General features: G+C 68.0%; 97 protein-coding genes and 1 tRNA gene (1 of these 98 running past the window's edge). 35 read left to right on the top strand and 63 right to left on the bottom strand.

Features of this window, described 5'->3' with window-relative positions; all coding sequences use genetic code 11:
• The 24 genes from VD997_12775 to VD997_12890 all read right to left on the bottom strand — a co-directional run.
• Positions 1-584, bottom strand: a 584-nt coding sequence (locus VD997_12775; protein ID HYE62862.1) for a hypothetical protein, incomplete at its 3' end; no start/stop codon positions are given.
• A 279-nt stretch (positions 585-863) separates the two neighbouring features.
• Positions 864-3,017 (bottom strand): flagellar biosynthesis protein FlhA, encoded by a 2,154-nt coding sequence (gene flhA, locus VD997_12780; GenBank protein HYE62863.1) that lies wholly within the window; start codon positions 3,015-3,017, stop codon positions 864-866.
• 138 nt (positions 3,018-3,155) lie between these two features.
• Positions 3,156-4,217 (bottom strand): flagellar biosynthesis protein FlhB, encoded by a 1,062-nt coding sequence (gene flhB / locus VD997_12785; GenBank protein ID HYE62864.1) that lies wholly within the window; start codon positions 4,215-4,217, stop codon positions 3,156-3,158.
• Between the two features lie 198 nt (positions 4,218-4,415).
• Positions 4,416-5,204, bottom strand: coding sequence for a flagellar biosynthetic protein FliR (locus tag VD997_12790; GenBank protein HYE62865.1), 789 nt, complete (start codon positions 5,202-5,204; stop codon positions 4,416-4,418).
• A gap of 159 nt (positions 5,205-5,363) precedes the next feature.
• Positions 5,364-5,624, bottom strand: a complete 261-nt coding sequence (locus tag VD997_12795) for a flagellar biosynthetic protein FliQ (protein HYE62866.1) — start codon at positions 5,622-5,624, stop codon at positions 5,364-5,366.
• A gap of 68 nt (positions 5,625-5,692) precedes the next feature.
• Positions 5,693-7,351 carry a flagellar type III secretion system pore protein FliP gene (fliP, locus tag VD997_12800; protein HYE62867.1) on the bottom strand — a complete coding sequence of 553 codons (1,659 nt, stop codon included), beginning with the start codon at positions 7,349-7,351 and terminating at the stop codon, positions 5,693-5,695.
• 98 nt (positions 7,352-7,449) lie between these two features.
• Positions 7,450-7,839 (bottom strand): flagellar motor switch protein FliN, encoded by a 390-nt coding sequence (gene fliN, locus VD997_12805; GenBank protein HYE62868.1) that lies wholly within the window; start codon positions 7,837-7,839, stop codon positions 7,450-7,452.
• A 192-nt stretch (positions 7,840-8,031) separates the two neighbouring features.
• On the bottom strand, positions 8,032-8,574 hold the full coding sequence (locus VD997_12810) for a hypothetical protein (GenBank protein HYE62869.1): 543 nt from the start codon (positions 8,572-8,574) through the stop codon (positions 8,032-8,034).
• Between the two features lie 115 nt (positions 8,575-8,689).
• Complete coding sequence (locus tag VD997_12815; protein ID HYE62870.1) at positions 8,690-9,079, bottom strand: hypothetical protein; 390 nt, start codon at positions 9,077-9,079, stop codon at positions 8,690-8,692.
• Between the two features lie 100 nt (positions 9,080-9,179).
• Positions 9,180-10,943 (bottom strand): flagellar hook-basal body complex protein, encoded by a 1,764-nt coding sequence (locus VD997_12820; GenBank protein ID HYE62871.1) that lies wholly within the window; start codon positions 10,941-10,943, stop codon positions 9,180-9,182.
• 101 nt (positions 10,944-11,044) lie between these two features.
• A complete protein-coding gene (locus VD997_12825) occupies positions 11,045-11,530 on the bottom strand; it encodes a hypothetical protein (protein HYE62872.1) in 486 nt (161 codons plus the stop codon).
• A complete protein-coding gene (locus tag VD997_12830; GenBank protein HYE62873.1) occupies positions 11,527-11,952 on the bottom strand; it encodes a flagellar hook capping FlgD N-terminal domain-containing protein in 426 nt (141 codons plus the stop codon). The genes VD997_12825 and VD997_12830 overlap by 4 nt, the downstream gene beginning before the upstream one ends.
• A gap of 9 nt (positions 11,953-11,961) precedes the next feature.
• Positions 11,962-13,425: a flagellar hook-length control protein FliK gene (locus tag VD997_12835; protein ID HYE62874.1), complete on the bottom strand. Its 1,464-nt coding sequence runs from the start codon at positions 13,423-13,425 to the stop codon at positions 11,962-11,964.
• A gap of 13 nt (positions 13,426-13,438) precedes the next feature.
• Entirely contained in the window at positions 13,439-14,203 is a 765-nt protein-coding gene (locus tag VD997_12840; protein HYE62875.1) for a hypothetical protein, read from the bottom strand.
• A complete protein-coding gene (locus VD997_12845) occupies positions 14,200-14,670 on the bottom strand; it encodes a flagellar FliJ family protein (protein ID HYE62876.1) in 471 nt (156 codons plus the stop codon). The genes VD997_12840 and VD997_12845 overlap by 4 nt, the downstream gene beginning before the upstream one ends.
• 27 nt (positions 14,671-14,697) lie before the next feature.
• Positions 14,698-16,074 (bottom strand): FliI/YscN family ATPase, encoded by a 1,377-nt coding sequence (locus VD997_12850; GenBank protein ID HYE62877.1) that lies wholly within the window; start codon positions 16,072-16,074, stop codon positions 14,698-14,700.
• Complete coding sequence (locus VD997_12855) at positions 16,071-16,802, bottom strand: FliH/SctL family protein (GenBank protein HYE62878.1); 732 nt, start codon at positions 16,800-16,802, stop codon at positions 16,071-16,073. The genes VD997_12850 and VD997_12855 overlap by 4 nt, the downstream gene beginning before the upstream one ends.
• A 9-nt stretch (positions 16,803-16,811) precedes the next feature.
• Positions 16,812-17,852: a flagellar motor switch protein FliG gene (gene fliG, locus VD997_12860; protein HYE62879.1), complete on the bottom strand. Its 1,041-nt coding sequence runs from the start codon at positions 17,850-17,852 to the stop codon at positions 16,812-16,814.
• 15 nt (positions 17,853-17,867) lie between these two features.
• Positions 17,868-19,595 (bottom strand): flagellar M-ring protein FliF C-terminal domain-containing protein, encoded by a 1,728-nt coding sequence (locus tag VD997_12865; protein HYE62880.1) that lies wholly within the window; start codon positions 19,593-19,595, stop codon positions 17,868-17,870.
• A gap of 125 nt (positions 19,596-19,720) precedes the next feature.
• Positions 19,721-22,234, bottom strand: coding sequence for a phosphoenolpyruvate--protein phosphotransferase (gene ptsP / locus VD997_12870; GenBank protein HYE62881.1), 2,514 nt, complete (start codon positions 22,232-22,234; stop codon positions 19,721-19,723).
• Positions 22,234-22,542, bottom strand: coding sequence for a PTS fructose transporter subunit IIB (locus VD997_12875; GenBank protein HYE62882.1), 309 nt, complete (start codon positions 22,540-22,542; stop codon positions 22,234-22,236). Before VD997_12875 ends, ptsP begins: the two co-directional genes overlap by 1 nt.
• Positions 22,543-22,595: 53 nt before the next feature.
• Positions 22,596-23,672, bottom strand: a complete 1,077-nt coding sequence (locus VD997_12880; protein ID HYE62883.1) for a PTS fructose transporter subunit IIC — start codon at positions 23,670-23,672, stop codon at positions 22,596-22,598.
• 93 nt (positions 23,673-23,765) lie between these two features.
• A complete protein-coding gene (locus VD997_12885) occupies positions 23,766-25,757 on the bottom strand; it encodes a hypothetical protein (protein HYE62884.1) in 1,992 nt (663 codons plus the stop codon).
• 8 nt (positions 25,758-25,765) lie between these two features.
• Entirely contained in the window at positions 25,766-27,946 is a 2,181-nt protein-coding gene (locus VD997_12890; protein HYE62885.1) for a right-handed parallel beta-helix repeat-containing protein, read from the bottom strand.
• A 215-nt stretch (positions 27,947-28,161) separates the two neighbouring features.
• Here VD997_12890 and VD997_12895 point away from each other — a divergent pair, with 215 nt between their 5' ends.
• From VD997_12895 to fliE, 7 genes are all read left to right on the top strand, one after another.
• Complete coding sequence (locus VD997_12895) at positions 28,162-30,693, top strand: tetratricopeptide repeat protein (GenBank protein ID HYE62886.1); 2,532 nt, start codon at positions 28,162-28,164, stop codon at positions 30,691-30,693.
• A 53-nt stretch (positions 30,694-30,746) separates the two neighbouring features.
• Positions 30,747-31,328 carry a hypothetical protein gene (locus VD997_12900; GenBank protein HYE62887.1) on the top strand — a complete coding sequence of 194 codons (582 nt, stop codon included), beginning with the start codon at positions 30,747-30,749 and terminating at the stop codon, positions 31,326-31,328.
• Complete coding sequence (locus tag VD997_12905; protein HYE62888.1) at positions 31,328-32,260, top strand: ATP-binding protein; 933 nt, start codon at positions 31,328-31,330, stop codon at positions 32,258-32,260. The genes VD997_12900 and VD997_12905 overlap by 1 nt, the downstream gene beginning before the upstream one ends.
• A complete protein-coding gene (locus VD997_12910) occupies positions 32,257-33,786 on the top strand; it encodes a sigma-54 dependent transcriptional regulator (protein HYE62889.1) in 1,530 nt (509 codons plus the stop codon). Before VD997_12905 ends, VD997_12910 begins: the two co-directional genes overlap by 4 nt.
• 201 nt (positions 33,787-33,987) lie before the next feature.
• Entirely contained in the window at positions 33,988-34,431 is a 444-nt protein-coding gene (locus VD997_12915; protein ID HYE62890.1) for a hypothetical protein, read from the top strand.
• 44 nt (positions 34,432-34,475) lie between these two features.
• Positions 34,476-34,895 carry a flagellar basal body rod protein FlgC gene (gene flgC, locus VD997_12920; protein ID HYE62891.1) on the top strand — a complete coding sequence of 140 codons (420 nt, stop codon included), beginning with the start codon at positions 34,476-34,478 and terminating at the stop codon, positions 34,893-34,895.
• A gap of 65 nt (positions 34,896-34,960) precedes the next feature.
• On the top strand, positions 34,961-35,323 hold the full coding sequence (gene fliE, locus VD997_12925; protein HYE62892.1) for a flagellar hook-basal body complex protein FliE: 363 nt from the start codon (positions 34,961-34,963) through the stop codon (positions 35,321-35,323).
• 118 nt (positions 35,324-35,441) lie between these two features.
• Here fliE and VD997_12930 read toward each other — a convergent pair whose 3' ends face one another.
• From VD997_12930 to VD997_12940, 3 genes are read right to left on the bottom strand one after another with little or no spacing between them, the layout of a single operon-like run.
• Complete coding sequence (locus VD997_12930) at positions 35,442-35,906, bottom strand: thioredoxin family protein (protein ID HYE62893.1); 465 nt, start codon at positions 35,904-35,906, stop codon at positions 35,442-35,444.
• Between the two features lie 48 nt (positions 35,907-35,954).
• Positions 35,955-36,389 (bottom strand): response regulator transcription factor, encoded by a 435-nt coding sequence (locus VD997_12935; GenBank protein ID HYE62894.1) that lies wholly within the window; start codon positions 36,387-36,389, stop codon positions 35,955-35,957.
• Entirely contained in the window at positions 36,386-38,746 is a 2,361-nt protein-coding gene (locus VD997_12940) for a PAS domain S-box protein (GenBank protein HYE62895.1), read from the bottom strand. Before VD997_12940 ends, VD997_12935 begins: the two co-directional genes overlap by 4 nt.
• A 182-nt stretch (positions 38,747-38,928) precedes the next feature.
• Between VD997_12940 and VD997_12945 the strand changes: the two genes are divergently transcribed.
• Positions 38,929-43,254, top strand: coding sequence for a glycoside hydrolase family 38 C-terminal domain-containing protein (locus VD997_12945; protein HYE62896.1), 4,326 nt, complete (start codon positions 38,929-38,931; stop codon positions 43,252-43,254).
• Complete coding sequence (locus VD997_12950) at positions 43,251-44,492, top strand: HupE/UreJ family protein (GenBank protein ID HYE62897.1); 1,242 nt, start codon at positions 43,251-43,253, stop codon at positions 44,490-44,492. Before VD997_12945 ends, VD997_12950 begins: the two co-directional genes overlap by 4 nt.
• Positions 44,493-44,528: 36 nt before the next feature.
• Here VD997_12950 and VD997_12955 read toward each other — a convergent pair whose 3' ends face one another.
• Entirely contained in the window at positions 44,529-45,413 is an 885-nt protein-coding gene (locus VD997_12955; GenBank protein ID HYE62898.1) for a DUF1559 domain-containing protein, read from the bottom strand.
• Positions 45,414-45,501: 88 nt separating this feature from the next.
• On the opposite strand from VD997_12955, the gene VD997_12960 reads away from it, so the two are divergent.
• The gene (locus tag VD997_12960) at positions 45,502-46,203 is read left to right on the top strand and encodes an SOS response-associated peptidase (protein ID HYE62899.1); all 702 of its coding nucleotides are present in this window, start codon (positions 45,502-45,504) and stop codon (positions 46,201-46,203) included.
• A 12-nt stretch (positions 46,204-46,215) separates the two neighbouring features.
• On the opposite strand, the gene VD997_12965 is transcribed toward VD997_12960, so the two are convergent.
• Genes VD997_12965 through VD997_12980 form a run of 4 tightly spaced genes read right to left on the bottom strand, consistent with a single transcriptional unit; the run spans position 46,216 to position 49,672 of the window.
• Complete coding sequence (locus VD997_12965; GenBank protein ID HYE62900.1) at positions 46,216-47,922, bottom strand: RDD family protein; 1,707 nt, start codon at positions 47,920-47,922, stop codon at positions 46,216-46,218.
• 17 nt (positions 47,923-47,939) lie between these two features.
• Complete coding sequence (locus VD997_12970) at positions 47,940-48,920, bottom strand: hypothetical protein (protein ID HYE62901.1); 981 nt, start codon at positions 48,918-48,920, stop codon at positions 47,940-47,942.
• Between the two features lie 4 nt (positions 48,921-48,924).
• Positions 48,925-49,488, bottom strand: a complete 564-nt coding sequence (locus VD997_12975) for a hypothetical protein (GenBank protein HYE62902.1) — start codon at positions 49,486-49,488, stop codon at positions 48,925-48,927.
• 28 nt (positions 49,489-49,516) lie between these two features.
• On the bottom strand, positions 49,517-49,672 hold the full coding sequence (locus VD997_12980; GenBank protein HYE62903.1) for a hypothetical protein: 156 nt from the start codon (positions 49,670-49,672) through the stop codon (positions 49,517-49,519).
• Positions 49,673-50,058: 386 nt separating this feature from the next.
• On the opposite strand from VD997_12980, the gene lpxI reads away from it, so the two are divergent.
• Positions 50,059-51,009 carry a UDP-2,3-diacylglucosamine diphosphatase LpxI gene (gene lpxI / locus VD997_12985; protein HYE62904.1) on the top strand — a complete coding sequence of 317 codons (951 nt, stop codon included), beginning with the start codon at positions 50,059-50,061 and terminating at the stop codon, positions 51,007-51,009.
• A 63-nt stretch (positions 51,010-51,072) separates the two neighbouring features.
• Entirely contained in the window at positions 51,073-51,750 is a 678-nt protein-coding gene (locus tag VD997_12990; GenBank protein HYE62905.1) for an SAM-dependent methyltransferase, read from the top strand.
• An 88-nt stretch (positions 51,751-51,838) separates the two neighbouring features.
• Here the strand turns inward: VD997_12990 and obgE are convergent, their stop codons facing one another.
• The 13 genes from obgE to VD997_13055 form a co-directional block, all read right to left on the bottom strand.
• Positions 51,839-52,891 carry a GTPase ObgE gene (gene obgE, locus VD997_12995; GenBank protein ID HYE62906.1) on the bottom strand — a complete coding sequence of 351 codons (1,053 nt, stop codon included), beginning with the start codon at positions 52,889-52,891 and terminating at the stop codon, positions 51,839-51,841.
• A gap of 99 nt (positions 52,892-52,990) precedes the next feature.
• Positions 52,991-53,755, bottom strand: coding sequence for a tetratricopeptide repeat protein (locus VD997_13000; protein ID HYE62907.1), 765 nt, complete (start codon positions 53,753-53,755; stop codon positions 52,991-52,993).
• Positions 53,752-54,303: a hypothetical protein gene (locus VD997_13005; GenBank protein HYE62908.1), complete on the bottom strand. Its 552-nt coding sequence runs from the start codon at positions 54,301-54,303 to the stop codon at positions 53,752-53,754. Before VD997_13005 ends, VD997_13000 begins: the two co-directional genes overlap by 4 nt.
• 58 nt (positions 54,304-54,361) lie before the next feature.
• Positions 54,362-55,267, bottom strand: coding sequence for a type II secretion system F family protein (locus VD997_13010; protein HYE62909.1), 906 nt, complete (start codon positions 55,265-55,267; stop codon positions 54,362-54,364).
• The gene (locus VD997_13015) at positions 55,267-56,253 is read right to left on the bottom strand and encodes a type II secretion system F family protein (GenBank protein HYE62910.1); all 987 of its coding nucleotides are present in this window, start codon (positions 56,251-56,253) and stop codon (positions 55,267-55,269) included. Before VD997_13015 ends, VD997_13010 begins: the two co-directional genes overlap by 1 nt.
• A complete protein-coding gene (locus VD997_13020) occupies positions 56,250-57,566 on the bottom strand; it encodes a CpaF family protein (GenBank protein HYE62911.1) in 1,317 nt (438 codons plus the stop codon). Before VD997_13020 ends, VD997_13015 begins: the two co-directional genes overlap by 4 nt.
• 30 nt (positions 57,567-57,596) lie before the next feature.
• On the bottom strand, positions 57,597-58,766 hold the full coding sequence (locus VD997_13025) for a hypothetical protein (GenBank protein ID HYE62912.1): 1,170 nt from the start codon (positions 58,764-58,766) through the stop codon (positions 57,597-57,599).
• A gap of 15 nt (positions 58,767-58,781) precedes the next feature.
• The gene (locus VD997_13030) at positions 58,782-60,326 is read right to left on the bottom strand and encodes a type II and III secretion system protein family protein (GenBank protein ID HYE62913.1); all 1,545 of its coding nucleotides are present in this window, start codon (positions 60,324-60,326) and stop codon (positions 58,782-58,784) included.
• Positions 60,327-60,371: 45 nt separating this feature from the next.
• On the bottom strand, positions 60,372-61,436 hold the full coding sequence (cpaB, locus tag VD997_13035; GenBank protein ID HYE62914.1) for a Flp pilus assembly protein CpaB: 1,065 nt from the start codon (positions 61,434-61,436) through the stop codon (positions 60,372-60,374).
• A 12-nt stretch (positions 61,437-61,448) separates the two neighbouring features.
• Positions 61,449-61,865, bottom strand: coding sequence for a TadE/TadG family type IV pilus assembly protein (locus tag VD997_13040; GenBank protein HYE62915.1), 417 nt, complete (start codon positions 61,863-61,865; stop codon positions 61,449-61,451).
• Positions 61,862-62,443 (bottom strand): A24 family peptidase, encoded by a 582-nt coding sequence (locus VD997_13045; protein ID HYE62916.1) that lies wholly within the window; start codon positions 62,441-62,443, stop codon positions 61,862-61,864. Before VD997_13045 ends, VD997_13040 begins: the two co-directional genes overlap by 4 nt.
• A gap of 119 nt (positions 62,444-62,562) precedes the next feature.
• Positions 62,563-62,730, bottom strand: a complete 168-nt coding sequence (locus VD997_13050; protein HYE62917.1) for a hypothetical protein — start codon at positions 62,728-62,730, stop codon at positions 62,563-62,565.
• Between the two features lie 80 nt (positions 62,731-62,810).
• Positions 62,811-62,978: a hypothetical protein gene (locus VD997_13055; GenBank protein HYE62918.1), complete on the bottom strand. Its 168-nt coding sequence runs from the start codon at positions 62,976-62,978 to the stop codon at positions 62,811-62,813.
• 516 nt (positions 62,979-63,494) lie between these two features.
• Between VD997_13055 and VD997_13060 the strand changes: the two genes are divergently transcribed.
• From VD997_13060 to VD997_13090, 7 genes are all read left to right on the top strand, one after another.
• Positions 63,495-64,724: a pilus assembly protein TadG-related protein gene (locus VD997_13060; GenBank protein ID HYE62919.1), complete on the top strand. Its 1,230-nt coding sequence runs from the start codon at positions 63,495-63,497 to the stop codon at positions 64,722-64,724.
• Between the two features lie 22 nt (positions 64,725-64,746).
• Positions 64,747-64,818, top strand: a tRNA-Gly gene (locus tag VD997_13065).
• A 73-nt stretch (positions 64,819-64,891) separates the two neighbouring features.
• Positions 64,892-66,247: a hypothetical protein gene (locus VD997_13070; GenBank protein ID HYE62920.1), complete on the top strand. Its 1,356-nt coding sequence runs from the start codon at positions 64,892-64,894 to the stop codon at positions 66,245-66,247.
• Positions 66,244-67,731, top strand: a complete 1,488-nt coding sequence (locus tag VD997_13075; GenBank protein ID HYE62921.1) for a DUF5691 domain-containing protein — start codon at positions 66,244-66,246, stop codon at positions 67,729-67,731. The genes VD997_13070 and VD997_13075 overlap by 4 nt, the downstream gene beginning before the upstream one ends.
• Positions 67,728-68,834, top strand: coding sequence for an AAA family ATPase (locus VD997_13080; protein ID HYE62922.1), 1,107 nt, complete (start codon positions 67,728-67,730; stop codon positions 68,832-68,834). The genes VD997_13075 and VD997_13080 overlap by 4 nt, the downstream gene beginning before the upstream one ends.
• A gap of 60 nt (positions 68,835-68,894) precedes the next feature.
• The gene (locus tag VD997_13085) at positions 68,895-71,171 is read left to right on the top strand and encodes a DUF5682 family protein (GenBank protein HYE62923.1); all 2,277 of its coding nucleotides are present in this window, start codon (positions 68,895-68,897) and stop codon (positions 71,169-71,171) included.
• Complete coding sequence (locus VD997_13090) at positions 71,168-72,358, top strand: VWA domain-containing protein (protein ID HYE62924.1); 1,191 nt, start codon at positions 71,168-71,170, stop codon at positions 72,356-72,358. Before VD997_13085 ends, VD997_13090 begins: the two co-directional genes overlap by 4 nt.
• A 21-nt stretch (positions 72,359-72,379) precedes the next feature.
• On the opposite strand, the gene rtcR is transcribed toward VD997_13090, so the two are convergent.
• Positions 72,380-73,984 (bottom strand): RNA repair transcriptional activator RtcR, encoded by a 1,605-nt coding sequence (rtcR, locus tag VD997_13095; GenBank protein HYE62925.1) that lies wholly within the window; start codon positions 73,982-73,984, stop codon positions 72,380-72,382.
• Positions 73,985-74,208: 224 nt separating this feature from the next.
• Here rtcR and VD997_13100 point away from each other — a divergent pair, with 224 nt between their 5' ends.
• From VD997_13100 to rtcA, 4 genes are all read left to right on the top strand, one after another.
• Positions 74,209-75,786, top strand: coding sequence for a hypothetical protein (locus tag VD997_13100; GenBank protein ID HYE62926.1), 1,578 nt, complete (start codon positions 74,209-74,211; stop codon positions 75,784-75,786).
• A gap of 592 nt (positions 75,787-76,378) precedes the next feature.
• Positions 76,379-77,935 (top strand): RtcB family protein, encoded by a 1,557-nt coding sequence (locus tag VD997_13105; GenBank protein HYE62927.1) that lies wholly within the window; start codon positions 76,379-76,381, stop codon positions 77,933-77,935.
• Between the two features lie 458 nt (positions 77,936-78,393).
• Positions 78,394-79,194 carry a hypothetical protein gene (locus VD997_13110; protein HYE62928.1) on the top strand — a complete coding sequence of 267 codons (801 nt, stop codon included), beginning with the start codon at positions 78,394-78,396 and terminating at the stop codon, positions 79,192-79,194.
• 104 nt (positions 79,195-79,298) lie between these two features.
• On the top strand, positions 79,299-80,309 hold the full coding sequence (gene rtcA, locus VD997_13115) for an RNA 3'-terminal phosphate cyclase (GenBank protein HYE62929.1): 1,011 nt from the start codon (positions 79,299-79,301) through the stop codon (positions 80,307-80,309).
• A 10-nt stretch (positions 80,310-80,319) separates the two neighbouring features.
• Here the strand turns inward: rtcA and VD997_13120 are convergent, their stop codons facing one another.
• On the bottom strand, positions 80,320-80,772 hold the full coding sequence (locus VD997_13120; protein ID HYE62930.1) for a hypothetical protein: 453 nt from the start codon (positions 80,770-80,772) through the stop codon (positions 80,320-80,322).
• A 40-nt stretch (positions 80,773-80,812) separates the two neighbouring features.
• Positions 80,813-81,295, bottom strand: coding sequence for an Rrf2 family transcriptional regulator (locus VD997_13125; protein HYE62931.1), 483 nt, complete (start codon positions 81,293-81,295; stop codon positions 80,813-80,815).
• Between the two features lie 265 nt (positions 81,296-81,560).
• Between VD997_13125 and ccoN the strand changes: the two genes are divergently transcribed.
• Genes ccoN through ccoS form a run of 8 tightly spaced genes read left to right on the top strand, consistent with a single transcriptional unit; the run spans position 81,561 to position 90,220 of the window.
• Entirely contained in the window at positions 81,561-83,960 is a 2,400-nt protein-coding gene (ccoN, locus tag VD997_13130; GenBank protein ID HYE62932.1) for a cytochrome-c oxidase, cbb3-type subunit I, read from the top strand.
• Positions 83,957-84,133 carry a hypothetical protein gene (locus VD997_13135; protein ID HYE62933.1) on the top strand — a complete coding sequence of 59 codons (177 nt, stop codon included), beginning with the start codon at positions 83,957-83,959 and terminating at the stop codon, positions 84,131-84,133. Before ccoN ends, VD997_13135 begins: the two co-directional genes overlap by 4 nt.
• A complete protein-coding gene (locus tag VD997_13140; protein HYE62934.1) occupies positions 84,126-84,737 on the top strand; it encodes a cbb3-type cytochrome c oxidase N-terminal domain-containing protein in 612 nt (203 codons plus the stop codon). The genes VD997_13135 and VD997_13140 overlap by 8 nt, the downstream gene beginning before the upstream one ends.
• 25 nt (positions 84,738-84,762) lie before the next feature.
• Positions 84,763-86,229 carry a cytochrome c oxidase accessory protein CcoG gene (gene ccoG, locus VD997_13145; protein ID HYE62935.1) on the top strand — a complete coding sequence of 489 codons (1,467 nt, stop codon included), beginning with the start codon at positions 84,763-84,765 and terminating at the stop codon, positions 86,227-86,229.
• Positions 86,222-86,728, top strand: a complete 507-nt coding sequence (locus tag VD997_13150; protein HYE62936.1) for a FixH family protein — start codon at positions 86,222-86,224, stop codon at positions 86,726-86,728. Before ccoG ends, VD997_13150 begins: the two co-directional genes overlap by 8 nt.
• A complete protein-coding gene (locus tag VD997_13155; GenBank protein ID HYE62937.1) occupies positions 86,725-87,471 on the top strand; it encodes a sulfite exporter TauE/SafE family protein in 747 nt (248 codons plus the stop codon). The genes VD997_13150 and VD997_13155 overlap by 4 nt, the downstream gene beginning before the upstream one ends.
• Positions 87,472-87,485: 14 nt before the next feature.
• Positions 87,486-90,053, top strand: a complete 2,568-nt coding sequence (locus VD997_13160; protein HYE62938.1) for a heavy metal translocating P-type ATPase — start codon at positions 87,486-87,488, stop codon at positions 90,051-90,053.
• A 23-nt stretch (positions 90,054-90,076) separates the two neighbouring features.
• Positions 90,077-90,220 (top strand): cbb3-type cytochrome oxidase assembly protein CcoS, encoded by a 144-nt coding sequence (gene ccoS, locus VD997_13165; protein HYE62939.1) that lies wholly within the window; start codon positions 90,077-90,079, stop codon positions 90,218-90,220.
• A 178-nt stretch (positions 90,221-90,398) separates the two neighbouring features.
• Here the strand turns inward: ccoS and VD997_13170 are convergent, their stop codons facing one another.
• Positions 90,399-91,097 (bottom strand): hypothetical protein, encoded by a 699-nt coding sequence (locus tag VD997_13170; protein ID HYE62940.1) that lies wholly within the window; start codon positions 91,095-91,097, stop codon positions 90,399-90,401.
• 238 nt (positions 91,098-91,335) lie between these two features.
• On the opposite strand from VD997_13170, the gene VD997_13175 reads away from it, so the two are divergent.
• A complete protein-coding gene (locus VD997_13175) occupies positions 91,336-92,115 on the top strand; it encodes an HNH endonuclease (GenBank protein HYE62941.1) in 780 nt (259 codons plus the stop codon).
• Between the two features lie 21 nt (positions 92,116-92,136).
• Here VD997_13175 and VD997_13180 read toward each other — a convergent pair whose 3' ends face one another.
• The 6 genes from VD997_13180 to VD997_13205 form a co-directional block, all read right to left on the bottom strand.
• Positions 92,137-93,360, bottom strand: a complete 1,224-nt coding sequence (locus VD997_13180) for a response regulator (GenBank protein ID HYE62942.1) — start codon at positions 93,358-93,360, stop codon at positions 92,137-92,139.
• Positions 93,357-93,818 carry a hypothetical protein gene (locus VD997_13185; protein ID HYE62943.1) on the bottom strand — a complete coding sequence of 154 codons (462 nt, stop codon included), beginning with the start codon at positions 93,816-93,818 and terminating at the stop codon, positions 93,357-93,359. Before VD997_13185 ends, VD997_13180 begins: the two co-directional genes overlap by 4 nt.
• Complete coding sequence (locus VD997_13190; GenBank protein HYE62944.1) at positions 93,815-97,246, bottom strand: hypothetical protein; 3,432 nt, start codon at positions 97,244-97,246, stop codon at positions 93,815-93,817. The genes VD997_13185 and VD997_13190 overlap by 4 nt, the downstream gene beginning before the upstream one ends.
• A gap of 102 nt (positions 97,247-97,348) precedes the next feature.
• The gene (locus VD997_13195) at positions 97,349-97,567 is read right to left on the bottom strand and encodes a hypothetical protein (GenBank protein HYE62945.1); all 219 of its coding nucleotides are present in this window, start codon (positions 97,565-97,567) and stop codon (positions 97,349-97,351) included.
• Between the two features lie 7 nt (positions 97,568-97,574).
• A complete protein-coding gene (locus VD997_13200; GenBank protein HYE62946.1) occupies positions 97,575-98,702 on the bottom strand; it encodes a nuclease-related domain-containing protein in 1,128 nt (375 codons plus the stop codon).
• Positions 98,703-98,735: 33 nt separating this feature from the next.
• Positions 98,736-99,374: a hypothetical protein gene (locus VD997_13205; protein ID HYE62947.1), complete on the bottom strand. Its 639-nt coding sequence runs from the start codon at positions 99,372-99,374 to the stop codon at positions 98,736-98,738.
• A gap of 484 nt (positions 99,375-99,858) precedes the next feature.
• Between VD997_13205 and VD997_13210 the strand changes: the two genes are divergently transcribed.
• Positions 99,859-101,370, top strand: coding sequence for an FG-GAP-like repeat-containing protein (locus VD997_13210; protein ID HYE62948.1), 1,512 nt, complete (start codon positions 99,859-99,861; stop codon positions 101,368-101,370).
• 158 nt (positions 101,371-101,528) lie between these two features.
• Here the strand turns inward: VD997_13210 and VD997_13215 are convergent, their stop codons facing one another.
• From VD997_13215 to VD997_13225, 3 genes are all read right to left on the bottom strand, one after another.
• Positions 101,529-102,791, bottom strand: coding sequence for a hypothetical protein (locus tag VD997_13215; GenBank protein HYE62949.1), 1,263 nt, complete (start codon positions 102,789-102,791; stop codon positions 101,529-101,531).
• 106 nt (positions 102,792-102,897) lie between these two features.
• A complete protein-coding gene (locus VD997_13220) occupies positions 102,898-104,061 on the bottom strand; it encodes a glycoside hydrolase family 43 protein (protein ID HYE62950.1) in 1,164 nt (387 codons plus the stop codon).
• Positions 104,062-104,073: 12 nt separating this feature from the next.
• A complete protein-coding gene (locus VD997_13225; protein HYE62951.1) occupies positions 104,074-105,330 on the bottom strand; it encodes a threonine/serine exporter family protein in 1,257 nt (418 codons plus the stop codon).
• A gap of 533 nt (positions 105,331-105,863) precedes the next feature.
• On the opposite strand from VD997_13225, the gene VD997_13230 reads away from it, so the two are divergent.
• Both VD997_13230 and VD997_13235 read left to right on the top strand, forming a co-directional pair.
• Positions 105,864-107,108, top strand: coding sequence for a hypothetical protein (locus tag VD997_13230; GenBank protein HYE62952.1), 1,245 nt, complete (start codon positions 105,864-105,866; stop codon positions 107,106-107,108).
• A 43-nt stretch (positions 107,109-107,151) separates the two neighbouring features.
• Entirely contained in the window at positions 107,152-107,988 is an 837-nt protein-coding gene (locus VD997_13235) for a hypothetical protein (GenBank protein ID HYE62953.1), read from the top strand.
• Between the two features lie 317 nt (positions 107,989-108,305).
• On the opposite strand, the gene VD997_13240 is transcribed toward VD997_13235, so the two are convergent.
• From VD997_13240 to VD997_13260, 5 genes are all read right to left on the bottom strand, one after another.
• Positions 108,306-110,996, bottom strand: a complete 2,691-nt coding sequence (locus VD997_13240) for a VWA domain-containing protein (protein ID HYE62954.1) — start codon at positions 110,994-110,996, stop codon at positions 108,306-108,308.
• A gap of 2 nt (positions 110,997-110,998) precedes the next feature.
• Positions 110,999-112,963 carry a BatA and WFA domain-containing protein gene (locus tag VD997_13245; GenBank protein ID HYE62955.1) on the bottom strand — a complete coding sequence of 655 codons (1,965 nt, stop codon included), beginning with the start codon at positions 112,961-112,963 and terminating at the stop codon, positions 110,999-111,001.
• Entirely contained in the window at positions 112,960-113,892 is a 933-nt protein-coding gene (locus VD997_13250) for a DUF58 domain-containing protein (GenBank protein ID HYE62956.1), read from the bottom strand. Before VD997_13250 ends, VD997_13245 begins: the two co-directional genes overlap by 4 nt.
• Before the next feature lie 26 nt (positions 113,893-113,918).
• Positions 113,919-114,929 carry a MoxR family ATPase gene (locus VD997_13255; protein HYE62957.1) on the bottom strand — a complete coding sequence of 337 codons (1,011 nt, stop codon included), beginning with the start codon at positions 114,927-114,929 and terminating at the stop codon, positions 113,919-113,921.
• 102 nt (positions 114,930-115,031) lie between these two features.
• Positions 115,032-115,343, bottom strand: the final stretch of a protein-coding gene (locus tag VD997_13260) for a hypothetical protein (GenBank protein ID HYE62958.1). 1,275 nt of this gene lie beyond the right edge of the window; the window shows 312 of its 1,587 coding nt (coding positions 1,276-1,587); its start codon lies beyond the right edge, outside the window; the stop codon is at positions 115,032-115,034.

The following is a 115,343-nucleotide window of genomic DNA, read 5'->3' on the forward strand; positions in this document are numbered from 1 at the left end:
GTCGGCTTGGCCTCGAGCTGCTGCGAAGGGCGGGCGCTCGGCGTTGCTGCCGCGGGCTGCGCGGCCGGGGCGTTATAAATGGTCTCGAGCAGCGCGGCCCCCACCTTGGCCGAGTCGGCGGGCGGGGGCGGCGTGGGGTCCGCGGCACTCGCGGTGATGGCGGCCGCGGTGGCGCCGGCCGGTGCGTTCCGGGGCGGGAGCGACATCGAGGTGCGGGAGACGAGGTCCTCCACCTTGACAGGGCGGACCTGCACGGTGGGCGTCTCGCCGAGGGCCGCGGGGGCTTCGACCTTGGTGAAGGCCTCGGCGATGAACTCTTCCGGGGCTGCGCGGCGGGGCGGCTTCTGGGCGGTGGCGGTCGCGCCGGTCGTGGCAGTGCTCTTCGCAGCGGGCTTGAGCGTGGGACCGCGGGCGGACATCGAGTCCGCGGCCGTGACCTCGATGACCTGCTTGCCACCGATGCCCATGACGGCGCCGACCTTGTAGGCCCGCGTGTGCAGGATGACCGCGTCCTTGCCCAGGTCCTTCTTGACCTCGGCGAGGGCTTGGGCCATCGACGGTGCGCGGTAGGTCTTGAGGTTCATGGTCCGTCCGTGGACGCTGCGGGTGAGAGCTCCCTCCTGGAGCCGTGCGCGGGAGTGTACCGCGATCGCGCAGAATCAACCAGAGGCAATCGTGGGTTTTTCGCGGTTCCTGCGCGGGGAGTCTGCGATTGTGGAAAACGTCTCGGATCGCGGAGGGAAGCAGAACACAGAGGGAACAGAGGTGGGAAACGGAGCCACACGGAGAAGGATCATGGATCGGATCCTGTCTTTCACCTCTGTTCCCTCCGTCTCAGCTCTGTGCGCTCTGTGTTCTGCCTTTCAGGCCGCAGCGCCCGCCATCGCCCGCTCGTCCACCGGCGGCGAGACCAGGGCCATCGACTCCACCTCGACGCCGCTCACGACCTCGTTGTAGCCGAGCACCGCCACCGTGGGCAGGTGGGGGTCGAGGAGCTGCTTGACCACCGCCCGCACCGGCGGGCTGGCGATGACGACCGGCGGGTGGCCGGCGGTGATGACCTTCTGCAGCGCGGTGATGACCGCGTCGGCGATGCGCGAGGCGACGCGCGAGGGCATGTTGACCGTGGTGCCCGCGGCCCCGCGGTCGATGTAGGCGTTGATCTGGTCCTCCAGCGCGGGGTCGAGCGTGACGCAGACCATGCGCGGGACGCCGCGCTCGGTGGGCGCGGAGTACTGCTGGCAGATGGTGCGGCGCAGGGCATTCCTGACGTACTCGGTGAGCACCTCGACGTCCCGGGTCTTGCTGCCCCACTCGGCCAGGGTTTCCAGGATCGTCTCGAGGTCGCGGATGGGCACGCGCTCGCGGAGCAGGGCCTGCAGGATCTTCTGCAGCTCGACGGGCTTGACGATCGCCGGCACCGTCTCCTCGATGAGCTTGGGCGCCTTGGCCTTGAGCTGCTCGAGCAGGTTGTTGACCTCGTCGCGCGTCAGCAGCTCGTCGGCGTGCTTGCGCACGATCTCGGTGATGTGCGTCGCCAGCACGCTGGTGGGGTCCACCACCGTGTAGTTCATGGTCTCGGCCCGCATGCGCAAGGCGGGGTCGATCCACCACGCGTCCAGGCCGAAGGCGGGCTCCTTGGTGGCCTCGCCGTCAATCCTGCCGGACGCGATGCCGGAGTCCATGGCCATCAGCTTGCCGGGCTTGGTGACGCCGGTGGCGATGGGGTTGCCGCGGATCTTCACGCGGTACTCCGTCGAGCTCAGCTGCATGTTGTCGCGGATGCGCACGGGCGGCATCACGAGGCCCAGCTCCACAGCCAGCTGGCGGCGGATGGCGGTGATGCGGTCGAGCAGGTCGCCGCCCTGGGCGGTGTCCACCAGCGAAACGAGGGCGTAGCCGACCTCGAGTTCGAGCGTGTCCACCTTGAGCAGCTGCTCCACCGGCGGCGGTTCGGGCTTCTGTGCTGCGGGCGCGGCCGCCTTCTTCTCCTGCTCCACCTTCTTCTGCGTCCGCATCATCATGTACGCGAGCCCGCCGAGGCCGCCCGCGCACGCGAGCAGCGGCAGCGCCGGCAGGGGCGTGAAGGCGAGGGCCGCCAGAAAGCCCGCGGTGATCATGAGGCCCCTGGGCTGGCTGATGACCTGGTCGGCCAGCTCGCTGCCCAGCTCCGCCTTGCTGCCGCTGCGCGTCACGATCAACGCGGACGCGATGGCGATCACGAAGCTGGGGATCTGGGCCGTGAGGCCGTCGCCGATCGTGAGCTTGGTGAACACCTCGGCGGTCTGGCCCGCCTCCCAGCCGCGGGAGATGATGCCCACGCCAAAGCCGCCCGCGACGTTGATGGCGGTGATGATGAGGCCGGCGATGGCGTCGCCACGCACGAACTTGGAGGCGCCGTCCATGGCGCCGAAGAAGTCGGCCTCCTGGCTGACCCGCTCACGCCGCCTGCGGGCCTCCTTCTCGTCGATGTTGCCGGCGTTGAGGTCGGCGTCGATGGCCATCTGCTTGCCGGGCATGGCGTCGAGGGTGAACCGGGCCGCGACCTCGGAGATGCGCGTGGCGCCCTTAGTGATCACCATGAACTGCACGATGACCATGATCAGGAAGATCACGATGCCCACGAAGAGCGAGTCGCCCGCGACGAAGTTGCCGAAGGCCATGATGACGTGGCCCGCGACGGTGGCGGCCTCCTCGGGCGTGCTGGCGTCCGCGGTCAGGATCAGCCGCGTGCTGGCGATGTTGAGCACCAGCCGGAACAGCGTCGTGCCCAGCAGCAGGCTGGGGAACACCGAAAAGTCCAGCGGGTGGCTCATGTAGAGCGTGGTGAGCAGGATGACCAGCGACAGCGCGATGTTGAGCGCGATCAGCACGTCCATCATCACCGGCGGCATCGGCACCAGCAGCACGGCCATCATGGCCACGAACCCCACGGGCACGATGTAGCCGCGGTACTCCTTGATCTTCAGGAGCCAGGCTGGGAAGAGGTTGTTGTTCGTGGCTGTGAGCGCGGCCATGGGTTCTGGTTATCCGGCGCGGAGCGGGGTTTGAAACACAGAGAACACAGAGAGCACAGAGCAAGGCACTTGATTAATCATCCCGTTCATTCGCTTTCTGTTCATTGTTTTGTTCCGTGCGCTCTGTGTTTCCAACTCCTACGCGGCCTTCGATTCCAGCCGGTACACGTACGCCAGCAGCTCCGCAATCGCCTGGTAGAATTCCGGTGAAACTTCCTGGCCGACCTCGACGCCCGCGTACAGGGCCCGCGCCAGTGGCGGGCGCTCGACGATCGGGACCTTGTGGATCATCGCGAGCTGGCGGATCCGCATGGCCATGTGGTCCACACCCTTTGCCACGACGCGCGGGGCCCGCATGGTCTTCTCGTCGTACTGGATCGCGATCGAGTAGTGCGTGGGGTTGGTGACGATCACGTCGGCCTTGGGGACCGCGGCCGCGACGCGCTGCATGGCCATGTCCCGCATGAGCTTCATGCGGCGGCCCTTGACCTGCGGGTCGCCGTCCATGTTGCGGCGCTCGTCCTTGACCTCCTCCTTGGTCATCTTGAGGTCCTGCGTGTGCTGCCACTTCTGGTAGAGGAAGTCCGCCGCTCCGATGACGAGCAGCAGGGCCAGCAGCCAGATCGCGAGCTCGACGACGAGCTTCACCATGAGCGCTACGCCGGTGAACGTGTCCAGCAGCGGCAGGCCCGCGACGACGGCGAGCTTGTTCTTGAGGTAGAGCCACGCGACGGTCGTCACCACCACCAGCTTGAGCACATTCATGCCGGTCTTGGCGAGGTTGCGCCTGGAGAGGAGCCGCCCGAAGCCGGTGATGGGGTTGAGGCGGTCGAACTTGGGCATGAGGGGCTGCGTGGTGAACAGCAGGCCGAACTGCACGATGTGGCTCATGGCCGCGACCACGGCGATCAAGCCGATGACCGGCGTCATCGCAAGCACGGTCTCCCAGGTGATGGTCACGAGCAGCTGGCCCATGTCCCTGGGGTCGAGGTTCCCCCCAGGGTTGGTCAGCACGTTGCGCATGACGGCCGTCATGGCGCGGATGATGGCCCCGCCGAAGATCATGAGCAGGATCACGCCGCCGATGAGGTCGATCGCGGCCGCGAGGTCCTGGCTCTTGGCGACCTGCCCCTTGCCGCGGGCGTCCTCGAGCTTGCGCCCGCTGGGTGCCTCTGTTTTTTCTCCGAGGTCGTCGGCCATGGTGGAGACCTAAAGGCAGAACACAGAGGGACGGTGGGGGACGGAGAGAACAGAGAAGGAATCTGAATAGGAAGACATTGCGTTGTCGCGCTGCGTTCTCTGGAGCTTCTGTTCTTTTCTTTCTGCTTCCATTCCCTGCCTCTCCTCCGTGTGGCTCTGTCCCATCTCTGTGCCCTCTGTGTTCGGCCTTCTCTGGTTCTAGAGCGATGCGACCCAGCCACGGATGTCGGAGAGCACGCGCATAATCTCGTCGCCCACGGCGTCCCTGATCGCGTACAGCGCGAAGGTGAGCATGAGCAGCCCCGCCACAATTTTGATCGCGAAGCCAACGGACAGCACGTTGAGCTGCGGCATCGTCTTGCCCACGACACCCAGCACCACGATGATGAGCAGGATGATGGCGGTGACGGGCGCGGACACGCGGATAGCGAGCTCAAAGCCGCTGCTGAGCGTGCCCACGAAGAGGTCCAGGGGGGTCTGCGAGACCTGGAAGCCGCCGAGCGGCACGTTCTTGAACGAGTCGATGACGCCGCAAAACAGTCTTTCGAGGCCGCCAGCCGCGACGAAGATGCCGGCGCCGATGTAGTAGATGAGCTGGCCGAGGATGTCGGTCTCGAAGTCGGCGTCGGGGTTGTACACCTTGGCCAGCCCCATGCCCATGTTCTGCCCCGCGATGATGCCCGACATCTCGAGCGACAGCAGCGGGATCGCGGCGATGCCGCCGATGGCGACGCCCACGAGGCTCTCGGTTACGATGAGCGGGACGAGGCCGAAGAGGTCGGTAGGCACCTCCGCCATGGTCAGCGACGGCGAGACGATGGGGAAGATGGCCGCGGCCAGCATGAGCACGAGCAGGGCCTTGAAGCGGCGCGGGATCATGATGTTGACCAGCAGCGGGGCCATGACGAACACCCCCGCGAGGCGGAAGGCCACGAGCGTGTACGGCACCACGCGGGCGAGAAGGGGGTTGATGTCTTGCGAGTCCATTGGGAACTAACCACAGAGGCACAGAGACACAGAGAAGACAAGGCAAAGAAAGGCGTGGATTGATACAGAGGCGGCTTGCATGTTCTTCTTTGTCCTGATCCGTCTTTTCCGTCTGCCTTTCTTCTCTGTGCCTCTGTGTCTCTGTGGTTGACTTCCCTCCTAGCTGGTGAGCGAGAAGAGGCTGGCCGCGTACTCGACGAGGCGCTGGGCGATCCATGGGATCAGCACGGCCGCGGCAACGACCATCACGACGATCTTGGGCACGAACGCGAGCGTCTGGTCCTGCACGCTCGTGACCGACTGGAGCAGCGAGATGATCAGGCCCACCACGATGCCCGCGAGCAGGATGGGCGCGGCGATCTTCAGCGTGATGATCAACGCGGTGCGGACGAGTTCGACTGAGGATTCGTCGTAGTGCATGGGAGAGAGCGAACAATGAAAAACGAGAACCGAAATGAGGAGAGCGCGGCCGTCGTCGCTTGGGTCTGCTAGCCACTCCCTGTCTGTGCGAAGCTGTGCATCAGCCCCCCCACTACCAGCGTCCAGCCGTCCACCAGCACGAACAGCAGCAGCTTGAAGGGCAGCGAGATGAGCACGGGCGGGAGCATCATCATGCTCATGGCGATGAGCATGGTGGAGATGACCATGTCGATGACGAGGAACGGCAGGTAGATGCGGAAGCCCATCAGGAACGCGGTCTTGAGCTCGCTGAGCATGTACGCGGGCACGAGCGAGATCATGTCCACGTCGGCGCGGCTGAGCTTCTCGGGCTCGCTGGTGTCCACGCCGCGGTACTCGAGGATCATGTAGAGGCTCGACCAGTTGCCGGTCGCCTCGATCTGGTTGAACATGAAGTCGCGGAGCGGCTGCTTGGCCTTGTTCCACAGCTCGTCGTAGTCCTTGATCTCGCCCTGGCGGTAGGGCACGATCGCCTCGGCGTTGATGCGGTCGAGCGTGGGCGCCATGACCAGCAGCGTCATGAAGAGGGCCAGCGCGGTCGTGACCTGCGGGGGCGGGACGCTCTGCGTGCCCATCGCCTGCCGCAGCAGCCCCAGCACGATCAGGATGCGCACGAAGCACGTGCACATCAGCATGATCGAGGGCGCGAGCGCGACGACCGTCAGGACGACGAGGATGTTGAGCGCCGTCGAGAGGCCGGGCTTCTCGCCGTCGCTGCTGCTGGTGTTGCCGCCGGGCAGGACGCGCGCGGCGGAGTCGATCATCTGGAGCGGGTTCAGCGCGTCCGTCGCGGTCGTGGTTGGCAGCGAAAGCAGCGGCCCGGCGGGCGGGTTGACCGTGGGGTTCGTGACAGGCTGCACAGACGCCGGTGCGGCGTCGACCGGCGGGCCGACCTGGGCGGGCGCTGCGAGCGCGAACGCAGCTGTGGCGAGCGCGACGGCCAGCGTGCGGAGCCTCATCGCGCCCCCCCCCGCCGCGGGCGTGCGCATCGTCTGGAGGCGCGAGCGGATCGCGCTGGGCTGGCGCTGCGTCGCATGCGGGCGCGCAGTGCTGGCGATGGCGGAAGCCGTCGGCTCGTCGGTGATCTCGACCCCAGCGGGCTCTTCGAGCGCGGCCGCTGCGGCCCGGTCGGAGGCCGAGAGCATGCCCTGGAACTTGCGGGCGAGCGTGTCGCCCTCCTCGTCGCGCACCTTGAGCAGGATCGACGCAACGTCCTCGGCGTCGGTGACCTCTGTGAGCGTGGTCATCGTCGTACCGCCAAGCTTGCCGCCACGCCCCTGGCACAGCAGCAGCACGCGCCGGTCCATCTTCAGCAGGATCAGCGTGCTGCCGCGCCCTACCGGGTAGCGGCCAAGGACTTCGAGGATCCCGGACGGCGCCCGCCCCCCCGCGCCCAGCGCGGCCATGAGCCCCCCACTGCGACGCGAGACAAGCCGCACGGTGACGCCGAGCACGACGATCAGCGCAACAACCCCCGCGAGGGAGACAACGGTCTGCACTGTCGAGGCCGAGATGGAGGGCTCAGAGTTGCCGAGCGGCGCGGCCTCGGTCTTCTGCTTGGCTGCGGGGGCGAGGGGCTTGGACTCCGGCGAATCGGCGAGGGTGGCGGATGCGAGCACGAGGGCGACTGACGCGCCGAGCACCCGCACGAAGCGGCACGACCCGAAGACAGACCGTGCCCGTTCCACCTCGGGCGCTCTGCTGCGTGATTTCGTCTCCGCACGGGCCATCCTGGCGCTCGCGAGTAGTTTGGGCAGCTCCGCTGCCTTGCAGTTTCAGGGTGTGATCAGCCGGCCTTGGCCGCGGGTTGCGGGGCCTCAGCGGCCGGCGCGACAATCTCGTTGATTCGCACGCAGAAGTTATCGTTGAGGACGAGCACCTCGCCCCGCGCGACGTGGCGATCGTTGACGTAGACGTCCACCGGGTCGCCGGCGAGCTTGTCGAGCTCGACGACGGCGCCCTCGGAGAGCCGCAGCACGTCCTCGACCAGCATCCGCGTGCGGCCCAGCTCGATCTTGACGTTGAGGTTCACGTCCGACAGCAGGTCGATCGCCTTGGGCGCGGGTGTGGACGCGGGCGTCGAAAAACTGGGGAGCGGCAGCGGCGCAGGTGCGCCCGCATCAGCTGCGGTCGGCGGTGCTCCGGGAGCGGGCATCGAAGGATCAGACTCGGCCATCCTGGCCTCCTGACAAAGACCCGCACCGCGCCGGCACGACATCCTGTCGATACGGCGTGGGGCGTTGTGGCTCCACCATCGGATATTGCGCGGCCCCCCCGGTACTTTTCGGCAGCGTCTGCGCGTGGTCCCATAAGCACGCGCAAGGCCTGCGCGCCTGTACAGGGGAGTCGCTACCTCGGCGGCGCGGCGCTATTCGGTCGGGAAGCCCTTGCACTTCGGGATGACCAGCTTCTCCAGCCGGTCGCGACCCTCGGTGTCCTTCCCGAGGATCTGGTTCATGTACGCGGTGATCTGGCGGTTGATGGTCTGGAGGTCCGATTCCTTGAGTTGGCTGTGCGGGGCGCGCCGGAAGATCATGGCAATGCCCTCCTGCACCTCGGCCTTTCGGCGCTCCAGTTCCTTCTCGACAACCTCCTTGTTGCGGACCCGGACCTTGAGCACAATCGAGGTGTCCCACACCCAGACCCGGCCGGTCTGCATGTTCTGGAACTTCTCGTCGATGAGCGGCACCTCGACGGTCGCTTCGAGATCTTCCTTCTCCTCGCCCTCCAGGGCCTTGGCCTCGGCAACCTGGGGCTGCTTGCTGGTGGCGCTCACGAACACGAACACCCCTACCGCCTCCGCGATCATGAGCGCGCCGACCACGCCCATGGTCTTGATGGGCAAGCCCTTCTTGGGGGCCTCCGGCGCGGGCTCACCCTCGGGCTTCTTCTTTTCGTCCTTGTCGGCCACGCGACTACCTCCCGGCGCGCTGAGGGCGCCCGAGTCCACATCGGCTGGAAAAGGTCAGGGGTGAAGCGAGCGCGGGTATCGGGCGTGGTGGTCTGCCGGAATAAACGGATCGCGCTCAGGCGGCCTTGGCGGGCGGCAGTTCCTGCGCCATGGTGCGGGCGTCCGCGGCCGCGCGGCGTCGCCGCCCCGTAGCCGCCGCGGACACCGCAACAACGGACATGATGATCCACAGTGCCGCCGCGCCCGCGGCCCAAGGGTCCAGGAGCAGCGAGGAGGGCACGAAACCCAGCAGGATGGCGAGCGAGCCCGCCGCGCCGACAGCTGCGATGGCGTGCTTGGCCCCGGCGCCCACCTCGCGCAATGCCAGGCGCAGCAGGTGGTCCACCCGCAGGTGCGCCGCGGTCCACAGCGCGGCCACTACCAGTACGGCCGCGAGGGCCAGCATGGCCGCGAACAGGGCCAGGTCGTTGATGGTCTGGTCGGCGACGGTCATCACAAGATTCATCGGCCAATCTCCTCCGGCGGGGCGTGTGCCGGAGTGTGATCGGACGTTCCCGGGTGCCGCTTGAGCGGGCCCCAGCGTCTTCAGGGCTGGTGGCCAGTTCTTACCGGCCCAGCGTCATGAGCTGCTGCATGAGGTCGTCGGCGGTGCGGATGACACGCGAGGACGCCGAGTAGCCCGTGGACGACAAAATCAGCTTGATGAACTCCTCGCCAAGATCGACGTTGGAGAGCTCGAGGGCGCCGCCGATGACGCTGCCGGCGCTGAACTCGCCCGCCGCCGTGATCACGGGGTTCCCCGAGTTCGCGCCGACGGTGAACATGCTGTTGCCGGCGTCCACCATGCCCTCAGGGTTGGCGAACGTGGCGATCGCGACCTGGCCGAGGGTGCGGGTCAGGCCGTTGGTGAAAGCGCCGGTGATGATGCCATCAGCGCCCACCGCGTACGCCGAGAGCGTGCCGATGGGGGCGCCGTCGCGGGCGGTCGCGGCGAGCGTCGAACGGCTGTCGCTGAGCGAGGTCACGCCGTTGCTGCCGTCGTTGCCGGTGAAGCTGAGGCTGATGGAGAGCGGGGAGTCGGCGCCTGAGCCGTCGCGGTCGATCGCGATACCGAGCGGCAGCGGGTTGAGGGGCTGGCCGTTGCTGTCGAAGGAAACGGTGCCGGAGCCGACCTGCAACGCGATGTCGCTGTCGTCCACGGACTCGACCGAGTAGCGCCAGGTCGTGCCGTTTACGCCCCGGGACTCGAGCGTGAGCGTGAGGTCTACCTCGACCGGTGAGCCGAGCGAGTCGAAGGCGACGAAGGTCGTTCGCACGCTCTCGCCATCCGCGGCCACTGCCTTCGCAGAGGCGAAGGGCGAGCGCAGGAACGTGCCTGCTCCGTTGGTGATCCGGAGGTCGGCGACGTCGATCACCAGATCGTTCGCCGTGCCGGTGTTGCCGATGATCGAGATCTCGCCCGTGACGCCGTTGATGTCCACGCCGGGCATCGAACCGTCGGGGTTGGCGCCGGCATTGAGGTCGATGCCAAGGGCTTCCGCGAGGAACGTGTTCAGGTCGTCGATCGTGGTGGTCGCGGTCACGGCGAAGCTGGCGGTAGGCAGCTGCTTCCCGCCCTTTTCAGCCCCCTTGATCTCGAACCGCTGACCGGCGGTGAAGAGGGGCGTGTCGGAACCGAGCAGTGTCGGGTCCTCGATATCGACGAGGCGGGTGGTGCGGTCGATGATGTCGGGCGCGGTGGGCGCGGGATTCGCGGTGGTGATCGCCCGCAGGGCGTTGCTGCCCGTGCCTGTCAGGTTGATGCGGGCCCCTTGAGTGGGGAGCAAACCGTCGGAGTTGAGGTTGCCGGAGAACTTCACGTTGCGCGTGGCCTCGGCGAGGGTCATCGAGCCCAGCGGTACGTTCAGGTCGATCAGCTGCCCGGGGATGATGTTGAAGTTGGCATCAACGCCGAAGCCCTGCAGACGGTTGCCCGCGAGGTCAACAAGGTCATTGTTCTGGTTGGCCCGGAACGCACCGGCACGCGTGAAGACCTGCGAAGGCCCGCGGTTCATCACGAAGAACCCCGCGCCGTCGATCGCCAGGTCGCGGGCGTCACCTGTCGCGGAAATAGCCCCGCCCGTCATGTTGCGCTGCGTGCCGCCGGCCTGGACGCCGTAGCCGATCTGGAACGGGTTACTGCCGCCACGAGCCTCGGAGGGCGCGGAGCCCGCCGTCATGTTGCGGCTGAACATCGTGGAGAAGAGCATGCGGCTGCTCTTGTACGAGGTCGTGTTGACGTTGGCGATGTTGTTGCCGATGACGTCGATGTTCCGCGAGTTGGCGGTCATCCCTGAGAGGCCGGTGAACAGGGCGGTGGTCGAAGCCATGGTCCTGGTTCCTTCGCGTGCACAAATCGCGACGGTGAATCGCTAAGGGAGGGCCTCCATGCCCGGAACATCGGCGGCGTCCTTGCCGCGTGACTGGTATCTCAGGCCCTTGGCGGCGTCCTGCCACCAAGAATCCTGAGCAGAGAAGCATTCATGCTGTTGGCTGTGAGCGTTGGCACCTGGTTCGGCACCTCACCCGCATCGGGCGCGACGGTGACCACGGCGTCCACGCCGTTGAGCACCCTGGTGGCTGATGTATCGGCCTTGCCGGTGATGGTCCGCAGGCCGACGTCCATCTGCAGCACCATGCCGTCGATGAGCACCAGGGCCTTGCTCGCTCCCGCGGCCTCGGCGCGGTCGGCCGCGGCGGCGAGGCGGTTGAGCTGAGAGGGTGTCAGGTCGATGCCGGCATGACGGGAGACGCGGATCGGCAGATCGCTGGAAACGCCACCAGTGCTCGCTTTGTCGAGCATGTCCTGGAACGATGGCCCCTCGATAAGGCGTGGCGTGGCACTGGCAGGGTCGGCTCCGACGGGGCGGATCCCCGAGCCGAGCGCCCGCAGGAGTGCCGTGGGATCATTCGTCACTCGCCACCCCCACTGCTGGCGGTCTGCTTGATCTCGTCGAGGTAGCCCACCGGGATGCGCTCGCCGGACTTAAGGATCAGCATCGTGCCGTCCTGGGTGCGGGCGACGGACTTCACCTCCCCGGTCACACGCTCGAAGTTCTCATCCACGCCGCTGACCGTCTTCCCAACCAGCATCGCCGCGGAGGCGAACTCATTCTGCTGCACCAGCCGGCCCAGGTCGTTCGACAGGTCCATGTCGGACTGGATGGACCGCACGGCCGAGATCTGCTGCAGCAGCGCGTTCGTGTCGTTTGGCGCGAGCGGGTCCTGCTTCGTCAGCTCGGTCAGGATGAGCTTGAAGAAGTCGCCGGAGGACAGGTTGCTCAGGCCCCCTGCTCCGCCGCTGCTCTGTGCGCTGGTGAGTGCGTCGATGGCGCTCATGGTTCTTCCTCAGGCCACGGCGTCGAGGTGAAGGCGGTAGACACCGCCCTGCTCGAGCGCAAAGGACACTTCAACGGCGGCTGCGGGCCAGGGCTCGTGCACCTGGATGTCGCCCTGTCGCCCCTGCCCGCGGCCTTCACCGGTGTGCGCCTCCGCGCCGCCGCCGGTGTGCCGGCCCGTGTGTTCGCCGGTGGCTTGCTCCCCGGTGTGATCGGGCTGCTTGTCCGCCGCGTCCTGCGACGGTGCGCCGCTCGGCGGCGCCACGATGTCGATGCGTTCCACGCTCAGACCCCGCGCTTCCAGCGCGGCCCGGAGAGAATGCTGTGCGTCGGTGAGCAACTGCCGTGCCGTCTCGCTGGACGCTTCCAGCTTGGCGGTAACCTCCCCCTGCTCCATGCTGACCTCGATCTTGAGCGAGCCCAGGTGCGCGGGTTTCAAGTTGATGGTCACGGTGCCCTCACCCTGCTTGAGCGCCATGGCAAGGCCCTTCGCGGCCTGCGGGATAAACGCATGCTGGACGACGCTCTGCTTGAGTGCCGGGGCCTGCGCGGTGAGCCGGTTGAGAGCGGCCTGTTTGGCGGCGGTTGCGGGGAGGGTGCCGAAGGGGCCTACGCCCTGTGCCGTACTGCCTCGCGCGGCGGTTGTAGCGCGCTGGTTCTGCGGCGTGCTCTGCGCGGCTTGCGCCGCGGTGGCTGCGGCGTTCGCTTGCGAGTGAGTTGCTGGGAGGGCCTGCATGTTGTCCGATGGCCCCGGCCCCGGTTTACTCGCGTGGTGGTCGCTGTACCGCGGCCTCGATTCCGCCTCCGGCGCCGTAGGCTGGGGCTCGCCATCCGCTTCGGGGATGACGGGCTGATCCTGGGCAACTGGGCTCGCCGCCAGCTGAGCTGATGACCGAACGGCCCGGCGATCGATCGCTCCTTCCGCCGGCGCCGGCTGCGGGTGCGGCTGCTCGCTCTGAGGGGCGGCACCGACGGCGCTCGTCGCGGTTGAGGAGACTTGAGGAGCAGCATGCTGAGCTGCAGCGTTTTCAGCCGCGTCCTTCCCCGCCGCTTCGGTGACGGGCGCAACGCTCGGCTGCAGCGGCGCGGCGGCGGGGACCGGAGTGGCCAGCTCGGTGGTCGCAGCAGTAGCGATTGAGGAGGAATGCCGCGACGGCTCAGCCGTCTCCACGACAGCCAGTTGTCCCGAGGTGGCGTCCTCGCGCGATTCCTGCACTTCCTGCCTGGTATCAGCAGGTTGCTGCGCGTCCTCGGGCCGTTCCTGCGCATCGCGCTCAAGTTGTTCGCTCGTCGATGCTCGTGACTGCCGTTGCACGGCCTCAGGCGCGTGCACTGGCAGTTCCGCGCCCTTCACACCAAGGTTGAGCCCCGCCATGAGCGCCGCGAACGGGTTCGCTGGCCTCGCGCGTGGCCTCTGCACGGGCGCGTCGGTCGGCAGGAACGTATTGACCGGGGCAGGGCTGACCTTGGGCATCGTTGAGCGGGCCTCACGGCACGCGGGCGAACTCGCCGCGTTTCCGGAGTCGCTCAAGCAAGTCGGCTGCCAGCTTCGGGTCGGTCTTCGTCAGGGACTCCATGATCTTGGCCCGCTGCTTGTCGCCCATCGCATCCAGGTACTCCACCACAGCACCGATCTGCTGCTCATTGGGACCGGCCGGTGCCGGCTGTGGTGCTTCGGCCCCGTTCGCGACGGGCACCATGGTCAGCTCTGGCGGGGGCGCGGCCGGCTCCAGCATCTGGAGCAACAGCGTGACAGCCTGCTGCGGCTTGGCGCTCGTGAGGATTTTCAAGGTCTTTTGGAACTGTGCATCGCTGGTCCCGGCGTTCAGGCTGGCCACCACCTGATCGAACTGCTTCTTCTCGGCCTCGAACGCCGCGCGCTCGTCGCGGAGCCGCTGACCCTCGGCGGCGAGCTGCATCTGGAGGTCCGCCACCTCGCGCTTGAGCCGCTCGATGCGCTGGCGGTCGATTTCGGTCGCTTCAATGCGGGCCTGGAGCTTTTCCGCCGCGGTGAGCGGTGGCCGGCCTGCGCGTGCCTCAGCCTCTGCTTTCGCGTTCGCGGCTTCCTGCTCCTTAGCGGCCTGCTCCAGCTCCGATCGCTCCAGCGAGATTGGCTTAGCGATCACCTCTCGCACGGCACGCACGCGGTCCATGCTCAGGCGGTCGGACTTCGCGAGCCAGCCGACAAAGCTCATTAGCGCGACAAGGTTGGCGACCGCGAGCACCGACAGCACGGTCCACAGCGACTTCATAACGGCTCCTCGGTGCGGCTCGCCCGCACCACATTCAGCTCATCGAGCGCGGCCTCCTCGCGCTTGCGCTGCTCCAGTTTCCACTCCTCGTGTCGCCGCTCCTTCAGCATCTCGACGCCCTTGCGGCGGGTGGTGGCCTGGAGGAGCAGCAGGCGGGCCGCGTCGATCTTCTTGTGCACGCCCGCGAGCTGGAGGACTGCCCGCTGCGCCATCGTGACCAGCCGCAGCGAGGCGCCGGCCTGGAATCGCACGCCGCGGAAGTCGAGCGTTGCGGAACGGGCCTGAGTGGCCGCGAGCTGTTCCCGCAGCTCGTCGCGCTCGCTGGTGAGGTCGCGCTGGTAAGTGCGGATGAGGTCCTCAAGCTGCTGCCGCTCGCGCTCGAGCACGGCTACCGCCAGCTGCCGCTCGCGTTCTTCCGCGAGCCGCTGCTTCAGCACGGCCTCAAGCTCAAAGACGAATCGCGGCATGGTTCAGCTCTGGTTGAAGAGTCACGTTCACCGTTTGGCCTTCGTGGCGCGGGCGAGCGCGTCGGAACTGTCCTTCGAAATGCGGAGCATGGTGGCGAGCGACTTCTCGAAGGGCGTGGCGTCGTCGCCGCCCTGGCGCAGCACGTCGTTGATGGTGCGGTTGAGATCGATTGCGACGTCGGCCTCGGGATTGCTGCCGCGGGCATAGGCGCCGATCTGCACAAGATCCTCCACGTCTCGGTAGGTTGCGAGCAGGCGCGACCACTGGCGGCGCGCGGCCGCGTGCTCGGCCGACACGACGTCGTTCTGCACGCGACTAACGGAGTCGAGCACGTCGATTGCCGGATAGTGCGACTTTTGGGCGAGCTTACGCGACAAGATGATGTGGCCGTCGAGGATACCGCGGGCCGCGTCGGCGATGGGCTCGGTCATGTCGTCGCCTTCGACGAGGATGGTGTAGAGCCCGGTGATCGAGCCCGCCTTGCCGCTGCCCGGAGCGACCTCGAGCGCCCCCGCCCGCTCCAGCAGCAGCGCCATGTTGGCGAACACGCTGGGCGTGTAGCCCTTGGTCGCCGGCGGCTCGCCCACGCTCAGCCCCACTTGGCGCTGCGCCTGAGCGAAGCGGGTGATGGAGTCCATCATCAGGAGCACGTCCAGCCCGCGGGCGCGGAAGTACTCGGCCGCGGTGCACGCGAGCTTCGCGGCCCGGAGTCGCAGCAGCGGCGACTCGTCGCTGGTCGCGACGACAACGACTGACCGCGCCAGCCCATCGGGCCCGAGGCTGTGCTCGATGAAGTCCTTCACCTCGCGCCCACGCTCACCGATAAGGGCAATGACGTTGACATCCGCGCTGGTGCGTCTGGCGATGGTGCCCAGCAGGGTGGACTTGCCCACACCCGGACCAGCAAACAAGCCCATGCGCTGCCCGCGCCCGAGCGTCGTCATCAGGTCGATCGCCCGCACGCCGGTGTACAGCGGCTGGTTGATGCGGCGGCGGCGAAGGGCCTTGATCGGCTCCGGGCTGATGGGCAGGTGCACGCAGTCGGCGATGCCGCCCTTCTCGTCGATCGGTCGCGCCAGCCCGTCGACCACTCGCCCCAGCAGTCGCGGGCCGACGGGGGCGGTCTGCGTCACCTCCTCGCACGTCACACGGTCGCCGGGGCGGATGCCGGTGGTCTGCCCCAGCAGCATCAGGATCGCGTGCTCGCGTGTGAAGCCCACGACTTCCGCGTAGCTCGCTCGACCATTGTTCGAAGCACCAGACTCGATCGAGACGAGCGAGCCGATCGGAACCGGCAGGTCATCAACCAGCACCGTCAGCCCACGAAGCGCAGCGACCGTGCCGACCACTCCGAGCGGCTGCACGCGCGTCAGTGCGTCAAAGGCTGTCGCGAACGCGGTCAAGCCTGACCTCCTGCGTGAATCGCGCCACCTTCACCGCCGCTTGGGAGCAGCGCCCGCGCAATGCGGTCCAGCTGCGTCGGGATCGACGCGTCGATCCGCCCCCCGCCGCTCGTGGTACCCGCGCACGACCCTCGAGCCAGCGCCGGATCGATTCTCAGGTCAACATGCTGCGCCGCCGGGTACCGCGCCATCAAGTCCGGAAGAACCTCCCGGGCGAGCACCTCATCCTCGGTGCTGATGGTGACCGTGAGTCGCGTCGGCTTCGCAAACAGCGACAGCACGCTCTCCAGCTGTGAAGCCACGACCTGCGGATCCGTCTCGATCTTCCGGCGCGTCACGCGCTCGCCCAGCATGACGGCCAGCCGCACCAGGTCTTCGCGTGCCTCGAGCAGCATGCGGTCCCGTTCCGCCTCGAACTGCGCCAGCGCAGCCCCCCAGCCCGCCGCCAGCGTGTCGAGCTGGTGCCGTCGCTCGGCGACTGCAGCGTCGTAGCCCTTCTTGCGGCCCTCCTCCAGCCCCCTCGCCAGCCCCTCGGCATGCCCCTGCCGGATGCCCTCCTCCTTCGCGCTCGCGAGCAGCCTCTGACGTTCCTGCTGCGCCCGCGCGAGGATCGCCTCCGCCTCCTTCAACGCGTGGGCCCGCACCTGCTCGCCCTGACGCGTGAGGTCACCCAGGTCGAGAACGATGGCATCCTGCACCACGCGGTCGGCCAAGGATTGACGGATCACGGCCATGGGTTAGACCAGCTGCTCCGCGTCGCCGCCGCGGCCTTCGATGACCACGTCGCCCGACTCTTCCAGACGCCGCACGATGTCCACGATCCGCTGCTGCGCCGTCTCCACGTCGCTGACCCGCACCGGGCCCATGTACTCCATGTCCTCCTTGATGAGGGCCGCGGCGCGCTCCGACATGTTCTTGAAGATCTTGGTCTGTAGCTCGCTGCTGGCGGTCTTGAGGGCCAGCGACAGCTCGCTGTTGTCGACCTCCTTGAGCACCGCCTGGATGCCCTTGTCGTTGACCTTCAGCACGTCCTCGAACACGAACATCAGTCGGCGGATCTGCTCGACAAGGTCCGGGTCCTCGGCCTCCAGCCCCTCCATGATGCTCTTCTCGGTCGAGCGGTCGGCGAGGTTGAGGATCTCGGCAACGGTGTCGACGCCGCCCGCCTTCTCCATGCTCTGCACCAGCATGCTGGAGAGGCGCGACTCCAGGCCCTTCTCCACCTCGCGGATGACCTCCGGGTTGGTCTGCTCCATGTTCGCAACCCGCTTGATCACCTCGATCTGCTTCTGCATGGGCAGGCCGACCAGGATCTCCGCGGCCTTGTGGTGCGGCAGGTGGCACACGATCAGCGCGATCGTCTGCGGGTGCTCGTCCTGGATGAACGTCATCAGGTTCTCGCTCTCGGCCCTCTGCAGGAACGAGAACGGCGTCTTCTGCACCTGGGTCTGGATCTGCCCCAGCATCCGCTCGGCGCTCTTGCTGTCCAGCGAGTTGGCCAGCAGCTGCCGGGCGTAATCGAGGCTGCCCTCGTTGGCGTACTGGCTCGCAACGGTGATGTTGTAGAACTCCTCCACCACCTCGGCCTGCAGCGACTGCGGCACGCGACCCAGGCTCGCCAGCTCGCGCGTGACCTCCTCCACCCCCTGCGGCGGAAGCTGCTTCAGCACGCTCGAGGCCCGCTCCGGACCGATTGCCAGCATCAGGATCGCGGCCTTTGTGAGGCCTTCCAGCTCGGCGGCTTTCGCGGGCAGTTTCTCGTGCGGGCGGCGCGGCATCGTCGTTCCTCGCTCTCAATCTTCCACGTTGATCCAGCGGTTGAGCATCTTGGCCGCGGACTGCGGGTTCTCCTGCACCATCTGGCTCACGGTCTGCAGAAGCTGCTGGCTCTGCATCTGGTCGTCGCCGACCTCAATGCCCTCCATCGCCATCTCGCCCTCCGCGGCCTCGCCGATAATGTCGGCCTGAGCATCCAGCGTGGGCGGCAGCCCGACGAGCTCCTCGGCGCTCGGGATGTCCGTCTTGCGCCCGGCCTTCTTGACCATCACGACCATCATGCCCAGTGCGAAGACGCCCAGCAGCCCGAGCACGCCCTTCTCGATCAGCCCCCCTGGAACGCCGAGCACGTTGCGACCACCGCCGCCAGAACCGCTCGCCAGCGACCCGAGCAGCCCCGCCTGCTGCGGGCCCGGCTCACCCCTGGGCATATCGGGGATGAGTGACACGCTGATGGATTGGTCGACCAGCGCGTCGATTGCCTTCGGGTCCGCCTTGGCATTGGCCGCGACCGTCATCGCGCGCACCTGCGGCCGGATCATGTTGCGGATGACCGATTGGAGGTCCTTGAACTCGTCTTCGATCTGCTGCTTGCTGGCGGCGGCCTCCGCCCCGCCCGCGGCCGGCTGCACCAGGCCAGCAACGAACCGGCGCGGCACGTTCACCGACACGGCGACCATGGTCGGGTGCCCTTTCGGATCGATCACCGACTCGGTCGAAACGCCCGCGCGCGTCTCATTCTCCACCGTGGTCTCGGTGCTCGCCGTGCGCGAGCCCCCGCCCAGGCCGCGGTTGATATCGGCCTGCACGTTCGACGCCGGGCCCGGCTCGCCCCCCGGCGCCGCGTCCTGCGACGTCGTCTCGACCGCGGTCTCCTTCTTGGTCAGCACCACGCTGCCCTGGTCCTCGGGCAGGTACTTCTGCGTCTGGGTCGTTACCTTGGTGACGTCCACCTGCGCCGTGACCGCCACGATCACATCAGGGATGAACGCGAGAAGGCCCATGACCTTCTCCTGCGTCTGACTCTCCACCTTCGCGGCGTGCTCCAGGTAGCTGGACGCCATTGCATCCTCGTCGGTCGTTACCTTCCGCTGCCGACCGGTGCTGCCGTCGATCACCTTCACGCGGCTGACGTCCAGCCCCGCCCGCGAGCCCGCAATGAAACTCGCCACCGCGTCCACCATCGACTGCGGCATCGCCTCGCCAGTGTCAGTCCACACCGTCGCGCTCGCAGTCGGGCGCCGCACCGCCGCGCCCAGCCCCACCGCCTCGGGCACATCGATGAGCACCTTCGCGTGGTCCACGCCCTTGAAGCTGCCGATAGTGAGCGCCAGCTCGTTCATCAGGGCATTCAGAAAGTTCATCTCGTTCTGCTGGCGCGAGTTGGTCCAGCTGTTCTTCTCGATCAGCGTCTCGAAGAGCAGCTGCTTGTCCCGCGGCATCTGCCCCGTCTGCGCCAGCACCGCCCGGGCCTTCACCTGGTCCGCCGAGCGCACCATCAGCTTGCCGCTTTTGGGCACCACCTCAAACCCGGCGCTCACAAGCGCGACCTTCGCCTGCTCGACCTCCTGTGCGCTCGCCGTCGGCAGCAGGTCCACGAGGTCCGGCTTGCCCGTCCACTGCGCGACGACCAGCATCACCGTGACCAGCAGCAGGGCCACGCTCGCCATTGCCAGCTTATGGCTGGGGCTCAGTTTTTTGAGCTGCTCGGCGACACTCGCCAGGATGCGGCGAACCTGGTCCATCGGGCCTCCTGCCTGTCGTCGGCGCAATCCTTGCGCCGCGGACGTGCGCACCAGCGCACATCCGGCGGCTTACTTCGGCCGGGTAGCGCGGGTAGCTTGAGGTTTGAGGGTCTGGACGTTGCGGGTCAGAGGCCGAGCGCCGCGCTCAGGGCTGCGTGTAGCTCGCCCGGGGTCCGGGCGGCGGTGATCGAGTCGCGGAACTCTTCGTGCATCAGCTTGCGGGCGAGCTTGGCGAAAACCTTCATGTGGGCGCCCGTCGTGTCCGCGGCCGGGACGGTCAGAAGCATGACGACCGAAACCGGCTGACCGTCGCTCGACTCCCACTCGACCGGGCTCGCGAGTTTCAGCACCACCAGGCTCGCCGCTGTGACACTCTCGGTCCGGCAGTGCGGCACCGCGAAGCCATAGCCAAGTCCGGTTGAGTACTCGCCCTCGCGGGCCCACACCGCGGCCTCGACGACGTCCGATCCGTCGGTGCGGGCGTGCACGTAAAGGTGATCCACGGCCGCGCGGATCGCCTCTTCCTTGGTCGATGCCCTAACTCCTACCGCGATCAGCTCCTCCGAGACAACCGCAGCGGCGCCGGGGCCCCGCCACTCGCCCGCGCCCAGAAGTGACGCGACCTGGGCCGAGTCCTCGCAGTTGCAGGCCCTCGCCAACAGCTCACGGCAACGCCCCGCGTCCGCTTCCCGCACCACCAGCTTGATCTTGCCGATCTCACCCGGCGCCGCGCTGACCTCATCGACACCAAGCCCCAGCAGCACCGGGATGTTCGCCGGGTCGCCGCCCATCTCCCCGCACACGCCGACCCATGTCCCGGCGGCGCGGGCGCCCTCGACAATCGTCCTCAGCAGCCGCAGAAACGCGGGATGCCGCACGTCGTGCAACGCTGCGACACGACGGTTGCCGCGGTCCACCGCAAAGGTGTACTGCGCCAGGTCGTTGGTCCCGATGCTGACAAAGTCCACATGCCGGCAGAGCTGGTCCATGACCGTTGCCAAGGCCGGCACCTCGACCATTACACCGACGGCGACGCTCGCTCCGAACGCCTGGCCCCGCGCCTCGAGCGAGCGCTTCGCCTCCTCGACCATGACCCTGAACACCGCGGCCTCCGCCGGCGTTGAGATCATCGGCGCCATCACCTTCACCGGCCCCAGCACCGACACCCTCAGCACGGCCCGCAACTGCGACTGGATCAGCCCCTGGTGCGACGAATACAGCCGGAACCCGCGCTCGCCGAGGAACGGATTGTCCTCAGCCGGGAGCTTCATGTACGGCGCCGGCTTGTCGCCCCCGATGTCCAGCGTGCGGATGATCACCGGCCGCCCTCCGGCCGCCCGCACCACGGCCGCATACTGCTCGAACTGCTCGTCTTCCGATGGCGGCGTATCGCGTTCCAGGAAAAGCAGCTCAGTGCGGAGCAGCCCAACGCCATCCGCCCCGCCAGCCGCCGCCCGCTCTACCTCCGCCAGGCCGGACGCATTGCAGCCCACCTCGAGAGCCACGCCATCGCGAGTTACGGCCCTACCGCCAACGAGCGGCAGGAGCCGACGTGCACGCGCGTGTTCGGCATGCTGGGCGGCGTCGTACCACCTCGCCACCGGTGGCGTTGGCTCCACCAACGCAACGCCGCGCGTGCCGTCCACGATCACCGCCCAGCCCTCGCGCGCCTCGTGCACCGGGGCATCGATAATGGTGGGCACACCCATCGATCGGGCCAGAATAATGGTGTGGGACGTCGCCCCCACCGGCCCCAGCACCAGCCCCTGCAGCTTTGAACGCTCAAACGCCATGAGCTGGCTGGGCGTCAGCACATCGGCGAACACGACGCTCGGTCCGCGCAGCGTCACCTCGCACCCCATGCACTGCTTCCCACCCAATCGCGTGAGCAGCTGCATCGCTACATCCTGCACGTCCACCACGCGGTCGCGGATGTACGCGCTCGTCGCGCCGGAGAGCCGCTGGCAGAAGCCCCCGGCCGCGGCACTTACCGCCTGCACCGCCGTCGCACCCCGGCGCACCTGCGCCTCCATCTCCGCGAGCATCGCCGGGTCCGCCGCCATGCTCGCGTGTGCACTCAGCAACTCGCGCTCGAGCCCCGCCGCGGTTAGGGCCCGGCGCGAGAGTTCATCCCGCAGGCCCGCCGTCGCGAGCCGCAGCCTTGCCAGCTCCTCCTCCGCCGAGCCCGCCCGCGCGGAGGCCTGCTCCGGCGTGAGCGTCAAGCCCGACACGATGACCGCATCGCCGCGCCCAATCCCCCCCGAGACCCCGCGCCCGCGCAGCACGCGCGGGTGCAGGCGGGCAAGGCTCACCGGCAGCGATACCGTGTCCGTCTCCGCGTGGGCGATCGCCTCGCTCCCGGCCTCATCCTCCTGCCTCAGCCGCTGCTCGATCAGCTCGACCAGAGCCACGCGGCATGCGGCCGCGTCATCGCCCTCGATCTCGATGACGCACTCGTCATCCAGCTTGATGTCCAGCCCCACGAGCGAAAGCACGCTGCGAAGGTCTGCGCTCTCGCCCGTGCCCTTTCGCAGCACGACCGCGGACGTGAACGCCCGCGCCGCCTCCGCCAGCATGCTCGCCGGGCGGGCGTGCAGCCCGTTCTTGAGCGTGCAGCTGAATCGGTACTCGACGCGCATCAGCCGACCGTCACCCCGGCCTTGCTGAGCACGCCCTTGGGGTTCTTGATCGCCTCCGACACGCTCACCTGCAGCGTCTTCTTGCCGTCGAAGCGCTCACGCTTCTCGACCTCGATGTCGACCGCGAAGATCGCCACGTCGGCGTCGGCGATATCCTTCTTGGACAACTCGTCCTCGATCCCCATCGCCCCCTGCGTCTCCACGAGGATGCTGTGGCCCGCGGCCTTCGCCGTCTTCTGCAGCTGCTCCGCCGCCATGTACGTGTGCGCGATCCCGGTGGGGCAGGCTGTCACGGCCACAATCTTCATACGAATCCTCCTCCACCAACGGTACCCCGATGCTCCACCTTCAGGCGAGGGGCTCAGGATGCAGCCGGCTCCTGCTTCCGCGACATCATCTTGACTACGTTGATCGCGACTGCGGTCACGAGCGTGCCGGCGACGATCGCCACGATGTACATCAGCTTGTTGTCGACGACCGGCAGCACGATCGGCCCGCCGTGCGGCGCATTGTCACCGACGTGGGCCAGCATCGCCGTCGTGCTCGCCACCATCGATCCCAACATGATGCAGGGAATCACCCGCAGCGGGTCCGACGCCGCGAAGGGGATCGCGCCCTCGGTGATTCCGATCATGCCCATGCCGACCGCGGCATAGCCGGACTCGCGCTGCTCTTCCGTCCACAGTCGTCGCCCGATGATGGTCGCCAGCCCCATTCCCAGGGGCGGCGTGCAGATGGCCGCGGCAACCGGCCCCATTACGTAGATATTCCCCTCCGCGATCAGCCCTGACGCGAAGAAGAACGCCGCCTTGTTCACGGGGCCGCCCATGTCAAAGGCAATCATCGCGCCCAGCAGCATCGCGAGCAGCACGGCGTTCCCGCCCTGCATCTCACGCAGTTCGGTGGACAGGAAGCCCATGAGTTCTACGAGCGGCGGGCCGAGCACGCTCATCATGAGCCCGCACACGATCACCGACGACACAATCGGGATCACCAGGATCGGCATGATCGGCTTGATGAACTTGTGCGTGGGCACCTTCTTGATGCCCTGCACCAGGTACCCGGCCAGCAGGCCTGCGAGGATCGCGCCCAGGAACCCCGCGGGTGCATCCTTCACGCCCTCCTGCGGGAAGAATATCAGCAGGTTCAGGTCGTTGCACACGAACCCGCCGATCGCTCCCGCCACCAGCCCTGGCTTGCCGGCGATTGAGTACGCGATGTACGCGCCAAGTATCGCGAGCATCAGCTTGAAGCTGACCACCCCCACCTTCAGCATGAACATGAGGGCGGGCACGCTCGACGGGTCGGGCGCGTTGTTGGCCCCCTTCGGTGCGAACGCCAGGGCCGCGGCGATCAGGATGCCGCCGCATGCCACAAACGGAATCGCGTACGACACACCCGTGAGCAGGTGCTGACGGAGCTGTTTCAGCCGTTCCATTCAGTCGAGTTCCTCGCGCGCGGCCCGTTGGAAGGCCGGCCGGCCGATCTTACAGGAAAACCGACGGCACACTCGCTACCCCGGAACGAGGTCTCACCACAGCGCCACGGAGCAGCGCAGCGCCCCGTCCCTCCGCTGGCTCTCCCCGGTTCGGATCGGGACGACCGGTACCGCGGGCCCCAGCGCCCGTGTGACCACCTGTTGCGCCGCCTCGTCCACTGACCGGAACAGCCCCCCGTAGGCCGGCATGAGGTACGCGTTAGGGGTGTGCAGCCCGTTCACCGGGTTGATGCTGCGGTCACCCTGCCCGATCCCGGGGACCGGGACCACCTGCCAACCGAGGTTCCGAAGAGAGGCCCGCAGCAATGTGCGATCCTCGTTCCTTCGCGAGAGCGATTGGTAATACACCCGCAGGTTCGCGTCCTGCACGCCCTCCAGGCCCTTTGCGTCCATGCTGTACAGCAGGTCGAGCGCCGCCATCAGCCGGTGCAGGTTCCCCACGCCCGAATCGCTGATTCCGTCCTTGAACCGCGCCGCGAATGGCAGCGGGAACTTCCCGGGTGCGACGGCCGCGGGGGCGAGCACCGACCACACCATCCCGCACCCCTCTGCGAACCGCCCGACCGCGATGTGGCTCATAGCGGTTGCGGCCGCGGCGCTGTCAACCAGGCCGATCCCCACAAGCACCCGGAGGCCCGCCTCAACCACCAGACGCGCACCCGCGCCAGTGTCCAGCACGAACGCGGTGACCCGCCCATCGTGCACGCGGCAGCTCACCTCGTAGTCGATGTGGATGCTGGCCGCGGGGAGGACGACACCCTTCTCGCACCCCATCTCGGCGCAGAGCGCCGCGATAGCCTGCCCGCGCGTCAGACCAAGCGTCTGGTTCCGGCACACCTCGGCCTCACCGATGAGCAGCACGCGCCGGCCGGGGGCCTCGCGCACAGTGAGCAGATTGCCCCCCTGGAATAGCAGCGGCGAGTGCCCGACCCGCAGCCCGGCATGAGCCCACCCGCGCGCGGCGTACGTGTCACCCGGCACGTATAGCGATATCTCCTCGCCACGCGTCGCGTACCGCGGAATCAGCACCGCCGGCCCGGAGGCGTCATGCCCCCCTTTGGCGTTGTCCTGGGCCCACTGCGAGATCGCGAAGGGGTGCGACAGAAGCGTGAGCCGGTCGCGCTGTTCGGGCGTCCATCCAGCCACCGCGCCCCGCAGTTCGGGAACATGCCGGTCCTCGATGCTCGCGATGACACGGGTCGATGGCAGCGCTGCGAGCACCTGCTGCAGTACATCGATTGACCCGCCGTCACCGGGCCCGATCCAGTATCCGCCTCGGGAGAGCTGGATACGCGCGATGCCGGCCGATCCACTCCCGCCATCGTCGCTGCTCTTAAAACCGTGCACCGTCGGACGGTAGTGGAACGCCACGTCCTTCAGCACGCGCGCCCAGCGGCCCGGGGGCTCAGTGATGACCTTTGAGACCAACCACCCAGGGATCTCGGTGCTGTCGCCCTCCGGCGAACCGCTGATCGTGAAGTGCCGGAGCAGGTCCGTAGGGAACCCGGCACGTGCAAGCGCCGCCCCTGCAGCCCCAGCCGACGCCCGCGCAATCTCCGGCATTGCGGCGAGCGCTCTCGCCGCCGTCACCAGCAACCCGTCGCGCGCCAGCCCGGCCGCCACAAGCCGTGACGCTTCCGACTCAGACTTCGGTGAGCGCTCGAGCGGTACGTCTCCCTCCAGCACCCGCGGCACAAACCCCCGTGCCGGTGCCGACTTGATCGGCCCCTCCGGGAACTCCCCATCGGGGCACTCGACATGCTGCACCGGCAGGTCAGCCCGCTCGGCGCCCGGCTTCCACACCTCATGCTCGGTCGCGCCCGGCCGGTCGCTCACCACCAGCCGGAACTTCTCCTGGAACGAGAGCTGGATGATCCGCCCTGCAACGCGCCGCAGGAACGCCTCGGGCAGCCCCAGGGCCCCCACCGTCGCGGCACCCAGCGCCTGCGCCCGCAGGTTCGCCAGCACCTGCGCCTCGGCGGACTCGAATGTCAGTGTGCCTTTGACCGGCCCGCGGGCCTGCATGCCCATTCTTAGCACGAGCCCCCGCCCAGCACTCGGAAGAAGCTCTCGATGTCCTGGTCGGTGGCCGTGTCCCCGTCGCGGTTGAAGTCGGCGGAGCCGCAGGTCTCGCAGCACGTGCCGCCGATGCACGCGAAGAACGCCTCGATGTCCTGATCAGTGCCCGTATCGCCGTCGCCGTTGAAGTCGGCGCTGCATGACACGCCCTGGAACTCGCACGCGCCGATGTCCACCGCAGGCTCCTGCCCGGGCACCGCGTCCATCATGCTGGTGTCATCGATACGCCGCGCCACCCCGCCCGCATCCAGGGTGACATTCGCCGGAAGCACCGCCGCGTTGCCGGCATCAATAAGGGGCGACGCCGGTGCCAGCCGCAGGTCGCCCAGCTCATCATCGGCTGTCCGCCAGACGCCGTCGGGGCCCGCCGAGGGCATCCGCACGAACCGCGGGTCCACCTGCATGTCCCCCGGCCCGGTCACGCCCGTCCCCACATCCGAGTACGAGATGTTCGACGACCCGCTCACATCCGACGGCGCGTTGTCCCAGATCACCGAGTTGGCGATCGTCGAAGGCACCGCCGCCATCGTGTGCACGCCGCCGCCGCGGGCATCAGCCGCCGTCGACCGGTTGGCCACGATCGTCGAATTCACGATGGTCGGCGTCGAGAGGACTGCGTTGGCGACCCCGCCCCCACGCTCGGCTTCGTTCCCCACAATCACGCACCCCACCATCGTGGCCGACGTGTGGAACCCGTTGAGCACGCCGCCGCCCCACCCCTGATCCACCCACGTCGCCTTGTTCCGCGTGATGATCGAGTTCACGATCAGCGGCGATTCGCCCTCGACATAGATCCCGCCGCCGCCCACGCCGGCGATGTTCGAATCCACGATGCAGTCAGCGATCACAGAGTTCGAGAAGTACGCGCTGATCCCACCCCCCACCGGGAACTGCCCGCCCGAGGCGATGTTCCGCTCGATGGTGCAGCCATGGGCCGACGCGCGGCTCATTAGGATGTACAGCCCGCCCGCCTCATTCGCAACATTGTCGCGGATGACGCAGCGCACCACCCGCCCCGTACTGTCCTCGTTGAAGTACACGCCCCCGCCAAAGGTCGCCTGGTTGGCTGCGAACACGCAGTCCACCACCAGCGGGTCGCCGCCGGTGGCCCAGAACCCCCCACCGCCGCTCCCGCCGCCGCCGCCCGAGCCCTCGAGGTCATCCAGCGGCCCCGCGAGGTTGTTGGTGAACGTGCACTCGCGCACCGTTGGGTTCGCGAACTTGGCCGCGACACCCGCCCCGCCCGTGTGCGCGATGTTGTAGCTGAAGGTGGACCGCAGGATCGTGGGGCTGCTGCCCTCGGCGGTGTACATCCCCGCCCCGAAGTTCGCGAGGTTGTACGTGAACAGCGAATCCTCCACCCGCGCACCCACATAGCTCCGCGAGTACGCCCCCGCCCCCTCCTGCGGCGTCTCGTTCCGCGTGAACACGCACCGCGTCGCCACCGTCTGCGACTGGAAGTGCATGTACAGCCCGGCCCCCAGCAGCCCGCCGTAGTTCCGCCGGAACGTGCACGCGACCAGCGTCGAACTGCCGTGGTCGTTCACCGCGCCGTGGTTGCTGGCGTAGTTGTCCTCGAAGATGATGTTCTCAAAGTGCGGGTAGGAGTCGTAAACGTTGACACCGCTGCCCTGGTCCTGGCTCTCGGGCGTCGCGCCCAACGCCGCGCCGTTCGCGTGCCCGCCGCTGATCGTGAACCCATCCAGCCTGCACGTCCCCAGCCCGACCGCGACTACCACGTGGTACGCGTTGTCCGCGCGGTTGGCCCAGTTCGGCGCGTCGTTGCCCAGCAGGTCGCCCGACAGCACCGTCACGTTGCTTGCCCAGTCGCGCTGCTCGCGCGCAGTTTCGGTCCCGGCGAACCCGCCATACAGGTTCACCCCCGTCTTGAGCGCAAAGCTTGCCGTCCGAGCAGTCCCCGGCCGGTACGTACCCGCCGCCACCCAGATCTCATCCGAAGGCGCCGCCCCGTTAAGCGCCGCCTGCAGATCGGTGTAGGCGTTGGCCCACGAGGTGCCGTTGTTCCCGCCCGTGGCCGCGTGGTTGACGTAAATCACAACGCCCATGGCGTTTACGCCAAAGGTCGTCGCGGCTAACGCCGCCACTAAGGCCGGGGTGACATGTCGTGCACTCATGCAGGTCAAGGCCAGTCTAACCGACTGGGCCACCACGGCCCAGGGTTTGTCCAAGATCGGCGATCCGAGGCTCCTGATCTCCGCAGACAGCAGAAGACGGGTTGCCCACACGCCATCCCCAGGATGTTTTTGCGCATGTCTGAACTGCACCCGGGGGTCTATCCGATAACACCCGCTGATCCCCCCACCTCGCGGGATCTCTTATAAGGATCAGCGTGCCCCAGCCGTCCCCCCAACCCGAGCAGAACCCGCACCCACGCCAGACATGGCGTGACGTGTGGCAGGTCCCCGTCCTGGGGGCCTCGGTCCTGCTGCTGGCCGGGGGTCTCGCGGCCGCGTTCGTCACCCGCCCCAAGCCCGATCTGAACGCCGGCATGCAGGGTGCCAAGCAGCAGATCGAGGCCCGGGCCTACGAGGACGCCCTCCGCATACTCAACGACGACGTCCTGCCCGGCATCAGCAAGGGCACGCTCACGCCCGACCAGCGCCGCGAGTTCCACCTCCTCCGCGCCCGGGCGCTCTACCTCGGCCAGAAAGAACTCAACCTCGACCGCGCCGAGAACCACCGCGCCATCGTCTCCGAGTACATGGAGGCCGAGCACCTCAACGCGGCGCTCACGGAGCATGATCAGCAGTACCTCTGCACCTCGCTGCTGGCGCTAGGCGAGGTGGAGCGGGCTGTCCGCCGGGTGCAGAACCTGCCCGACTCGTCACGCGAGGCCCGCACCGCGCTCATCAAGCGTTGCATCGACGCGGCCACCACCGCCAGGCCCCCGAACCCCACTCTCGCCCTTGACCTGATCACCTTCCTGACCGGCGACGCGCAACTCTCGCTCGAGGACCGCGCCTGGGCGCTCGCCCGCCAGGGACGCGTGCTGCTGGCGCAGGGCTACGCCTCAGAGGCCGTGGGCAAGATCGTCAAGTCGCTCCCGCGCCTCGACGGCGCCAGCCCCGCGATGCTTGGGGAGATCCACTACACGCTCGCCCGCGCGTTCGAGAAGCAGAACGAGCTCGAGGAGTCGGCCCAGGAGTTGGACAAGGCCGCGGCCCTGCTCGAATCCGGCAGCCCGCTCATCCCATCGCTCACGCTGCTCCAAGGCCAGATCTACCATCGCAAGCCGGGCCTCGGCTCGGCCCGCGACCGTTACCAGGCGATCATCAACAAGTTCGCGCACTCGCCCGAGCTTGTCGGTGCGCTGCTCGGCATGGGGGAGGTCGAGGCCGAAACGCTGTTCGCTCAGGACAACGGCCAGGACCGCGGCGAGGGCGGCGACGCCGCGGGCGCCCTCACCCGCTCCCTGGACTACTACACGCGCGTCGTGGAGCTGGTCCGCACCTCCCCGTCATCCCCCGACGGCGCCGCCGTCACCCCAGATCGCATCGGCGAGAGCCTGCTGGCCCGCTGCCGCGAGCAGGTGGAGGCCCGCAAGCCCGACTACCGGCGTGCCCTCCAGTTCGCTGATCTCGGGGAGCAGCTGTTCGGAGTCGATAAAGCGCCGCCCGAGCTGCTGCTGGTGCTCGCCCAGGTGCACCAGGAGCTCGCAGAAGAAATTCTCGCCAGCGCTACCGCCAAGGGCGGCGTGCTCAGCCTGGCCGACGCCGACCCGGCCACCCAGCGTGAAGCCCGCGAGCACCTGGTCCGCGCGGGCGAGTACTACCGCAACCACGCCGCACGTGTCGTCGCCGCGAACGTCGGCCTCTACGGCGAGTCCCTCTGGGCCGCGGCCGACGTCTTCGACCGCGCCGGAGACACCGACGCCGCCATCAGCGCTTTCCAGCAGTTCGCCGCCGACTTCCCCACCGACGTCCGTCAGCCGGAGGCCAGCTTCCGCCTCGCCCAGTGCTATCAGGCCCGCGGCGATCTCGAACTCGCCGCGAAGATCTACCGCACCCTCATCGCGGGGCGCGATAAGGGCGAGCAGGCCGGCCCGTTCGCCGATGCCAGCTATGTCCCCCTCGCGCAGACGCTGCTGACCGATGCGGACCATGCGAACGACGCCGACGCCGAGAACCTGCTGGTCTCGGTGGTCAACGGCGCCCTGGGCGGCACCCGCGCGCCCGCGTTCCGCGACGCCCTCCGCGAGCTCGGCCAGCGCTACTACGTCAGCGGCCGCCACGAACGCGCCATTGAGCGCTTCGAGGAGTTCCTGACCCGCACCGCTCAGGATGGCACGGCTACGCCCCCCGGCGCGGTTGAGAGCGTGCGCTACAAACTCGCTGATTCCTACCGGCTTTCCGCCGCCGGGCTGGCCGCGCAGCTCGCGAGCGGTGCAATGCCCGACGGTGAACGCCGTGGTAAAGAAGAAGCGCGCGAGAGCCGGCTCCGCGCCGCCTCCGCAGCGTTCGAGCAGGTCCGCACCGCCCTCGAGGCCCGCTCCCACCGCACCGCCCTCGAAGACCTCTACCTGCGCAACAGCTACTACTACCTCGGCGCCTGCGCCTTTGACCTCAAGGACTACACCGGCGCGATCGCCCACTATGACGCCGCACGCGAGCGCTACCCCAAGGACCCGGCGTCGCTCGTGGCCCTGGTGCAGGTGGTCAGCTGCTACCTCGCGCAGGGCGATGTGGCCAAGGCCGCCCTCGCGAACCAGCGGGCGCAGCGTTTCTACGACTCGATCCCCGCGAGCGCGTGGGAGGACCCAAACCTCCCGATGACGCGTGCCGACTGGAAGCAGTGGCTCGATGCTAAGGACGAGCTCCGGCGTGCCGGCGAGGGCGCCACCGCGGGGGTGAAGGACGAGTAGACGTTCGATCACTTGAACAAAGACGCCGGGGGACCCGGCGAGGAAGGTCACGGATGACCAGCTTCAAGCCTCACGCAGGCGCCTCACAATCACACCCACCGGCCCAGCCGCACGCCAGCGGTGCGCACCCGCGGACGCACGCGCCCGCCGCGACCGCCGCGCACACCACCGGCCACACGCCGGAGAACTGCGAGTCGTGCGTGCGCGAGTACCTCGCGGTGCTCACGCAGCAGCGGGCGCTCCTGGGCGAGCTCGACGCTCTCAGCCAGCGGCAGTCGCTGCTCATCGACGAGCCCGTGCTCGAGCCGCTGCTGATGGTGCTCGAAGAGCGCCAGCAGGTGATCGACCGCATCACGCAGACGGCCCGTCTGGTGGAGCAGCTCCGCCCGCAGTGGGACCGCACGCGCGACCACGTGCCCGAGGCGCACCTGCGGCAGGTCGAGCGCGAGCTGGAGGCCGTGAGCTCGCTCGCCGAGCAGGTGCAGAAGCGTGACGAGCGCGACCACGCCCGCCTCAAGCAGCGGCTGGAGGGCGTCACCAGCGAGCTCGCCGGCCTGGCCACCTCCAAGAAGGCCGCGAACGCGTACACGCCGCAGCAGACCGTGCTCCCCCGCTTCCAGGACCGAAAGGGCTGATGAGCAGCGTCGCCGCCACAACCTCTGCCGCCGCGCACACGCTGGGCCCGGCTGACCTCGCCGAGCTGATGGGCGCGTTCAACGACGTCACCGCCAAGCTCCAGGCCTCGCACGAGCAGCTGCGCGCCGAGGTTGCACGCCTCACCCGCGAGCTGGGCGAAGCGAACGCTGCCTTGGAGCGCTCCCGCCGCCTCGCGGCCCTGGGCGAGATGGCCGCGGGCATCGCCCACGAGATCCGCAACCCCCTGGGCTCGGTGCGGCTCTACGCCCGCATGCTGGAGCAGGACCTGACCGACCGGCCCGGCGAGCAGGGCATCGCGCTCAAGATCGCCGGCGCCGCCCGTGTGATGGACGGCATCGTCAACGACGTGCTCACATTCTCCCGCGAGTTCCGCCTCCGCCCGCAGCCGATCGACGTGCCCGACCTGTACGACCGTGTGCTCGAATCCTGCTGCCACGACGGCGTGCCGGGCTGGAAACACGTGACGGTCGTGCGCAAAGACCGCGGCGCCAACCTGCCCGGGTTCGAGGCCGACCACAGCCTGCTGCAGCAGGCCCTTGTCAACGTCGTGCGCAACGCCTTCGAGGCCATGGCCGACGTGCCCGACCGCACGCACGCGCTCACCCTCGCAGCTTCCGCCTGTGACACCGAGTCGATCGTGCTCAGCATCCGCGACACCGGCCCGGGTATCCGCCCCGAGGTCGTGGATCGCATGTTCAACCCGTTCTTCACCACCCGCAACACCGGCACGGGCCTGGGCCTCGCCATCGTGCACCGCATCATCGACGCCCACGCCGGTCGCGTGAGCGTGGCCAACAACGACGACGGCCCGGGGGCCACCGTCCGCATCGAACTCCCCCTGCGGGTCGCCCCCGCCGCGACCCCCGCCCCCACCACAGACCCGATCCACGTTCTGGAGACTGTCCGATGAAAACCGTGCTGGTTGTCGACGACAAGGAAATGATGCGCGACAGCGTGTGCGTCACGCTCGAGCGGGCCGGCTTCACCGTGGTGAGCGCCCCCGACGGCGCCGCGGCCCTCGAGACAATCGCCAAAAAGCGCCCCGACGCCGTCGTCACCGACATGAAGATGCCGCACATGACCGGCATCGAGCTGCTGGAGAAGGTCCGGCAGATCGACGACGAGCTGCCCGTCGTACTGATGACCGCCTTCGGCACGATCGAGACCGCCGTGAAGGCCATGAAGCTCGGCGCCTTCGACTACCTCACCAAGCCCTTCGAGGGCGACGAGCTGATCATCTCGCTCAAGCGGGCCATCGAGCACCGCCGCCTGATGCGTGAGAACGCCGTGCTGCGGGCCGCGGCCGGGGTTTCCGAGGGTTCGACCTCGCCCGCCGGCGCGAGCACGAATGGGCAGTCGACCAAGAGCCGCGCCGGCCTGGACCGCCTCATCGGCAACTCCGAGGCAATGAAGAAGCTCCGCGAGGCCATCCAGTTCATTGCCAACTCGCATGGCACGGTGCTCATCACCGGCGAGTCGGGCGTGGGCAAGGAGGTCGTCGCCCGCGCCATCCACGAGTGCAGCCCGCGCTCTCAGGGGGCCTACCTTGCCGTCAACTGCGCCGCCCTCTCCTCCTCGCTCCTTGAGAGCGAGCTCTTCGGTCACGAGCGCGGCGCCTTCACCGGCGCTGAAAAACTCCGCAAGGGCCGCTTCGAGCTCGCCGACGGCGGCACCCTGCTGCTGGACGAGATCTCCGAGGTCAACCCGCAGATACAGGCCAAGCTGCTCCGCGTGCTCCAGGAGCGGGCCTTCGAGCGCGTGGGCTCATCGCTCACGATCGGCGTGGAGGTCCGCGTCATCGCCACCAGCAACCGTGACCTGCCCGCGACCGTCGCCAAGGGCGACTTCCGCCAGGACCTCTACTTCCGCCTCAACGTGCTGCCTGTGCACGTGCCCCCGCTCCGCGAGCGGCTGGAGGACGTGCCCGCGCTGGCCAATCACTTCGCCGCCCAGGTCTGCGCCCGCGAGGGCCGCGCCGCCCTCCGCTTCGCCCCCGCTGCCGAGTCGATGCTCATGGCCTACAGCTGGCCCGGCAATGTCCGCGAGCTGCAGAACATCTGCGAGCGGGCCGTGGTCCTCAGCGGCGGCATGCCCGGCGCGCTCCGCGACGGGATGATCACGCCCGAGCTGATCGCTCCATGGGTCACCCCCGCCGCGGCCGCGACCTTCGTGCGGGCGATGCCCATCCAGCAGATCGAGGCCAAGCCCCACGGGCACCTCAATGGCGAAAGCGGCACGAGCGGCCTGAACGGGCACGCCGGCAACGGTGACACCCGCCCCCTTGAGGAAATCGAGCGCGAGGCGATCGTGGCCACCCTCACCCGCTTCAACGGCCACCGCCAGAAGACCGCCACCGCCCTGGGCATCGGCGTCCGCACCCTTGGCCTCAAGCTCAAGAAGTGGAAGGAAGACAAGCTCGTCGCTGACACCCTCTAGCCGAAGGGGGATTGAACCACAGAGCCCACAGAGCACACAGAGGAAGGCGGCTGAATCGGATTTGAAGCACTCACCTGCCGCTCAGCGACCAACCTCCCTGACTTGGCTTGGTTCTGATCCACGTGCCTCCCTCTGTGCCCACTGTGTGCTCTGTGGTTCAAACCCATCTTCGTTCGGCACAGGTCTTGCAGGAACCCCACCGTGATCGATGGCCTCCACAACGCCGGCGCCCTCCCCGTCCTGGAGAAGGTTCTCCAGTTCTCCGGCCAGCGCCAGAAGCTCCTCGCCCACCACGCGGCCAACATCGATACCCCCGACTTCCGCCCCCTGGACGTCTCGGTCACCAGCTTCCAGCACGCCCTCGCCCGCGCCGTCAAGGAGCGCCGCGAGGCCACCGACGGCAGCACCGACCAGGCCCCGCTTGAGTTCCAGGGCACCCGCGAGGTGCAGGTCGGGCGTGACGGCCGCCTCACCCTCACGCCGCGCACCCCCACCGGCAACATCCTCTACCACGACCGCAACAACCGCGATGTCGAGCGCCTGATGCAGGGCATCGCCGAGAACGGCCTGATGTACAAGGCCACCGTCGACCTCATCCGGCGCGAGCACGACCTCCTCCGCACCGCCATCAGCCAGCGAGTCTGACCGCACGCGCAGAAACGACCGCGCAGAACTAGCAGGAGACGCGCATGTACGGCGCACTGGATATCTCGGTCAGCGGCATGATCGCCCAGCGCGCCCGCCTGACCGCCATCTCGGCCAACATCGCCAACCGCACGGCCGTGCACGCCGACGGCACCCCCTACCGCGCCCGCCACGTCATCATGGCCCCCGGCGACCCCACCGCCCGCGACCCCCAGGGCCGCCGCCTGGGCGTGCACGTCTCCGAGATCCAGATCGACCAGACCCCCTTCCGCATGCGCTGGGCGCCCAATGACCCGCGGGCGATCAAGGACGGACCGCAGAAGGGCTACGTGCAGGAAAGCAACGTCAACCCGGTCATGGAGCAGGTCAACCAGCTCGAGGCGACGCGGGCCTATGAGGCCAACGCCGTCGCTGCCGAGGCGACCAAGGCCATGATCGGGCAGGCACTCCGCTTGCTTGGGTAAACTGGAACCGTTCGTGACGAGCCCCGAACGCGGTGAGGGGTTCCGAGCTTCTCGAAGGATCGACCATGGCAGACCCACTCGGGCTCATCGGCGGCAACGGCGGGATCAACCCGTCGGCCTACCCGCGCCCGTTCATCAAGGGCCCCGGCGGAGCGGGGGCACCCGGAGCGGCGGACGCCGCGGGCGCTGCGGGCGCGGCAACGCCCGGCGCCTCCTTCAAGGACGTGCTGCTGCAGAACCTCAACGAGGTCAACAGGGCCCAGCAGGACGCCACCCGCGCGGTGGAGGACCTGGCCACCGGCCAGCGGACCGACATCGAGGGCGTCATCCTCGCCACCCAGAAGGCCGACAACGCCTTCCGCATGCTCCAGGCCCTGCGCAACAAGGTCATGGACGCGTACGAGGAGGTGAAGCAGATCCGCACCTAACCCCTGGGGCTTGGTCGCTGGGGCAACCCTTCACGAAGTGCGATCAGGCGCAGAAAGAAAGCCACCGCTTTGGTGGCTTCGTTCGTGCGCTCAGTACGCGGTTCGCCGAACAGGCCGCTCACCCAGCGTGCTGGTTCAGCCACTGCAGCAGCGCCCCCGCGTCCATGTAGCCCATGTTGCGGGCCAGCTCCCGTCCGTCCTTCATCAGAATCACCGTGGGCATACCGCGGATCTGCAGCTCCTTGGCGGCGGCGGGGTCCTTGTCCACATCCACCTGCACCGCCAGGCCGCGGTCCTTCATCCAGGCGGCCAGCTCGGGCTGCGGCCAGGTATCCCGCTCCATCGCCTTGCAGGGCGGGCACCACGTCGCGGTTGCGTCCACCAGCAGCAGGCGCGAGCCGGCCGCGCTCTTGGCCTCCGCGTAGCTCATAGGCGAGAAGAAGGCGGCGTGACCGCCGGACTCCGCCGCGCCGGCCGGCGCGGGGGTCGCAAGCGCGGTCTGCCTCTCGCGGCTCTTCTGCAGCACCACCGACCCGCCGATCACCACGCCGATGAACAGGATCACAATCAGCAGACGACCCATGCGGCACCTCCGGTTGCGGCCCCCCTGTGGGCCGGCAGCTCAAGGGTATCAGGCCAGCCCAGCCGCCGCGGCCGCGTCGGGGCACACGAAGAACTCGCCCGCGGCCACCTTGCGGATCGCCTCGGTGATGTAGTCCGGGTCGCGGTGCTTGCCCACGTACCCGAGGGCGCCGGCGTCGATCGAGCCCAGCACGTACTCGCGCTTGAGGTGCCCGCTCAGCATCAGCACTCTGGTGTTGGGGAACCTGGTCGCGATGTCCGTCACGAGCTTGCAGGTGTCCACGCCCGGCATCTGCATGTCCATGAGCACCAGCGCAGGCTCACGCTCCTGCACCGCGTCGATAACGCCCTCGCCGCCGGTGAGGCCGCACTCCCAGCGCAGGCCGGGCGTGCTCTTCACCATCCGTTCCAGCGAATCCACCATCAGCGGGTTGTCGTCCACGGCGATCACGCCGACATCCAGCACACCAGCATTCGAGGTCATGGGTGACCCTCCCGGCTATCGGCCGCGCCCACCCCCGGCGCAAACGCCCGCTTCAGTAATATTCGCAGCTCCGACACGCCGGGGCGCACCCCGGCAAAGAGAACACGCTCGTTCTTCGGCACTTGGCCCCCGGATTCTCCATTGCTGGCCGGCGCCGGAGCTTGCCCCAGCACCACCGCCCACCGCCCGGGCTCTTTCGCGAAGTCGCACGCCTGGTGGGCGCGGCTCTGATCCACCACCCACACGCTGGCCATCGGCACCTCGTTCTCACGCGACTGCTTCGCCTCGATGCCCACTAGCTTCATCGCCCACTGCATGTACGCCAGCGTGCGGGGGTCAGAAACACTGATCGCCGCCGTTGGCCGCTCGCCCGCGGGCTGCGACTTGAGCTCCACCGTGGGCAGCTCAGCGGCCCGCAGCACCAGCGTGAACGACGCGCCCTGGCCCGGCGCCGTCTTGAGTTCAACTTCCCCGCCCACGCTGGACGTGATGCCAGCAACCAGCGAAAGCCCGAGCCCGCCCGAGAGCCGTCGGTGTTTCGTTGAGAAGAACGGCTCCATGCACCGCTGACGCACTTCGTCAGTCATCCCTGGGCCGTGGTCGGTCACGTTCACCCGCACCTGAGCCTCGCCTCCCGGACCGACGCCCGGTCCCGCAGAGACCTCGATCGCCGGGTCGGAGTCGGTCCCTTCCAGCGCCTCGGCCGCGTTCTGAACCAGGTTGAACACCGCCTGCAGCAGCTGGTGCGGGGCGATAGCGGCGACCAGCCGCCCGTTGGCCGCGCGGTGCACGTCCCACTTGAGGCTCCCCGACCGCGGCAGCACGGCCTTGAGCACCGGCTCCGCCGTCGGCCACCACTCCTCCAGGTCCGTGAAGCCCGCCCCCGACTGGCGCGGGTCGGCCGGGTCCATCGCCAGCATGCGCAGGCTGCGGGACAGCCCCTGCACGTACGACAGCCCCGCGTCGATCGCCTCGATGTCGGCCCGGGCCGTGTCTGAGCGCACCTCGGCGCGGATGGTCTGCACACGCAGCCGCAGCGGCAGCACCAGATTCCCGATGTCGTGCCCCAGCCCCTGCGAGAGCGTGCCCAAGGCCGTCATGCGCTCGGCCGCCCGCAGCTGCGCGTGCGTCTTCTCGAGCTCAAGCGTCCGCTGCTCCACCAGCCGCTCCAGCCCCTCGCGGTACTCCGCCAGCTGCAGCTGATCGATCCGCTCGCGCGTGATGTCGCGATCCACCGCTAGGATCACCGTGCACCGGCCCTGGGCGTCTCGCTCGAAGGGCGTCAGTCGCGCCCGCAGGATCGCCCACGCTCCCGTCGAGTTGAGCGCCCGGTGCTCAAAGTCCAGCAGCTCACCATCGGACAGCTCCGCCGCACGCCGCAGATTTGTGATCACCGCCTCCTGGTCCTCGGGATGGATGATCGGGTTGCCGGTCGCCGCGCCGCCGTGCCCCCGCAGTTCTTCGAGGGTGTACCCCATCGTTTGCGTCACAGCCGGGTTGATGAGCACCGGCAAGAAGGTGTCGACGTCGATGAGGAACACCATGTCCGGCAGCGTCTGCGTCACCCTGGCGAAACGCTGCAGGGCCGCGTCGCGCTCGCGCTCCATCGCCTTGCGGGCGGTGATGTCGCGGGCGATCTTGGAAACGCCGATCACGCGCCCGGTCTCATCCCGCACCGGCGAAATCGTCAGGGACACCTCGACATCCCGCCCTGAGCGCGTGCGGCGGAATGTCTCCATGTGGTCGATGCGCTCCCCCTGCATGATCCGGGCGAGGATCTCCTCCTCTTCCTGCAGCCGCTCCGGAGGGATCAGCGTCTGGATGGGCTTACCAATGATCTCGTGAGCCTGGTACCCGTACAGCCGCTCGGCCGCGGGGTTGAACGAGAGGATCCGCCCTGACAGGTCTTTGGAGATGATCGCGTCGTCGGAGTTCTGCACGATCGCGGCCAGGCGCGATTCGGTCAGCTGCTCCTGGGTCTTGACATCCGCGTACTGCTGGAGCGAGCGCCTGGCCAGCCGCACCGAGGCCCATAGCCCAGTGATGATCAGCAGCGAAAACGCCAGCGTGATGGCGAGTACGCCAGGGTCCATGCTCCCGTGCGGGGCGACCACCACCAGCTGTGCCGCGACGAACCCCAGGAGCGAGCAGACCCAGAACACGCCCCCCCGCAGCAGCCACGCCAGCGGCACCAGCGCGCCCCAGAGCGTGATGAGTTCCAGCCTTCCCTCGAGCCAGGGTTCCATCAGGACCCGCAGCCCCAGCGCCGCGGCGACAATCGCCAGCCCCGTCAGGAGCTGCACCACGACCGGCGAGGTGTGGATCGAGTACGGGAGCTGGACCTTCGCCTGCGCCAACAACAATGCCCTTCCACAGTCGCGACGCACCCGCGCAGCCGCCCTGCACGAGCCATGGTAGCAGACGGTGCAAGGGCTCTGTTCGTGGGCGAAACCCTTGGGGCGATCCGACCCGGTGCGCGGTACCATCGCCTCCCCCCGGCGCCCGCTCGAACGCGCCGGGACACTGGAGGTACTCGCTGATGACCCGTCTCCTGGTGCTCGCCGCCGGCCTCGCCGTGACTGTCTCCTCTGCCTGGGCACAGACCGACTCCAAGCCGGCCACCCCCGCGCAGCAGCCCGCCCTCACCAAAGTCCCCGCCGCAACCCCCGACCTCACCAAAGAGCCCACGCTCTACGTCGTCGGCTACGCCCACCTCGACACCCAGTGGCGCTGGTGCTACCCGCAGGTCATCCGCGAGTTCATCCCCGCGACCCTCCGCAACAACTTCGCCCACTTCGAGAAGTACCCGAACTTCGTCTTCAACTTCTCCGGCAGCCGCCGCTACCAGATGATGAAGGAGTACTACCCGCAGGATTACGAGACGCTCAAGAAGTACATCGCCGGCGGCCAGTGGTTCGTGTGCGGCTCCAGCGTCGACGAGAACGACGCCAACGTCCCCAGCGGCGAGTCGCAGATCCGCCACGTGCTCTACGGCAACCAGTACTCCAAGCGCGAGTTCGGCACCACCTCCGAGGAGTTCATGCTCCCGGACTGCTTTGGGTTCCCCGCATCGCTCCCTAGCGTGCTTGCCCACTGCGGCCTCAAGGGCTTCTCCACCCAGAAGCTGACCTGGAACGCCGTGGTCCCCATCCCCTTCAAGGTCGGCGTGTGGAAGGGCCCCGACGGGCGCGGCATCGTCTCCGCCCTCGACCCCGGCGCCTACGTCGGCGAGGTCCTCGAGAATCTCGCCAACAGCAACGGCTGGAGCACCCGCATCGCCAAGAACGGGGAGCGCTCCGGCGTCCTCGTCGATTACCACTACTACGGCGTCGGAGACCGCGGCGGCGCCCCCACCGAGAAGTCGGTCAAGATGGTCGAGGAGAGCCTGCGGACCAACGGCAAGGTCAAGGTCATCTCCAGCAAGGCCGACGACATGTTCAAGGCCATTACGCCCGAGCTGCGGGCCAAGCTGCCGACCTACACCGGCGAGCTCGAGCTGATCGAGCACTCCGCCGGCTCGCTCACCTCTGCCACCATCATGAAGCGGTGGAACCGCAAGAACGAGAAGCTCGCCGACGCGGCCGAGCGCGCCAGCGTCCTCGCGTGGCACCTGGGCCAGGCCTACCCCAATCAGAAGCTCGAAGACGCGTGGTACCTCGTGCTGGGCTCGCAGATGCACGACATCCTGCCCGGCACCAGCCACCCCTACGCGTACGACTACTCGCAGAACGACGAGGTCATCGCCGCGGGGCAGTTCGGCGATGTGCTGACCAGCGCCGTGAGCGGCGTCGCGTCGCTGATGGATACCAGCGGCGAGGGTGTGCCGCTGGTCGTGTACAACCCCGTTTCCATCGACCGTGATGAGGTTGTCGAAGCCGAGATCCCCGGTGACAGCGGCAAGGGCGTCGTTGTCACCGGCCCCGACGGTAAGCCCGTCCCCACGCAGGTGCTGAGTACCGCCGACGGAAAGACGAGAATCGCCTTCCAGGCCCGCGTCCCCAGCGTCGGCTTCGGCGTGTTCCACGCTAAGGTTGGGCAGGCCGCGAAGCACGAGGCCGTGCTGAAGGTCACCGAGCGCACGCTCGAGAACTCCCGGTACAAGGTCACCTTCAACGACGCGGGCGACGTGTCGTCCATCATGGACAAGCAGGCCAAGCGCGAGCTGCTGAAGGCCCCCATCACGCTCCAGCAGTGCTACGAGAAGCCCGCCCAGTGGCCCGCCTGGAACCAGGACTGGAACGACCGCGTCAAGCCCCCGATGGAGGTCGTCGGCGGGCCCGCGGCGTTCAAGATCGTCGAGAACGGCCCCGTGCGGGTCTCGATCGAGGTCACCCGCTCGCAGGGCGCCTCCACCTTCCGCCAGGTCGTGAGCCTCACCGAGGGCGACGCCGCCGCCCAGGTCCGCTTCGACAACACCATCGACTGGAACGCCGGCGAGCGCAGCCTCCGCGTCTCCTTCCCCCTCGCCGTCAGCAACAAGACGGCCACGTGGGACGGCCAGACCGGCTTCGTCGAGCGCGGCAACTCGCACAAGCAGCAGTTCGAGTACGCCGGCCAGCAGTGGATGGACCTCACCGACGCCAAGGGTGAGTACGGCGTCGCCATCAGCAACGACTGCAAGTACGCCAGCGACAAGCCCAGCGACAACACGCTCCGCCTCACCCTGCTCCACACGCCCGGCGTGCACAACGAGTACCAGGACCAGGCCTGCCAGGACATCGGCCGCCACGAGGTGAGCTTCGCAGTCCAAGGGCACGAGGGCGGCTGGCAGAACGCCCGCACACCCGCCCTGGCCGAGGCCCTCAACCAGCCCATGCGGGCCTTCCGCGTCCGCGCCCACCAGGGCCGCCTCGGCCGCGAACTCTCGCTCGCCAAGGTCGAAGGGCCCGCGGTCATGATCACCGCCATCAAGAAGGCCGAGGAGGGCGACAACACCATCGTCCGCCTCCGCGAGCTCACCGGCCGGCCCATCAACGGCGCCCGCATCTCCTTCCACGGCGGCATCGCCGAGGCCTACGAGGTCGACGGCCAGGAACGCCGCATCTCCGACGCCAGGGTCGACAAGGGCGCGCTCGTGGTCGATATGAACGGCGCCGAACTCCGCGCGTTCGCCTTCAAGCCCGCGCCCCGCAGGACCAAGGACGTCCCCCCCACAGTCCAGCCGCTCGCCTGCACGCCCCTCACGCTCGAGCACGACGCCGACGTCGTGAGCACCAACGCCGCCCTCAAGGACGGCTCGATGGACGGCGCGTTCACCTACCCCGCCGAGCAGTTCCCCGCCGGCACCTTCACCAGCGACGGCATCGCCTTCAAGCTCGGCGGCGCCGGTAATGGCCAGAAGCAGGCCACCACCTGCAAGGGCCAGACGCTGCAGCTGCCAGACGCCAACGGCGGGCGTGTGTACCTGCTCGCCGCGGCCGTGGGCGACGACGTCACGACCGATGTCACCATCGGCGATCAGGCCACCCCCGTCACCTTCCGCAGCTGGCGCGGCTACGTCGGGCTCTGGGACCGTCGGGTCTGGGGCGGCACCGTCGAGGAGACCTCCTTCAACTGGCAGAACCCGCTCGTGGGCCTGGAGCCAGGCTTCATCAAGGACACCTCCGTCGCCTGGTACTGCTCGCACCACCACGGGCACGACGGTGACCAGTACTACCGCTATTCCTACCTCTTCAAGCACCCGATCGACGTGCCCAAGGGCGCGACCACGCTCAAGCTCCCCGACAACGCCAGCGTCCGCGTGTTCGCGGCCACCTTCGTCGCCAATCCCCCCGAGGCCGCGCCCGCCGCGCCGCTCTTCGACACGCTCGCCGACCGCGCTCAGGACGCCCCGCTGGTAAAGGTCGAAGGCAACAACCTGAGCGACGTGACCACCGTAAACATCCAGCCGCGCCTCTTCTACGGCCCCGGCCAGCTCCGCTACACGCTCGACGGCAGCGAACCGGGGCCCAGCTCGCCCGAGTTCACCGCGCCCATCACCCTCTACAAGCCCACGACCGTCAAGGCGGCGGTCGTGCGCAACGGCGCCGCCGGGCCCAGCGCGGCCGTGCACGTGAACGTCAACGACACCACGCCCCCGAGCGTCACGTCGCTGACCACCTCCTACATGAGCCCCCAGGTCCGCTTCCAGCTCTCCGAGCCCGTGGACAGCCCCGTCGGCATGTTCTTCTCCCCCGGCGTGATGATCACCGCCATCAACCGCCAGCCCGACGGCCGCACCTACATTGCCGAGCTCGAGAAGCCGCTCGAGCCGGGCAAGACCTACACCGCCACCATCTCCGGCGGTCAGGACCGCTCCCCCGCCGCCAACGGCATGCAGCCCCAGAAGCTCCAGCTCTCGGTCCCCGCTGCCCTCTACGCGCTCGACCGCGTCACCCCCGAGCAGATGGGCAAGGAGATCAAGGTCGACGGCCTGCCCACCCGCGGCAAGGACCCGTGGACCCTCAACCTGTTCGTCAAGCCCGCCAAGCAGCCCGAGCCGCGCACCATCATTGCGGGCTTCGGCGCCTGCAAGCAGCAGACCAGCGGCGGCGGCCGCTACCTCTCCCGTTTCCAGGGCGTGCACTTCTGGGCCCACAACAGCGACGTCGCGAGCCGCGCGCAGCTGGAGGTCGGCAAGTGGCAGATGCTGACCGCGTCGTACGACGGCAACAAGCTCCGCCTGTTTAAGGACGGCAAGAAGATCGGCGAGCGCGAGGTCACCCTCGCGGACGACGCCAGCGTGGTCAACATCGCGCCTGTTGATCCGTGGGACGGCAAGCGCCGCTTCGAGGGCGAGATCCGCGCCCTGACCATCTGGCCAACGGCGATGGACGAGGAGTCGCTCAAGGCCCTGCGTGAGAGCGTAAAGGTCGACGACCAGTGAGCGGGCGGCTGCTCCAAGTCCTGGCCGCCGCGGCGATGCTGCTGGTGGCCTTCGCGCCGGCGGGGGCCCACCCGGGCATCTTCGCCTCCGCGCTGGTCAAGGTGGAGGCCGACGGCATCGTGACGGTCACCATTCGCCACGACGCCCTCGCGTTCGCCCTGGACGCGCTCCCCGCGGTGGTCGAGGACGAGCCGATGCTTGCCCTGCTCGACGGCCCCGACCGCGCCCTCGACGCCACGCTTGACGAAACCCGTCAACGCTTTGTCGAGCAGTTCTACCTCGAGGTTGATGGGCGGGCGGTTCCGTTCGAACTGCTCACCAGCCCCACGGCCGCCGACGTCCGCGAGTGGGAGCGCTCGCAGGCCGTGCGTGCCCTCCCCGTTCGGCTCGACTACATCGCCCGCACCCGGGTCCCTTCCGGCGTGCACACCGTCTCGATGATGTTCCCGCCCGCCATGGGCGACGTCATCACCACCTTCGACCGCCCGAACTTGGAGCCCTTCGCACTCCCCATCGGCACCGCCGAGCTCTCGCCCCCGCTCGATGTGCACGTGCAGTCTCCGCCACCGGCGGCCGCGAGTGATGCTTCGCCCACGACAGACACACCGCCCACGAGTTCGCCCACAACGGCCCGACAAGATTCCGCTCCCGCCGCCGCCGCGTCCCCCTCGCTGGCAACGGTGGCGCGCCAGTACATCGCCCTCGGCTTCGCCCACATCATCCCCAAGGGCCTCGATCACGTGCTCTTCGTGCTCGGCCTCTTCCTGCTCAGCCCCAAGCTCAAGCCGCTCCTGTGGCAGGTGACCGCCTTCACCCTCGCCCACACCCTCACGCTCGCCCTCACCGTCATGGGGAAGCTGCCCGACGTGCCGAACATCGTCGAGCCCCTCATCGCCGCCTCCATCGCGTTCGTCGCGGTCGAGAACCTCGTCACCAGCAAGCTGCACGCGTGGCGCCCGCTGCTGGTCTTCGCCTTCGGCCTGCTGCACGGCATGGGCTTCGCCGGCGTGCTGAAGGACGCCGGCCTGCCTGAGGGCCAGCTCGCCACCGCCCTCATCACCTTCAACATCGGGGTCGAGCTCGGCCAGCTCGCCGTCATCGCCGGCGCGCTCGCCCTCGTGGGCTGGTTCCGGGGCAAGCCGTGGTACCGTCCCGCGATCACCATCCCAGCCTCGGTCATCATCGCGGCGGTCGCGATCTGGTGGACGCTCGAACGCGTCGGCGTCGTCGGCAGCTGATCGGAGCGACCCAACCGCTTCTGCGCGAGCGACTCGCTAGCGGTAATCCCCGTCATCCCACGTATTCAGGTCCCGCAGATCGTTGGCGGAAATCGCGCTCGCGTGCCCGTCCATGTACATCGCGTTGGCACCGTTGCCGTGCCGCTTGGGCGCCGTCCGCGGCCAATACCTGGGGTCCCCGCTCTCGGGCCCGTTGATGTTGCTCACCCGCCAGATGTCGTAGAAGATTGACAGCTCAAGGTCCGAGTTCGCGTTCACGTTCGCGTACCCCGAGCGCACGTTGCCAAGGTCATCCGCGTAACACGTCAGGTACAGCACCGGCGAGGTCCGCGGCAGGCGCCCCAGCTGCTGCGGCGGCTTGGTCTCGTTCTCGTTGTGCGTGATCGTGTTGCCCACCCGCACGAACCGCACCCCGTTCACCACATAGTGGATGTTGTGGTCGTCCCGAGGGCGCGCGGGGTCGCGGTAGTACACCGAGTCCTTGAAGCGGTCGTTCAGCCCGCCGGTATCGTCATTGCAGTGCGCCCGCGAGTCCAGGAACGGCCGCAGGCTGTACGCCCAGGAAATGTTGTACGCCGAGTGCTGGCTTGCCGGGTTCCACGCTCGGTACCACGCGGGCACCAGCGGCACCCGCCCCGTCGACGAAGGCGGCGGGCTCCCGGGGTAGGGCAGCCGCTCGCTCGTGCCCGATTCCCGCGGAATCCATTCCTTGTAGGCGTTCGCGTAGCTCATCAGGGCCGCGCCGATCTGCCGCTGGTTGCTCAGGCACACCACCGCCCGCCCCGCCTCCCGCGCCTTGCGCAGCCCCGGCAGGAGCAGCCCCAGCAGGATCCCGATGATCAGGATCACGACCAGCAGCTCGATCAACGTGAACGCACGGCTGCAGTCCCGACCGGCCTGTCCGCGTTTCGTGTTCAACATACGAGCGGGCTTCCCGACCCCTCACCCCAGTGTACCTCACCCCGCAACCCTCTGGGAACCCCATTCGCAGCCCACATAAGATGCCCCTATGTGCGGGCGGTTCCTGCTCATTACCCCAGCCAGGGTCGTCGCCGAGCTCTTCCGGGCCCACGCCGGGCTCACGGGCTCGCAGGACGCGATTCTCTTCCAGCCCCGCTACAACATCGCCCCCTCGCAACCGGTCCTGGTGGTCCGCAACACGAAGGATGGCACCGGGCGCGAGCTCGCCGGCATGCGCTGGGGCCTGGTCCCAAGCTGGGCCAAGGACGAGTCGATCGGCCTCAAGACCATCAACTGCCGCTCGGAGACCGCCCTCGAGAAGCCGATGTTCCGCTCGCTCTACGAGCGCCGCCGGTGCCTCGTCCCCGCCGACGGCTTCTACGAGTGGAAGGCCGTCCCCGGCCGACGCACGAAGCAGCCGATGCTGATCCAGGTGCGCGAGGCAGGCCAGCCGAAGACCTTTGCCATGGCCGCGCTGTGGGACCGCTGGCGCCCGCCCGAAGGTGAACCGATCGACTCGGTCACCATCCTCACCACCGCGGCCAACGAGCAGGTCGCGCCCGTGCACGACCGCATGCCGGTTATTCTGCCCGCGTCCGCGTGGGACGACTGGCTCGCCGCCCGCCAGCCCGCGCCCAGCGCCGTCGAGCTCTCGCTCACACCGGTCAGCACGCTCGTCAGCAATGTCCGCAACGACGGCCCGGACCTCGTCCGCCCGGTTGCCGTGGAAGAGCAAGGCGGCCTCTTCTAGCCATCAGGCTTGTCACGACTCCGGCGTGCTGTCGTCCTCGCCGTCATCCTCGACCACCACGGCCGTGCCGGCCAGCTGATCGCCCTTGTGCCGCCCACCCGCGTCCAGCAGCCCGAACAGCGCCAGCGGCGGCAGCCCCCACTTCACCGCATTCCGCAGCAGCGACTTCCACACGAGCGGCGTTTTGGCCCCCCCGTCCTTCGCCTTACCCCCACCGGTGCCAGAGTGCATCTCCACCACCGCGCAACCGGTCACCATCTTGCCCAGTGAGCGCCCCAGCAGTGCCTCCAGCACGCCGCCGGTGACCACCAGCAGCCCCAGGGCAACGAACATCGCGTTCTGCGCCGGGCCGCTGTTCCACAGGCCCGAGCCGAGAAACTCGCCCACGGGAATGCCGATGATCCGGCACGCGATCAGCACGCCGATGCACAGGTCAATCAGCGACGCCAGCATCCGCCGCCCGGGCTCCGCCAGCGACACCCCCGGCGGCAGGTGCACCGAGTCCTTGGGCGTCGGCCGCCACAGGAACACCGCCACCAGCCCCGTCACGTACGCCAGCACCACGCCAACGAACCGGTAGTCCGAGCCGCTGATCGGACTGCCCAGGCTGATGCCGCCGTCGTAGGCCACGCTTCCGGTGCGCGCCGAAACCTCCGTGATCCGCAGGCTCGGTGCGTCCTTGTTCGTCTTCGCCCGTGTGTGGCTGACCACGCCGACGCGCCCGACGCCGTCCATCGCCACCAGCGCGCAGTCCGCCGTCGCGCCCGCGAAGGCCGCGACCTCGCGCCACGCGACCGGCGCCGCCACCGGCTGCGTGAACACCCGCACCCGCCCGTTCGCGTTCACCACGCTCACCACGATGTGGTCCGCGCTCCCCACCACCTCCACCTGGTCCGTCGGCGCCGAATCCTGCACCGGAACCGACAGTTCTCTCTGCGTCCACGTAGCCGAGGGCGTGCCCCCCGCCGGCGATCCGCCGAAGTCTGCGAGGAACGTCGTCCCGTGCACGGGCTCATTCGCCTTCCGCGGCGGGATCACCATCAGCCCAAGCCCCGCCTCCGTCGCGAACAGCCGCCACGCCGCCCGTGACACCGGCTTGCTGTCCCGCACCTCGAAGTTCGCCCCCGCGAGCGATTGCGCCTCCGGCGGCACCGGCACGCTTACCCACCCCCCGCGCGTCAGCACCTGCAGCACGAGCGTCTTTGGGTCCTCACCCTTTCCCGAGAGTCCCTGCAGCAGGGCCGCGTAGCCCTGCGGAGAACCCGTGAACCCCAGCAGCACCCCGTCAGCCCTCAGCGAGGGCAGCGTCTCCAGCCGCGGGCCCGAGGCCGCCCGCCACACGCCTGGCTCTCCCTGCACCACCGTGAGCGCCAGCACCGGGCGCCCGTGCAGGTTGGTCACGCCCCCGCCCGCATCCGCAAACACCATCGCGAGCTGATCGCCGATCGCCCCCATCCCCGCCGGCATCGACGCCAGCGTGGTCGCCACCCGTGCCTCGCCTTCGGGCGCCCCGATCACCCGCCCCGACCGCTCCGACACCACACCCCGCGGCGGCAGGTGCAGGATGATGCTCCGCGTGCCCTCGGGCTCAGGAATCGCCAGCCACCCATGCGTCACGGGCACGCCCGCGTTCACCGGCGCTTCCGACAACGAGCCCGCGCCCACGATGCCCGATGCCCGCGCAGCAAGCAGCGCGAATACCACCACACACACAATCACGCGGGCAGTGAACGGCGTCAACGCTTCTCAGCTCCGGGGGTCGGCGTCAGAACCCCCGCGCTGGGCCGCTCGCCGGCCGCGGGCGCGGGGTCCTGATTCTGTGCCCGCGCCTGATCGATGTCGACCACATTTCGGATATTGAAGTTCTGCAGCACCGCCTGCAGGTTAAACACCTGCACCCGCAGCTCCTGCCCGGGGTTTCTCGGCTCGTACACCGACACCGTCACCGTCGCCTTCTGCACCGGCAGCGACAGGTCGATCCGCTTGGTCACCTGCGGCCGAACCGTCGTGTTCCCCACCACTTCCACAGGCTGGAAGTCCGTGTGCACGCACGACACCACCGTGCTCCCTTGCCCATCGAGCAGCTCGATGCGAATCGGGGCGAATGTCTCGGGGTGCAGCGAGAACCGCCGCTCTCCCCACCGCCCCGGCAGCGTGACCACCAGCGCCCGCCCGTTCGCCGACCACGCGAGCCTCGCCTGATGGGCCTCGTCACTCCCGGGCTGCGGCAGCGGCTTGATCGCCAGCACCTCGATCAGGTCCATCGGATGCACCGGAATCCCGAAGTCGTTCACCGCCTCTGGCGTTGCCTTCGCGTGCGCCCCCACCATCGCCACCTTGGGGTCCTGCGTCAGGTCAATCCACCAGTACTGCTGCTCGTTGCTCCCGAGGTAGAACACCGGCTTGCCGACCTTGTCCACCCGCAGCGACACGCTCGCAGGCAGCATCACCTTCAGGTTCCCTTCCACCTGATTGCTGATCTGCTCGCCCTTCTGGTTCACCGCTGTAACGTTGAGCGCCACCAGCGCCTCCAGCCGCTCCAGGTGTGTCACCCGCCGGTTGTACCCGTTCGCCACCGCGTCGTAGGCCGGCAGTGCCCCGCGCTGGATGACCGAGCCCTCGTCCGCCGGCTTCGGTTGAGCACCTCCGCGGCATCCCACGTTCAGGGACACGACCCCGCAGAGGCACAGAACGCCCAGGCACGCGCGTGTGTTCATGACTTCATCCCTGCGTCGGTGCGCTCTTGCCGTTCTTCGCGGGCGTGGGCGCATCGGTCGCCACCACCTGCCCCAGCTGCTCGATCGCGTCGGCGATCGCCTGCTCGTCCAGCCCCGGGTCGGTCACCGCGATCGGCTCGCGGGCCGTGTCGCCGCTGCCCCGCGGCAGCACGCTCATGACACCCGGCTTCGTCCCCACCACCCGCAGCACGCGCCGGCGGATCAGCAGCAGGGACAGGATGTAGCGGAACGTCACCTGCTTCGGTTCAGTCGCCCCGCCCAGTTCCTCGAAGAGGTCCAGCAGCTCCGGATCGCCCAGCAGCGGCTGCTTCTTGGCCTCCTGCGCCTGGTAGGTCCCACGCCAGAACCCGAACATCCGCAGAGGCGGCTGCGGGCGTGCCCCGCCATCCCACTGAGCCGCTCCGTAGTCCAGCCGCTCCAGCCCCGCCTGGCCGTCCCGCTCGACCAGCACAGCCACGTACGGGTCGCCTTCCTTAAACATCGCCCCGGTCGCTGCACACTGCCCGGTCGAACGGGCCACGGGGTACGGAGAGCTCACAATCGCCATAGACCCGCAGTGTAGTGGCAAGATCTCTTCACGAAACGCAGCTCACCTCGAACTGCCGCTGCTCCGTCCCACCCGGCCCCACCACGAACCGCACGTCCTTCCCGCACTTGGGGCACCGCGCCAGGTACCGCTGACCGTCCGCCGAGCGGTACACCCGCAGGTACGCGTTCGCGCAGCGGAACATCACCTGAAGGAACGGCCGTCCACGCGGCCTGGCCGCCTCACTCGACTCGGTGATGTCAAAACTTCCTGACGGCGTGAGCGGCACTTCAGCATCCATCGGTGTACCTATCGACAAGTTCAGTGGTACCAGCGGAGTACGCGCGTGGATCTGTGCACACGTCCGAGAAGCCCGAACATCCGTCAGGGGTGGTTGCCGCGCATGCTTGTCCACACTAAACTTGGCCGCTCGTCAGATTCGGCTGTTTCTGCCGATACCACCGAGTGGCCCTTGTGCGCGGGTGTGTTGACGAACCGTTCACAGGTTGCCTGCAGTCGTGAGACCCCCGCACGGGCGGGGTGCATCCCCCGACGGCGACCGACCTTGCTCCGCTCCGGAACGCCTGACTGATGTCTGCCCTCAGGACCCTTGCCCCGCTCACGATCCTCGCCGATCCACCGGCGCCGCCCACGGCCATCGGTCTCATCGCCGGCGGTGGCGGCCTGCCGATCCTGATCGCCCGCAGCCTGCGGGCCGCGGGGCACCCGGTTCACGGACTTGGCCTCGCCAACCAGTTCGACCCGACGCTCCCGCAGCTGTGCTCCTCCTTCCGCGAAGTCGGTCTGCTCCGGGTCGGCTCCTGGGGCCGAATCCTGTCCCGCCTGGGCGTGCACCACGCCATCATGGTCGGCAAGGTCGACAAGGCCAAGCTGATGCACGACCCGTGGCGCATTTTCCGGAACATTCCGGACCTTGCCACCATGGGCGTGTGGTACCGCCGGCTGCGGAAGGACCGCCGATCCCACGCCGTGCTCACCGCCGTTGCGGATGAGCTCGACCGCTGCGGCGTCACGCTGCTGGACTCCACCGCGCCCATCCCCGCCGAGATGGCCCACGCGGGCGTGATGACCCGCCGTCAGCCCACACCCGAGCAGCGGGCCGACATCGAGTTCGTGTGGCCGCTGCTGGCCCAGACGCTGCGGCTGGACATCGGCCAGGCGATCGCGGTGCGCGAGCGCGATGTGATCGCCGTGGAAGCCGTGGAAGGCACCGACCGCATGATCGAGCGCGTGGGCAAGCTCTGCCGCGCCAGGGGCTGGACGCTGGTGAAGGGCGCCCGCGCCGGGCACGACCGGCGCGCCGACGTGCCCACAGTCGGCATCAACACGATCCGGAACCTGCACGCCAACGGCGGCGGCTGCCTGGCTCTCGCCGCGACCGACGTCATCATGCTCGACAAGGACGAGATGATCGATCTCGCCGACAAGCTCGGTGTCGCGATCGTCGGTGTCCCGGCCGCGCAGGGCATCGGCATCACCCGCCCCGTGGACGAAGACATCGCGGCGTACATCGGCGCGTGACACGACGCCGGGACTGAGCCGCTCTGGGCGAAGTCCCGGGTTGGCAGTTGCCCGCGCGTCATCATGTCCAAGGACCCCACCAACCCCTACGTCAGCCGCGGCGGCCTCAAACTCCGCCACGCCCTCGACGAGTTCAAAATCGACGTCACTGGCCTCACCTGCGCCGACCTGGGCGCCAGCACCGGCGGCTTCACCGACTGCCTCCTGCAAGCCGGTGCCGCCAAGGTCTACTCCGTCGATACCGCCTACGGCGAGTTCGCCTGGAAGCTCCGCAACGACCCGCGCGTCGTGCTGATGGAGCGCACCAACGCCCTGCACGCCGGGCCGCCGGCCGGTGGCGTCGACCTCGTCGTCGTGGACCTCGGCTGGACCCCCCAGCGGCTCCTCGTGCCCGCGGCATTGAAGTGGCTGCGCACCTTCCCGAGTGCCATGGCGACGTCTTCGTCGCTATGGAGAGACACTGGCGCTCCACCGCCCTCGCATAGCCACGAAGACGTGGCCATGGCACGAAAAGGCCGGATCATCTCCCTCATCAAACCCCACTACGAGGCCCCCGACCTCACCAAGGGCGCGCCCAAGGGCATCCTCACCGACGAGCAGTGTGAGTCGATCACGCAGCGCGTGGTCGCGGAACTGCCGTCGATGGGCGTGCGTGTTGCGGGCCTGACCCGGTCACCCGTCCTCGGCGGCAGCAAGGGCAAGGGCAACGCCGAGTGGCTGGTGGTGCTGGAGCCATCCTAAAAAGCCGATCGCGCAAGCGATCGATCTTGATGTCTTTCTCGTCCTCTCAACGAAACCAAGGCACTCGATCGCTCGCGCGATCGGCTCTTTACGTCGCCTTCGCCTCGCCCTCTTTCCACCCCTCGACCTTGAAGTCGCTCGGGTGGAGCATCGCCCACAGCCGCTCCAGCAGGGGCTTGAGACCGTCGCGCGAGGCCGCGGAGATGATCATCACCTCGCGGTCGGGCCGCAGGTTCAGCTCCCGCGAGACCTCCTTGAGCGCCTCCTCGGCCTCCTCGGGCAGCACCAGGTCCGCCTTGTTGAGCGCCACCAGCTCGGGCTTCTCGGAGAGCGCCTCGGAGTACTGCCGCAGCTCCTCGCGGATCAGCTTGTAGTTCTGCACCGGCGTGGTGCCGTCCAGCGGCGCCACGTCCAGAAGGTGCACGATCACCCGCGTCCGCTCGATGTGCCGCAGGAAGTCGTGCCCCAGCCCCGCGCCCTGCGAGGCGCCCTCGATCAGCCCGGGGATGTCCGCCAGCACGATGCGTCGCGTGGCGTCGATGGGCGCGACGCCCAGCTGCGGCGAGAGGGTCGTGAACGGGTAGTTGGCGATCTTGGGTGTGGCCGCGGAGACCGCCGCCAGCAGCGTGCTCTTGCCGGCATTTGGCAGCCCCACGATCCCCACCTCGGCGATCAGCTTGAGCTCCAGCCGCAGCTTGAACTCCTGCCCCGGCTCGCCCGCGTCGGCGTGCTTGGGCGTCTGGTACGTTGAGGTCTTGAAGTGCTCGTTGCCCCAGCCGCCCTTGCCGCCCTTGGCGATGACCACCGAGTCGCCCGGCTTGAGGTCGTGCATCAGCTCGCCAGTCTCGGCGTTGAAAATCAGTGTGCCCGGGGGGAGCCGCATGACCAGGTCCGCGCCGTTCGCCCCCGTGCACTGCTTCCGCCCACCCGGCTCGCCGTCCTTGGCCGCCCACAGCTTCTGGTCGCGGAAGTCGTAAAGCGTGGACATGCCGGAGTCGGCCTGGATGACGACGTTGCCGCCGTCACCCCCGTTCCCGCCGTTGGGCCCACCCTTGGCCTCGAACATCTCGCGGCGGAATGACACCGCCCCATTGCCCCCGGCACCAGCACGAACACGGATATTGGCTTGATCGACGAACACGGGGGAGGGTAGGAGCGGGTGCGGGCTGACGCGGCCAGAACATGAAAAGACCCCTGCCGGGCAGGGGTCTTACTCGTACTGATGGAGGTTCTCGGCTGCTCAGGCCTTCGGGGCCGCCGCTTTGCTCGTCGTGGGCTTGGACTCGGGCGCCGCGGCGGGCGTCGCTGGTGTGGTAGACGGGGCGGGGCTCTTCACCGCCGTGCCCGTGGGCGCCGGGTGTGCCTGCGAGCCGCGGTGACGCGCGACCTCCTCCAGACGGGCAACCTCGGCGAAGTACGAATCGGCCTTGGCCTTATCGCCGCGGGACTCCGCCAACACTCCCACGTTGTAGTTGGCATCCACCGGGGGCATCACCTGCTGGTAGAGTGCCAGCGACTCTTCGTACCTGCCCATGCGGCCCAACGCCGCGGCCATGTTCGCTCGGTACCGCACGTTGCCCGGGGCGAGCGTCGCCGCCTTGGTGAAGTGCTTGAGCGCGCCTTCGTAGTCGCTCTTCATCATCGCGCAGATGCCCAGGTTATTGATCAGCACCGGGTCATCGCCGACCGTCTTGAGGCCGGTGTTCAGGATCGCCACCGCCTCGCCGTTGCGGTTGGCCCGCATATGGCACTCGGCCAGTTCGCAGTACGCCGGCGAGAAGTCCGGGTAGTCGCGGTTGATCCGCTTGAGCGTCCAGATCGCCTCCTCGTCACGCCCCTGGTGGACCATGAGCCGGGCGGCGTTGTACAGGGTCTGCGGCGTCGGGGCCCGGTCCGCCCCGCTCTGGAACTGCGCGTCGGCATCGCGGGCGGAGGCCCCGCCGGTACACCCGACCAGCAGCAGAGCGGCCCCGGTCAGGATAGCGGTGAGTACGGATCGGTTCATCGCTGGGTCCCCTTGTCGTTCGTGTTGCGGTTGCCGCGGTCGGTGCGGTCGGCGCTGTCGCCCTGGCTCGTGCTGCTGCCGCTTTCAGAGCTCTGGTTCGCCATCATGCTGCGGGAGAGGACTTCCAACGCCCGCTCGCTGGACACGCCGTCGCCGCCTGGCACCTTGTCGACGATGCGCAACGAGCCCTGGTCGACGCCCATGGCCACCAGAGCCCTGGTCACGTTCTGCACGCGGGCGTCGTACATCCCCTGATCCTCGCGCCCGCGCCGCAGGTTGATCTCGCCCGGGTACCGCGAGTAGTGCTGCGCCAGGATCTTGACGTCGCGCTCCCCCAGTTCGTTCAGCACGGCAGAGTTCGCCGCGAAGTGGTACGGGTACAGCGTGTGCTGCGTAATCACCGCGTTGGCGACGGACTCGTCGTCCATAGTCTGGATCGTCCAGCGGTTGACATTCTGACGCTGGTCGTCGACCCGCACCAGCCCGCCCTCCCGGGCGCAACCGGTGAGCCCCACGAGGGCGAGCAAGGGAATTAGCATGATCCGCACGAGTTGCTCCTTCCTTCTCTCGAAACACGAGGCGAGAACAGTCTAACCAGACGCGAAACTAGTGCTCGAACAGGTCCAGCAGCTTGAGGACCGCGGGGCCGACCATGACGACCATGGCCGCGGGGAACACGAACAGGACCATCGGGATGATCAGCTTTACGCTCATCTTCTCGGCCGACTCCTCGGCCTTGGCGCTGCGCTCCTGCCGCAGGCTGGCGGCGAAGGTCTGCAGGGCCTCGCCCACGCTGGTGCCGAACCGCTCGGACTGGATCAGCACCGCCACCAGCGACAGCAGTTCCGGCGAGTTCGTCCGCTCCGCCATGTGCCGCATTGCCACGTGACGCGGCGCATTGAGCTGGATCTCCAGGTTCGTCAGCGCCATCTCGTCGGCTAGCACCGAGCTCACGTGCCGGATCTCGTCCGTCACGACGTTCCAGGCCATGTCCAGGCCCATGCCGGCGCACACGCACACCTCCAGCAGGTCGGTTGCGTCCGCCAGGCTGCGCCGCACCTCCTGCGAGCGCTTGCTCCGCCGCATGGAGACGTACAGGTTGGGCACGAACGACATCACCGCGCCCACGAACACCATCAGCACGATCCGCAGCAGCGGCGGCACGGGCAGCCAGATGGTCGCGACGCCCACCATGGCCGCCCCGATCACCAGCAGCAGGATCTTGGACCCCAGGAACACCTGCGGTGCGGAGGGGTCCGACAGCCCGGCCTGCGTCAGCTGCTTCTGCAGCTTGTCCGTCGTCTTGCCGAACGTGACGGCGCGCCCCACGCGGTCGACCAGTTCCACTGCCCGCTGCTCGCCCTCGCCCGCCACATCGCTGATCTGGTCCGTGAACAGGCGCGGGGCGATGGCCTTCCGCTTCGCGCCCCGGGCCGCGATGATCGCGCCCCCCAGGAACAGCACCGCCAGGAAGACCAGCGCCGGCAGGATGATGAGCTGAGCGCCCTGCATCAGTACTTCAGCTCCGAGAGTTTGTTCATCACCCACACGCCCAGGATCATGTTGACGCCCGCGATCGCGAGCATCAGCTGCCCCACCGGCTCCTTGATCAGCGGCTTCATGTACTCCTGGTTGATGACGTTGAGCACCACGAACAGGATGATCGGCAGCGCGATCAGCACGCGCTTGCTGAACTGCGTCTGGGCCGTGAGCACCTTGATCCGCCGCCCGATGCGGACGCGGTCGCGGATGACCGACGCCAGCCGCTCCATCACGTCCGCCAGGTTGCCGCCGCTGCGCAGCTGGATCGTCACCGCCGTCGCGAACAGCTGCACGTCCTTGTTCGGGGTGGTCGCCGCGACGCGCTCGATCGCCTCCTCCAGCTTCAGCCCCATGGTGTGCTGCTGGCAGATCGAAGAGAACAGCGTCTTCACCGGGTCCGCGAGCTCGTCAGAGATCAGCTGGAACGCCCCCAGCAGCGGGTGCCCCGCCCGCAGCGACCGCGCCGCCAGCCCCATCGCGTCCACGAACTGGTGCTCGAACAGCGCCTCGCGCTTGTCCACGCGTGCGCCCAGGTACCACCAGCCCCCCACGACGACCGCCATGCAGGCGCCCGCGGCCACCACCACGCTCTGCGTCAGCATCCACCCCAGCACGCCGCCCAGGATGCTGAACCCCAGCACGCTCATGACGAACGGCTTGGGATCCCCCTCGAAGCCCGCCTTCACGAACAGCACGTGCATGCGCTGCTCGAACGTGGGCTTCTCGTCGTCGCCCCGCACCACCGTCGATGCCAGCTTGCCGTCCAGCCACAGGCGGATCACACGCCCGCTGCCGTCATCCGCCCCCTCGCCGATCCCCAGCCGCTGCTCCATCGCCTTGGCCCGCGCCGCCCGCCGCAGCGACAGCAGCATCAGCAGCCCGAACCACAGGCTGGCGAGCAGCCCGAACAGGGCCACCACGATGATCACGTTCATGATCAGGCGTGGGTCGCTCATGGGCTCCCCTTCGGGAACGGCAGCGGCCGCCGCTCAAACAGCGTCGCCGGCAGCTTCGTCCCTTCCGCCTCGATGCGGTCCATGATCCGAGGCCTGATCCCGCACCCCTCAAACTGCCCCAGCGCGTGCCCGTCGGGCCCCACGCCCGTCTGCCGGAACTTGAAGATCTCCTGAAGGCAGACCGTGTCGCCCTCCATGCCCGTCACCTCCATCACCGACTGCACCTTGCGGCGCCCGCCGGTCATGCGTGCCACGTGCACCACCAGGTTGATGGCCGAGGCCATCTGCTGGCGGATCGCCGTCACCGGGTAGTTCAGGCCCGCCATGGAGATCATGTTCTCCACGCGCCGGATGGCGTCGCGCCCGGTGTTGGCGTGCACCGTGGTCATCGACCCCTCGTGACCGGTGTTCATCGCCTGCATCATGTCCAGCGCCTCGGCGCCGCGGACTTCGCCGATGATGATGCGGTCAGGCCGCATACGCAGCGTGTTGCGCAGCAGGTCGCGCTGCGTCACCTCGCCCCGGCCCTCGATGTTGGGCGGGCGGGTCTCCAGCCGCACCACGTGCTGCCGCTGCAAGCGCAGTTCGGCCGCGTCCTCGATGGTCACCACGCGCTCGCCCGCGGGGATCCACCGCGACAGCACGTTCAGCAGCGTGGTCTTGCCGGCGCCGGTGCCGCCCGCCAGCAGGATGTTGATCCGCGACTTGACGCTGGCCTCGAGGAACTGGGCCATCTCCGGCGTAAAGGCCTGGAACTCGATCAGCTTCGCCGCGTCGATCGGGATGACGCCGAAACGGCGGATGGACACCGTCGGCCCGTCCAGCGCCAGGGGCGGGATGATGGCGTTCACGCGCGAGCCATCGGCCAGGCGCGCGTCCATCATCGGCGTGCTCTCGTCGATGCGCCGCCCGACCTGCGAGCCGATCCGCTGGATCACCTTCAGCAGGTGGTCGCTGTCGCGGAACGACGAGGTCGCACGCACCAGCCGGCCCTCGCGCTCCAGGTACACCTGGTCGGGGCCGTTGATCAGGATGTCGCTGATCGTCGGGTCGCGCAGGAACTCCTCCAGCGGCCCCAGCCCGAAGATCTCGTCCAGCAGGTCGCGCAGCAGCTGCCGCCGCTCAGGCGCCGACAGCGGCGTGCGCTCCTCCGTCAGCAGGGAATCGAGCTTCCGCGAGCACTCCGCCGCGAGCTGGTCCTGCGGCAGCCGCTGCGCCTCGACGAGGTCCAGCGAGTCCAGCAGCCGCCGGTGCATCCGCACCTTGAGGTCCTGGAGCGCGCCAGCGCCCAGCACCTTCGGCGCTCCGTTCATCGGGGGTGTTGTTTCAGGTGGCGGCATGGGTCACCAGTTGATCTTGCTCGGTTTCAGCCCCTCAGGGCTGGAGTGGGCCTTATGAATCTGCTCGGCCAGCGCCGCGATCCCCTTCCGAAGGGCGCTCCGCGGCGCCTGCTGACTGAGCGGTTTGCCGAAGTTCATGCTCTCGACCGCGGCCTCCCAGTCGTTCTCCAGCCGTCCAACGCTCTCTCGCCCCAGGGCGCGGCACACGTCCTCGTACCGCACCAGGGCCCCACGCTTCTTGAAGCGGTTGATCACCGGCACGATCGTGTCGGGCATGCACCCGTGCGAGACCAGCGCCGTGATCAGCTTCTTGACGCAGTTGACCCCCACCACCGTCGCCTGGAACGGCACCAGCGTCAGATGGCTGTGCGACACGATGTCGCTCGTCACCTCCAGCGGCAGGCGCGGCAGGTCGAGCACCGTGTACTGGAACCCCTCCTTCGCGGCCTCCAGGAACCGCCCCATGTTCTCAAAGGCGATCCGCTGCCCGTGGCTCCGCGTCGAGACCGACGCGCTCTCGATCACCGACAGCGTGCCCGAGTGCAGCGTCGCCGAGCTCCTGATCAGCTCGGCGTCCATGCGCGATGCATCCGCCAGCACCACGTCAAGCGAGTACTGCGGCTCAATCCCCAGGTACGCCGCGGCCGCGCCGCAGTACATATCCAGGTCCACCAGCAGGGTGGACGACTTGGTGAGCAGCCGCAGCTCATCGGCGAGGTTCACCGCCAGGAGCGTGGCGCCCGCACCGCCGCTCGCCTGCAGCACCGTCACCGCGCACCCGGTCCCCGCCTTCTTGAGGGCGGCTACTGGGAGCACGCGGTTGAGCACGCCGATGAGGTCCGAGGCGATCGCCTCCTTCCCCAGGAAGTGCCGCGCCCCCACCTGCATGGCCTCCAGCAGCAGCTCCTGGCGCGGGTGCTGGCCAAGGGCCACGAACCGCGTGTCCGAGAACTTGCTGATCAGCGGCTCCAGCAGGCTCAGCGTCCGCTCGGGCTCGGGGTCCACATCCACCAGCGCCACCGTCGGCGCGCCGGTCTTGAGTGCCCTGAGCAGTTCCGGGAGCGAACGCACCGAGGTCTCCAGTGAAAGCGAGCGCTCCGCGCGCAACGCCGCAATGACCGAGCGTTCGGTGCCCGGGTCCGCCGTCATCAGGTACACGCCGCGCTGCGCCATCCGTGCGTCCGGTCCTTAGTGAGCGGCCGAGTCGTTCGGCCGCAGGTTCGAGGTTGAGGAAGCGGGCGCCTGGTCGTGGGTGCTCCACGCGCCCGGACCGCGCAGGCGGTTCATGCCCGTGGACTTCATCCACTCGCAGTCCGCCGCACTCACACGCGGCGTCGGGTTGCCGTCGATCATGCCCTTGGAGTACAGCTCCCAGTCGTTGGGCGAGCTGTGCGTTGAGCCCGGCACCGCCGTCTTCCCCGCGACGTTCATGGGCTCGACGAGGTCCGCCGTCACCATGACCACCAGTTCCGTCTCGCCTGCCTGGTACCGCACCGAGCGGAACAGCGTGCCCAGCACGGGCAGGTCGCCCAGCAGCGGCGCCCGCGAGTTGCGCCCCTCGCTGCGCTGGCTGATCAGCCCCGCCAGTGAGAACGTCTGCCCGCTCTTGAGCTCCAGCGTGGTCTCCGCACGACGCGTGAGGATGGCCGGGATGCGGAAGCCCTGGATGTTCACCGCGCCGGTCTCAGTAAGCTCGCTCACCTCCGGCGCCACCAGCAGCCGGATGGTGTTGTCACCCAGCACGTAAGGCTTGAACCGCAGGCGGACACCGAACTCCTTGTACTCAATCGTGATCGAGGTCGTGCTCGTGGTCGCCGTTACTGCGCCGCCGCCCTGGACGACCGGGATCGGGAACTCGCCGCCCGCGAGGAACGTCGCCTCCTCGCCGCTCACGCACTTGAGGCTCGGCTCCGCCAGCACGCGGAGGTAGTTGTTCTCCTGCAGCGCCTGGATGAAGGTGTCAATCTTCCACTCGGGGATGCTCACGCCCAGCCCGAACGCGTTGTCGAGGCTCCCCGTGAAGCGGCTCACCCCAGCGGTCAGCAGCGAGGGGTTCGTCGTGCCGGTGCTCGTGTCAGAAAATGCAGGTCCGATCCGATAGCCACCAACATCCGTGTCCGCCGCGAGGATCCGCAGCGCCGCACGCTGCACCTCCGCAACGCGCACGCGGATCAGCACCTGCTGTACGCCGGCGACCGTCGTGCGGTCCACGAACTCCATCCCCGTCTTCTCGAAGAACGAGCGCAGGCCGGCGGAGTCGTCCACCCGCCGCAGCAGCCCGCTCACCACCAGCACGTTCTGAGCGACGGTCACGTCGAGCTCGGCTCCCGGGAAGAGCCGCTCGAGGTCGGCCTTGATGCGAGCAACGTCGATGCCCACATCCACGCGGGCCCGCCAGATCCGCTCGTCCTGGCTCCACAGCACCAGGTCCGTCGACCCCGGCTTCTTGCCCAGCACCAGCACCTGCTCGGGCGTCAGCGCCTGCACGTCGGCGATTGACGGGTCGGTCACCGACACCCGCGCAACCGGCCACGGTGGGCGGATGACCTGCGACTGCCCCGCCAGGATCTGCAGCGGCGGGTTCTCGTCCCCCGGCTGCGACAGCACGATCGTCGCGACCTGCGACTGCGCCTGAACGCCGACGGCGAGCCCGGCCACCGCCGCCAGCCCGCCGACGAACACACCCAGGCCCGGAACCCAGGCCGACGTACGCCCCCACTTCTGATTCAGCATGGACTTCAGCTCCTTGCGCCCTCTCTCGATCCACTCTCATCGGACCTACGGCCTCGCAGCCTCGACCGTCTTCTTGTCAACCGGCTTCGGCTTCACCTTCTTGACCGGCACCGGCTCGGCCCCGGGGATCGGGAACGAGTTCTGCGACGAAGCGCCGCCGCGCAGGACGGTTGTCACCCACATCGGCAGCTCGTATTCGATCTCTTCTTCGGGTTCTTCCCTCGGCGCGGGCACGGCCGGCCGCTGGGGCTCGCTGGTCAGAGCGAACACACCCGCCGGCAGGGTGCCCGGAGCCGGCGTCGGAGCCTGGGCTGGCGTCGCCGCCATGGGCTGCTGCGGCACATCCCGCACCGCCAGCATCTTGGAGTCACCCTCCAGCAGCTCGGGCGGCAGGCCGATGTCCTCCAGGCGCGTCACCCGCGAGGAATCCTCGGCCGTGTCGGTCGGCCCGCGCAGAGCCAGCGAGATGCTCCCGAAGTCCATCGCCAGCCGCAGCTTCTCGGCCTGCTCGGGCGAGACAAGCAGCGTCACTTTGCGACGGTTGGCGTCGATGTTCTTGGGCTGCTCTTCATCGAGGGGCGACGCCATCGTCCGGTTGTCGATGGCGAGCACCGTGATGTTCCGCAGCAGCGTCTTGGACAGCACGCCCTGCTTCGCGTCACCCTTGCTGCGCATGTCGAACGACGCGATCACGTCCACGTTCGAGCCCGGGTACAGCAGCCCGTCCAGCATCGAGTAGTCCGCCACCGCGATCGGGAACGCCCGCTTGCCCGGGGGCAGCATCGAAGCGATGTAGAAGCCGGACCCCTCCGGCGCGAAGACCGCCTCGGTGAAGGGCTGCCCCTTCACCAGCTTCACCGTGATCACCTGCCCCACCACCTTGGTCATCGTGGCGATCGCGCTCTTGGGCGCCTGGGCCCGCGAGATCTTCTTGACCTCGCACATCTCCTCGGTGACTTTCGTCATCGGCTCGATGTCCTTGCCGGCCACGATCACGTCGACGTCATCGCTCACCGCCGCGGGCGCCGAGCGGTTGAACATCACCAGCAGGGTCGCGCACAACGCGCAGATGACGCCAAGCCCCACCAGCCCCAGGTATTGCAGCTTCATACGTGCTCCGCCTTATGGCCCCTCGCGGGCCATGACCACCCGCCCACGGATCGTGGTCGGGGTTGGAATCAGAACGATACCCACCGCGTCAACATTCGCGTAGGGAACAGTGATGTCAACCGTCAGCAGCTGCCCCGCCCCCAGCGTCCCCGGGTTCGCGGGCGTCACCGTCAGCGTGTAACCGCTCGATGCCATCCCCGACGCCGTCATCGCGGTGCTCACGGCGTTGGTGATGTCAGTAGAAGTAGACCCGTACCGCGCCCCAGCCCGCGCCCCCACCCGCGCCGCGTTGGAGAGCTGCTGGCACTTCAGCAGGCACCAGCCGTACTCGATTACCCCCAGCACCAGCAGGATCATCAGCTGCGCAACAATGGCCATCTCGACGAGGGCCGCCCCACGCCGCGCACCACCTTGACGTGTCTTCCTCATCCGCGCCATAAGAAGACCCCGATGCCCGCGACGAGCAGCCCCGCGCAAATCGCCACCCCGTACGGCACGGTTTGCGGCTCCTCACGCCCAGGTTCCACTCCCGCCTCCGCCTCCGCTGCCGCGGGGACGGTACGGGCGACGGCGTGACCCGCCCATCCCACGACCATGCCCGAGATGTTGCCCGCGACCTCGCGGGTCTTACCGGTCGCTATCGCATATCCGATGCCAAGGAGAATCCCCGACACTGCCACCGCCCCCAGAACGATCCCGCCGTTGATGACACCCAGCCACACGCCAAGAGCGCCCATCAGCTTGGCGTCGCCCGCGCCCCCCCCCGCGAACAGGAACAGCAGCACATAGGGGAGCCCAAGGGCGACGCACGCCAGAAGCCCATCCGCAACCCCCGCCACACCGCCCGACCAGGCGGCGAAGGCCAGCCCCGTCGCGAACGTTCCCGCCGTCAGCCAGTTGGGCAGCCGGCGCGCATGCAGGTCCGTCGCCGCACCAACAAGCACGGCCACGGCCGGGACCGCCCACTGGAGCGCGGGCTGCGAGCTGTTCCAAAGGGTCGTGAGCACCGCATCCTCCCTAATCCGGTGTTCCCGGCCATACGCCCCGCCGGGGGATAGAAACCGAAGGGGCACCGTTTCCGGTGCCCCTCGGCTGGCTTGTCGAGGCCTCGCGGCCTCTGGCGCGATTAGGCGCCGAGCTCGCTCTTCAGGCCGTTCCACTTGCCGTGGACCCAGGTGCCGATGGCGGCGACGATGGCCACCACGCCGGCGACGATGAGGCCCGCGACGATCGCGTACTCGATGGTCTCGAGGCCGCGCTCATCCTTCACGAAACGGTTCAGAATCTTCGACATGGCAATCTCCTTCTAGAGTTGTGGCAGGTTGCCCCTGCCGGGTTGGTGTCTGGGGCCACGAGCCCCCTCTCTCCCACGGCTCAGGCGCCGAGGCTGGTCTTCAGGCCGTTCCACTTCCCGTGCACCCACGTGCCGATGGCGGCGACGATGGCCACCACGCCCGCGACGATGAGGCCGGCGACAATCGCGTACTCGATGGTCTCGAGGCCGCGCTCGTCCTTGGCGAAACGGTTCAGAATCTTGGTCATGTGACGTTCCTTTCTTCAGCTGTCCGGCCTGGGAAGTCCCCGCCGGCTCTTCAAGCCCCCCGCCGAGCCGCACGCGCGCCTCTGCTGCCAGGGTTCCCAGGATGCGGGGACAACGTCCCCGGAATCGCCCCCGCGGCGTTCCCGCCGGCAGAGCCGTTCACGAACCGGTCAACCGCTTTCGTCCTTGAGGTAAGTCCGTTCACCTGAGGCGGTTACCGGGTCTCCACCCGACCGTTGCCCTCAGTGCGGTGCATGCTGAGCACGCCCAATGTGTACTCACCTTTAGCCGTCCCAACCACCGATCCTGACAAGTCATTGCACAAAACGGGGCATTAACCTGCACAGACCGCCGATCTTACCATGCGGTGCACGCTTCCAAAGGGTTATTGGCGTCCTCATTCGCAAGTGCGTGATCCGTTTGGGTTTGCGCACATCGACCAAGCATCCACAACTTTCCCTTGAACCCACGGCGTCCTGCCGTAGACTCTCCACATCTGCGTGCGGGAGCACTTTCATATGAAGGGTGGGCGCCGGGGTATTGCCATCGTCTGGGTGAGCATCGCCATCGTGGTGATGCTTTCGCTCGTTGGCCTCGCGCTCGACACCGGTTACGCCGTGCTCGTCGGCAACCAGCTCCAGAACGGCGCTGACGCTGCGGCCCTCGCCGGTGCACAAACTGTCGCGACCGACCAGGCCACCGCCCGCGCCCGCGCCTCAACGGCCGGTGCGGCCAACTCCGCCGCAGGCTCCAGCCTCACCTTCGACCAGAACACAGACGTCGAGGTCGGTTACTTCCACCCCTCGACCAAGGTATTCACCGCTTCCGGCGTTCTTCCCAATGCGGTCCGCGCCCATGCCCGGCGCACCGGCACCGCCCACGGCGCCGTGCCCCTCCTCTTCGGTGCCGCCTACGGCTCGCCGACCATGGATATGACACGCGACGCGGTGGCCAGCATCAACGTCTCCGTGTCGCCCGCGCTCCTCGTGATGGACCCCACCGGCGAGTACGCGCTGGACCTCACCGGCTCCGCCCGCATCCGCGTCCCCAACGGCGGCGTCCTCGTCAACTCCAGCCACCCCAACGGCACCCGCCTTGGCGGCTCGTCCATTCTCGACACCCCTGCGCTCGCGATCACCACCAGCTCCATCCCCGACATCTCCCACCTTACCGGCCAGCTCGCGACCAACCGCGCTCCGCAGTCGGACCCCATGGCGTGGCTTCCCGAGCCCACCCCCGGCCCCGCCGTCGAGACCAACAAGGTGGTCGTCGGCACCGGCAACACCCGCACCCTTGAGCCCGGCTACTACCCCGGCGGCATCAACGTCCGCGGCACGCTCGTCATGAACCCCGGCATCTACATCCTCGATGACGACTTTGAGGCCAACAGCCAGGCCAGCGTCACCGGCAACGGCGTCATGATTTTCCTTCGCGGCTCCGCCAACATGGGCTTCAACAGCGACGGCATGACCCTTCTGCTCAACCCCCCCACCTCCGGGCTCTACCAGGGCGTCACCATCTTCCAGCAGCGCGGCAACACCGCCGCGTCCAGCCTCCCCGTCTCCGGCACCGCCATCCCCAACGGCACCATTTACATCCCCAGCGCGCAGCTCAACATCACCTCCAGCGGCGGCTCGGGCGGCGTCAAGCTCCTCGTCTGGCGCCTCAACGTGTCCGGCTCGGGAACGCTGACCATCACCGGTCAGAACCAGATCTCCACCACCGGCAACCCGTTCCTGGTCGAGTAGCCCCGCGTATCATCCTGCCGACGCGGGCGTAACTCAGTGGTAGAGTGACAGCCTTCCAAGCTGTACGTCGGGGGTTCGAATCCCCTCGCCCGCTTTCAGCTTCCAATCACGTGGCGGCATGAAGGGCGCGGTTCCCCAACCGTGCCCTCTTCATTAGACTCCCCTACGTGCAGCCGCTCACCCAGCAGCAGGTCCTCGCGCTCGCGCCAGATGCTGCCTCTGCCACCGCGGGGCAGGGGCTGTGTGCGCTCAAGAAGTGGACCAGCGTCGGGCGGAGCGGGCGGGCCGTGTGGGGCCTGTGCCAGGGTTCAGGCAAGGACCCTTACCAGATCCGCGTGGACCTCACCGGCCCGGCGTTCAAGTGCAACTGCCCGAGCCGCAAGTTCCCCTGCAAGCACGGCCTTGGGCTGATGCTCCTATGGGCAAAGGAACCCAGCGCGTTCAAGGAGCAGGACGAGCCCGGCTGGGTCAGCGAGTGGATCGAGGGCCGGGCAGAGAAGCAGGAGAAGAAGGTCGAGAAGGCCAAGGCCGTGGCCGAGAAGCCAGTCGACCTCGAGGCCCAGGCGAAGCGCGCGGCGCAGCGCGATGCGCGCGTCCGCGAAGGCGTAGCGGGGTGCCGCTTGTGGTTGGATGACCTGTTGCGGCGCGGCCTCGCGGCGGCGCGCTCGGGCAGTGCGCTGAGCGAGATGGAGAAGACAGCCGCTCGACTCGTGGATGCGCAGGCGCCCGGCCTCGCGGGGTATGTGCGGCGCACACCCGAACTGCTCGTCTCAGGTGATGGCTGGGAGGCGCGAATACTCGACCATCTCTCGCGGCTGCACCTGCTGCTCGCCGCCGCGGAGCAGCTCGGGTCGCTGCCGCCGGAACTGGGCACGGACGTCCGCACCGCGCTGGGCTACACGCAGTCGAAGGACGAGGTGCTGGCCGCCCCCGGCGTGCAGGACCGCTGGTGCGTGATCGCGCAGCTGATCGAGGAGGAGGACCGGTTGCGCTCGCGGCGGACGTGGCTGCTGGGCCGCGGAACGGGCCGGCGAGCCCTCGTCCTGGACTTTGCTGCGGGGCTCCAGCCGCTGGACACGAGCCTCGTCGCAGGCGTGGAGTTTGAGGGCGAAGTAGGGTTCTACCCGTCGCGCCTGCCGCAGCGGGCACTGATCAAGTCGCGCGATGCGGGCGCCTCCCTCACCCAACTGCCCGAGGGAGCGGCTGACGGTTCAATCGAGGCTGCGCTCAGCGGCTATGCGGGTGCGCTCGCGCAGCAGCCCTGGATGTTCCGGTGGCCGATGGTGCTCGCGGGGGGGGGGCTTGTGCAGCACGGCAGCAGATGGCTGATCGCGGACAGCTCGGGTGCGGCCCTGCCAATCAGCCCTGCTTTCGCCCGCACGCTTCACCTTTGGCGACTCCTCTCAGCCACGAGTGGCAGGCCGGCGCTCATCACCGGCGAGTGGGACGGCGAGAACTTCCTGCCCCTCAGCGTGATAACTCCGGCGGGGTACGAGGACGTCGCCCCAAGGGGGGCCGCATGACGCAAGCTGCCGCACAATCACCGCCGCAGGTGCTCAAGCAGCTGATCCCCGGCGTGCTCGTCGGCCTCAGCCGCGATCAGCAACAGCCGTCTCTAGTGCTCACCCGCGCCGCCCGCGCGGCCACCCGCGCCCGCGCCGGGTTCAAGCCGGTCCCCGCGGGCACACCGCTGCCCACCTGCCCAGACGACGCCAGCCCCGCCGCAAGCCCCGGCGCAGGCGCAATCCTCGACCGACTGCTCACCGACCCGGACGCGGGGCTCATCGAAGAATGGGCCACGCTCGCGCAGGATCGCGGCGTTCGTGTCGCTGACCGCAGTGTCACTGACCTTCTCGAGTGGTGGTCCCGCCAGCCGCGCCGCTCCGAGGCGGTGTTCGCGGCAACTGGCGCACGCGGCCAGTGGCTCGCGTCGCTCAACCCCGAGTGGCGCAAGCCCGTGGCCGTCACCGCCGTCCCCGCTCACGCGGACGAGTTGTGGCAGACTGGCACTGGCGCAGAACGTGCGGCCCTGCTGACCACGATTCGCCGCCATGACCCGGCCCGGGCCCTCGGGCTCGTGCGGTCCACGTGGGCCGATGATGGCGCGGACGATCGGCGCCGCTTCATCGACGCCCTGCTCGCAGACGCGTCGATGCTCGACGAGCCGTTCCTCGAGTCCGCCCTCGATGATCGGGCCAAGAGCGTCCGTCGTGCCGCTGCGGCCGCGCTGATCACGATCCAGGGTTCCCGCCTGCGCGCCCGCATGACCGCGCTCGCCCGCACCATCATCAAGGCCGACAAGAAGAAGGGTGCACTCACGAGCGGCGTCGTCATCACGCTGGCTCGTCCGGCGGAGTACGACCAAGCTTGGGACCGCGACGGCATCGAAGAGCAGCCCTCCGGCGGAGGCGGCAAGCGCGCGTGGTGGACCAGGCAGGTCCTGGCGGGAGCCGATCTCAAAGTCTGGACCGAAGTGTCCGGACTGCCGCCCGAGCGCGTCCTTGAGAGCTTGGACCAGGACGACGTCACCGACGCGCTCGACGCGATCACCCGCGCCGCGCAGCTCGCCCGCAGCCCCGAGTGGGCTGGCCCCGTCGCCCGCACGGTGCTCGCACTCGAGCCCAAGAAGGTGCTGGAGCTCACCACCCTTTGGCCACTGCTTACCCAGGATGATCAGGAGGCCCTCGTATCCCGCATCATCGAGGCCCCCAAGCTCACGTTCTACGACGTGCTCGCCGCGCTCGCGGCCCTCCCCGGCCCCTGGTCGCCCGCGCTCTCCACCCGCATCCTCGCATTGTTCCAGAAGCACGCGACCTCCAAGAAGCCCGACGCCTGGCTGCTCGCCGGTCCCATCGACGCCATGGTCCGCAAGCTCTCTCCCACTGCCGTGGACGCCATGGAGCAGACCCTCGCCGCAATGTTCAGCGCCGAGTCCAGCAACACGATCCAGAAGACCATCGACAAGCTTCGCCTCCGGGCGGAGATGCACAAGGAGTTCAAAGCGTGAGCAAGACGGCCGCACCCGCACCATCCCCCGCCACGCTCCGGGACACCGCCGAGCGGCAGTTCGCCGCCGAGCTCGCGGCGCTCCTGAAGGCCGATGACCGCCCGCGCCCGCCGAAGTGGAGGCTGTCACCCTGGGCCGTGGTCACCTACCTCGTCGGCGGCACGCTTGCCGACGGCACGGTCATCACGCCCAAGTACATTGGCAATCGCCGCCTCATGGAGATCGCCGTCGCCACCCTCGCCACCGACCGCGCACTGCTGCTGCTGGGCGTTCCCGGCACTGCGAAGAGCTGGGTGAGCGAGCACATCGCCGCGGCTATCAGCGGCGACTCGACTCTCATGGTCCAAGGCACCGCCGGCACGCCCGAAGAAGCGATCCGCTACGGCTGGAACTACGCCCTGCTGCTCGCCAAGGGCCCGAGCCGAGAGGCCCTGGTCCACAGCCCGGTGATGCGCGGCATGACCGAGGGCAAGATCGTGCGCGTAGAGGAGCTCACGCGCGTCCCCAGTGATGTGCAGGACACGCTGATCACGATCCTCTCCGAAAAGACGCTGCCCGTCCCCGAGCTCAACGAAGAGGTGCGCGCGGTCAAGGGCTTCAACATCATCGCGACCGCCAACGACCGCGACAGGGGTGTCAACGAGCTGTCGAGCGCCCTGAAGCGGCGCTTCAACACCGTCGTGCTCCCCGTGCCCGAGACGATGGACGAAGAGGTGGACATTGTGCAGCGGCGCGTGGTGCAGATGGGCAAGGCCCTCGAGATCCCCGCGGAGACGCCCGCGATGGATGAGATCCGGCGCGTGGTCACCATCTTCCGCGAGCTGCGCGATGGGAAGACCACGGACGGGAAGAGCAAGCTCAAGCAGCCCAGCGGCACGCTCAGCACGGCCGAGGCCATCAGCGTCATCACCAACGGGTCCGCGCTCGCGGCCCACTTCGGCGACGGCAAGCTTCGGGCAGCTGACGTCGCCAGCAGCATCATCGGCGCAATCATCAAGGACCCCGTGCAGGACCGCATCGTGATGCAGGAGTACCTCGAGACGGTGATCAAGGAACGCGACGGCTGGAAGGACCTGTACCGGGCGTGCAAGGACGTGATGTAATAGATGCCCGGTGAGCTGCACGTTTTTGGGATTCGCCACCACGGGCCAGGTTCGGCCCGCATGGTCGTGCGCGCTCTCGAGAAGCTGCGGCCGGACGCGGTGCTGGTCGAGGGTCCGCCCGATGCCGCGCAAGTTCTTCCGCTTGCAGCCGCCACGGGCATGAAGCCGCCCGTGGCGCTGCTGGTGTACGAGCCTGACGAGCCTCGCAATGCGAGCTACTACCCTTTCGCGGAGTTCTCGCCCGAGTGGCAGGCGATCCGCTGGGGGCAGCAGAACGCGGCGAGGGTGTCGTTTATCGACCTGCCGCAGGCACTGCGGGGTAAGGAACTGCCGAGTTCCGAGTCCCGAGGGCCGGGTCCCGAGTCCCAAGGGCCGAGCGACAAGAGCGCGCCAGAGCCCAACTCCGAACTCGGAACCCAGCACTCCGCACTCGATCCTCTCGATCAGCTCGCCCTCGCCGCCGGCTACCCCGACGGCGAGGCCTGGTGGGGCCGCCTCATCGAGGAACGTCGCGGCGACCACGACCCGCTCGCCGTCTTCGACGCCATCCGCGAAGCGATGGCCGAGCTCCGCTCCACCCGCGACACTTCACCACCACACTCGGCGCCCGGCACTCGGCCCTCGGCACTCCGTAACGACCCCGATGAGCCCGCCCGAGAGGCCCACATGCGACGCTGCATCCGCGCCGCCCTCAAGGAGCACGAGCGTGTGGCTGTCGTCTGCGGCGCGTGGCACGCGCCGGTGCTCACGGCGGACGCACTGAAGCACAAACCCGTGAAGGCCGACGACGAGGTCCTCAGGCCGCTGACGAGGCGCAAGACCACCGCGACCTGGGTGCCCTGGACCTACGACCGCCTGTCCATGTTCTCCGGTTACGGCGCGGGCGTGCTCAGCCCCGGCTGGTACGAGCACCTCTGGCTCAACCACGCCCGCTTCTCCGAAACCTGGCTCACCAAGGTCGCGCGCCTCATGCGCGACGAGGACCTCGACGCATCGCCCGCGAGCGTGATCGAGGCTGTCCGCCTCGCCGACTCCCTCGCCGCTCTCCGCGGCCACTCTATCGCCGGCCTGCCCGAGCTCAGTGAGGCCACCCTGGCCATCCTCTGCCACGCGAACCCGCTCCCGATGAAGGTCATTGAGCGCAAGCTCATCATCGGCGTGCGCCTTGGAGAGGTGCCCGAGGACGCCCCCGCCGTTCCGCTCCAGCGCGACCTCGCTGCGGAGCAGAAGTCGCTCCGCCTCAAGGTCACCGCCGACGATCAGCTCCTCGACCTCGACCAGCGCAAGGACATCGACCTCGCGCGCAGCCGACTCCTGCACCGCCTCGCAATCCTCGGCATTCCTTGGGGCAAGCTCGAGGCCGACCAGCGTCAACGCGCCAGCTCGTTCCACGAGGTCTGGCGCCTGCAATGGAGGGCCGACTTCGCCGTCGCGGTGATCGAGGCCGCACGGTACGGCAATACGGTGCTCGACGCCGCGGCCGCCTGCGTCCGCCACCACACCCAGCATGCTTCCAGCCTCGCCGCGCTCACGACGATGCTCGACCACGTCATGCTCGCGGACCTTCCCGCAGCCGTGGAGCACCTCGTCGCGCGCATCCAGGAGCTCTCCGCCGTCGGCGCAGATGTGGGCACTCTGATGGTGGCGCTCCCGCCGCTCGCACGCGTGCTCCGATATGGCAACGTCCGCAAAACCGACGCCGCGCTCGTGGCGCCGCTCGTGGCAGGGCTGCTCACCCGGATCTGCACCGGCCTGCTCCCGGCTTGCGGGGCGCTCGATGACGACGCCGCGCACGCCATGCGGAGCCGCATCGACGACGTGCAGGGCTCACTCTCGATGCTCGACGACCCCGCCCTGACAACCCCGTGGCACGATGCTCTCCGACGGGTCGGCAACGCCGACATGCACGGCCTGGTTGTCGGCCGCTGCTGGCGCATCCTGCTCGACTCGGGGGCCTCATCGACCGAGGATGCCTCCGGCCACCTCTCGCTCGCGCTCTCGCCCGGCAACGACCCCGCCAAGGCCTCGGCCTGGCTCGAGGGTTTCCTTGCCGGATCGGGCATGGTGCTCGCTCACGACGACCGCCTGCTCGCCATCATCGACCAGTGGGTCACAACGCTGCGGCCGGAGATCTTCGATCAGGTCTGCCCGATTGCCCGCCGCACGTTCTCGAGCTTTGAGCCCCCAGAGCGCCGGCAGATCGGCGAGCGTCTCAAGCGCGCGGGCGCACCCGGCCCCACAACAACCACCCACGCAGCAGCAGTTGAAGACTACGACCCCGCCCGCGGCTCGCTGGTGGAACCCGTTCTCAACCTCATCCTCGGGAAGGAAGCATGACGACGCCCCCGCCCATCGACCCGCAGGAACGGCTCAAGCGCTGGCGCATGCTCCTGGGCGGCGACGCCTCCGACGGGATCGGTATCCGCCTCACCGGGCGCGACGAGGCAATGGACAACGCCATGAGCGCGCTCTACGACCCCAAGCCGGGCATGGGCGGCGGCCGGCGCGGCGGGCTCGGCGCGTCGGCCCCCACTGCCGCCCGCTGGCTCGGCGACATCCGCGAGTACTTCCCCAGCTCCGTTGTGCGCGTCATGCAGAAGGACGCCATCGACCGACTTGGCATGAGCAGCCTCCTCCTTGAGAAGGAGATGCTCGACGCGATCACACCGGACATCCACCTCGTGACCACGCTTATGTCATTGAGTGGCGTGATCCCGCAGAAGGCGAAGGCCACTGCCCGGCTCATCGTGCAGCGCGTCGTTCGCGATCTCCAGAAGAAGCTGGACGCGCCCATGCGTCAGGCCGTTATCGGGGCGCTCAAGCGCTCCACCCGCACCCGCCGCCCTCGCCACGGCGAGATCGATTGGAACCGGACGATCCGCGCCAACCTCAAGCACTACCAGCCCGAGTACAGGACCATCGTCCCTGAGACCCGCATCGGGTACGGCCGCAGGCGGAACGAGCTCCGCACCATCATCGTGTGCATCGACCAGTCCGGCTCCATGGGCCAGAGCGTCGTCTACTCAGGTGTTTTCGGCGCCGTGCTCGCGTCGATCCCCGCCCTCCGGTCGCATGTGGTTGCGTTTGACACCAGCGTCGTCGACCTCACCGAGAAAATGGCGGACCCTGTCGACGTGCTCATGGGCGTGCAGCTGGGCGGCGGCACCGATATCAACCGCGCGCTCGCCTATTGCGAAACCCTCATCAACCGCCCCCGCGACACCATCTTGGTACTCATCACGGACCTTTACGAGGGCGGCGACAACGCCCAGATGCTCAAACGGGCCGCGTCGATCGCCGGCTCGGGCGTCAAGTTCGTCACCCTGCTCGCCCTCGGCGACACCGGCGCCCCAACGTTCGATCAGAACAATGCCGCGGCCATGGCGAGCTTCGGTATCCCCAGCTTCGCCTGCACGCCCGACCGCTTCCCCGACCTCATGGCCGCGGCCATCCAGGGGCGGGACCTCGGCCAATGGGCCGCCGAGCACGACCTCGCTACCGCCCGCCCGCACGCGACCGTCTGATCTCGGAGCGCCTCGACCGCCTCAGCTCGCGCGCACCACGCCCGCCGTGCTGCTGTCCCACTTGAGCCCGAACCGCGCCAGGTACTTCCTGAGGCGGTCCGCATCGTTCAGGCTCGTGCGCTGTGCGCGCGACTGACTGAACAGCTGACGCCCCGCTTCCGACAAGGTCCCGCACACTGCACACACGGTCAGCACATCCGCCAGTTGCACACGATCGAAACGATCCAGCTTCGATGCCTCCTGTTCACCGAGCGCCCGCGCGCACGGGTCCTCGCCCGGACCCGCGCCCGACCACCCCTGCCGCAGCCGTCCCACCTCCGCCGCGACGACCTCCTCCGTGATCCTCCCACTCGCGGAGAGCGTCGCCATCCGCGTCACCGACGCCGAAAGATCCCGGAAGTTGCCCGCCCAGACCGCATCCGCGCTGGTGGCAAACCGCAGGTACGCAGCGCGGGCCTCAGTGCTGAACCGAACCGTCCTCCCCGTGCGCTTTGCGTACTGGTTGAGCTCATAGTCCAGGTTCGGCTCGATGTCCTCGACACGCTCGCGCAGCGCCGGCAGGCAGAACGTCCACAGGTTGATCCGCGCCAGCAGGTCGTCGCGGAACTCACCCGAGCGCACCCGCGTCAGCAGGTCTCGATTCGTCCCCGCGATCAGCTGGAACTCGCTCGAGACCTCGTGGTCCGCGCCCAGGGGCATGAACCGCTTCTCCTCGATCGCCCGCAGCAGCATCGCCTGCTCGTCCAGCCCCAGCTCGCCGATCTCGTCCAGGAACAGCACGCCCTTGTCCGCCGAGCGCAGCAGCCCCGGCCGGTCGCTCGCCGCGCCGGTGAACGCGCCCTTCCTGTGCCCGAAGAGCGTGGACATCGCCGCGTCCCCGCGGATCGTCGCGCAGTTCACCTCCACGAAGGCCCCCGTCACCAGGTTCCGGTGCCGCCGCAACTCGTACACGCGCCGCGCCAGCTGGCTCTTGCCGGCGCCCGTGGGCCCCATCAGCAGCATCGGGTCTGCCGAGTTCGCGGCGACGTGCTCGACCTCCTCGATGAGCCGGTTGAACGTCCGGTTCCGCGTCGCGATCCCCGACTTCAGCCCAGTGATGTTGTCCTTGAACTCGCGCTGGAACCGGGCCGCGATGCGGTGGTACTTCGACAAGTCCAGATCGATGACCTTGTACTCACCCTCGCTCCCCGCGTGCTTGTTCCGGGGGCTGGTCTGGATCAGCTTCGCCGGGAACTTCCGCGTCTCGGTCAGCAGGAACAGGCAGATCTGCGCCACGTGCGTGCCGGTTGTGATGTGGATGTAGTAGTCCTCGCGCTCCGTGTCGAAGGGGTACTGGTCCGCGAAGTCGTGCAGCGCGGTGTACACCTCCTCAAAGTCCCACGGATCGCTCGGGTTGACCAGGTGGCACTTGACCTCCGTCTCCGGCGACACCTGCTTGATGTCCTCGCACACCGTCCGCGTCAGGCTCTCCGCCATGCGCGGGTAGAGCAGCTCCAGCCGGTCGACCGCGAGGTCCTCCTGCTGACACAGCGACACCGTGGGCCGCCACCGCTCCCAGCGCTTCTCGTTGCGCCCGGTATCCAGCGTCGTGCCCAGCAGCCCGATCACCACCGTCTTGCGACCCATCACCCACCTCCACACGCCCGCCGGCGGGCCTTATCCATTCGGATAACCACTCTATCAGATCGGCTCGTCCGCGCGAGCACTTCCCCGGGTCCACCCTCATTCCCGCCGCAGGAAAGCGGTTTCGGCCTCTGGCACGCCGCTCGCAATGCATCTCCCCATCGCCCGCACGGCCGCAGTGGCCGCGGGATGCCGGGCCCCACCAGGGCCCGAACCGGAGGTGCCCCATGGCCAACAAGTCGCTCTTCCAGTCCACCCTCGCCCGCCTGCTCCCCGAGGCCGACACCGTCAACGAGGCGCGCGGCATCGCCTACAAGCTCAGCCCCAAGCAGATGCTCGCGCAGTACGCCGCGACCGGCTGCCTCAACTCCACGTTCTACGCCAGCGCCGAGGACCAGCTCAAGATCGTGATCGACCTCGCCTCCGCCGTGGAGCCCGAGTTCGTCGCCAAGGTCGCGCTGTACACCCGCAGCAAGAGCCACATGAAGGACATGCCGGCCCTGCTCGTCGCGGTGCTCAGCGTGGTGTCCCCCGGCCTCATGGCCGAGGTGTTCGACCGCGTGATCGACAGCCCGAAGATGCTCCGCAACTTCGTGCAGATCATGCGCTCGGGCGCCGTGGCGCGCAAGAGCCTGGGCACCCTGCCCAAGCGCCTCGTGCTCCAGTGGCTCGAGACCCGCACCGACGAGCAGCTCTTCCGCGCTTCGGTCGGCAACGACCCGTCGCTCGCGGACATCATCAAAATGGTCCACCCCAAGCCCCTCACCGCGTCCCGCGCGGCCCTGTACGGCTACATCCTCGGCAAGCCCCACAACGTGGAAGACCTGCCCGAGCTCGTGAAGCAGTACGAGGCCTTCAAGGCGAACCCTTCGATGTTCACCAGCAGCGACATGCCTGACGTCCCCATGGACATGCTGACCGGCCTGGCGCTCGAGAAGCGCCACTGGATGGCCCTGGCCCGCAAGGCGTCTTGGCAGCAGCTGCGGATGAACCTCAACACCTTCACGCGTCACGACGCGTTCAAGGACGGGAGCATCGTGCCGCAGCTGGCCGCGAAGCTCCGCAGCCCCGTGGAGGTGGCGAATGCGCGCGTGTTCCCGTACCAGCTCATGGCCGCGTACGCGAACACGGGGGATGACGTGCCGCGCGGCCTGCGCGAGGCGCTCCAGGACGCGATGGAGGTCGCGGTCGGCAACGTGCCGGCGATCGACGGGCGCGTCTGGGTGCTCCCCGACGTGTCGGGCTCCATGCAGTCCCCGGTGACGGGGCACCGCAAGGGCTCGACCACGAAGGTGCGGTGCATCGACGTGGCGGCGCTCGTGAGCGCGGCGGTCCTGCGGAAGAACCCGCAGGCCCGGGTCCTCCCCTTCTCCGACGACGTCCTGAAGGCGGACCTCAACCCGCGCGACAGCGTGATGACCAACGCCCAGCGGCTGGCGAGCCTGCCGTCGGGCGGGACCAACTGCTCGGCGCCGCTCGCGTGGCTCAACCGCCACAATGAGAAGGCCGACCTGGTGATCTTCGTCTCGGACAACGAGTCGTGGGTCGACAGCAAGGGCTTCTCGGGACTCTCCCGCTCGACCGCCACCATGGACGAGTGGGCGAAGTTCAAGCGTCGCAACCCCGCGGCCAAGCTCGTGTGCCTGGACATCCAGCCCCACGGCTCGACCCAGGCCCATGAGTCCTCCGACATCCTGAACATCGGCGGCTTCGCCGACTCGGTGTTCAGCGTGATCGCGGCCTTCCACAGCAACACGCTCGGCCCCAACCACTGGGTCGGCGTGATCGAACAGGAGACGATCTGATGCAGTCAGACAATCAGTGACATAGTCCCCGCCTCGCTTGGCACGCGGGCGGGGTCCGGGCCGAATGCTCCTGGGACTACATTCAAGTTGTAACGTCTCATGAACACCTCGTCGGCCCGGACCCCGTCCCGCGTGGGATAGCAAATGTCGGTCGGACGCGGCGAATGCCGGTGGGAGTACATCCAACAACCCTCTCACCAACCACTCGTCGCCGCGGCGGCCACAGAGAAAGCAAGGAGCAGCGATCACATGATCGACGGTCGGACGCGGCGAATGCCGGCGGGAGTACATTGGTCGCGCGCAAGCGCTCGCGGGTTCGAATCCCGCCCCGGGTAACCGGGAAGCTCTCGCCAACCTTGTCGCCGCGGAGGACCGCTGAACTTGAGGAAACGAGCGGCCGTCGGTGTGCGACGGTCCACGACGAATGCCCTGATGGGAGTACACCTTAAGGAGGTCCAGGTCGCGGGTTCGAGTCCCGCCAGATCCGCTTCAACACGCACGGGTCTGTAGCTCAGTGGTAGAGCGGGAAAAAACCTCTCATCGCCCTTCGTCGTCGTGGACCGACACACACCAGCCCAATGGAATCATCAACATGACCACCGACCCCGACACCCCCAGCTCACCTGCCGTCACGGCCCCCGCCGCGACGACCAGCACGCCGCCCTCACCGTTCATCGAGACCGGCGAGGCCACGGCCATCCTCCCAGTCGCCAACGGCAAGACGCCGCCCATCACCGTGATCGCCACCAAGGCGATCCGCGACGGCTTCGACACGCTCTGCATCCAGCAGGCGATCAACTCGCGCCTCGCCCCCGGCGTCACCGACATCATCCTCAACCCCGACGCCCACGCCGGCTACGGCGCGCCCATCGGCTGCGTGCTCGTCTCACCCACGCACATCTACCCCGGCCCTGTCGGCGTCGACATCAAGTGCAGCTTGAGCCTGCTCCAGCTCGACATCCCCGAGGACGTCATCGCCGACAAGAAGCTCCGGCGCGCCCTCATCAACGCCATCCTCGAGCGCACCCCCACCGGCACCGGCCGCGGCCAGCGCGAGGCCCGCAAGGGCCGCTACGTGGACGCCACGCTCGGCCAGCGTGTCGTAACCGAGGGCGCCTCCGCGGGCGTGCTCACCGAGCTCGGCATCCCCACCGAGTGGGCCCAGCGCTGCGAGGACAGCCACCACCTGGGCCACGACGGCACCGCTGACGCCCTGCGCGAGCGGCTCGCCCGCCACACCGCGGCCCCGCAGGCCTACGAGCTTTTCGCCAGCAAGATCCGCCAGCTGGGCTCCTACGGCGGCGGCAACCACTTCGGCGAGGCCGAGGTCGTGCACGTCGAGGACACCGAGCGCGCCCGCACCGCCGCGGAGGTCTTCGGCCTGCGCGACCGGCACGTCGCTTTCCTCTCCCACTGCGGCAGCCGCGGCTGGGGTGCCCTCCTGGCCGACGGCCAGTTCAAGGCCATGAACCAGAAGTTCGCGACCTGGGGCATCCAGCTCCCCGGCGGGGACCGCCACATGGTGCACGCGCCGCTCGGCACGCCCGAGGCCGACGCGTACCTCGACGACATGGCCATGGGCGCGAACTTCGCGACCGTCAACCACATGCTCATCAACGCGCTCGTGCTCGAGGCTTTCCAGGAAGTGCTCCCGGGCACCAGGGGCCACCTCGTTTACTTCATCAGCCACAACATCGCCCGCCAGGAGATCGTCAACAACAAGCCCGCGTGGGTGCACCGGAAAGGCGCCACCCGCGCGTTCCCCGCGGGCCACCACGCACTGCGCGACACGCCCTTCGCGTCCACCGGCCACCCGATCCTCCTGCCGGGCAACCCCCAGGACGGCTCGAGCGTCATGGTCGCCGAGCCCGGCGCGTCGCTCTCCTGCTACAGCGTCAACCACGGCGCCGGCCGCCGCATGAGCCGCACGGCCGCGAACAAGACCCTCGACCAGAGGTCCATCGATGCGAGCTTCGACGCCGCGGACATCCTCACCAACTGCCGCAACTACCCGCGCGACGAAGCACCCCGCGCGTACAAGGACTTCGAAGAGGTGCTCCGCAGCGTCAAGCAGGCCGGCCTCGCCAGCGAGGTCGCCCGCCTCAAGGCCCGCTTCGTGATCAAAGACAGCGACAAGGCCGACGACTGACGAGAGTGAACTGTTGTCGTGCCACCGAGATGTCTTCATCTCGGTGCGCTTCACACACGGAGCAACCATGCACGCAAGCAAAAAAATCGCTCCGCTGCTTGACAACGCTGAAATCCCCGGTATTTTCCTCCCCAACCACAGGTGAAACCCATGCAGTGCATTAACCCATTGCCCGCATCCTCTCGGTAATCACCGGCCCCCTCACAATGTGCTCGCCCAGCGAGGCCGCGTGGGACGGCCCGATGTTCACGGTGCGCCCCAGGCCACACCGTCAGTGATACCGCCACTGGCCAACCCACATTCCTGAGCCCTGACACGGCGATCCTCCGCGCCCTTGCAACACAGGCCGCGTGGTACCGCCGCGCCCATGGCTCGCACGTTCTCACACCAACCCCGCGCCCGCGGCGTGCGCCATCACTGCGCACCCGCGGTGCACACAACGCGAAAGCGAGTTTCCCATGGATGATGCCATCCATCTCACCCGCCCCTTCGAGCGCATGGGCGCTCGGGTCCGGCTCTCGACGTTCACCAACGATCCGCGCCGGATCTCGGTGAACATCCTCCGCGACCGCAAGGGGCAGTTCTTCACCGTCGCGGCCGGCGACGGCGTCCGGCTGTGCGTCCCCCAGGTGCAGGAGGACAAGCGCCACCTGCTCCTGGTCTGCAAGGTGCTCGGGACCGATTCGGTCCACAAGTACCTCTGCGGTCACGACGAGCGCGAGTGGTTCGCCGCCGCCGTCCCCGAGGACCGCGGCGTCTCCGACGTCCGTTCCGCGATGGCGGCGCTGATGCCGCCCGAGGTCCGGGCCGAGGCGGCCAAGCGCGGCGTCAAGGGGCGGGAGCTCGGCTCCCGCCACACCGAGGCGTACCGCCGTCAGGGCGAGTGGTTCTTCCTCCCCCGCGAGGGCTTCACGGTCGACGACGAGTTCGTCAACCGCAACGAGATGCTCTCGCGCGGCGGCGGCAAACCCCACTTCGCCGAGTTCGGCTACCGCACCGGCGGCGAGAATGTCTACTCCAACCGCGACTACATGCGGGGCGAGTGGCTCAGCGAGCAGCGGTACCGCCGCCTGATGACCGAGTATCCGGAACTGGCGCGCCGGAACTGGATGTCGGCCCGCATCAACATGCGGGTCTACGTCAAGGGACGCATCCGCCACCCTGACCACGCCACCATCAACCTGTGGTGCTGGCACGAGGTGCTGATGAACACCGAGAACCGTGCTGCCGCCATGCAGCACCTGCGCTTCATCGACTGATGAGGCACGCTCCCTGAGGGCGCTGGTGGAGACACCAGCGCCCTGATTCTAACTCTCAGACGCGGCGCGATGGGCGCGCCCGCGATATCGTGAAGGACTCAGCCATGATCCACATCGACGGCTCACAAGGCGAGGGCGGCGGCCAGATCCTGCGCTCCTCCCTCGCGCTCTCCATGGCCACCGGCAAGCCCTTCCGCATCGCCAACATCCGCGCCGGGCGCGACAAGCCCGGGCTCAAGCGTCAGCACCTCACCTGCGTCCGCGCCGCGGCCTCCATCTGCGCCGCCGAGGTCACCGGGGACGAGGTCGGCTCCATGGACGTCACCTTCACGCCCAGCGCCGTCACCCCCGGCGCCTACCACTTCCCCATCGGCACCGCCGGCAGCACCACGATGGTGCTCCAGGCCATCCTGCCGCCGCTGCAGCGGGCCGACTACCCCTCGCGCATCACCGTGGAGGGCGGCACCTACAACAAGGCCGCCCCGCCCTTCGACTTCTTCGCCCGCGTGCTCGTGCCGCTGCTCAACCAGCTCGGCCCCACCATCACCGCGCACCTGGAGCGCCCCGGCTTCTTCCCCGCCGGCGGCGGCCGCCTCGTCGTGGAGGTGCAGCCCACCGCCACGCCGCGCCCGCTGGCTCTGCTCGAGCGCGGGCGCGCGACCACCCATGCCGCGCGCGCCATCATCTCCAAGCTCCCCGCCTCCATCGGCGACCGCGAGTTGACCGTCGTCGGTGAGCGCCTGGGCCTGCCCGAGGACCAGCTCCGCATCCACGAGGTCCGCGACGCCCTCTGCCCCGGTAACGCCCTGTGCATCGAGCTCGGCTACGAGCACGTGACGGAGCTCTTCTCCAGCGTGGGCGAGCTGGGCCGCTCCGCCGAGTCCGTCGCCCGCGAGGCAGCCGACCAGGCCCGCGAGTACATCGCGTCCAAGGCCCCCGTGGGCCCGCACCTCGCCGACCAGCTCATGGTCCCGCTCGCCCTCCTCGCCGGCGGCGAGTACATGACCGGCCGCCTGACCGAGCACTCGACCACCAACATCCGCACCATCGCGGCCTTCGGCGGCGAGGTCGTGGCTCGCCCCGACGGCCGCGTCAGAGTGTTCGCGATGCGCTGAAGCCGCCAAATCAGCGCCGCGTGCGCGCCTTGGCCGTGGGCCCCCACACGCGCCGCTGATCCTCGTCATAGATCGTCACGTCCGGCTTCCCCGCCGGGCTTACGCCGATGAACAGCCGCTGCTTGCCGCTCACGTCAGTCATGCCCATGCGCGCGCCGCCGCGTGTAGAACCCAGGAACACCCGCGTGGAGCCGCCATCGTCCACCAGCTTGATCGTCGGCCCCGTCGCACCGACCATCACCTCGAGGGCCAGTTCCCCGTCCTCGTGCAGCATCGCCAGGCTCGGGCCGGCCCTCCCGCTCGACAACACCGCGCGCACACGCCCGCGCTCATCCACCAGCCGGAACTCCGATGCGGTCACCGACGCCGCAGTCCGCCCCGCCGCGCCCCCACGCTTCACGCGCACGCCCGGGCGGTTGACCGCTTTGCCAGACTTCGCGCCCGCCTTGCCGCTCCGCTTCATGTTCGCTCTCCCCTGACCACATTCCGCGTGCAACCCGCGTTCACTGGTCCTTGGCGGCCACCGAGATCGTCGGCATCAGCGGCATCACCGCCCCGCCCTTCACGCCCTTGCCCCACCGCCGGCGCGTCTCGAACGCCGCGATGTCCGCGATTGTGGTCGACTTGAGGAACTCCACCTGCTTGCCGCGGTGGGCCGTCCAGAACTTGTGCGCCGGGCACGCCCGCTCATCAGAGCACTCCGCCGTGCCCAGCATGCACCGCTTCTGCACGATCGGATCGCCCAGCGCCTGGCACAGGTCAAACAGCGTGATCTCCCGCGGCTCACGCGCCAGCGTCACGCCCCCGCCCACGCCCCGCTGCGTGTTCACCAGCTGCATCCGCGAGAGTGAATGGATGATCTTCGCCAGGTACGGCCCGGGGATGTCGCACCCCTCCGCGACCTCCTTCACCAGCACCGGCTTCCCGCCGGCCGCGGCCACATAACCCAAAGCCGTCGCGGCATATCCGACCGCCTGCGTGAGCATGGACGAACCCTCCGATCAGCCCCAACTCTACGAATATGTGATCGGCAGGTCAACTATGCTTCCGCGCTTCCGGGGCGCGCGCTCTCGACGGCTCCTGACCGAGCCGTCCCCTGAACAGGCACACGTTCCCATCTACCCCGTCGATAAAGCTGCGAATTCGAGCCCGCCGCGGATGTCTCCATTGACAAGCAGTTGACTTGTTACTCATGTATTCAGTAGAGTTCGTCCGCACTGAACCAGGGCCACCTCCGGAGCAGCCACTCCAATGTCACCCGCCATTACCGCTGACCACCCCCACACCGCCCCCCGCCCCAGCGTGCGCCCACCCGCCGCGCTCGAGAGCTTCTCCTACGACGACGACATCGTCCGCAAATTCCTGCTGATGACATTGGTCTGGGGGCTGGTGGCCACGCTCGCGGGCGTCGTGATCGCCGCGCAGCTGGTCATCCCCAACCTGCCTTTCGACTGGGCGTTCCTGGGCATGAAGCCCTTCATGCTCCTCAAGCCGCTGACCGACACCAGCTGGCTCACCTTCGGCCGCCTCCGCCCGCTGCACACCAACGCGGCCATCTTCGCCTTCGCCGGCAACGCCATCTTCGCCGCCGTCTACTACTCCACCCAGCGCCTCTGCAAGAGCCGCATGTGGAGCGACACGCTCAGCAGGCTGCACTTCTGGGGCTGGCAGGCCATCATCGTCGCCGCGGCCGTCACGCTCCCCCTCGGCTACACCCAGGGCAAGGAGTACGCCGAGCTCGAGTGGCCCATCGACATCATGATCGCAGTGGTGTGGCTGGGCTTCTTCGGCACCAACTTCTTCATGACCATCAAGAACCGGCGTGAGCGGCACATGTACGTCGCCCTCTGGTTCTACATCGCCACCATCGTCACCGTCACCGTCCTGCACGTCTTCAACAACCTCTCGCTGCCCATCGGCCTCTACCACTTCCTCACCACCGGCGAGTCCATGAGCACAGAGGTGTTCATGAAGTCCTACCCCGTGTACGCGGGCGTGCAGGACGCCTTCATGCAGTGGTGGTACGGCCACAACGCCGTCGCCTTCTTCCTCACCACGCCCTTCCTGGGCCTCATGTACTACTTCATGCCCAAGGCGGCCGAGCGGCCGGTGTACTCCTACCGCCTCTCCATCATCCACTTCTGGTCCCTGGTGTTCATCTACATCTGGGCGGGGCCCCACCACCTGCACTACACCGCCCTCCCGCAGTGGGCCAGCACGCTCGGCATGCTCTTCTCCGTCATGCTCTGGATGCCCAGCTGGGGCGGCATGATCAACGGCCTGCTCACCCTCCGCGGCGCGTGGCACAAGGTCTCAAGCGACCCCGTGCTCAAGTTCTTCGTCGTGGGCATCACGTTCTACGGCATGGCGACCTTTGAGGGGCCCATGCTCTCGATCAAGAGCGTCAACTCGCTCAGCCACTACACCGACTGGACCATCGCCCACGTGCACAGCGGCGCCCTGGGCTGGAACGGCTTCATGGCCTTCGGCATGATGTACTGGCTCCTGCCCCGCCTCTTCCAGACCCCGCTGTGGAGCAGGAAGCTCGCCAGCACCCACTTCTGGCTCGGCACCATCGGCATCCTGCTGTACATCTCCGCCATCTACTGGGCGGGCATCACGCAGGGCCTTATGTGGCGCGCCTTCGACCAGACCGGCCGCCTCGCCTACCCGGACTTCATCGAGTCCGTCAACGCCATCCAGCCCCACTACTGGGTGCGCCTCATCGGCGGCCTCATGTACGTCGCGGGCATCGTCCTCGCCGGCGTCAACTTCCTCATGACCTGGCGCAGCCGCCCCGCGAATTACGACGTCCCCGTGCATCAGGCCGCGGCCCTCGCGCCGCTCGCCAGGGAAGCCCGCTACGCCGACGAGGTCGGCAGCAGCAGGCTGACCGGCAACATCGAGGCCGGCCGCAAGCTCGACATGTTCCTCCAGGGCACCTGGCACCGCCGCTGGGAGCGCCTGCCCCTCCGCTTCACAGTCTGGACCATCATTGCCGTGGGCGTGGCGTCGCTTTTCGAGATCATCCCCACGTTCCTCATCCGCTCCAACGTCCCCACCATCACCTCCGTCAAACCCTACACCCCCCTCGAGCTCGCCGGGCGCGACATCTACGTCGCCGAGGGCTGCTACAACTGCCACTCGCAGATGATCCGCCCGATTTTCGCCGAGACGAAGCGTTACGGCGAGTACAGCAAGCCCGGCGAGTTCGTCTATGACCATCCGTTCCAGTGGGGCAGCCGCCGCATCGGGCCCGACCTCGCCCGCGAGGGCGGCAAGCAGTCGGACCTCTGGCACTACCTGCACTTCAAGGACCCGGCCCAGATCACCAAGGGCTCCATTATGCCCGCCTACCCGCACCTGCTCGAGGATGAGCTGGACTTCGAGGCCGTCCAGGCCCGCGTCGACGGCATGGCCATGCTCGGCGTGCCCTACGGCGACGCGGTGAAGGAAGGCCACGCCGCCGCCAGCGCCCGCGAGCAGGCCGCCCGCATCGGCGAGAACATCGCCCAGCAGGGCGGCCCCGAGGGCGTCGCCACCAGGCAGGTGACCGCGCTGATCGCCTACATGCAGCGCCTGGGCACCGACATCAAGAACGCGCCGGCCGCCGCGCCCGCCGCCGACACCGCGAAGGAGGTTGGCAAGTGAGACTCAGCGACATCCTCGGACACCTCGACCTGACCGTGTGGCCCAAGATGGCCCTCGTCCTCTTCCTCGCCGTCTTCGCCGGTGTGACCTGGCGCGTCCTCCGCACCAGCCGCGCCGACATCGCCCGCGCCGCCTCGCTCCCCATCGACGACGAAGGAGCCCCGCATGTCTGACCACGCCCCCACCACCCCCACCAACTCCAACGCGCCCGGACGCGACCAGCTCACCAGCCACGACTACGACGGCATCCGCGAGTACGACAACCCCACGCCAGGCTGGTGGCACGCCGTCTTTGTCGCCACCATCGTCTTCTCCATCTTCTACTTCATGTTCTTCCAGTTCAGCCCCGCCGCGTGGACCCCCGAGAGCGTCCACGCCAAGGCCGAGGTCGCCAACCTCAAGAAGCAGTTCGCCGAGCTCGGCACCCTCGCCCAGGACGAGCCCACGCTCCACCGCATGATGAACGAAGTCAAGTGGATGAGCGTCGGCGAGAGCATCTTCAAGGGCTCCTGCGCCTCCTGCCACGCCGACAAGGGCCAGGGCCTCGTCGGCCCCAACCTCACCGACGACCACTACAAGAACGTCAAGGCCCTGGGCGACATCCTCTCCGTCGTGAACAACGGCGCCGCCGGCGGCGCCATGCCCGCGCAGAAGCTCACCCTCCACCCCAACGAGGTCGTCCTCGTCTCCGCCTACGTCGCCAGCCTCCGCGGCCGCAACGTCCCCGGGCGCGCCCCCGAGGGCGACCGTGCCCCCGCCTGGTCCTCTCCCAAGTAACCGCCGCCGCGCCTCACGGCCGCTCATGCCCACCACCACCGACCCAACTCCGATCCCCCCCACCGTCTACGAGCAGCGCCACGGCACGCTCTCCACCCTCAACGAGGACGGCTCCCGCCGCTGGCTCAACCCCCGCCCCTCCCGCGGCCGCTTCTGGACACGCCGGCGCGCCGTCGCCTATACCCTCATCGCCCTCTTCACCGCCATTCCTTACATCACCGTCAACGGCCTGCCACTCGTCCTGCTCGACATCGTCCACCGCCGCTTCACGCTCTTCGGCTACACCTTCCTCCCCACGGACACGCCGCTCTTCGTGCTGCTGATGGTGGCTGTCTTCCTCGCCGTGTTCCTCGCCACCTCCGTGCTGGGGCGCGTGTGGTGCGGCTGGGCATGCCCGCAGACCGTCTACATGGAGTTCCTCTACCGCCCCATCGAGCGACTCTTCGAGGGCGAGCCCGGGCGCTCGAAGCAGCCGACGGGCGGCCTCAAGCGCGTGCTGAAGTGGGCCGTGTACATCCTCGCGTCGCTCTTCATCGCCCACACCTTCCTCGCCTACTTCGTCGGCATCGACCAGCTCAAGACCTGGGTCACCCGCAGCCCCTTCGAGCACCCCACGGCCTTCCTCCTGATGGCCGGCGTCACCGCCGCCATGCTCTTTGACTTCGGCTTCTTCCGCGAGCAGATGTGCACCATCGCGTGCCCCTACGGCCGCTTCCAGTCCGTCATGCTCGACCGCGGCTCGCTCATCGTCGCCTACGACCGCAAGCGCGGCGAGCCCCGCGGCAAGGCCAAGCGCGTCTCGCTCCCGGTCCTTGACGCCGCGCCCCAGGGCGACTGCGTCGACTGCCGCATGTGCGTCACCACCTGCCCCACCGGCATCGACATCCGCGACGGCCTCCAGATGGAGTGCATCCACTGCACGCAGTGCATCGATGCCTGCGACGCAGTCATGACCAAGGTCGGCCGCCCCACCGGCCTCATCCGCTACAGCAGCCAGCGCGCCCTGGAGGGTGAGCCCCGCAAGGCCCGCCCGCGCGTCGTCATCTACTCCGCCCTCCTCGCCCTCATTACCTCCATCTTCACCCACGGCATCATCACCAAGCCGCCGGTCGACATCAACCTCCTCCGCGGCCGCGGCATGCCCTTCAACGAGCTGCCCAGCGGCCTCATCAGCAACCAGCTCCGCGTCAAGGTCACCAACCGCCTGATGGAGCAGGCGACCTGCACGGTCTCCCTCATCAACGCGCCCGCCGGCGGCCGCATCGAGATCGAGTCCTCCCCCAACCCCTTCACTGTCGCGCCGGGCGAGCAGACCACCATTGCCGTCATCGTCCTCCTGCCCCGCGAGGTCTTCGTGCCCTCGGGCACCTTCGACGCCCGCATCGCCATCGAGACCGCCGACGGCTACCGCACCGAGCACACCTACCGCCTGCTGGGCCCCATGAACAACCGCGTCCGTCGCGACGCCCCCAAGGAGCCCAGCCGTGGCTGAGCAACCCCGCCGCCTCCCCCGCTGGCCCTTCATCATCATCGCCCTGCTGGGCGTGCAGATGATCGGCGTCCTCACCATGATGCGCATCGCCGGCGACGACCCCGCCTTCGGCGTCGAGCCCGACTACTACGAGAAGGCCGTGAAGTGGGACTCCACCGCCGCCGCCCGCGCCAGCGCCGACCAGCTCGGCTGGTCCATCGACGCCACCCTCGGCCCCGTGATCAGCGCGGGCAACGAGCGCGAGCTCCGCGTCACCCTCCGCGACCGCCACGGCGCCGCGCTCAACGCCGCCGCCGTCAGGGCCGAGGTCTTCTGCCACGCCCGCTCCGCCTCGCGCCAGGAGGCCGTGCTCACCCCGCTCACCCCCGGTGAGTACGCCGCCCGCATCGTCGCCCCCCGCGCCGGCCTCTACGAGGTCCGCCTCGACATCGTGTGCAACGGATCCCGCGCCGAGGTCGCCCGCACCATCGAGATCGCCGAGAAGGCCGCCGCCAGGTGACACCCCTCATCGCCGCCATCTTCCTCGCCAGCCTTCTGGGCAGTATGCACTGCGCGGGCATGTGCGGCGCGTTCCTCGCCTTCGCGATCACCCCCGGCGAGAAGCCTGTGAGCAAGGCCGCGCTGCAGGCCGCGTACCACACCGGCCGCCTCGTCACCTACACGGCATTGGGGACCCTCGCCGGCGCGCTGGGGCACGCGATCGATCTGGGGGGATCGATCGCAGGCCTCCAGCGCACCGCGGGGGCGCTGGCGGGCACCATGATGGTCGCCTTCGGCCTCCTCGCGATCGCCCGCGTCATGGGTGTCAGGCTCCCGCGCCCGCCCGTCCCCGCGCTCATGGAACGCGCCCTCACCGCCGGCCACCGCGCCGCGTTTGACCTCCCGCCGCTCGCCCGCGCCGCCATGACCGGCCTGCTCACCACGCTGCTCCCCTGCGGTTGGCTCTACGCCTTCGTCATCACCGCCGCAGGCACCGCCAACCCCGCGCAAGGCGCCCTCGCGATGCTCGTCTTCTGGCTCGGCACCCTCCCCGCCCTCATCGCCCTGGGCACCGGCCTCCAGTGCCTCGCGGGCCCGCTTAAGAGGCGCCTCCCGCTCATCACCAGCCTCGCGGTCGTGTGCGTCGGCGTCTTCACCGTCATCACCCGCATGACCGGCCACCCCCACGGCCACGCGCTGCCCGCGAGCGCCATGCTGCTCGAGGAGCACGCGCCAAACCTCCCCGCGGAGTGCAACCCGTGACAATCACTACAACCATGTCAACGAACTCCGCCGCGCCGCCCCGTATCTCCGCGTCGGTCGCCTGCACCCACTGCTCGCTCGCGGTGCCCGCCGGCCTCATCGAGCCCGACGCCGAGCACCAGTTCTGCTGCACCGCCTGCGCCACCGCCTACTCCCTCATCCACTCCTGCGGCCTCGACGCCTACTACCGCCTCCGCGCCGCGACCGAAACCGACAAGGCCCCCGCCAAGGCCACCGGCAAGCGCTTCAGCGAGTTCGACGACCCCACCTTCACCAGCCTCTACACCAAACCGCTCGCCCACCTTCAAGGTGGGTACCGCACCGCCCGCCTCATGCTCCAGAACCTGCACTGCGCCGCCTGCGTCTGGCTCATCGAGAAGCTGCCATCAATCGTCCCCGGCGTCATCGAGTCGCGTCTCGACTTCCGCCGCGGCACCGTCGATCTCACCTGGGACCCCTCGCTCACGCACCTCTCGCGCATCGCCCAGGCCCTCGACTCTCTCGGCTACACGCCCCACCCCAGCAAGGACGGCGAGGCCCAGTCGCTCCGCACCATCGAGGACCGCCGCTTCATGAAGAAGCTCGCCGTCGCCGGCGCCTGCGCCGGCAACGTCATGCTCCTCGCCTTCGCCCTCTACGCCGGCGCCTTCGACACCATGCAGTCCAGCTACGAGCAGACCTTCCGCTGGCTCAGCCTCGTGCTCGGCCTGGTCTCGCTGCTCGGCCCCGGCCGGCTCTTCTTCAAGAACGCCTGGGCCGCCGTGCGCACCCGCACGCCCCACCTCGACCTCCCCATCACCCTCGCCCTTCTCTCCGGCGGCGTCTTCGGCACGATCAACGTCATCCGCGGCCACGGCGAGATCTACTTCGACGCCCTCACCGTCCTCGTGTTCCTGCTCCTCGTCGGCCGCTTCTTCCAGGCCCGCCAGCAGCGCTGGGCTGTGGACTCCATCGAACTCCTCTTCTCCCTCACGCCCACCAGCGCCCGCCGCCTCAAAGACAGCGCCGCCACCGAAGTCCCCATCGAGTCCCTCATCCGCGGCGACCTCGTCGAGGTCCGCGCCGGCGACTCCATCCCCGCCGACGGCGTCGTCGTCAGCGGCGCCTCCAAGGTGGACCAGTCGCTGCTCTCGGGCGAATCCCGCCCCGTCACCGTCGCCGAGGGCGACCACGTCGCCGCCGGCGCGGTGAACATCACCTCCACGCTCACCCTCCGCGTCGAGGCCACCGGCGAGGACACCCGCGTCGGTCGCCTCATGAAGACCATCGCCGACGCCGCCAGCCGCAAGCCCCCGCTCGTCCGCTTCGCCGACCGCATCTCCGGCATCTTCACGTGGTCGATGCTCGGCCTCTCGGCGTTCACGTTCCTTCTCTGGCTCCTCCGCGCCGACCTCGCGACCGCCCTCGACCACGCCTCCGCGCTGCTCATCGTCACCTGCCCCTGCGCCCTGGGCCTCGCCACGCCGCTGGTCTTTACCATCGCCATCGGCCGCGCCGCCCGCCACGGCGTGCTCATCAAGGGCGGCGACGCCCTCCAGCACCTCGTCAACAAGGACCGCCGCGGCACACTGTTCCTCGACAAGACCGGCACCATCACCCACGGCCGCATGTCCGTGGTCTCCTACTCCGGCCCCGAGGACCTCAAGCCGCTCATCGCCGCCGCGGAGCGCCACAGCAGCCACCCCATCGCCAGGGCCCTCGTCGCCGCGTTCGGCGATCTCCCCGCGCCCGACCCCCACGAACAGTTCGAACGCCTTGTCGTGCGTCAGGTCACCGGCGGCGGCCTCGAGGTCACCGCCTTCGAGCTCAACCGCGAGCCGCTGCACCTCCGCATCGGCTCACCCGCGTTTGTTGGCGGCAACGCTCACGGCCTCGACGGCCTCGACCCCACCCTCACCCCCGTCCTCGTCTCCGTGAACGGCGAGCACGCCGCCACCATCGGCCTGGGCGACGCGATCCGCGCCGACTCCCCCGACTCGATCCGCACCCTGCAATCCCAGGGCTGGGACGTGCAGATCCTCTCGGGCGACGACCCCGCCTTGGTCCGCTCCGTCGGCCGCGCGCTCGGCCTCCCCGACCACGCCTGCCGCGGCGGCCTCTCCCCCGAGGACAAGCTCGCCATCGTCCGCGCTTCCACACAGGAAACCACCACCGTCATGGTCGGCGACGGCGTCAACGACGCGGCCGCGCTCTCCGCCGCCACCGTGGGCATCGCCGTCGCCGGCGGTGCTGAGGCCTCGCTCGCCGCCGCGGACATGTACCTCCAGCGCCCCAGCCTCGCCCTGCTCGTGGACCTCACCACCGCCGCCCGCCGCACCATCCGCACCATCCACTGCTGCTTGTGCACCTCGGTCTTCTACAACGCCATCGCCGGCGGCCTCGCCGTGTACGGCCTCATCAACCCCATCATCGCCGCGTTCATCATGCCCGTCAGCTCGCTCACCGTCCTCGCCGTCGTCTACCGCCGCGCCACCTTCCCCGTGCGCGCGACGAACTCCCCCACCGCTCCCCCACCGCACCCGCTCGACACAACCACGCCAACCGCCACCGCTGCGCGCACCGCCGACCTCATCCCCGTCTGACCTCTGCCCGAAGGGACAAATCCATGTCCGTCCTCTTCATCGTGCTCCCCACCGCCCTCATCATCGCCGCCCTGGGCGTCTGGGCCTGCATGGCCTCCGCCTCCCGCGGCCAGTTCGACGACCTCGACACCCCACCCCTCCGCGTCCTCTCCGAAGAAGCCGACTGAAGAGTTTTCACCACAGAGACACTGAGACACAGAGAAGAAGCGGAAAGAAGACCGAAGGGGAAAGACCAGACCGAGACAAGCCATCCTCAAGCAATGAAAAAAGGCCCGGACTCAACAGCCCGGGCCTCATTCAAATGCCTTCCTCTGTGCCTCTGTGTCTCTGTGGTTCAGTTCTGCCTCAGGCGGCGAGCTTGCCGCTCGTCTCCACGCCGCTGCTCGCCGTGAACGTGAACCCCGGCCCCGCGCCGTACTGGATCACGCCGAAGTTGGACTCCTTGCTCACCTGGTTGCCGCGCTGCCCGCGGACCATGTAGAACAGGCTCGCCCCGCCGGTCGTGACCGGACTGGGCACGCCGCCATCGACAAAGCTCCGCACCCGCCCCGCGATGGAGCCGATCTGCGACCACGCGCCGTTGTCGCCCACGCGCCGCCAGACCGTGAAGAACTGCCCGTGGGCCGTGCTGCCCTTCCACTTGATGGTGACCGTGCCGTCGGCATTGGGGTCCGCGACCACGTCCTCGCCGGGCGTGGGTTCGCCGGCGGGGGTGGGCGGCTGCGGTGCGGGCAGCATGGCCACGTTCCACAGGTTCGGGTTGGCGGTCGACTCCGCCTGGATGCGGATGCGGTCGATGCACTGCTGCATGATCGCCCGCAGCGTGGTGCACGACACATCGAACGTGCCCGTCGCCGCCCGGCTCGCCAGCCGCGCCGTGTTCATCGCGTCCTCGTCGGTCTCCGTCTTGTCCAGCTGCGTCTCCAGCTGTGTGGTCAAGGCCGTGGTCAAACCAAGGGCCACAGCGTTGGCCTTGAGGGCGTTGAGGTGGTCGCGCACAAAGTTCACCATCTCGGTCTTCGAAGCAGGAATGATCTCGGCCATTGGTATCGACTCCAACAAAGCCGCCATTCCCTTGTGAGCGCACCCCCCGACGGCAAGGAGTCCCGCGCCCGCGACTGCCAACTCGAACACCAGGCAACCGCGGCAGGAGAGGGATCGGGCTATTCGCGGGGCAACTTGACCAGCAGGATTCGAGAAAGTGCAAGAAAACGCGGGGCGGACAGGCGGCGCAGACGGACCTTCCCCATACCTGCCCTCTTCTATATAGACTGGCCCCCGCTTGGCCACCCGCTACCACGCCATCATCGCCTACCCCGAGATGTCCTACCGCGAGGGCATGACCCTTCAGAAGGGCATGAACTTCCTCGCCCACAAGCCCTACTCCATCATCCTGATGAGCGTCCGCAAGGGCGCCCCCTACCAGGACCAGTGGCACGAGGCCACCGGCGTGCTCGAGTACGAGGGCCACGACGTCCCCAAGTCCTCCCTCCGCGGCAGCCCCGACCCCAAGCGCACCGACCAGCCCCTTGCCCTCCCCAGCGGCAAGCTCACCGAGAACGGCCGCTTCTTCCAGGCCGCCGACGAGTACAAGGCCGGCACCAAGCCCGCCCGCATCGTGCAGGTCTACGAGAAGATCGCCGACGGCATCTGGTGCGACCGCGGAAAGCACGAGCTCATCGACGCCGAGATCAAGGACGTCCCCATCGGCCGCGGCCGCACCCGCAAGGTCTGCCGGTTCCACCTCAAACCCTCAACCGCCATGGTCCTCGACCCCGAGGAGGACCGCGAGCTCTCCCTCTCCCGCCAGATCCCCACCGCCGTCAAGGTCGAGGTCTACAAGCGCGACAAGGGCGCCTGCGTCAAGTGCGGCAAGAAAGAGAACCTCCACTACGACCACGACTTCCCGTTCAGCAAGGGCGGCACCAGCCTCACCCCCGCCAACGTCCAGCTCCTCTGCATGAACTGCAACCTCAAGAAGTCGGCCAAGATCATGGCGATCGGACCGTGGTTGCTGGCGCCACTTGCGGTGGCAATGTCGGTCGCCTCCAAGCATGCTTAACACGTGCGCGTCCCTAGTCGATCACTTTGCGTTACCAATGAGCATCTGCAGCGAGAACTCATACAAGTACTGGGCCGCCATGAATGCTGCAAGCTCCTGGTACTCATCGGCCTTGGCGGAATCGCCGAAATCGCACACTCCCTTGATCGACAAGGGGAGGGGCCGTGGCCTCCGCGCCATTCTCGCCGCCAAGAACAAAGCGAACGTCTCCATCTCTATGCCCACGAGCTTTCTGTTGCGAGCGATCACATCGTCCACCACGGGTCGGTGCGCCACCACCGCAGCACCCGAGGCAACAGGCCCGATCGCAGTCTTCGCGCGCGGGAACGCGATATTCCCTCGCCATCGTGAGGCGATACGCCCGAGGGTCGGACCGTCGAGCCCAAAATAACTGAACCGGTTCTTGAGCGATGGATCAACCGGCAGTGACACGGGAGCTGGCGCAAGAGTCACCTCGCCATCCTCACGCTGGTGAATCTTGCCACTGCCATAATCCCACGTTTGGTCTGCGATGAGCAGGTCGCCTGGAGCTCCCTTAACCCCGGCAGCGATACCAACCATGGCCAAGTATCGGGGTCTGTAAACCTCGCACACCTTCATCGCGTGTGCGGCAGTTGCCGGCATTCCCATTTCGACGGCCGCGCTAGCAACGACGCTAAGTCGCTTGCCATCACGTTCGAAGACCCCGCGGTGGTAGATCGAGTCGTCTCCATTCACCTGTTCGACCACCCAGGAGCCTTCGAGTTCGAGTACCGCGGTCAACTCAGGACGCTCCAGCGCGGTCACAATGGCAAGGTCCAGGCCGAATCCGCTAGCCGCCCTCCCAGCCTTGGCTTCGACGATGTGAATCACCTTAGACTCAATCATCTCTCGCCACCCTACCGACGCTGGGTCGTAGTGGATAACGTGCCACAACAAATCGCCAAACTCCTTCACGAACTGGATTTGCAGCTCGGAGTAGGCGGTCAGACCTATGATGTGGTCTGGACGCTTCCCCGCGCCGCTATTGAGCGACCGCAGAAGCCCGGCCCCGCCATTGGAATCAACCTTGCCACCCTTCCGAATTGGCAAGCTGAGATCAAGCACCATAAGATCATATTGAGATTGCTCAAGGGCCTTAAAGGCCGCTGACACATCCGCCGCCTCTGTCACCTCACACGACTCACTGCCGGCGATCCCTCGCACCAACGCGACGACGTCCTTACGTTTTTCATCATTATCGTCGACCACGAGAACAGAGATCATTTGAGACTCCGAGACTTTGCGATCAACCCCGCAAGCTCTGCGCGCCAACCTGCTTCCGAAGCGCTGTAGTACACTGTTCCGATATACGTGCCCGCGAACTGCTTCTCGAGCAGCACCTTCAACTCCGGGAGCGTGATCCTACCCTCACCTGGGGCAAAGAACGACTCGAACCCAGTCACAATGATCACTTTGGTCCGGATCCCCATTCGCACCACTTCCGCCAGTATCTCCCTTCCCGCATAGGCGCGGGGCCGGCCTCCCGGTGCCCCGTCCTGCACATCGAAGGTCGGCATGGTCATATCGAGCAGCACCAGGTCAGGTACCGTCTCCACAATCTGCTCTAAGCCGCTCTGATAAGACCTCCGCTGCGCAATCTCGGCATCTCCGAGCTCAGCACGCACCAGATCGGTGATCTGCCGGAGTTTGGGAAGATCGTCCTCCACGACCAGTACTTTCATGCCCGTACCCTTTCAATCGGAAGTGCCATACGAGAACAGAACTGCCTCGCGTCGTTGACCCACCAGCGCACCGAGTAGCTGTCGCCAAGCTCAAGGTCATGTCGCATGATCCGGTGAAGCTTGAAGAAGCCGGTGCCACCTTCCGTTCGCACAGGGATCTCGCCGGCCTCTGTCAAGCGCTGCTCAAGTTCATTGAGCTTCTCCTGGATCGACTCGGGCGACGGAGAATCTGGGACCGGACTGTTGAGCTCCACCACTAGCGATTCTCCTTCGATCATCGCTCGGATTGCGACCAATGCCTCACTTCCAGACGAGTGCCGCACAACATTCTCGACTAGAATGTGGATGGCATCGAAGAGGGGCGCAAAGTGCTTCCCGGAACACAACCCCTCGACGTGAACGTCGACTTCGGCTTTGAGGCTGACTGATCGAGCCGAGCGACCAACCATAGTTGTGACCGTCTCCACCAAATCGACGAAGCGGAAATCGGGCATTTCTCTTTCGTTGACGATTCGGAACCAATCAGCCATCGCGGTGAGTGCGTTGTGCAGTTCGGTGTTGCACTGGACTACCGCTTGACGGAAGGCCCCGCGAAGGTCAGGCGCTGCCTGGAGTACGTCGGATTGGCATCGCTCCATAGCTGCAAGGAACATAGCAAATAACTCGTCAGTGATCCTTGCTCGTACCCGCTCTAGAATCTGCTCCGTCCGCGAGGTCAACTCTGCGATACACTGAGTCACAAACTCGGCCAGCGAGGTCGTCTTGGCCAGTGTGATAAACATTTGGGTCAACTGGTGGTCATCGTAGCTGAAATCGAACATCCCCTTTGCGTCGGCGGTGTTCTCTCGCAGTTGAATCCACTCATTCTTCACCCGGTCGATAATCGCATCGACAGCCGCTGAGAAGGCGGCTAGTGCTTTCTGAACACCGTCCCTCACGGACTGGGGCGCGCTCTCGAGATGTGCGGCCCAATGTTCGTTCACACGGTACTCACCATCGGTGTTTCGCCGAGTAACCAGGTTTAGGGACTCGAACGTACTTCTGAGATGGCCGCTCAAGGTCCCGTGGCGGATCCGAATGCTCAGGTATGAATCGAGTCCGTGCTCATTGCTCGATACAAATTTCGCACGCAATTCGTTGAACATCTGAGTGCAAAGCACTTGGGCCGTATCGCCTAGCACCAGTTGGGCACGGCCTTGTCCAACATCCAGAATGGCCATGGATACCCGGCGAAGGTGAGCCCCGAGCTGAACGTGATCGCGGAATCGCTCAAATGTGGGTTGAATAGCCGTCTCGAGCGACTTGCGAATCCCCGACACATCGACGTATATCTTGCTTGCGTCGATGTGCTTTATTCCCTTTCGGATCACGCTTCGGCGGCTGAGCTCCGTGATCTCGGCGAAGTACTCGTCGCTATGCGAGGGATCCGCCTTCATCAGAAACTGGCATATGTTGATGCGTTCCTGTTCAAGGGCGTCGAGGCTCTCAAAACGATATGAGTGGTCCAAGACCTCCAACACGCAAACGTGGCGTAGCAAAAAAAGAAGCGGAGGTGAAGGAGCCTCAGTCTGACTCAATATGTCGCTCGGAATTCGGCGACCCGATTTCCGGAGAAAATCGTCCAACGCCGTGAATACCTTGTAGGCGTTCTGTAGCTGCCCCCGGTCCGTGTGGCGAAGGTAGAATATTATTGGCCAGGAGACACTACCCTTCTCCGCCTTGCCCTCTAGATAGCGGGCTGTCAACTCCTCGAAATGAAGCGCTGGCGCAAGCGAAGGCTGGGCGAAATAGGCATCGACCGCGATGTCCGCGGCCGAGGTGTACCTGCCGAGCAGATACTCCGTGAGAACAAGTCCAGCGAAGGCATCTTCCAAAACTGTGATTCGGCCGTCCGCAATCTCCTTCAATGCACGATATTTGGCGGCGGCCCCCTCGAGGTCGCCATCGCGCTCGCATTGACGCGCCTCATGCTTCAACGCTCGCTCACGAGGAATGTCGGTGACTGAGTGCAAGCCTCCGAAAAGACGAACGGCGGTCGGAGCGGCACCTACGCTTGCGCATGCCGACAGGAAGCGATCGACCTCACTCCGCGAGCGGTACAGTCCGCCGAATCGTGGCGTCAGTTCGCATTGGTTGATTGCGAGGAATCTGGAGGCGTCCATTCCGTTCGGGGATGGTCGATACCGCGTACAAAAGGCGTGCACCTGTAGCCCGAACTGCGTGCAGTCGAACATGTAGGCCACCTTGTGCAGATAGCGCAATGCCACATCTGTTGACGGGGTTTTGGCGACAACGTGATATAGAGCCCACAAAACCTCAGTTGAAACACTGCTGTCCTTGACTGGCTCTGCCAGTCCGGCGTTCGCGGCGGCCTTTGCGAAAAGCTCGTGGAACTCGAACGCGTGAGGAAAGGCCGCAGCTCCCGCGCGTGCTACCTCAGAAGCCTTCGGATAATCTCCCTTCGTGTAATACTCAACCGCATCAAACAGCATTGTCCCACGCTTGGTAGAAACGATCCCCGCTCCTGGCTCACAAAGCTGGTGTAGGTTTGCGATTCGCTGGTCGGGGATGGCTGACCGAAGTATGGCAAGAAGGTCTCGCGTGCGCGGTGGCGCATTCCAGACGCCTTTCGCGGCAGTCGCCTGGAGCAGACGCACGGCGTGATCGTAAGCGTCCACAAGGGAGTGCTGGCCCGTGTACCACAATGAGAATGCATCGGACTTGGTGGGATCGGCCGAGAACAGCAGCACTTTCAGCCGGAAGTACGCAAGAATTGGTGCAAGCTCGGGCTTGCCTTCGTGTTGTTGAATGACTGAGTTGAAGAATTGGTCGAACGCTGCCGGGTGAGCTTTCGGTTCCAATCGCTGTGCGACAAACTCCAAGAGCAATCGCACGTTGTTATACTGGGCTTCCTCTTGGAAGGTCTGCACTGTTTTTCGGAGCGCCGCCAAGCCCCCCTCGATCGCACTCACTAGCATTCTGGCTTCGGCATACCAAAGCGAGCATCCAACCGAATCTTTCAACCGATCCAAGCAGTCGCTCGCGCCCTTCAGATCGCCCTGAAGGATCAGTGCTTCAAACTCGGCTTTCAAAGTGACAAATCGACCGACCTTGTCGGAGAATACGACTGCCTGAGCCATTACCCATACCCACTCCGCGTCCTCGAGGCGTAGGTTCACACCTGATCGAGTAGAGGAAAGTACTTCGGCCATGGACTGCGGGAACGGCCTTCCCATCGCCCGCAGTGTCAAGCCCGCGTCAGTGGCGACCTTGCGGGCAACCGCAAGGACCACCTCCACTGCTTCATTCTTCAGGTCGAAAATGACCCTGCCGATGTCGACGTTGCTGCGAGCGAGCCGGTTCGAATAGGATTGGGAGACCCCGTGGGGCAGATGAGGTACAAGTGCCTGTGGGGGAAGACTAGCCATCACTGGTGTCCACGACGAGATTGGGGGTAGCGACACGCGTGCACAGAATAGTCCATTCAGCCGAATATTGGCGTTAGTTGCGCCTCTGGTGGTGCGGCGGCATCAAGCTGCTGCTAAGACGCCCCCGGTCCAGCCGCAGAGCTCGAGCTCGTCGTCCTCGTAGAACACGCTGCCCTCGTCGTCCTGGATGACCCAGCGATCGCCGGCGTTGCGGTTGAGGAGGTTGACGGTCGTGAGCGGGGGCTGGCCGGACTCGAAGGCGTCCTCACTCGCGTACCCGCAAATCGCTTCCTGGGAGAACGGGGCGGCGAGCCCTGCCACTGCGCGGTTAGGACGTCCAGAATACCACCTCCGCCCCGCACCCACCCTTCGCGGCCTCACTATAGGGCGGGCACGCCCGGTAGAACTCCCCCCCGCGTTTGTGGATGGTGGCGTGGGGGTTGCCGCACTGGGTGCACACGCGGGACAGGGGGGTGTACTTGCCGCACTCGTCGCAGAGGAGGCAATAGTCCCGGCGGTAGACGGGCTGCACGTTGATACTGCGGCAGTGGCGGCAGGTGAGGGCCTCGGGTCGGTGCTCGCGTTGCGGGGTGGCCTGCCGCGGGGCGGTGACTGTCTCGCGCCCGCCGGGCAGGAATGCCGCGGCGGGCTCCACGATCCCCGGGCGGACTCCACGGGGTCTGGCTGCCTCCTTGTCCGCACTGTTGAGCTCGTCGGCTTCGTCGGGCGAGATTCTGTGCGGCGGCGTGTGCACCTTCAGCAGGTGGTACTTGATGCGGGCGAGGGCGGCGTCGCTGAGGTTGTAGATGCCGCGGTCGTCGTTGAGGTCCTCGTTGGCGAGGGCGCTGCGAAGGGCGCCCAGCACGCCCGCGCGGCGGCTGTGCGACTCGACTTCCTGGCGAACCCGCTCCACGACCTTCTCGGCCTTCATGACCGTGCCCTCGTGCGCCTTCGCCCCGGGTCCCTCGACACGGGCGTTGTTGGCGAGGGCGACCAGCGTCACGATGGGGAAGTGCTTAAAACCCTGCTGGAGCATGCCGAGCATCTTGTCCAGCAGCGGCGGCTCGGCGTTCTGGAGCAGCAGGCGGAGCGACTCGGCCTGGCGCTTGGCCTGCTCGATGGGGGAAGGCATGTTGATGCCGCGGCGGGTGTTGCCGCCGGGGCAGCGGGTCCACTGGTCGTGCCTGTCGACGTGGAGCACACCGTAGTCGGAGCCCGTGGCCTTGCTTTCGACGATCACCATGCCGTGCCGGTGCACGATGAGGTGGTCGATCTGCGTGTGGTCGTTGTCGCTGGATGTGCGCGGGGCGGGGAAGCGGAGGCCGTGGTAGATGTGGATGTCGGGCGCGTCGGCGAAGGCCCGGCCCAGGTCGTGGGCAAGCTGCTGTTCGGCGGCGTGGCCGCGGGCGGCGTTCGCGTCGGCGGGGCGGGAGGGGTCAAAGGGCAGGGGGATCATTGGCCGCGAGTCTACCGACCTTGATCCGAAGTCCTATGCCGCGGCCATCGTCATCGTGCTGCGGGTGCAGGGGCCCAGCACTTTGGAGCGGATGACGGGGGGCTGGCGTTCGGCGTTTGGGTCGCGGTCCAGGAGTTTCAGCCAGGAGGCGCGGGCGGCGGGCGCGGAAGTAGGCTTGGTGGTGGAGGGGTGCTTGGTGAACTCGTAGATCGCCCCCGCGGCGGTGATGGCGGGGATGCTGTAGTTGTTCTGGCCGAACGAGAGCAGCCACACCCGCGCGGGGCGGAGGCGGGCGAGCAGCTGCTCGAGGGCGGGGACGCTGGCGAGGTACTGGCGGTGCGAGGGGGCGTAGCGGCCGTTGAAGGAGGTCAGGGAGTCGGCGGGGTCGATGGTGTGCGCGGGCGGGCCGAAGTTGGCCAGCGCGACCTGGTCCCACCAGGCGCGGCGGCCGGGGGCGGGGGTGCGGGCGGTCGCGAAGCCGGTGCCCGCCTCGTAGACGCGGGAGAGGAAGAGTGAATCGGAGAGGCCCAGGCACCAGCGCTCGATGGCGTGGCGCAGGGGCGTGGGCGTGGGGGTGGGGCGGGCCAGCCACGACTCGCCCAGGATGAGCACGCGGCCGCGGGTGTTCTCGTAGTTGCGGCCGATCCAGAGGTTGGTGGGCGCGGTGTCCATGCTCAGGCTATCGGTCGTTGCGGGGCGGGGGTTGAGGCCGGGGGCTGTTGGTTCGGGTTCGGGCGGCGGTTGTGGGTCGCGATCACCACCCACCCGCGTTGCCGCGGCAATAACGCGGTTGGACGTGGCCGGCAACGACCGCCGGGCACCGTTCAGCGACCGGCGGGCACCGTTCGATCGCTTCCGGGCACGGTTCGATCGCTGCCGGGCACGGTTGGATCGCCGCGGGGTGCGGTTCAGTCACTGCCGGGCACGGTGAAGCGACCACCGGGCACAGTTCGATCGCATCCGGGCACGGTTGGATCGCTGCCGGGTGCGGTTCGACGACCCGCGGCCACACGGCCCGGGGCGGTCGGGGCACACGGGGGCGGGGGACGAGCGGGCGCGCGGCGGCGTGGGGATGGATGGGGGGCTTGCGGGGGCGGGTACGCTGCGGCGGCCCGTCCGGCGGGCGTGTCCGGTCGACTACCGAGGGACCTCAACGATGATGTGCAGCGTGCGGCGGAAGGTGAGCGTGGGGGTGGGGGTGGGGGTGGGGGCGGCGGTGCTCGCGGGTGCGGCGGTGGGCCCGGCGGCGTGGGGGCAGCCGTGCGCGGCGGTGTTCTCGTACGCGGGGGCTTCAGCGGCGCCGCCGAACCCGGCCGCGGTGGCCGCGGGGGACTTCAATGGCGACGGGCTGCCGGACCTCGTGGTGTCGCACGGCGCCGGGTCGTCGGTGCTGCACGGGGGCGGTGCTCAGGGGCCGGGCACGTTCCAGCCCGCGGTGCTCGCGGCGGACCAGTCCTTCACGGCGTACGCGGTGGGCGACTTTGACGGCAACGGCCGCATGGACTTCGCGGGCGTGACCGGCGCCACGCTGATCGTGGCCCTCGCGCAGCCGGGCGGGGGCTTTGTCCGCAACGGGTACAGCGCGGGCGGCACGGCGACCGGGATCGCCGCCGCGGACTTCACGCTCGACGGCCGGCTCGACCTGGCGATCTCCACCACCAGCGGCGTGTCACTCTTGGAGGGCACGAACGTCGGCGGCGCGGGCTCGTTCACCGCGGCGCCGATGCTGGCCGCGGGCGCGAGCAACGCGGTGGCCGCGGGGGACTTTAGCGGCGACGGGCGGCCCGACCTGGCGGTGGGCCGCACCGGCGAGGTGCGGGTGTACTACGCGGGGCCAGGGCTGGCCTTCACGATGGGGCCGGCGACGGGGGCCTTCGGCGGGGCGCACCGCATCACGGTGATGGACTTGAACGGCGACGGGCGGCTGGACCTGATCGCGGCCAGGCAGAACAGCGCCCCGTGGGTCGCGGTGTCGACGCAGACCAGCGCGGGCGGGCTGACGACCACCTTCGAATCCTCCGGCACCTACGCGGGCGTGGTCGCCATGATCCCCGGCGACTTCAACGGCAACGGCGTCATGGACGTGCTGCTGCACGCCAACGGCGCGACCTACGTGTGGCCGGGGACGGGGACGGGGCTGGGCACGCCGGCGCTCGTGAACAACTCGGTCGCCTACGGCGGGCTCGCGGTCGCGGACTTCAACCTGGACGGCAAGCCCGACTGGGCGGGGAGCGTGGGCAACCAGAACCAGGTGCGCGGGTTCGTCAACACGACGCCGCGGGGGCTGACGCTCGTGCAGCAGCCGCCCGCGCGCACGTTTATCAGCGAGGGGCAGCCGGTGTCCATCGCGGTGCAGGCGACGGGGGACGGGCTGACGTTCCAGTGGCGGCGCGACGGCGTGGACCTCGCGCCCGGCGGCGACCACGGCTTCACGGGCGTGAACGCCGCGACGCTGCAGAGTTCGAGCGCGCGGCTGTCCGACTCGGGGGCGATCTTCGAGTGCGTGATCGCGGGACCCTGCGGCGGGCAGACCACGCGGGCCGCGGTGCTGGTCGTCAACCCACCACTGCCGACCTGCGGCAGCCAGGACTTCAACGGCGACGGGGACTTCGGCACCGACGCCGACATCGAGGCGTTCTTCCGCGTGCTTGGCGGGGGCAGCTGCTGAGGCTCACGGACGGCGCTCGCGCTGCACGCGGGAGGCGGAGCGGCCGCGCCCGGACTCGGCGTTCGATCGGCGGGCGTTGGCGCTGTGGATCAGCGGGTGTTCCGCGGGGGTGGGCGGGTGGAAGGTGCCTTGGGGCGGGGTCTCTCGGGCGGGCGCGGTTACTCCGGGCCTGGCATCGTGTAGTGGATGCGGACGCCCAGAATCTTGGGGTCGCCGGCCCAGGTGAGGATGAAGGCGCGGATGTAGTAGAACGAGTCGGGGTCGACCGCGTGCGGCGTGCTCAGGGTGACCGTGTGCTGGGCGGGAGTCGTGGACTGGCCGGAGCTGTTGGTGGCGATGACGGCCACGATGGTGCCGCCCCCGAGGGTGCGGCGGTTGACGCTGAGCGAGAAGTTGGACGTGCTGTTGTCGAGGTAGTGGAACGTCGCGCCGGTGATGACCGCCCCCTGAGGAAGCGTGAAGGGTGCGACGAGGTTGTCGTCGCTCTGCGTGCCGTTCCACGCCCCGTCGGGGCCCGAGGTGGTCTGGCCGTTGCCCACACGGCGGAACTCCATCGGGCTGATCACCAGCGAGCGCGCCTGCGGCGCGGGGTAGCTGAACGTGGGGGCGGTCGCGGGGCCGCTGAGGGTGAGGGCGTTGGCACGGGCCGGGCCGTTGACGTCGAGCATCGCGGCGGGGGAGGGCTGGTTGATGCCCACATTGCCCGATGCGAGCACCACGAGCGGCACGCTCTCGCCCAGGACCACGCCCCACGCCTCGGCGCTGGTGCCAAAGCCGGAGTAGAACGTCGCGGCGCGGGGCTGTCCCATCACGCTGTGGGCGTAGACAGAGGCGCTGGTGGTGTCGAGCGTGTTGAGGAACACGCCGCCCGAGCCCGCGCCGGCGGGCAGGTCCACGCCGAAGTAATCCGCGGGGCCGATGGGCTGGTCGCGGTTGATGAACGCACGTTCCACCCCCGGCTGCGTGCGGAGGATCGAGGGGTCGACCGGCAGCGCCAGCGGCGGGCGCCACGATTCGTGCACGGCCTTGATCGCCAGCGGCGCGGGGGTGAGCGGCTGGCGGGGCGTGAGCGTCTGGTACGCGCCCACTCCCGCGGGGCGGGCGGCAACCTGCAGGTACCGCGGCGCCTGCGGGCCGGTCGTGAACGCGAACTCGCCGAAGTCGGGGTGGATGGTGAACAGGCCGTTCTCGACGGCGACGGCGGGGAGCGTCACCGTGGGCGCGAGCTGGTTGCCGCCGGCCACCGCGTCGAAAAGGCGGAGCTCCAGGTCGTAGTGACCGGTGGCGGGCGTGCCGGCCTCATCGAGGCGGCCCTGGTAAGTGATCGGCTGGGCGATGAGCGTGCGGGGGGCCACGATCACCACTATCACGGCGGCAAGCATCCCCAGCAGGGCGGGACCGATGGGCAGCGTTCGGTTCATGGCGTTCAGCCTACCGGGTGGCCGCGCGGCGGCAATGGCTTTCTTTCCGCCTTCCTATCTTCGCGGCTTCGTTCCGCCTTCGCGGCCTCCGCGTTGAAGGCCCGTATCACTGGCGGGGCTGCGCGGTGGTCGAAACGGGCGCGGCGGGGTGGGGGTGGATGCCGGTGGTGGTGATGGTGATGGGTTTGATGTGGCCATGGGTGTCGAAGGTCATGGGCTCGATGCAGACCTCGCGGTGGTCGCGTTCTTTGGTGCCGGCGGGGCGGCGGTGGTAGACGATGGCCCATTGGTCGCTGCCCTCTCCGCCTGCGGCGGGGCCGGGGAGGCGGAGGACGGAGTGGTGGCCGGCGCCGGTGGCGATGGATGGGTCCTGGATCAGCACCTTGCCGACGCGGTTGAAGGGGCCGAGCGGGGAACCCCCACCGTCGGCGATGGCGTAGGCGACGCTGTAGTCGGGGCCTGTCCAGCCGCCCTCGGACCACATGAAGTAGAGCTTGCCGTTGCGGCGGAACATCATGGGGCCCTCGACGTAGCCCTCTGGGGTGATCTCCTTGAACGTCGTGCCGTCGGCGAAGGGGATAAGCGAGCGGAAGTCGTCGGCGAGTCTGGCGATGTTGCAGTGGCGCCAGCCGCCGTAGACGAGGTAGTGCGTGCCGTCGTCGTCCTTGAACACGAACTGGTCGATGGGCTGGGCGCCGTTGTGGAACTCGCCGACGAGCGGCTTGCCGATGAGGTCTTCGAAGGGGCCGTCGGGCGTGTCGCTGACGGCGACGCCGATGCCGCCGAGCTCGTTGCTGTTCTGGATGTCGTTGGCGCTGAAGAAGAGGTAGTAGCGGCCGTGCTTCTCGATGGCGGCGGGGGCCCACATGGCGCGCTTCGCCCAGGTGACCTGCTTGGTCGAGATGATGCGCGGGTGCCAGGTCCAGTGGATGAGGTCGGGCGAGCTGAACGCGTCGAGGTGCGTCTGGCGGGCGTAGGGCGCGGAGTAGGTCGGGTAGATCCAGTAGCGATCGCCGAAGCGCACGGCCTCGGGGTCGGCGTACCAGCCGGGGAGGATGGGGTTGCCGGACCACGCTCGGACGTTTGTGGAGCGGGTGACCTGCTCATAGATGGCTGCCGCCTCTTCGTCAGTCAGAGCGGCGGCGACGGGTTCCCCTTTGCGCCACCCGGCTGCACCGTTCGGACGCGTGCCGTCGAGTTTGCAGGCGCAGCCCATAGCCGTGAGGATGGTCGCGAAGAAGACCGCGGCGATAGTGATCTCGGTCCGCATGTTCACCCTTTCCTACAAGGCGCGGCGTGGCGGGACGGCGGCGTTGGCGAGCAGCAGGCCGACGACGAGCGCGACCATGATGACGAACATCGTGACGGCGGTCTCGACCCCCATGACCACGTTCTTGCCCATCAAGGTGGTCAGGCTGATGAGGCCCACGGCCCCGGGGACGAGGATCATGAGGCCGGGCAGGAGCGTCGTTGCGGCGGGGCGGTCGGTCAGGCGGGTGAAGATGTTGCTGGCGATGCCGACGACGAGCGCGCCGCCGGCAGCGCCGAGCTCGGGGCCGACGGCAAGGCCGGCGTAACGGGATGCGTAGAAGGCGAGGAAGACCGCGGCGGTGATCCAGGGGACGTCGCGGGCGACGCCCTTGAAGATCACGATGAGCGGCCAGGGGATTGCGAGCAGCGCCGCGGGCAGTGCCCACCAGGGGAGCGGTGCGGACTCGCCGGAGGCCGTGAACTGGAGGACGGTCGCGAGCTTCTGGCCGATGGCGACGCCGAAGACGAGCAGCAGGAACGTCATCGACGCGCCCATGAGGCGCGAGGTGCCGGCGACGAGGTGCTTTGTGGCGAGCTCGTTCATGCCCAGGGTGAGGGAGAGGCCGGGGAGGAGGACGATGAGCCCCGCGAGCATGACGGTCTGGGGCGAGAGGGGTGTGAGCCACTCGGCGCAGACCATCGAAAGAAGGGCCGCGAGGGCGCCGGCGGCGAACTCGATGACCCAGGCCCAGCGCGTGCGCATGCCGCCGAACACGGTGAGCGTGCCGAGGGTGAGGCCGACGGCGGCGGCGCAAACGAGCTCACGCCAGCCGCCGCCGAAGAAGATGGAGACCGCGGCCGAGGACCCGGCAAAGGCGAGGGCGGTGAGCCACGGTCCGTAGCGGGGCCTGGCGGCGAGCTCGATGCGGATGCGCTCGGTTCCCTGTGCGGGCGTGAGGGTTCCGGCGGCGACCTTGAGGAGGATGGTGTTGAGGGCGCTGAGCCGCTCGAGGTTGACGCCGCCGGATTCGACGCGGATGAGGTGGGTCACGTCCTCGCCACCCTCGCCCCCGCCCTCGCCCGCGCCCGTGTCGATCGAGGCGAAGACGCCGGTGGGCATGGCGAAGACCTGGGCTTTGACGCCGAGGGCCTGCGCGCACTGCGAGATGGCGTTCTCGAGGCGGTTGGCGGTGGCGCCGTAGGTGGAGAGCGCGCCCGCCATGGTGACGAGGAACTCGCCCCGTTCGTCCTTGTGCCTGGCCGCGGAACGTTCGATGGCCTCGATCACGGGGGACCGTAGGAGGAGGGAAGGCAGGTACGCGGAGTTCCGCGGAAGGGCGGAGTTGCGCGGAGGGGGAGTTTGGGTGTGCGGCTTGAGTGGGGTTGAACTGTGCGGTTGATGTGGTCGGGTGTGGTTGAGGTGACCGCGCGTGCTGATCGAGCAAGGGTGTGCTGAGAGTGGGCGGGCAGCGTTGGTGGTTGGGTGCGATGGGCTCGTTTGCCGGGTTGTGTGGATCGATCTGTGCTCGGACCCATTGGGGGAGGACGGGGAGTGCACGGAGTTGATTGAGGCAGGCGCGGGCGGCGCCGCGGCGGAGGGCTGCGTCCGCCGCTTGAGGCCGCACAGGTTCCGTACAGATGGCCTGCATGGGCGGGAGAATACCAAACGCATTCCGAATCGCAAGTGTTCTCTGGATGGAACAGGAGCACCGGTCGGGAGACCGGTGCCACCAGGAGCTGTAAAGACGTGTTTCTGCACGTTTCTTTTGTCGTTTCCGAAACATTGACTGAGCCGGTGCGAACCTCTAGTCTGGAGCCCCTGTGACGACCTTTGCAACACCAACTCCCTCGCACCCCTCGGCCCCGAACACGTTCGAGGCGGACACGGTGCAGGCACTCGCGATGGTGCGCGCGACCTTCTCGCAGCTCGTCGAGGCCAAGTGCCCGGGCAACCCGTCGGTGTCGGATATCGCGGACACGTTCGGGATCCACCGCAAGCTCGCGTGGCAGGTTGGCAAGGTCGCGTACTCAGCGGACCCGTTCCACGCGGCCAAGCACATGCCCAGCGCGAAGAGCACCGAGGTCTGGCTGAAGGCAGCGGCCAGGGCGGGCTGCGAGACGCCGGTCGTTGAGAGCGCGACGGCGGCGGCGACGCGGTTCCACTCGCTCGCGGCGACGCACTCGCGGACGGAGCAGGAGTTCGAGATGCTGCTCGAATCCTGCACGCGCGCCGACGACGCCGCCCACATGAAGTGGCGGCAGCAGTCGTTCCACGGGAACAGCTTCGTCTGGGGCGCGCACTGCAAGGTGCTGCTCTCGCTGTCGGTGCTGCACCCCTCGGCCGACAAGCCCCACTTCTTCCACATCGCGCAGCTGCGCGGGCTCATGGGGTTCCGGCAGACGCGCCAGAACGTCAAGTGGCTGGTGAGCGCGTCGGTCGTTGCAGACGACGCCGCGAAGGCGAACACGGGCTTGCAGCGGATGCCGCTGGACCCCGCGGCCGCGGGGGAGCACGGGGGCGTGCCGGTGATCCCCCGCTTCTGCTCCAACCCCATGCCCAAGTTCTCGCGGCGCGTGGTCGGCGGGATGACGTACGACGAGTTCGTTTCCGGTCCGATCGGGCAGACCGGCGAGCGGACGCTGGTGACGGGCGAGGTGATCCGCAACCTGGGGGCGGCGCACGCAACGGAGCACGACAAGGTCGCCCACTTCGGCGCGAGCGTGCGGATCCCTGCCGAGGTGTTCCACTACGACATGTTCGTGCACCGCTCGCTGTTCGGGCCGGTGCAGCGCGAGCTGGTGATGTTCAGCGACCTCAACTCGAACATCGCGTTTGCGCCCTCGGACACGCTGCCGATCCCCGAGCGCGTGCAGGACCTTGGGCGCGGGATCGGTCTGGCGCAGACGCCCGACCTGCCCGGGTACCAGGAACTGGCCGCGAGCGTGTTCCAGCTGCTGGGCGAGAACCCCGACGAATACGAGCTGTACCGCGCCCGCGTGGCGTACCCGCCGATGCCTACGAGCGTGATGTTCCGGCACCCCTTGCCGGAGCGTGCGCCCGAGTGATTCCCGCTGGAGAGATCAGAGAACCGTACTCAGGAGAATGATGATGAAGAAGACCGTCCTTGCCCCCCTCGCACTGCTCGCCCTCGTGTCCGGCGCGCCGGCACTTGGCCAGACCGTGTCCACCTTCGAAGGTCTCGCCGAGAACTTCTACGGCGGCACGTTCACCCACGACGGCATCGTGTTCCGCGACTGCAACAACGTCGGGGGCGTGTTCCCCACGGGCGAGACCTTCGTGCCCGAAGACATCGGCTTCGACTTCATCATCGAGAACAGCACGTACTTCTACAACGACTTCCTTACGTGGGGCAGCCCGGTCAACACCCTGACTTTCGGGACCGCTTACGTGGTGGGCGACAACCTCTCGCTGGGCGCGTTCGCCAAGTGCTGGATGGACCTGCCGCAGGCCGCGAACACGCTGACGTTCGACATGGCCTACTACGAGAACGGCCCGTGGGGCGGCATCCAGTTCATCATGGAGGCCTACGACAACGACGTGCTGGTGGACACGGACGTGATCACGCTCGCCGACGGCGGCGGACGCGACAACATCATGACCAACACGATGACGGTGTCGGCGCCGTCGTTCAACAAGGTGTACCTGCGGGCGAGCTACAACGGCCAGTTCTCGGCGCCGCGCCTGATGATCGACGACCTGACCGTCACCTACAACCAGGGCGGCCCCACCTGCGGCCCGCAGGACTTCAACGGCGATGGTGACAGCGGCACCGACCAGGACATCGAGGCGTTCTTCGCGTGCCTGGGCGGCACCTGCTGTGATACGTGCTGGAGCGCCGGCGCCGACTTCAACGGCGACGGCGACATCGGCACCGACCAGGACATCGAGGCGTTCTTCCGCGTGCTGGGCGGCGGGACGTGCTGAGTTGACGTAAGAACTTGAGCTTTCTCGAGAGAGGGCGCCGGCGGGCGCCCTCTTTTCGTTGCGTGCTCGATCTTTCTTGGGATTTTCCACGGCGCGCGTTCGCGTGTTCACCCGCCCCGCTGCGGCGGCGATCACGCGTTCTTGGCACCGGGGGTGTCGAGGACGCCACCCCCGGCGAGGTCCGTGCGCGGCCTCCGCCGCGACAGGCGCGATGCGCGTTGGGAACTCGATGCTTACGCGATCGGCTCTTTTGAGAAGCTCAGCCAGGCGTCGGACCCGAAGAACTCGATCGCTTGCGCGATCGGCTCCTTAGAAGCTCAGCCGATGCGTCGGACGAGGATGTCGAAGGGGACCAGGCAGAGGGCGCCCATCAGCAGCCAGGGCCAGAGGCGGAGCTGCTCGGTGCTCTTCTTCTCGGGGAGCTTGAGGGCGACCTGGCCGACGCGGGCGACGTCGCCGAGGGAGCGGGCGGTGATCTGGTCGAGGGTTTCGGTCGAGACGCCGAGGGTGCGGAACTCGGGTGAGAACGACTGAACGTAGCCGAAGGGGACGGTGGCGCTCTCGCCGTCGGGGTTGGCGGCGACGTCGGGGAGGCGCCAGGCGAACTGGTGGGAGCGGCCGTACTCGCCGCGGGGGACGACGGCGCTGAAGAGGCCGGGGGCCTCGCGCTTCACCTCCACGGCCTTGGCGCCCGCCTGGGGGTCGTAGGACATGAGCTCGAGCACGCGGTCGGTGACGAAGTTGCCGGCGGGGTCGCGGAGGTCGGCGGTGAGGCGGATGGCGTCGTCGCGTTCCTCGTGCGCGACCTCGACTTCAATGTCCTTCATCACGTCTCGCCCGGCGACGCTGCGGACGATCTGGGCCCACAGCTTGGCGAACTCGGGCCAGCGGATCCAGTCTTCGGCCCAGCGGGGCTTGGTGTCGGAGGTGAACGCGGCCGAGCGCCCCAGGCCGTAGCGCCACTTGGCGAGGATGGGGTCTCCCGCGTCGGAGATGAGGATGGTCTTGGCGGCCTCGCGGGCGGAGGTGGCGACGTAGCCGCCGAGCGGGGGCAGCTCGTCGACGTCGATCTCCTCGAGGGATTCGTCGTCGGTCATCTGCGAGACGACGACAAGGCGCTCGACGAGCATGCTGTTGCTCGCCCGCAACGCCTCGCGGGTGAAGATCTGCGGGATGGAGTAGAAGTCGTTGGTGAAGTAGGCACGCCCTCCGCCCGCGCCGGCGATCTGCTCGAGCAGCTTCTGGTCGGCGCCCTCGCCGATGCCGACGGTGGAGATGGTGATGCCGTCGCTGGCCATGAGCTGGGCGATGTCGGGGTAGCCGAAGCCCTGGGTCTGGCCGTCGGAGAGGATGATGACGTGCTTCTTGCGGGCGGAGGACTGCTGCAGCATCGTGTGCGCGTCCTCCATGCCGGGGTAGAGGAACGTGCCGCCGCCGGCCTCGAGGGAGGAGATGCGGTCGTTGATGGTGGCTCGGTCGCCGGCGCTGGTGAGCTCGAGCAGGATCTCCGCTTCACTGTCGAAGCCGACCACCCCGATCTGGTCGCGGGGGTTGATGGCCTCGGCGGTGGCGACGGCGGCACGCTTCGCGAGCTGGATCTTGACCCCCTCCATCGAGCCGGACTTATCGATTACGAGCACAATGGCGAGCGAGGGGCGGTTGAGGTCCTTCTGGATAGGCATGCGGACGGGCAGCACTTCTTCGATGGGCGTGTTGAAGTACCCGCCCAGGCCGAAGGACTGGTCGCCGCCGAGCATGACGAAGCCGCCGCCGAAGTCCTGCACGTAGGTGCGGACCATCTGCATCTGGCGCTGGGTCAGGCGGTCGGCGGGGACGTTGCTGAGGATAAAGGCGTCGAAGCCCAGGAGGTCGTCGAGGGTGGAGGGCACGCCGGAGGCGGGGCGGGTCTCGACCTGCACGCCCTCGAGTCCCAGGGCGCTGCTGAGGTAGCTCTGCTGGGCCTCATCGCTGTCGACGTAGAGGACGCGCATCTCGCCGGGGACCACGGCTACCGCGCGGACGCGGTTGTTCTCCACGCGCGTGTCCTGCTCGGCACGCACGGCGACGTCGATGGTGTGGAAGCCCTTCTCGCGGAAGTAGAGGCCGGGGAGGGCGATGGTGTTCTCGCCGGGCTTGAGCTGGCGCGACTCCTCGGCGATCGCGAAGCCGTCGCGGTAGACGACGAGCCTGGCGGGGGTGGCGACGGTGCTGGCGACGCGCAGCTCGGCGGTGAAGCCCTGGTTGATGCGGAGGCCCGAGGGGAGCGTGAGCTCGGCCGCGGCGACCTCGGCGGGCATGGGCTTGTCGAGGGCGACAGTGTGGAGCTGGCAACCCGCATCGAGGGCGGCGCGGTAGGTCTCCTGCCAATCCCCACGGTTGAAGTTGGCGTCGGTGAAAAGGTAGACGGCGCGGCCTTCGCCGACCTCGCCGGAGTTCATGGCGAGGCGGAGGGCGGCGCGGGCGTCGGTCTGCTCCCCCACTACTTCCTTGCGGAAGGACTCGATGGCGGCCACGCGCTGCTGGAGGGCGGCGCGGTCCTGCTCGGGGGCGTTGTCGGTGACGAGCTTGGCGAGCTGCGTGTTGAGCGCGGTCAGCTGGGACTCGTGCGCGACGAGGTCCTTGTGGGCGTCGGTCCAGCCGCTCCAGTCCTTCTGGCGGTCGACGAGGATGCGCGGGCGCTCGCCAAAGAGCACGACGCTGGCGCGGTGGCCCTTGCCGGAGGCTTCCTTGGCGAGGCGGTCGATATCGGCGAGCGCGGCCTCGAGGTTGTCCTTGCTCACGCTGCGGGAGACGTCGAGCAGGTAGAGCAGGTGCTGGGTGCCGGTAGTGCGCTCGAAGATGGGGCGGGCGAGGGCGGCGATGAGGAGGGCGGCGATGCAGACGCGGAGGAGCACGCTGGCGGTGCGGTAGCCGGCGTCGAGCTGGGCGTAGCTCTTGCGCCAGAACCACAGCACCCACAGCAGCAGCAGCGGCAACGCGAACCAGACCCAGCCGGCCTCCATCCGCATCGTTACTCCGTCCACCGCAGGTGGTAGCTGAGCCATTCGAAGGCCACGCCGAACGCGGCGACGCAGGCGAGCAGGGTCCAGGGCATGGCGCCGAGCAGGCCGCGGGAGAGGCCGAGCTTCTGGGCGGGGTCCTCGGCGGCGGCGGCGACAGCGATGCGGGATTCGTGCTCGTCGCCGATGTTGATGGCGGCGAAGGAGGCCTCGTCGCCGACCTGCACGCGCAGGGCGCCGGGGGTGAAGGTGCCGTCGTAGGTGAAGGTGCCGTCCTTGACGGGGAGGTCGAGGTCCACCTGCTTGCCGGCGGAAAGGGCCTTGGCCGCGAGCTTGGTGGTGTTGGCGGGCAGGGTGCGCACGGGGCGGACGGTCTCGCCCACGGCGTAGCCGCTGCGGAGCCACGAGGGGGCCTCCTCGTGCATGAAGGAGACGGTATTGCGGAGCAGCAGCGGGAAGGCGTTGCGGAAGGGCAGGTCGCTGGCGACGACGTCGAAGGCGAGGCAGAGCACCTGGCGGGAGGGCTGATCGACGAGGAAGAGGAGCGGGTCGCCGTCCGCGGAGTTGGCGAGCACGCGCGCAGGCTGCTTGAGCGTGGCCTTCTCGCCCTTGGCGACACGCGCGCCCTGGAGGGTGACGTGCTGCATCAGCGGGTGCGGGCGCGGTACGACATGCAGCGAGGGCTCGGCGATCTCGCCGCCCAGCGTGCCGAGCTCGGCGGGGCAGCCGTTGACCACGACGAAGCGGCCGATGGCGGGGAGCTTGTCGGGGGTCCAGCCGTTGAAGATGACGAGGTCGGGCTTGCGGATGGTGGTGTCGATGCTGGCGGTGTTGTTGGTGCCGGGCTGTGCTTCCGCGGGCTTGCTGGCGGCGTGGGCGGCGTCCCACGCCGCGGCGAACTGCGCGGGCGGGAGCGTGAGGCTCTCCTCGGCCCACACCAGCTCGTTCATGGAGCCGAGGGCCTGCTCGAAGAAGAAGGCGCTGTCGCGCGGCGTGACCAGCCAGACGACGGCGGGGCGGATGGGCTCGAGGATGGCGTAAGCCTCGTTGTCGGCAGCGAGGGCGTCGGCGCGGTCGATGGAGGCCCGCAGCACGCCGCCGGTGGGGGCTTCGATGGCGACAACCTTTTCCCACGTTGCGCCGGGCTCGATGCTGGCGAGCTCGACGGACTGGCTGCGGCCGTCGACCTCGAGCGTGACCGAGGTGTCCACCTTGACGTCCGACGCGTTCACCAGCGTGATCAGGGCCTGGTAGTTGCCGTTCTGGCGGTGCGGGCGCACGGCGAGCTGGCCGATGCCGATGTTGTCGGTGCTCGTGCCGATGGGCCAGTAGATGAGGCCCGGGTTCGAGGTGGCAAGCTGCTGTACGGAGCCGGCGGCGCCGTCGCTGATGACGACGATGCAGGGGTCGTTCTTGCCGGCGGTGAGCTGCCCGGCGAGCTCCACGCCCGCGGCGACGTCGCCCTTGCCGCCGAAGGGCGTGACCTTGCCCGCGGCGGTGCGGACGGCCTTGGCGTCGAAGGTCCAGGCCTGGAGGACGCGGGGCTCGCGGCCGGCCTCGATGAGCAGCCACTCGTCGGCGACGGGGCGGCCGCGGCTGATCTCCTCGACGGCCTTCCTGGCGAGGGCGAGGCGAGTCTCGCCTTCGCTCGCGCCGTCGTCCTTCTCAATGGCCTGCATACTGGCGGAGTTGTCGATGACGACCGCGATGGCGCGGGGCTTGATCTTCCCGAGCGAGAGGATGGGGTTGCCCAGGGCGAGGATGAGGCAGGTGACGATCACGAGCCACAGCAGCATGGACAGCAGCCGCTTGAGACGGTTCCAGAGGGTGTGGACTTTGGTCTGGCCAGCGAGGGAAAGCCAGAAGTCCAGCGCGGGCACGGTGGCGCTGCGGCGCTTGATCTTGAGCAGGTAGAGCGCGACGACGCCGCCCGCGACCACGAGGAACCACAGCGCCCACGGGGCGAGGAGCGTCATGCCAGCAGCCTCCCGTGCTGGAGGACGCGCCGGACGAACTCGTCGAAGGCGACGTCGGTGTGGGCCTGGTCAAAGCCGATCGAGTACTTCATCGAGTAGGCACGGAGGTCGGTGGAGAGCCCCTCGTACGCGGCCTTGTACTTCTTGAGCAGCCCATCGGTGATGGTGAGGTTCTGCTGCTGGCCGGTCTCGGCGTCGACGAGCTTGAGCTCGCCCCGCAGCGGCGGGTCGCGCTCCCAGGGGGAGACGACCTGCACGACGTGCATCTGGTGCTTCATGAAGCGGAGGCGGTCGAGGCCGGCGCGGGCGCGCTGGAGGCCGTAGAAGTCGGAGATGACCACCACGATGCCGGGGCGGCGGACGCGGGACATGAACATCTGCGCGGTCTTCTCGAAGTCGGTCGCGGGCGCGGTGGTCAGGCCCTCGAGGTAGTCCATGACGCGGAGCACGGGGCCCTTGCCGCGGAGGCGGGGCATGCCCTGCGCAAGCCCCTCGTCAAAGGGCAGCACGCTGGCGGAGTCCATGTTGGACATGCCGATGTACGCGAGGGCCGCGGCGATGCGGCGGGCGTGGTCGAACTTGTTGGGCTCGCCGAAGTTCATGGAGGTGGAGCGGTCGAGCAGCACCCAGAGGTCCAGTTCTTCCTCCTGGCGGAAGAGCTTGATGAAGAGCTCGCCCAGGCGGGCGTAGGCCATCCAGTCAACGGTGCGCGGGTCGTCGCCGGGAGAGTACTCGCGGAAGTCCTTGAACTCGATGCTCGCGCCCTTCTTGATCGAGGGGCGCATCGCGGCGCGCCGGCCGCGGACGAGCTGGCGGGCGATCAGGTTCAGCGTCTCGAGTTTCTTGAGGAAGTCGGCATCGAACAGCGACGAGCCGTTGCGCCCGCGCCGTCCTGCGCCTGGTTCCTTGATCGCTGTGTCGCTTGGCATTGCTGTCCTGCGCAACCCTCGAACACTCAGGCCGTCTTCGCCGCGGCGGGCTCCTGCACCGTCTCCAGCAGGCGCTTGAGCACCATGTCGCTGGTGATGCCCTCGGCCTCGGCCTCGAAGTTGCGGATGATGCGGTGCCGCAGCGCCGGCGCGGCCACCTCGCGGATGTCCTCGCAGCTGACGGTGTAGCGCTCGGCAAGGAGGGCGCGGACCTTCGCGGCCAGGATGAGGCTCTGCACGCCGCGGGGGCTGACGCCGAAGCGGACGAAGCGCTTGGTCATGTCGGTGGCGTAGGGCGAGTCGGGGTGCGTGCCCAAGGCGATGCGGGCGGCGTAGCGCTGCACGAACTCAGCCGCGAGCACCTGGCGGACGGTGTGCTGCATCTCGCGGATCTGGTCGCGGTTGAGCACGGGCTTGATCGGGGCCTTCTCGTCGCCGGTGGTGCGCTGGATGATGCCGAGGAGCTCTTCCTCACCCTGCGGGCGCACGTCGACCTTGAACACGAAGCGGTCGATCTGGGCCTCGGGCAGCGGGTAGGTGCCCTCCATCTCGATGGGGTTCTGAGTCGCGAGGACCCAGAAGGGGTCGGGGAGCGCGTGCGTCTTGCCGCCGACGGTGACGCTGCCCTCCTGCATCGCTTCGAGCACGGCGGACTGCGTCTTGGGAGTGGCGCGGTTGATTTCGTCGGCGAGCACGAGGTTGGAGAAGATGGGCCCGGGCTGGAAGCGGAAGGTGCGGCCGCCCTTGTCGTCGTCGTGGATGATCGTGGTGCCGGTAATGTCCGCGGGCATCAGGTCGGGCGTGAACTGGATGCGGGTGAACTGCATCTGCGTCGCTTCGCCGATGGTGCGGACCAGCAGCGTCTTGCCAAGGCCCGGCACGCCCTCGAGCAGCACGTTTCCGCCGGCCATCATGGCGGTGAGCACCTGGTCAATCACCGGCCGGTAGCCGACAATGCGCTTGCCGATCTCTTCCGCCAGCAGGTGGTAGCCCTTCTGGAACTGCCCCACCCGCTCCTTGCTCAGCTCTTGATGCATGACTTCCCCGTGCCACGGCCGTGCTCTGACGGTCGTGTTCGCTTGACGACCCGTGCCACGATCATGTCCTCATGACCGTGCCTTCAACGCTGGAACCCCGCCTCACTCCGCCGGCTTCTCCTCGCCCGTGCTCTCACTGCTCTTTTCCTCCGAGCCCTTCTCCTCCGGTTCCTGCGGCCGGATGGCCTTGAAGTACCGCTTGAGGTACTCGCGCTGCGAGACCGGCATGCTCTCGAGGTCGAGGTCGGCCTCGGCCTTCTGCACGAACTCGGCGTACATCTCCTCGTATCGCTTGCCGCTGCGGGCCTTCTCGTCAGGGGACACGACCTTGAACGTCGCGCTCTCGCCCTGCTGCTCCATGAGGTCGGTCAGCTCGGGCGTGCGCTTCTCGTCGCCCTTGTTGAGCTTGCCGCC

This window comes from Phycisphaerales bacterium (assembly GCA_035627955.1).
Lineage (GTDB): Bacteria > Planctomycetota > Phycisphaerae > Phycisphaerales > UBA1924 > JAEYTB01.

Coding starts and splice junctions, on each gene's coding strand:
- flhA (HYE62863.1), bottom strand. CDS start 3,017: ATGGCCGCGCTCACAGCCACGAACAACAACCTCTTCCCAGCCTGGCTC.
- flhB (HYE62864.1), bottom strand. CDS start 4,217: ATGGCCGACGACCTCGGAGAAAAAACAGAGGCACCCAGCGGGCGCAAG.
- VD997_12790 (HYE62865.1), bottom strand. CDS start 5,204: ATGGACTCGCAAGACATCAACCCCCTTCTCGCCCGCGTGGTGCCGTAC.
- VD997_12795 (HYE62866.1), bottom strand. CDS start 5,624: ATGCACTACGACGAATCCTCAGTCGAACTCGTCCGCACCGCGTTGATC.
- fliN (HYE62868.1), bottom strand. CDS start 7,839: ATGGCCGAGTCTGATCCTTCGATGCCCGCTCCCGGAGCACCGCCGACC.
- VD997_12815 (HYE62870.1), bottom strand. CDS start 9,079: ATGAATCTTGTGATGACCGTCGCCGACCAGACCATCAACGACCTGGCC.
- VD997_12820 (HYE62871.1), bottom strand. CDS start 10,943: ATGGCTTCGACCACCGCCCTGTTCACCGGCCTCTCAGGGATGACCGCC.
- VD997_12830 (HYE62873.1), bottom strand. CDS start 11,952: ATGAGCGCCATCGACGCACTCACCAGCGCACAGAGCAGCGGCGGAGCA.
- VD997_12835 (HYE62874.1), bottom strand. CDS start 13,425: ATGCCCAAGGTCAGCCCTGCCCCGGTCAATACGTTCCTGCCGACCGAC.
- VD997_12840 (HYE62875.1), bottom strand. CDS start 14,203: ATGAAGTCGCTGTGGACCGTGCTGTCGGTGCTCGCGGTCGCCAACCTT.
- VD997_12845 (HYE62876.1), bottom strand. CDS start 14,670: ATGCCGCGATTCGTCTTTGAGCTTGAGGCCGTGCTGAAGCAGCGGCTC.
- fliG (HYE62879.1), bottom strand. CDS start 17,852: ATGCCGCGCCGCCCGCACGAGAAACTGCCCGCGAAAGCCGCCGAGCTG.
- VD997_12865 (HYE62880.1), bottom strand. CDS start 19,595: ATGGACCAGGTTCGCCGCATCCTGGCGAGTGTCGCCGAGCAGCTCAAA.
- ptsP (HYE62881.1), bottom strand. CDS start 22,234: ATGCGCGTCGAGTACCGATTCAGCTGCACGCTCAAGAACGGGCTGCAC.
- VD997_12875 (HYE62882.1), bottom strand. CDS start 22,542: ATGAAGATTGTGGCCGTGACAGCCTGCCCCACCGGGATCGCGCACACG.
- VD997_12880 (HYE62883.1), bottom strand. CDS start 23,672: ATGGAACGGCTGAAACAGCTCCGTCAGCACCTGCTCACGGGTGTGTCG.
- VD997_12885 (HYE62884.1), bottom strand. CDS start 25,757: ATGCAGGCCCGCGGGCCGGTCAAAGGCACACTGACATTCGAGTCCGCC.
- VD997_12890 (HYE62885.1), bottom strand. CDS start 27,946: ATGAGTGCACGACATGTCACCCCGGCCTTAGTGGCGGCGTTAGCCGCG.
- VD997_12900 (HYE62887.1), top strand. CDS start 30,747: ATGACCAGCTTCAAGCCTCACGCAGGCGCCTCACAATCACACCCACCG.
- VD997_12905 (HYE62888.1), top strand. CDS start 31,328: ATGAGCAGCGTCGCCGCCACAACCTCTGCCGCCGCGCACACGCTGGGC.
- VD997_12910 (HYE62889.1), top strand. CDS start 32,257: ATGAAAACCGTGCTGGTTGTCGACGACAAGGAAATGATGCGCGACAGC.
- flgC (HYE62891.1), top strand. CDS start 34,476: ATGTACGGCGCACTGGATATCTCGGTCAGCGGCATGATCGCCCAGCGC.
- fliE (HYE62892.1), top strand. CDS start 34,961: ATGGCAGACCCACTCGGGCTCATCGGCGGCAACGGCGGGATCAACCCG.
- VD997_12930 (HYE62893.1), bottom strand. CDS start 35,906: ATGGGTCGTCTGCTGATTGTGATCCTGTTCATCGGCGTGGTGATCGGC.
- VD997_12935 (HYE62894.1), bottom strand. CDS start 36,389: ATGACCTCGAATGCTGGTGTGCTGGATGTCGGCGTGATCGCCGTGGAC.
- VD997_12945 (HYE62896.1), top strand. CDS start 38,929: ATGACCCGTCTCCTGGTGCTCGCCGCCGGCCTCGCCGTGACTGTCTCC.
- VD997_12955 (HYE62898.1), bottom strand. CDS start 45,413: ATGTTGAACACGAAACGCGGACAGGCCGGTCGGGACTGCAGCCGTGCG.
- VD997_12960 (HYE62899.1), top strand. CDS start 45,502: ATGTGCGGGCGGTTCCTGCTCATTACCCCAGCCAGGGTCGTCGCCGAG.
- VD997_12970 (HYE62901.1), bottom strand. CDS start 48,920: ATGAACACACGCGCGTGCCTGGGCGTTCTGTGCCTCTGCGGGGTCGTG.
- VD997_12975 (HYE62902.1), bottom strand. CDS start 49,488: ATGGCGATTGTGAGCTCTCCGTACCCCGTGGCCCGTTCGACCGGGCAG.
- VD997_12980 (HYE62903.1), bottom strand. CDS start 49,672: ATGTTCCGCTGCGCGAACGCGTACCTGCGGGTGTACCGCTCGGCGGAC.
- lpxI (HYE62904.1), top strand. CDS start 50,059: ATGTCTGCCCTCAGGACCCTTGCCCCGCTCACGATCCTCGCCGATCCA.
- VD997_12990 (HYE62905.1), top strand. CDS start 51,073: ATGTCCAAGGACCCCACCAACCCCTACGTCAGCCGCGGCGGCCTCAAA.
- VD997_13000 (HYE62907.1), bottom strand. CDS start 53,755: ATGAACCGATCCGTACTCACCGCTATCCTGACCGGGGCCGCTCTGCTG.
- VD997_13010 (HYE62909.1), bottom strand. CDS start 55,267: ATGCAGGGCGCTCAGCTCATCATCCTGCCGGCGCTGGTCTTCCTGGCG.
- VD997_13015 (HYE62910.1), bottom strand. CDS start 56,253: ATGAGCGACCCACGCCTGATCATGAACGTGATCATCGTGGTGGCCCTG.
- VD997_13020 (HYE62911.1), bottom strand. CDS start 57,566: ATGAACGGAGCGCCGAAGGTGCTGGGCGCTGGCGCGCTCCAGGACCTC.
- VD997_13025 (HYE62912.1), bottom strand. CDS start 58,766: ATGGCGCAGCGCGGCGTGTACCTGATGACGGCGGACCCGGGCACCGAA.
- VD997_13030 (HYE62913.1), bottom strand. CDS start 60,326: ATGCTGAATCAGAAGTGGGGGCGTACGTCGGCCTGGGTTCCGGGCCTG.
- cpaB (HYE62914.1), bottom strand. CDS start 61,436: ATGAAGCTGCAATACCTGGGGCTGGTGGGGCTTGGCGTCATCTGCGCG.
- VD997_13040 (HYE62915.1), bottom strand. CDS start 61,865: ATGAGGAAGACACGTCAAGGTGGTGCGCGGCGTGGGGCGGCCCTCGTC.
- VD997_13050 (HYE62917.1), bottom strand. CDS start 62,730: ATGTCGAAGATTCTGAACCGTTTCGTGAAGGATGAGCGCGGCCTCGAG.
- VD997_13055 (HYE62918.1), bottom strand. CDS start 62,978: ATGACCAAGATTCTGAACCGTTTCGCCAAGGACGAGCGCGGCCTCGAG.
- VD997_13060 (HYE62919.1), top strand. CDS start 63,495: ATGAAGGGTGGGCGCCGGGGTATTGCCATCGTCTGGGTGAGCATCGCC.
- VD997_13075 (HYE62921.1), top strand. CDS start 66,244: ATGACGCAAGCTGCCGCACAATCACCGCCGCAGGTGCTCAAGCAGCTG.
- VD997_13085 (HYE62923.1), top strand. CDS start 68,895: ATGGTCGTGCGCGCTCTCGAGAAGCTGCGGCCGGACGCGGTGCTGGTC.
- VD997_13090 (HYE62924.1), top strand. CDS start 71,168: ATGACGACGCCCCCGCCCATCGACCCGCAGGAACGGCTCAAGCGCTGG.
- rtcR (HYE62925.1), bottom strand. CDS start 73,984: ATGGGTCGCAAGACGGTGGTGATCGGGCTGCTGGGCACGACGCTGGAT.
- VD997_13100 (HYE62926.1), top strand. CDS start 74,209: ATGGCCAACAAGTCGCTCTTCCAGTCCACCCTCGCCCGCCTGCTCCCC.
- VD997_13105 (HYE62927.1), top strand. CDS start 76,379: ATGACCACCGACCCCGACACCCCCAGCTCACCTGCCGTCACGGCCCCC.
- VD997_13110 (HYE62928.1), top strand. CDS start 78,394: ATGGATGATGCCATCCATCTCACCCGCCCCTTCGAGCGCATGGGCGCT.
- rtcA (HYE62929.1), top strand. CDS start 79,299: ATGATCCACATCGACGGCTCACAAGGCGAGGGCGGCGGCCAGATCCTG.
- VD997_13120 (HYE62930.1), bottom strand. CDS start 80,772: ATGAAGCGGAGCGGCAAGGCGGGCGCGAAGTCTGGCAAAGCGGTCAAC.
- VD997_13125 (HYE62931.1), bottom strand. CDS start 81,295: ATGCTCACGCAGGCGGTCGGATATGCCGCGACGGCTTTGGGTTATGTG.
- ccoN (HYE62932.1), top strand. CDS start 81,561: ATGTCACCCGCCATTACCGCTGACCACCCCCACACCGCCCCCCGCCCC.
- VD997_13140 (HYE62934.1), top strand. CDS start 84,126: ATGTCTGACCACGCCCCCACCACCCCCACCAACTCCAACGCGCCCGGA.
- ccoG (HYE62935.1), top strand. CDS start 84,763: ATGCCCACCACCACCGACCCAACTCCGATCCCCCCCACCGTCTACGAG.
- VD997_13160 (HYE62938.1), top strand. CDS start 87,486: ATGTCAACGAACTCCGCCGCGCCGCCCCGTATCTCCGCGTCGGTCGCC.
- ccoS (HYE62939.1), top strand. CDS start 90,077: ATGTCCGTCCTCTTCATCGTGCTCCCCACCGCCCTCATCATCGCCGCC.
- VD997_13170 (HYE62940.1), bottom strand. CDS start 91,097: ATGGCCGAGATCATTCCTGCTTCGAAGACCGAGATGGTGAACTTTGTG.
- VD997_13180 (HYE62942.1), bottom strand. CDS start 93,360: ATGATCTCTGTTCTCGTGGTCGACGATAATGATGAAAAACGTAAGGAC.
- VD997_13185 (HYE62943.1), bottom strand. CDS start 93,818: ATGAAAGTACTGGTCGTGGAGGACGATCTTCCCAAACTCCGGCAGATC.
- VD997_13190 (HYE62944.1), bottom strand. CDS start 97,246: ATGGCTAGTCTTCCCCCACAGGCACTTGTACCTCATCTGCCCCACGGG.
- VD997_13200 (HYE62946.1), bottom strand. CDS start 98,702: ATGATCCCCCTGCCCTTTGACCCCTCCCGCCCCGCCGACGCGAACGCC.
- VD997_13205 (HYE62947.1), bottom strand. CDS start 99,374: ATGGACACCGCGCCCACCAACCTCTGGATCGGCCGCAACTACGAGAAC.
- VD997_13210 (HYE62948.1), top strand. CDS start 99,859: ATGATGTGCAGCGTGCGGCGGAAGGTGAGCGTGGGGGTGGGGGTGGGG.
- VD997_13215 (HYE62949.1), bottom strand. CDS start 102,791: ATGAACCGAACGCTGCCCATCGGTCCCGCCCTGCTGGGGATGCTTGCC.
- VD997_13220 (HYE62950.1), bottom strand. CDS start 104,061: ATGCGGACCGAGATCACTATCGCCGCGGTCTTCTTCGCGACCATCCTC.
- VD997_13235 (HYE62953.1), top strand. CDS start 107,152: ATGAAGAAGACCGTCCTTGCCCCCCTCGCACTGCTCGCCCTCGTGTCC.
- VD997_13240 (HYE62954.1), bottom strand. CDS start 110,996: ATGCGGATGGAGGCCGGCTGGGTCTGGTTCGCGTTGCCGCTGCTGCTG.
- VD997_13245 (HYE62955.1), bottom strand. CDS start 112,963: ATGACGCTCCTCGCCCCGTGGGCGCTGTGGTTCCTCGTGGTCGCGGGC.
- VD997_13250 (HYE62956.1), bottom strand. CDS start 113,892: ATGCCAAGCGACACAGCGATCAAGGAACCAGGCGCAGGACGGCGCGGG.
- VD997_13255 (HYE62957.1), bottom strand. CDS start 114,929: ATGCATCAAGAGCTGAGCAAGGAGCGGGTGGGGCAGTTCCAGAAGGGC.